General features: G+C 60.0%; 101 protein-coding genes, 1 tRNA gene and 1 pseudogene (1 of these 103 running past the window's edge). 70 read left to right on the top strand and 33 right to left on the bottom strand.

Features of this window, described 5'->3' with window-relative positions; all coding sequences use genetic code 11:
• Window positions 1-805 carry the 5' portion of a LysR family transcriptional regulator gene (locus KGB07_RS22680; protein WP_007975056.1) on the bottom strand. The gene continues 110 nt to the left of window position 1, outside the view, so the window shows 805 of its 915 coding nt (coding positions 1-805); its start codon is at window positions 803-805; its stop codon lies beyond the left edge, outside the window.
• A 177-nt stretch (window positions 806-982) separates the two neighbouring features.
• Here KGB07_RS22680 and KGB07_RS22675 point away from each other — a divergent pair, with 177 nt between their 5' ends.
• From KGB07_RS22675 to KGB07_RS22605, 15 genes are all read left to right on the top strand, one after another.
• A complete protein-coding gene (locus tag KGB07_RS22675) occupies window positions 983-1675 on the top strand; it encodes a tellurite resistance TerB family protein (protein WP_046041060.1) in 693 nt (230 codons plus the stop codon).
• Between the two features lie 324 nt (window positions 1676-1999).
• Entirely contained in the window at window positions 2000-3622 is a 1623-nt protein-coding gene (locus tag KGB07_RS22670) for a methyl-accepting chemotaxis protein (protein WP_046041062.1), read from the top strand.
• Window positions 3622-4158 (top strand): chemotaxis protein CheW, encoded by a 537-nt coding sequence (locus KGB07_RS22665; RefSeq protein ID WP_046041063.1) that lies wholly within the window; start codon window positions 3622-3624, stop codon window positions 4156-4158. Before KGB07_RS22670 ends, KGB07_RS22665 begins: the two co-directional genes overlap by 1 nt.
• Window positions 4155-5426 carry a CheR family methyltransferase gene (locus KGB07_RS22660; protein ID WP_223466582.1) on the top strand — a complete coding sequence of 424 codons (1272 nt, stop codon included), beginning with the start codon at window positions 4155-4157 and terminating at the stop codon, window positions 5424-5426. Before KGB07_RS22665 ends, KGB07_RS22660 begins: the two co-directional genes overlap by 4 nt.
• Complete coding sequence (locus KGB07_RS22655) at window positions 5423-6103, top strand: chemotaxis protein CheW (RefSeq protein ID WP_046041065.1); 681 nt, start codon at window positions 5423-5425, stop codon at window positions 6101-6103. The genes KGB07_RS22660 and KGB07_RS22655 overlap by 4 nt, the downstream gene beginning before the upstream one ends.
• Window positions 6100-8379, top strand: coding sequence for a hybrid sensor histidine kinase/response regulator (locus KGB07_RS22650; protein ID WP_046041067.1), 2280 nt, complete (start codon window positions 6100-6102; stop codon window positions 8377-8379). Before KGB07_RS22655 ends, KGB07_RS22650 begins: the two co-directional genes overlap by 4 nt.
• Window positions 8376-9386 (top strand): chemotaxis response regulator protein-glutamate methylesterase, encoded by a 1011-nt coding sequence (locus KGB07_RS22645; protein ID WP_046041068.1) that lies wholly within the window; start codon window positions 8376-8378, stop codon window positions 9384-9386. Before KGB07_RS22650 ends, KGB07_RS22645 begins: the two co-directional genes overlap by 4 nt.
• 48 nt (window positions 9387-9434) lie before the next feature.
• Window positions 9435-10436: a PleD family two-component system response regulator gene (locus KGB07_RS22640; protein ID WP_046041070.1), complete on the top strand. Its 1002-nt coding sequence runs from the start codon at window positions 9435-9437 to the stop codon at window positions 10434-10436.
• 319 nt (window positions 10437-10755) lie between these two features.
• Window positions 10756-11851 (top strand): peptide chain release factor 2 gene (gene prfB / locus KGB07_RS22635; RefSeq protein WP_185754790.1). Its coding sequence is split into 2 segments (ribosomal slippage): window positions 10756-10827 and window positions 10829-11851, totalling 1095 coding nucleotides; the frame shifts between segments, so codons are not numbered across the junction.
• A gap of 110 nt (window positions 11852-11961) precedes the next feature.
• Complete coding sequence (lysS, locus tag KGB07_RS22630; RefSeq protein WP_008051377.1) at window positions 11962-13464, top strand: lysine--tRNA ligase; 1503 nt, start codon at window positions 11962-11964, stop codon at window positions 13462-13464.
• Window positions 13465-13562: 98 nt separating this feature from the next.
• Complete coding sequence (locus tag KGB07_RS22625; RefSeq protein WP_046041074.1) at window positions 13563-14279, top strand: TetR/AcrR family transcriptional regulator; 717 nt, start codon at window positions 13563-13565, stop codon at window positions 14277-14279.
• 139 nt (window positions 14280-14418) lie between these two features.
• Window positions 14419-14973 (top strand): hypothetical protein, encoded by a 555-nt coding sequence (locus tag KGB07_RS22620; protein ID WP_046041075.1) that lies wholly within the window; start codon window positions 14419-14421, stop codon window positions 14971-14973.
• A gap of 32 nt (window positions 14974-15005) precedes the next feature.
• Complete coding sequence (locus KGB07_RS22615) at window positions 15006-16283, top strand: flavohemoglobin expression-modulating QEGLA motif protein (RefSeq protein WP_223466581.1); 1278 nt, start codon at window positions 15006-15008, stop codon at window positions 16281-16283.
• Window positions 16284-16369: 86 nt separating this feature from the next.
• Window positions 16370-17284, top strand: a complete 915-nt coding sequence (locus KGB07_RS22610; RefSeq protein WP_046041077.1) for an alpha/beta hydrolase — start codon at window positions 16370-16372, stop codon at window positions 17282-17284.
• On the top strand, window positions 17281-17610 hold the full coding sequence (locus KGB07_RS22605) for a hypothetical protein (RefSeq protein WP_046041078.1): 330 nt from the start codon (window positions 17281-17283) through the stop codon (window positions 17608-17610). The genes KGB07_RS22610 and KGB07_RS22605 overlap by 4 nt, the downstream gene beginning before the upstream one ends.
• Window positions 17611-17756: 146 nt before the next feature.
• On the opposite strand, the gene KGB07_RS22600 is transcribed toward KGB07_RS22605, so the two are convergent.
• Window positions 17757-18101 carry a hypothetical protein gene (locus tag KGB07_RS22600; protein ID WP_008051389.1) on the bottom strand — a complete coding sequence of 115 codons (345 nt, stop codon included), beginning with the start codon at window positions 18099-18101 and terminating at the stop codon, window positions 17757-17759.
• A gap of 202 nt (window positions 18102-18303) precedes the next feature.
• Here KGB07_RS22600 and ppc point away from each other — a divergent pair, with 202 nt between their 5' ends.
• From ppc to KGB07_RS22570, 6 genes are all read left to right on the top strand, one after another.
• Window positions 18304-20934 (top strand): phosphoenolpyruvate carboxylase, encoded by a 2631-nt coding sequence (gene ppc, locus KGB07_RS22595; protein WP_223466576.1) that lies wholly within the window; start codon window positions 18304-18306, stop codon window positions 20932-20934.
• A 288-nt stretch (window positions 20935-21222) separates the two neighbouring features.
• A complete protein-coding gene (adk, locus tag KGB07_RS22590; protein WP_046041080.1) occupies window positions 21223-21870 on the top strand; it encodes an adenylate kinase in 648 nt (215 codons plus the stop codon).
• A gap of 94 nt (window positions 21871-21964) precedes the next feature.
• Window positions 21965-22639: a tRNA (adenosine(37)-N6)-threonylcarbamoyltransferase complex dimerization subunit type 1 TsaB gene (gene tsaB / locus KGB07_RS22585; RefSeq protein WP_223466574.1), complete on the top strand. Its 675-nt coding sequence runs from the start codon at window positions 21965-21967 to the stop codon at window positions 22637-22639.
• Between the two features lie 306 nt (window positions 22640-22945).
• A complete protein-coding gene (locus tag KGB07_RS22580; RefSeq protein ID WP_046041083.1) occupies window positions 22946-23251 on the top strand; it encodes a hypothetical protein in 306 nt (101 codons plus the stop codon).
• A complete protein-coding gene (locus KGB07_RS22575; RefSeq protein ID WP_046041084.1) occupies window positions 23251-24111 on the top strand; it encodes a DUF72 domain-containing protein in 861 nt (286 codons plus the stop codon). Before KGB07_RS22580 ends, KGB07_RS22575 begins: the two co-directional genes overlap by 1 nt.
• 34 nt (window positions 24112-24145) lie before the next feature.
• Complete coding sequence (locus tag KGB07_RS22570; protein WP_046041086.1) at window positions 24146-24967, top strand: isocitrate lyase/phosphoenolpyruvate mutase family protein; 822 nt, start codon at window positions 24146-24148, stop codon at window positions 24965-24967.
• Window positions 24968-24989: 22 nt separating this feature from the next.
• On the opposite strand, the gene KGB07_RS22565 is transcribed toward KGB07_RS22570, so the two are convergent.
• Window positions 24990-25610, bottom strand: a complete 621-nt coding sequence (locus KGB07_RS22565; protein ID WP_046041087.1) for a hypothetical protein — start codon at window positions 25608-25610, stop codon at window positions 24990-24992.
• A gap of 93 nt (window positions 25611-25703) precedes the next feature.
• Here KGB07_RS22565 and KGB07_RS22560 point away from each other — a divergent pair, with 93 nt between their 5' ends.
• Entirely contained in the window at window positions 25704-26486 is a 783-nt protein-coding gene (locus KGB07_RS22560) for a class I SAM-dependent methyltransferase (RefSeq protein ID WP_046041089.1), read from the top strand.
• 117 nt (window positions 26487-26603) lie between these two features.
• On the opposite strand, the gene KGB07_RS22555 is transcribed toward KGB07_RS22560, so the two are convergent.
• The gene (locus KGB07_RS22555; RefSeq protein WP_046041091.1) at window positions 26604-27248 is read right to left on the bottom strand and encodes a TetR/AcrR family transcriptional regulator; all 645 of its coding nucleotides are present in this window, start codon (window positions 27246-27248) and stop codon (window positions 26604-26606) included.
• 93 nt (window positions 27249-27341) lie between these two features.
• On the opposite strand from KGB07_RS22555, the gene KGB07_RS22550 reads away from it, so the two are divergent.
• The 3 genes from KGB07_RS22550 to KGB07_RS22540 all read left to right on the top strand — a co-directional run bounded on the left by KGB07_RS22550 (window position 27342) and on the right by KGB07_RS22540 (window position 33612).
• The gene (locus tag KGB07_RS22550; protein ID WP_046041093.1) at window positions 27342-28442 is read left to right on the top strand and encodes an efflux RND transporter periplasmic adaptor subunit; all 1101 of its coding nucleotides are present in this window, start codon (window positions 27342-27344) and stop codon (window positions 28440-28442) included.
• Window positions 28443-28448: 6 nt separating this feature from the next.
• The gene (locus tag KGB07_RS22545; RefSeq protein WP_046041094.1) at window positions 28449-31514 is read left to right on the top strand and encodes an efflux RND transporter permease subunit; all 3066 of its coding nucleotides are present in this window, start codon (window positions 28449-28451) and stop codon (window positions 31512-31514) included.
• 751 nt (window positions 31515-32265) lie between these two features.
• Window positions 32266-33612 carry a Fic family protein gene (locus tag KGB07_RS22540; RefSeq protein ID WP_046041095.1) on the top strand — a complete coding sequence of 449 codons (1347 nt, stop codon included), beginning with the start codon at window positions 32266-32268 and terminating at the stop codon, window positions 33610-33612.
• 45 nt (window positions 33613-33657) lie between these two features.
• Here KGB07_RS22540 and KGB07_RS22535 read toward each other — a convergent pair.
• The 3 genes and pseudogenes from KGB07_RS22535 to plsB all read right to left on the bottom strand — a co-directional run bounded on the left by KGB07_RS22535 (window position 33658) and on the right by plsB (window position 37330).
• A pseudogene (locus tag KGB07_RS22535) lies at window positions 33658-34348 on the bottom strand (DUF4197 domain-containing protein).
• 27 nt (window positions 34349-34375) lie between these two features.
• Window positions 34376-34774: a YbaY family lipoprotein gene (locus KGB07_RS22530; protein ID WP_046041096.1), complete on the bottom strand. Its 399-nt coding sequence runs from the start codon at window positions 34772-34774 to the stop codon at window positions 34376-34378.
• 51 nt (window positions 34775-34825) lie between these two features.
• A complete protein-coding gene (plsB, locus tag KGB07_RS22525; RefSeq protein ID WP_046041098.1) occupies window positions 34826-37330 on the bottom strand; it encodes a glycerol-3-phosphate 1-O-acyltransferase PlsB in 2505 nt (834 codons plus the stop codon).
• Between the two features lie 236 nt (window positions 37331-37566).
• Here plsB and KGB07_RS22520 point away from each other — a divergent pair, with 236 nt between their 5' ends.
• Entirely contained in the window at window positions 37567-37776 is a 210-nt protein-coding gene (locus KGB07_RS22520) for a cold shock domain-containing protein (protein WP_007954750.1), read from the top strand.
• A 136-nt stretch (window positions 37777-37912) separates the two neighbouring features.
• Here KGB07_RS22520 and KGB07_RS22515 read toward each other — a convergent pair whose 3' ends face one another.
• The 4 genes from KGB07_RS22515 to KGB07_RS22500 form a co-directional block, all read right to left on the bottom strand.
• A complete protein-coding gene (locus KGB07_RS22515; RefSeq protein ID WP_046041100.1) occupies window positions 37913-38290 on the bottom strand; it encodes a hypothetical protein in 378 nt (125 codons plus the stop codon).
• A gap of 76 nt (window positions 38291-38366) precedes the next feature.
• Complete coding sequence (locus tag KGB07_RS22510) at window positions 38367-39176, bottom strand: putative RNA methyltransferase (protein ID WP_046041101.1); 810 nt, start codon at window positions 39174-39176, stop codon at window positions 38367-38369.
• Window positions 39176-40327, bottom strand: coding sequence for a succinyl-diaminopimelate desuccinylase (gene dapE / locus KGB07_RS22505; protein WP_046041102.1), 1152 nt, complete (start codon window positions 40325-40327; stop codon window positions 39176-39178). Before dapE ends, KGB07_RS22510 begins: the two co-directional genes overlap by 1 nt.
• 210 nt (window positions 40328-40537) lie before the next feature.
• Window positions 40538-43129 carry a glycosyltransferase gene (locus KGB07_RS22500; protein WP_046041103.1) on the bottom strand — a complete coding sequence of 864 codons (2592 nt, stop codon included), beginning with the start codon at window positions 43127-43129 and terminating at the stop codon, window positions 40538-40540.
• A gap of 264 nt (window positions 43130-43393) precedes the next feature.
• Here KGB07_RS22500 and tcdA point away from each other — a divergent pair, with 264 nt between their 5' ends.
• Window positions 43394-44212 carry a tRNA cyclic N6-threonylcarbamoyladenosine(37) synthase TcdA gene (gene tcdA, locus KGB07_RS22495; protein ID WP_046041104.1) on the top strand — a complete coding sequence of 273 codons (819 nt, stop codon included), beginning with the start codon at window positions 43394-43396 and terminating at the stop codon, window positions 44210-44212.
• A 103-nt stretch (window positions 44213-44315) separates the two neighbouring features.
• On the opposite strand, the gene KGB07_RS22490 is transcribed toward tcdA, so the two are convergent.
• The 4 genes from KGB07_RS22490 to KGB07_RS22475 form a co-directional block, all read right to left on the bottom strand.
• A complete protein-coding gene (locus KGB07_RS22490; RefSeq protein ID WP_046041106.1) occupies window positions 44316-44720 on the bottom strand; it encodes a SufE family protein in 405 nt (134 codons plus the stop codon).
• Entirely contained in the window at window positions 44717-45922 is a 1206-nt protein-coding gene (locus KGB07_RS22485; RefSeq protein WP_046041109.1) for an aminotransferase class V-fold PLP-dependent enzyme, read from the bottom strand. Before KGB07_RS22485 ends, KGB07_RS22490 begins: the two co-directional genes overlap by 4 nt.
• Before the next feature lie 162 nt (window positions 45923-46084).
• Entirely contained in the window at window positions 46085-47119 is a 1035-nt protein-coding gene (gene dapD, locus KGB07_RS22480) for a 2,3,4,5-tetrahydropyridine-2,6-dicarboxylate N-succinyltransferase (protein ID WP_046041111.1), read from the bottom strand.
• 32 nt (window positions 47120-47151) lie between these two features.
• Window positions 47152-47460, bottom strand: coding sequence for an arsenate reductase (locus KGB07_RS22475; protein ID WP_259674438.1), 309 nt, complete (start codon window positions 47458-47460; stop codon window positions 47152-47154).
• A gap of 259 nt (window positions 47461-47719) precedes the next feature.
• On the opposite strand from KGB07_RS22475, the gene KGB07_RS22470 reads away from it, so the two are divergent.
• Window positions 47720-49351, top strand: a complete 1632-nt coding sequence (locus tag KGB07_RS22470; RefSeq protein WP_046041282.1) for a Na+/H+ antiporter — start codon at window positions 47720-47722, stop codon at window positions 49349-49351.
• 9 nt (window positions 49352-49360) lie between these two features.
• Here the strand turns inward: KGB07_RS22470 and dapC are convergent, their stop codons facing one another.
• From dapC to map, 3 genes are all read right to left on the bottom strand, one after another.
• On the bottom strand, window positions 49361-50557 hold the full coding sequence (gene dapC / locus KGB07_RS22465; RefSeq protein ID WP_046041114.1) for a succinyldiaminopimelate transaminase: 1197 nt from the start codon (window positions 50555-50557) through the stop codon (window positions 49361-49363).
• Window positions 50558-50729: 172 nt separating this feature from the next.
• Entirely contained in the window at window positions 50730-53432 is a 2703-nt protein-coding gene (locus tag KGB07_RS22460) for a [protein-PII] uridylyltransferase (RefSeq protein WP_223466573.1), read from the bottom strand.
• Between the two features lie 41 nt (window positions 53433-53473).
• Window positions 53474-54256, bottom strand: a complete 783-nt coding sequence (gene map / locus KGB07_RS22455; RefSeq protein ID WP_057716174.1) for a type I methionyl aminopeptidase — start codon at window positions 54254-54256, stop codon at window positions 53474-53476.
• A 371-nt stretch (window positions 54257-54627) separates the two neighbouring features.
• On the opposite strand from map, the gene rpsB reads away from it, so the two are divergent.
• The 23 genes from rpsB to ispD all read left to right on the top strand — a co-directional run bounded on the left by rpsB (window position 54628) and on the right by ispD (window position 81032).
• The gene (rpsB, locus tag KGB07_RS22450) at window positions 54628-55365 is read left to right on the top strand and encodes a 30S ribosomal protein S2 (protein WP_008052780.1); all 738 of its coding nucleotides are present in this window, start codon (window positions 54628-54630) and stop codon (window positions 55363-55365) included.
• A gap of 189 nt (window positions 55366-55554) precedes the next feature.
• Window positions 55555-56418 (top strand): translation elongation factor Ts, encoded by an 864-nt coding sequence (tsf, locus tag KGB07_RS22445; RefSeq protein WP_046041122.1) that lies wholly within the window; start codon window positions 55555-55557, stop codon window positions 56416-56418.
• A 209-nt stretch (window positions 56419-56627) separates the two neighbouring features.
• Entirely contained in the window at window positions 56628-57371 is a 744-nt protein-coding gene (gene pyrH, locus KGB07_RS22440; protein ID WP_003222124.1) for a UMP kinase, read from the top strand.
• Window positions 57368-57925, top strand: a complete 558-nt coding sequence (gene frr / locus KGB07_RS22435; RefSeq protein ID WP_008000041.1) for a ribosome recycling factor — start codon at window positions 57368-57370, stop codon at window positions 57923-57925. The genes pyrH and frr overlap by 4 nt, the downstream gene beginning before the upstream one ends.
• A gap of 13 nt (window positions 57926-57938) precedes the next feature.
• On the top strand, window positions 57939-58694 hold the full coding sequence (gene uppS / locus KGB07_RS22430; RefSeq protein ID WP_046041127.1) for a polyprenyl diphosphate synthase: 756 nt from the start codon (window positions 57939-57941) through the stop codon (window positions 58692-58694).
• The gene (locus KGB07_RS22425; protein WP_223466572.1) at window positions 58694-59500 is read left to right on the top strand and encodes a phosphatidate cytidylyltransferase; all 807 of its coding nucleotides are present in this window, start codon (window positions 58694-58696) and stop codon (window positions 59498-59500) included. Before uppS ends, KGB07_RS22425 begins: the two co-directional genes overlap by 1 nt.
• Window positions 59497-60687, top strand: coding sequence for a 1-deoxy-D-xylulose-5-phosphate reductoisomerase (gene ispC / locus KGB07_RS22420; RefSeq protein WP_046041130.1), 1191 nt, complete (start codon window positions 59497-59499; stop codon window positions 60685-60687). The genes KGB07_RS22425 and ispC overlap by 4 nt, the downstream gene beginning before the upstream one ends.
• 53 nt (window positions 60688-60740) lie before the next feature.
• Window positions 60741-62093, top strand: a complete 1353-nt coding sequence (gene rseP, locus KGB07_RS22415; protein WP_046041133.1) for a sigma E protease regulator RseP — start codon at window positions 60741-60743, stop codon at window positions 62091-62093.
• Between the two features lie 74 nt (window positions 62094-62167).
• A complete protein-coding gene (bamA, locus tag KGB07_RS22410) occupies window positions 62168-64558 on the top strand; it encodes an outer membrane protein assembly factor BamA (RefSeq protein WP_046041135.1) in 2391 nt (796 codons plus the stop codon).
• 45 nt (window positions 64559-64603) lie between these two features.
• Window positions 64604-65107: an OmpH family outer membrane protein gene (locus tag KGB07_RS22405; protein WP_046041136.1), complete on the top strand. Its 504-nt coding sequence runs from the start codon at window positions 64604-64606 to the stop codon at window positions 65105-65107.
• 3 nt (window positions 65108-65110) lie between these two features.
• Window positions 65111-66166, top strand: a complete 1056-nt coding sequence (lpxD, locus tag KGB07_RS22400) for a UDP-3-O-(3-hydroxymyristoyl)glucosamine N-acyltransferase (RefSeq protein ID WP_046041137.1) — start codon at window positions 65111-65113, stop codon at window positions 66164-66166.
• 108 nt (window positions 66167-66274) lie between these two features.
• Complete coding sequence (fabZ, locus tag KGB07_RS22395) at window positions 66275-66715, top strand: 3-hydroxyacyl-ACP dehydratase FabZ (RefSeq protein WP_007978374.1); 441 nt, start codon at window positions 66275-66277, stop codon at window positions 66713-66715.
• The gene (lpxA, locus tag KGB07_RS22390; RefSeq protein ID WP_046041139.1) at window positions 66712-67488 is read left to right on the top strand and encodes an acyl-ACP--UDP-N-acetylglucosamine O-acyltransferase; all 777 of its coding nucleotides are present in this window, start codon (window positions 66712-66714) and stop codon (window positions 67486-67488) included. Before fabZ ends, lpxA begins: the two co-directional genes overlap by 4 nt.
• A 2-nt stretch (window positions 67489-67490) precedes the next feature.
• Entirely contained in the window at window positions 67491-68621 is a 1131-nt protein-coding gene (gene lpxB / locus KGB07_RS22385; protein ID WP_046041141.1) for a lipid-A-disaccharide synthase, read from the top strand.
• 11 nt (window positions 68622-68632) lie between these two features.
• A complete protein-coding gene (gene rnhB, locus KGB07_RS22380; RefSeq protein WP_046041144.1) occupies window positions 68633-69259 on the top strand; it encodes a ribonuclease HII in 627 nt (208 codons plus the stop codon).
• Window positions 69260-69604: 345 nt separating this feature from the next.
• Window positions 69605-73126, top strand: coding sequence for a DNA polymerase III subunit alpha (dnaE, locus tag KGB07_RS22375; RefSeq protein ID WP_046041145.1), 3522 nt, complete (start codon window positions 69605-69607; stop codon window positions 73124-73126).
• 139 nt (window positions 73127-73265) lie between these two features.
• On the top strand, window positions 73266-74213 hold the full coding sequence (locus KGB07_RS22370) for an acetyl-CoA carboxylase carboxyltransferase subunit alpha (protein ID WP_046041146.1): 948 nt from the start codon (window positions 73266-73268) through the stop codon (window positions 74211-74213).
• Between the two features lie 133 nt (window positions 74214-74346).
• Window positions 74347-75675, top strand: a complete 1329-nt coding sequence (gene tilS, locus KGB07_RS22365) for a tRNA lysidine(34) synthetase TilS (RefSeq protein ID WP_223466571.1) — start codon at window positions 74347-74349, stop codon at window positions 75673-75675.
• 274 nt (window positions 75676-75949) lie between these two features.
• A complete protein-coding gene (locus KGB07_RS22360; protein WP_046041149.1) occupies window positions 75950-77581 on the top strand; it encodes a CTP synthase in 1632 nt (543 codons plus the stop codon).
• A 5-nt stretch (window positions 77582-77586) separates the two neighbouring features.
• The gene (gene kdsA, locus KGB07_RS22355) at window positions 77587-78432 is read left to right on the top strand and encodes a 3-deoxy-8-phosphooctulonate synthase (protein ID WP_046041151.1); all 846 of its coding nucleotides are present in this window, start codon (window positions 77587-77589) and stop codon (window positions 78430-78432) included.
• Window positions 78433-78588: 156 nt separating this feature from the next.
• On the top strand, window positions 78589-79878 hold the full coding sequence (gene eno, locus KGB07_RS22350; RefSeq protein ID WP_046041152.1) for a phosphopyruvate hydratase: 1290 nt from the start codon (window positions 78589-78591) through the stop codon (window positions 79876-79878).
• A gap of 171 nt (window positions 79879-80049) precedes the next feature.
• Window positions 80050-80328 carry a cell division protein FtsB gene (gene ftsB, locus KGB07_RS22345; protein ID WP_007970710.1) on the top strand — a complete coding sequence of 93 codons (279 nt, stop codon included), beginning with the start codon at window positions 80050-80052 and terminating at the stop codon, window positions 80326-80328.
• The gene (ispD, locus tag KGB07_RS22340; protein WP_046041154.1) at window positions 80325-81032 is read left to right on the top strand and encodes a 2-C-methyl-D-erythritol 4-phosphate cytidylyltransferase; all 708 of its coding nucleotides are present in this window, start codon (window positions 80325-80327) and stop codon (window positions 81030-81032) included. The genes ftsB and ispD overlap by 4 nt, the downstream gene beginning before the upstream one ends.
• A gap of 6 nt (window positions 81033-81038) precedes the next feature.
• Here ispD and KGB07_RS22335 read toward each other — a convergent pair whose 3' ends face one another.
• Window positions 81039-81935 (bottom strand): LysR substrate-binding domain-containing protein, encoded by an 897-nt coding sequence (locus tag KGB07_RS22335; protein ID WP_046041156.1) that lies wholly within the window; start codon window positions 81933-81935, stop codon window positions 81039-81041.
• Window positions 81936-82042: 107 nt separating this feature from the next.
• Here KGB07_RS22335 and KGB07_RS22330 point away from each other — a divergent pair, with 107 nt between their 5' ends.
• The 8 genes from KGB07_RS22330 (at window position 82043) to rpoS (ending at window position 89258) form a co-directional block, all read left to right on the top strand.
• The gene (locus tag KGB07_RS22330; RefSeq protein WP_008054058.1) at window positions 82043-83155 is read left to right on the top strand and encodes an S-(hydroxymethyl)glutathione dehydrogenase/class III alcohol dehydrogenase; all 1113 of its coding nucleotides are present in this window, start codon (window positions 82043-82045) and stop codon (window positions 83153-83155) included.
• Window positions 83156-83243: 88 nt separating this feature from the next.
• Window positions 83244-84089 (top strand): S-formylglutathione hydrolase, encoded by an 846-nt coding sequence (gene fghA, locus KGB07_RS22325; protein ID WP_046041157.1) that lies wholly within the window; start codon window positions 83244-83246, stop codon window positions 84087-84089.
• A gap of 43 nt (window positions 84090-84132) precedes the next feature.
• Entirely contained in the window at window positions 84133-84606 is a 474-nt protein-coding gene (ispF, locus tag KGB07_RS22320; RefSeq protein WP_046041158.1) for a 2-C-methyl-D-erythritol 2,4-cyclodiphosphate synthase, read from the top strand.
• The gene (gene truD / locus KGB07_RS22315; protein ID WP_046041159.1) at window positions 84603-85661 is read left to right on the top strand and encodes a tRNA pseudouridine(13) synthase TruD; all 1059 of its coding nucleotides are present in this window, start codon (window positions 84603-84605) and stop codon (window positions 85659-85661) included. Before ispF ends, truD begins: the two co-directional genes overlap by 4 nt.
• Window positions 85649-86398, top strand: a complete 750-nt coding sequence (gene surE / locus KGB07_RS22310; protein ID WP_223466568.1) for a 5'/3'-nucleotidase SurE — start codon at window positions 85649-85651, stop codon at window positions 86396-86398. Before truD ends, surE begins: the two co-directional genes overlap by 13 nt.
• A gap of 41 nt (window positions 86399-86439) precedes the next feature.
• On the top strand, window positions 86440-87075 hold the full coding sequence (locus KGB07_RS22305) for a protein-L-isoaspartate(D-aspartate) O-methyltransferase (protein ID WP_185754794.1): 636 nt from the start codon (window positions 86440-86442) through the stop codon (window positions 87073-87075).
• 212 nt (window positions 87076-87287) lie between these two features.
• Window positions 87288-88145 (top strand): peptidoglycan DD-metalloendopeptidase family protein, encoded by an 858-nt coding sequence (locus KGB07_RS22300; RefSeq protein ID WP_223466566.1) that lies wholly within the window; start codon window positions 87288-87290, stop codon window positions 88143-88145.
• A gap of 105 nt (window positions 88146-88250) precedes the next feature.
• Window positions 88251-89258, top strand: coding sequence for an RNA polymerase sigma factor RpoS (gene rpoS, locus KGB07_RS22295; RefSeq protein WP_007990225.1), 1008 nt, complete (start codon window positions 88251-88253; stop codon window positions 89256-89258).
• A 916-nt stretch (window positions 89259-90174) separates the two neighbouring features.
• On the opposite strand, the gene fdxA is transcribed toward rpoS, so the two are convergent.
• Window positions 90175-90513, bottom strand: coding sequence for a ferredoxin FdxA (gene fdxA / locus KGB07_RS22290; RefSeq protein ID WP_046041167.1), 339 nt, complete (start codon window positions 90511-90513; stop codon window positions 90175-90177).
• 142 nt (window positions 90514-90655) lie between these two features.
• Entirely contained in the window at window positions 90656-93235 is a 2580-nt protein-coding gene (gene mutS, locus KGB07_RS22285) for a DNA mismatch repair protein MutS (protein WP_223466564.1), read from the bottom strand.
• 209 nt (window positions 93236-93444) lie between these two features.
• On the opposite strand from mutS, the gene KGB07_RS22280 reads away from it, so the two are divergent.
• The 5 genes from KGB07_RS22280 to recX all read left to right on the top strand — a co-directional run bounded on the left by KGB07_RS22280 (window position 93445) and on the right by recX (window position 96931).
• Entirely contained in the window at window positions 93445-94179 is a 735-nt protein-coding gene (locus KGB07_RS22280) for a helix-turn-helix transcriptional regulator (RefSeq protein WP_046041284.1), read from the top strand.
• Between the two features lie 173 nt (window positions 94180-94352).
• The gene (locus KGB07_RS22275; protein ID WP_046041171.1) at window positions 94353-94694 is read left to right on the top strand and encodes a phage holin family protein; all 342 of its coding nucleotides are present in this window, start codon (window positions 94353-94355) and stop codon (window positions 94692-94694) included.
• Window positions 94695-94812: 118 nt separating this feature from the next.
• Window positions 94813-95313 (top strand): CinA family protein, encoded by a 501-nt coding sequence (locus KGB07_RS22270; RefSeq protein ID WP_046041286.1) that lies wholly within the window; start codon window positions 94813-94815, stop codon window positions 95311-95313.
• 83 nt (window positions 95314-95396) lie between these two features.
• Entirely contained in the window at window positions 95397-96455 is a 1059-nt protein-coding gene (gene recA, locus KGB07_RS22265) for a recombinase RecA (protein WP_046041172.1), read from the top strand.
• An 8-nt stretch (window positions 96456-96463) separates the two neighbouring features.
• On the top strand, window positions 96464-96931 hold the full coding sequence (gene recX, locus KGB07_RS22260) for a recombination regulator RecX (RefSeq protein ID WP_046041173.1): 468 nt from the start codon (window positions 96464-96466) through the stop codon (window positions 96929-96931).
• Window positions 96932-96975: 44 nt separating this feature from the next.
• Here recX and KGB07_RS22255 read toward each other — a convergent pair whose 3' ends face one another.
• Window positions 96976-98094, bottom strand: coding sequence for a TIGR00730 family Rossman fold protein (locus KGB07_RS22255; RefSeq protein ID WP_223466562.1), 1119 nt, complete (start codon window positions 98092-98094; stop codon window positions 96976-96978).
• A gap of 481 nt (window positions 98095-98575) precedes the next feature.
• Between KGB07_RS22255 and KGB07_RS22250 the strand changes: the two genes are divergently transcribed.
• Window positions 98576-98770: a hypothetical protein gene (locus KGB07_RS22250; protein ID WP_223466560.1), complete on the top strand. Its 195-nt coding sequence runs from the start codon at window positions 98576-98578 to the stop codon at window positions 98768-98770.
• Here KGB07_RS22250 and KGB07_RS22245 read toward each other — a convergent pair whose 3' ends face one another.
• The gene (locus tag KGB07_RS22245; protein ID WP_046041178.1) at window positions 98771-99193 is read right to left on the bottom strand and encodes a PA3611 family quorum-sensing-regulated virulence factor; all 423 of its coding nucleotides are present in this window, start codon (window positions 99191-99193) and stop codon (window positions 98771-98773) included.
• A gap of 188 nt (window positions 99194-99381) precedes the next feature.
• On the opposite strand from KGB07_RS22245, the gene KGB07_RS22240 reads away from it, so the two are divergent.
• The 3 genes from KGB07_RS22240 (at window position 99382) to KGB07_RS22230 (ending at window position 101447) form a co-directional block, all read left to right on the top strand.
• Window positions 99382-100140, top strand: a complete 759-nt coding sequence (locus KGB07_RS22240) for a tRNA-uridine aminocarboxypropyltransferase (RefSeq protein ID WP_223466558.1) — start codon at window positions 99382-99384, stop codon at window positions 100138-100140.
• 218 nt (window positions 100141-100358) lie between these two features.
• Complete coding sequence (gene erdR / locus KGB07_RS22235) at window positions 100359-101009, top strand: response regulator transcription factor ErdR (protein WP_046041180.1); 651 nt, start codon at window positions 100359-100361, stop codon at window positions 101007-101009.
• 75 nt (window positions 101010-101084) lie between these two features.
• Window positions 101085-101447 (top strand): diacylglycerol kinase, encoded by a 363-nt coding sequence (locus tag KGB07_RS22230; protein ID WP_007996906.1) that lies wholly within the window; start codon window positions 101085-101087, stop codon window positions 101445-101447.
• On the opposite strand, the gene KGB07_RS22225 is transcribed toward KGB07_RS22230, so the two are convergent.
• Window positions 101444-102370, bottom strand: a complete 927-nt coding sequence (locus KGB07_RS22225) for a LysR family transcriptional regulator (RefSeq protein ID WP_046041182.1) — start codon at window positions 102368-102370, stop codon at window positions 101444-101446. The two genes, KGB07_RS22230 and KGB07_RS22225, sit on opposite strands and share 4 nt — an antisense overlap.
• A 147-nt stretch (window positions 102371-102517) precedes the next feature.
• Between KGB07_RS22225 and fpr the strand changes: the two genes are divergently transcribed.
• Entirely contained in the window at window positions 102518-103297 is a 780-nt protein-coding gene (gene fpr / locus KGB07_RS22220; protein WP_008054100.1) for a ferredoxin-NADP reductase, read from the top strand.
• Window positions 103298-103478: 181 nt separating this feature from the next.
• Here fpr and tsaA read toward each other — a convergent pair whose 3' ends face one another.
• The 6 genes from tsaA to rimO form a co-directional block, all read right to left on the bottom strand.
• Window positions 103479-104177, bottom strand: coding sequence for a tRNA (N6-threonylcarbamoyladenosine(37)-N6)-methyltransferase TrmO (tsaA, locus tag KGB07_RS22215; protein ID WP_046041184.1), 699 nt, complete (start codon window positions 104175-104177; stop codon window positions 103479-103481).
• Window positions 104178-104377: 200 nt separating this feature from the next.
• Window positions 104378-105148, bottom strand: coding sequence for an SDR family oxidoreductase (locus tag KGB07_RS22210; RefSeq protein WP_008054102.1), 771 nt, complete (start codon window positions 105146-105148; stop codon window positions 104378-104380).
• Window positions 105149-105283: 135 nt separating this feature from the next.
• A complete protein-coding gene (locus tag KGB07_RS22205) occupies window positions 105284-105754 on the bottom strand; it encodes a DUF1456 family protein (RefSeq protein WP_046041186.1) in 471 nt (156 codons plus the stop codon).
• Between the two features lie 75 nt (window positions 105755-105829).
• Complete coding sequence (locus tag KGB07_RS22200) at window positions 105830-106540, bottom strand: rRNA pseudouridine synthase (protein ID WP_223466556.1); 711 nt, start codon at window positions 106538-106540, stop codon at window positions 105830-105832.
• A gap of 189 nt (window positions 106541-106729) precedes the next feature.
• A complete protein-coding gene (locus tag KGB07_RS22195; RefSeq protein ID WP_046041188.1) occupies window positions 106730-107203 on the bottom strand; it encodes a GNAT family N-acetyltransferase in 474 nt (157 codons plus the stop codon).
• Between the two features lie 112 nt (window positions 107204-107315).
• Window positions 107316-108653: a 30S ribosomal protein S12 methylthiotransferase RimO gene (gene rimO / locus KGB07_RS22190; RefSeq protein WP_034146797.1), complete on the bottom strand. Its 1338-nt coding sequence runs from the start codon at window positions 108651-108653 to the stop codon at window positions 107316-107318.
• Between the two features lie 293 nt (window positions 108654-108946).
• Here rimO and KGB07_RS22185 point away from each other — a divergent pair, with 293 nt between their 5' ends.
• Window positions 108947-110848 (top strand): potassium transporter Kup, encoded by a 1902-nt coding sequence (locus KGB07_RS22185; RefSeq protein ID WP_046041189.1) that lies wholly within the window; start codon window positions 108947-108949, stop codon window positions 110846-110848.
• Window positions 110849-111039: 191 nt separating this feature from the next.
• On the opposite strand, the gene KGB07_RS22180 is transcribed toward KGB07_RS22185, so the two are convergent.
• The 3 genes from KGB07_RS22180 to KGB07_RS22170 form a co-directional block, all read right to left on the bottom strand.
• A complete protein-coding gene (locus tag KGB07_RS22180; protein ID WP_046041190.1) occupies window positions 111040-112335 on the bottom strand; it encodes a virulence factor family protein in 1296 nt (431 codons plus the stop codon).
• The gene (mprF, locus tag KGB07_RS22175; RefSeq protein ID WP_223466554.1) at window positions 112335-114977 is read right to left on the bottom strand and encodes a bifunctional lysylphosphatidylglycerol flippase/synthetase MprF; all 2643 of its coding nucleotides are present in this window, start codon (window positions 114975-114977) and stop codon (window positions 112335-112337) included. Before mprF ends, KGB07_RS22180 begins: the two co-directional genes overlap by 1 nt.
• Before the next feature lie 279 nt (window positions 114978-115256).
• Window positions 115257-115333 (bottom strand) — tRNA-Met (locus KGB07_RS22170).
• Window positions 115334-115343: the final 10 nt, after the last annotated feature.

Genomic DNA, 115343 nt, shown 5'->3' with positions numbered 1-115343 from the left:
GGGTCTGGCTGAGGTCGGCGATCGGCCGCGCTTCGATGATGTCGCCCTCCAGTGACCATGGGCGATACGTCATGTCGGGCTGGATCGATACGCCCAAACCGGCGGCCACCAGGCTTCGCACCGCTTCGGTCGAGGCGGTGCGCAGGGTGATGCGCGGTTGCAAGGAGGCTGCCGACCACATGCGCTGGGCGTTGCGGTCCATTTCATCGACGTTCAGTTGAATCAATGGCTCGCGGGCCACGTCGGCGAGGTTGATGCTGTCGTGTTCCAGCAGTGGATGCTGGGCCGGCAGCCATAGCCGGTGCGGCGAGTGGGTCAGTACTTCGGTCTGCAGGGCGTGGCGGTCTTCGAGGTTGGACAGGATCAACACGCCGACATCGATCTCGCCACTGACCAGCAAATGCTCGATGTACGGGCGCTCATCTTCCATCACGCGGATTTCCACGTTGGGGTAGGCGCGCTGGAAGCGGGTGAGCAAATCCGCCAAGTAGTAACCGGCCACCAGGCTGGTCACGCCGACGATCAGTTGCCCGGCGACCTGGTCGGTGCTCTGTTGCAGGCTGCGCTTGGCGTTATCCACGGTGGCCAGGATCAAGTGCGCCTGACGCAGGAATTGATGCCCCTGGTGGGTCAGGGTCATGCCTTTGGCGTGGCGGCTGAACAGGCTGACGCCGATTTCCTCCTCCAGTTGCTGGATCGCCAGGGTCAGGGTCGACTGGGAAATGAACGCGGTTTGCGCGGCGGCCGAGATCGAGCCGGTCTCGGCCACGGCGATGAAGTGACGGATCTGACGCAAGGTCATCATGGGAAAGTACCCGGTGGGCTGTTTTTATCGATTGGCGAGAGTGTATATCTTTTTTTCTGATAGGCCGGCGCAAGCGGCAATGCAACATCTGGAAGCACTCTCGCCCACGGGACGTGGGCACTTTCGTTTTAGGCTGGTGGTTCTGGTTTCAGGTTAAACGTCTTGTGGAGGCGGTAAATGAACACCCGTGGATTGCTCGATCAACTACTCAAGTCCGGCCAGGACCTGTTGCAGAACAAGGCCGGTAGCTCACAGCAAAAGGGTGCGAGCGGCGGCACCAGTGCCCTCGGCAGCTTGCTCTCCGGCGCGAGTGGCGGGGCATTGGCGGCAGGCGCCATGGGCTTGCTGCTCGGCAGCAAAAAGGCCCGTAAAGTCGGGGGCAAGGTCGCGGTCTACGGCGGTCTCGCCGCGTTGGGCGTGCTGGCTTATAAAGCCTACGGTAACTGGCAGGCGCAGCAGGGCGGTGCGGCCGGTACGGAACCGCAAACCCTGGACCGCGTGCCGGCCGCGCAAGTCGAGCTACACAGTCAGGCGATTCTCAGGGCGCTGGTGGCGGCGGCCAAGGCTGACGGTCATGTCGATGAGCGTGAGCGTGCCTTGATCGAAGGCGAATTCACCCGGCTCGACAGCGACCAGGAGCTGCAACACTGGCTGCACACCGAGCTCAACAAGCCACTGGACCCGAGCGATGTCGCCCGCGCCGCCCGCTCCCCGGAAATCGCCGCCGAGATGTACATCGCCAGCGTGATGATGGTGGACGAGGAAAACTTCATGGAGAAGGCCTACCTCGATGAGCTGGCGCGCCAGCTCAAGCTGGAGCCGGGGTTGAAGGCCGAGCTGGAGAAGCAGGTTCGCCAGGCTTCCCTGTAAACCTTCAGACTGCATTCGCGAACAGGCTCGCTCCCACACGGGATCTTCAGTGATCACAGTTTCTGTGTACGCTAGATATTCAATGTGGGAGCGAGCTTGCTCGCGATGGCGTTTTCGGCCACAACACCTCCCCAATGACCATTGCATGGTCCCTTTCTGCCCAATCACCCCAGGCACCCATCCCCTTCATTAGCGGACAGTCCCAACCCAGAGCCCATCGCGCCTTTTTTCAACGGGATGAGAAGCGGTGCGCACCGTCTTATAAATGAAACACCGCCCTCGGCTATACTCCCCGCATTTCGAATCAGGCCCCGAGGATTGACTGTGAAGAACTGGACGTTACGCCAACGCATTTTGGCGAGCTTTGCGGTAATTATCGCCATCATGTTGCTGATGGTGGTCCTCTCCTATTCGCGATTGCTGAGGATCGAAGAGAGCGAAGCCAGCGTGCGGGACGACGCTTTGCCGGGGGTTTATTACAGCTCGATGATTCGCAGCGCTTGGGTCGACACTTTCCTGCAGACTCAGGAATTGCTCGGATTGAAAGAAGGGCAGGGCATCAGCAGCGAAGACGCTGCGGAATTCAAGGCTTTCGAAGCGCGTCTGCTGGAGCAGATAGGTAACTACCGCAACACCATCACGACCGATGAAGACAAGGTCGAGTTTGCCGCTTTCGAACAACGGCACGAGGAGTTCAGCAGGATTCTGACGGCAGTGCTCGATCTGCACAGCCGCAACCAGGAAGCCGAGGCCGTCAAGTTGTTCACCGAGCAACTGACCCCGGTCTGGACCGCAGGTCGCACGAAGCTCAACGAAATCCTCCGCGAAAACAAATTGGTGGCCGACCACGAAATGGCCGCCATCGACGACGCCGTGCTTTCGGCAAAAATCAGCATGGGCATTTCCCTGCTGGTGGCCGTCCTGGCTGCCGGCCTCTGCGGTTTGCTATTGATGCGCGCCATCATGGCGCCGATGAACCGCATCGTGAAAATCCTTGAAATCATGCGCACCGGCGACCTCAGCAGCCGCCTGAACCTGGAGCGCAAGGACGAATTCGGCGCGGTAGAGACCGGTTTCAACGACATGATGTCCGAGCTCACTTCTCTGGTGTCCCAGGCCCAGCGTTCGTCGGTGCAGGTGACCACGTCGGTGACCGAGATCGCCGCAACGTCCAAGCAGCAACAAGCCACCGCCACCGAAACTGCCGCCACCACCACGGAAATCGGTGCGACCTCCCGTGAGATCGCCGCCACTTCCCGGGATCTGGTGCGCACCATGACCGAGGTCTCCACCGCCGCCGATCAGGCTTCCGTGGCCGCCGGCTCCGGGCAGCAGGGCCTGGCGCGCATGGAAGAAACCATGCACTCGGTGATGGGCGCGGCCGATCTGGTCAACGCCAAGCTGGCGATCCTCAACGAGAAGGCCGGCAACATCAATCAGGTGGTGGTGACCATCGTCAAGGTCGCCGACCAGACCAACCTGTTGTCGCTCAACGCCGCCATCGAGGCCGAGAAGGCCGGGGAATACGGACGCGGTTTTGCCGTGGTCGCCACCGAAGTACGGCGCTTGGCGGACCAGACGGCCGTGGCCACCTACGACATCGAGCAAATGGTCCGCGAGATCCAGTCGGCGGTATCGGCCGGGGTCATGGGCATGGACAAGTTCTCCGAAGAGGTGCGTCGCGGCATGTCCGAGGTGCAGCAGGTCGGTGAGCAGTTGTCGCAGATCATCCATCAGGTCCAGGCGCTGGCACCGCGGGTGCTGATGGTCAACGAAGGCATGCAGGCCCAGGCCACCGGTGCCGAGCAGATAAACCACGCGCTGGTGCAGTTGGGTGATGCCAGCAGCCAGACCGTTGAGTCTTTGCGCCAGGCCAGTTTCGCCATCGATGAGCTGAGCCAGGTGGCCGTTGGGCTGCGCAGCGGCGTTTCGCGATTCAAAGTCTGATGAGCGAAATCACGGCCAAACGCTCTGCCGTGAAGCAGGCGCTGCAAGCCTTGTTTCTGGTGTTTCGCATCGGTAACGAACGCTATGCCTTGAAGGCTATCGAAGTGGCTGAAGTGCTGCCGCGCCTGCCGTTGAAGCCTGTTCCCCATGCGCCTGTATGGGTCGCCGGGGTGTTCGCCTATCGGGGCTCGGTGGTGCCAGTGATCGACTTGAGCGCACTGACCTTTGGCATGCCTGCACAGGCCCGTACCAGCACGCGACTGGTGCTGGTCAACTATCGCCCGGATGAAACCGCCGAGACGCAGCTGCTCGGACTGATTCTGGAGCAGGCGACTGACACCTTGCGCTGCGATCCGGCGGATTTTCAGCCCTACGGCCTGGACAATCGCCAGACGCCCTACCTCGGGCCGGTGCGCAAGGACGAGCAGGGCTTGCTGCAATGGGTGCGGGTCGGCGATCTGCTGGACGATCAGGTGCGCGCCTTGTTGTTTCCCTCGCCGCCTATGGATTCGGCGCTGCTGCAGGAGCGGCCATGAACAGCGACCAGCGTTTTTTCGACTTCCTCAAGGAAACTATCGGACTCGACGTGACCTCGGTGGGGCCTGCGATCATCGAGCGAGCGGTGCGCCAGCGCAGCATCGTTTCGCAAGCAGTCTCGGCCGATGAGTATTGGCGCACCTTACAGGGCTCGCGGGACGAGCAGCAGGCTTTGATCGAAGCGGTGATCGTTCCGGAAACCTGGTTTTTTCGTTATCCGGAATCCTTCGTCACCCTGGTGAAACTGGCTGGCAAGCGTCTGGCCGAGATCAACAACCTGCGCACACTGCGGATTCTCAGCCTGCCGTGCTCCACCGGCGAAGAACCGTACTCGATCGCCATGGCGTTGCTCGATGCCGGGCTCAAACCGCACCAGTTCAAGGTCGATGGCCTGGACGTCAGCCCGTTATCAGTGGAAAGAGCCCGGCGGGCGTTGTACGGCAAGAATTCCTTTCGGGGTGACGACATTGCATTTCGCGACCGTCATTTCATTGCCGAAGGCGAGAGCTATCGCCTCGATCAGCGGGTGCTCGAGCAAGTGCGCCTGCAGGTTGGCAATCTGCTGGATCCGGCCTTGCTGGCCGGTGAACCGTCCTTTGATTTCGTGTTTTGTCGCAACCTGCTGATCTATTTCGACCAGCCGACCCAGAAGCAGGTCTTCGAAGTGCTCAAGTGCCTGACCCATGTAGACGGCGTGCTGTTTATCGGGCCGGCCGAAGGCAGTCTGCTGGGGCGTTTGGGGATGCGCTCGATCGGCATCCCGCAGTCCTTTGCGTTCAGTCGACAGGGCACTGCGGACCCTGAACCCTTGCCGGCATTCGTTCCAGCGCCATTGCCAGTGCCGCAACCGCTGCGCAATCCGCCGCCTGCGCCAGTGCGCAGCCGTCCGTTTGTCCGGGTTGCGCCGCTGCGGCCTGCACCTGCAATCTCCGGCGCCGACACTGCCGCGCTGCTGGCCAATATCGCCGTGCTGGCCGATGAAGGCAAAAGCGCCGAGGCGCGAGCGGCGTGTGAAAGCTATTTGCGCAGCCATGAGCCGGTGGCCCAGGTCTTTTATTGGCTGGGACTGCTCAGCGATGTGGCCGGCAATACCCTTGAAGCCCAGGGTTTTTATCGCAAGGCGTTGTACCTCGAACCGCAACATCCCGAAGCGTTGATGCACCTTGCCGGGTTGCTGCAGGCCCAGGGCGACGCGATGGGAGCCAGACGATTGCAGGAGCGTGCCGCCCGCAGCGCACGTTTCGCCGACAGTGAGCGTAAACGATGATTGCCTCCGACACCTTTAGCGTCACCCGGGATGCCCAGGCCATCGACGATTGCTGGAACCGCATCGGTATCCACGGCGACAAGTCCTGCCCGCTACTCAGCGAGCATATTCATTGCCGCAATTGTGCGGTGTATTCGGCGGCCGCCACACGCTTGCTCGATCGCTATGCGTTGCAGCAGGAAGATCGCGGGATCGTGTCCGTTGCGCTAGAAAACGAGGTGAAAACCCGCTCGCTGTTGATGTTCCGTCTGGGTGAAGAGTGGCTGGGGCTCGCGACCCGAAGCCTGGTAGAGGTGGCGCCGCTGCAAGCGATTCACTCTTTGCCGCATCAACGTTCCCGGGCCTTGCTCGGCGTGGCGAATGTGCGCGGCGCGCTGGTCGCCTGCCTGTCGCTGGTGGAGTTGCTGGGGCTCGACAGCACTGGCAACGCGGTGTCCGGCACGCGGGTCATGCCACGCATGTTGATCATCGCCGCCGATGGCGGGCCGGTGGTGGTGCCGGTGGATGAGGTCGACGGGATTCACGCCATCGACGAGCGCATTCTCGATAGCGCATCGCGCTCGGGTGCCCAGGCCAGTGCCAAATACACCCGTGGCGTGTTGCAATTCAAAGGTCGCAGCCTGCGTTGGCTGGATGAAGAACAGCTGCTGTCCGCCGTGACCCGGAGTCTCACATGACCCCCGAGCAAATGCGCGACGCCTCTCTGCTGGAGCTGTTCAGCCTGGAGGCCGAAGCCCAGACCCAGGTCTTGAGCGCCGGCCTGCTGGCGCTTGAGCGCGACCCGACCCAGGCCGATCAACTTGAATCGTGCATGCGCGCTGCGCACTCGCTCAAGGGCGCGGCGCGGATCGTCGGTGTCGACGCCGGGGTCAGCGTCTCCCATGTGATGGAAGATTGCCTGGTCAGTGCCCAGGAACGCCGCCTGTTGCTGCGCCCCGAGCACATCGATGCGTTGCTGCAAGGCACTGATTTGCTGATGCGTATCGCCACGCCGAATAACAACCCGGAGGCCGCGGACATCGAGGTCTACGTGGCGTTGATGGCGCGATTGCTGGACCCGACGGCCCCGCTGGTTGCGCCTTCCGCACCGGTGATGGCCGAACTTCAGCTCGAAGCGCCGTCGCCAAGGGTCGAGCCGCCGGTGCCTGCCGTCGAACCGCCATCGGCGCCGACCCCGCGCAAGACCAAACGCACCACCGAAAACGGCGAGCGAGTGCTGCGTGTTACCGCCGAGCGCCTGAACAGCCTGCTCGATCTGTCGAGCAAATCCCTGGTGGAAACCCTGCGGCTCAAACCGCACCTGGCGACCATGCAGCGACTCAAGCGCATGCAGAGCAACAGCCTGCGCGCACTGGAGAATCTCAATGTGCATCTCAAGGATCACGCCTTGAGCCTGGAGGCCCAGGAAGCCCTTGAGGATGCGCGGCGGCTGCTCGCGCAATCCCAGCAATTGCTCATTGAAAAGAACGCCGAACTCGATGAGTTCGCCTGGCATGCCAGCCAGCGGGCGCAAGTGTTATACGACACGGCGCTGGCCTGTCGCATGCGGCCGTTTGCCGATGTGCTGACCGGGCAAGTGCGGATGGTCCGGGATCTGGGGCGCGATCTGGGCAAACAGGTGCGGCTGGAGATTGAAGGCGAAAAGACCCAGGTCGATCGCGACGTACTGGAAAAGCTCGAAGCGCCGCTGACTCACCTGTTGCGCAACGCGGTCGACCACGGCATCGAGACCCCGGAGCAACGCCTGCTGGCGGGCAAGCCGGCGGAAGGTTTGATTCGCCTGCGCGCGTCTCATCAGGCCGGTTTGCTGGTGCTTGAACTGAGCGATGACGGTAACGGCGTGGACCTGGAAAAGGTCCGTCGCAGCATCGTTGAACGAAGTTTGTCGCCCGCGCAAACCGCCGCGCAGTTGAGCGAAGAGGAATTGCTGACGTTCCTGTTCCTGCCCGGTTTCAGTCTGCGGGACACGGTCACCGAGGTGTCCGGTCGCGGCGTCGGCCTGGATGCGGTGCAGCACATGGTCCGGCAGTTGCGCGGCGCGGTGGTGCTGGAGCAGACGGCGGGCGAGGGCAGTCGTTTCCACCTCGAGGTACCGCTGACCCTGTCGGTGGTGCGCAGCCTTGTGGTGGAAGTCGGCGACGAAGCCTATGCCTTCCCGCTGGCGCACATTGAGCGCATGTGCGACCTGGAGCCGGCGGATATCGTGCAGGTCGAAGGCCGCCAGCATTTCTGGCACGAAGGCCGGCATGTCGGCCTGGTGGCGGCCAGTCAGTTGTTGCAACGTCCGGCCAGCCAGAACAGCGGGCAAACCCTGAAGGTCGTGGTGATTCGCGAGCGCGATGCGATCTACGGCGTGGCCGTGGAGCGGTTTATCGGTGAGCGGACCTTGGTGGTGCTGCCGCTGGATGAGCGTCTGGGCAAGGTGCAAGACATTTCCGCCGGGGCCCTGCTCGACGACGGCTCGGTGGTGCTGATCGTCGACGTCGAAGACATGCTGCGTTCGGTGGATAAGCTGCTCAACACCGGTCGCCTGGAGCGCATTGCCCGCCACAGCAATCAGGTGGTCGAGGCGGCCCGCAAACGAATTCTGGTGGTGGATGATTCCCTGACCGTGCGAGAGTTGCAGCGTAAGCTGTTGCTCAATCGCGGCTACGACGTGGCGGTTGCGGTGGACGGCATGGACGGCTGGAACGCGCTGCGTTCGGAGGATTTCGATCTGCTGATCACCGACATTGATATGCCGCGCATGGACGGTATCGAATTGGTCACGCTGCTGCGTCGGGACAATCGCCTGCAATCGCTGCCGGTGATGGTGGTGTCCTACAAGGATCGTGAAGAGGACCGGCGCCGTGGACTGGATGCCGGGGCCGACTATTATCTAGCCAAGGCCAGTTTTCATGACGACGCCTTGCTCGATGCAGTGGTTGAGCTCATTGGAGGAGCGCGGGCATGAGGATCGCAATCGTCAACGACATGCCCATGGCGGTGGAGGCCCTGCGCCGCGCCCTGGCATTCGAGCCGGCCCACGAGGTGGTCTGGGTCGCCGGCAATGGTGCCGAAGCGGTGCGCCAGTGCGCGCTGGACACGCCGGACCTGATTCTGATGGACCTGATCATGCCGGTAATGGATGGCGTCGAGGCTACGCGGCGGATCATGGCCGAGACCCCCTGTGCCATCGTCATCGTCACCGTGGATCGCCAGCAGAACGTGCACCGGGTGTTCGAGGCCATGGGCCACGGTGCGCTGGACGTGGTCGACACCCCGGCCCTCGGCGCCGGCAATGCCCAGGAAGCGGCCGCGCCGTTGTTGCGCAAGATCATGAACATCGTCTGGCTGATCGGCGACAAGGGCAACAGCCCGCGCTCGACGCCGGCACCGTTGCGCAGTTCGGGCTCTCGCCAGAGCCTGATCGCCATTGGCTCATCCGCGGGTGGGCCGGCAGCGCTGGAAGTCTTGCTCAAGGGACTGCCGCGTGATTTCTCTCCGGCCATCGTGCTGGTGCAGCACGTTGACCAGGTGTTTGCCGCCGGTATGGCCGAGTGGCTCGGCAGCGCCAGCGGCCTCGACGTGCGCCTGGCCCAGGAGGGCGAGCCGCCGCAAGGCGGCACGGTGTTGCTGGCCGGCACCAATCATCATATTCGCTTGCTCAAAAACGGCACGCTGGCCTACACCGCCGAACCGGTCAACGAGATCTACCGGCCCTCCATCGATGTGTTCTTCGAGAGCGTGGCCAGTTACTGGAATGGCGACGCCGTAGGAGTTTTGCTTACAGGCATGGGACGTGATGGCGCCCAAGGGCTTAAACTCATGCGCCAACAGGGCTACCTGACCATCGCACAAGACCAAAACAGCAGTGCGGTGTACGGCATGCCGAAGGCGGCCGCAGCCATCGACGCTGCCGTGGAGATTCGCCCGCTGGACAAGATAGCGCCACGATTGCTGGAGATTTTCGCCAAATGAGCACTTTTTCCCTCATTCCTGGCTCAGGTAGTACTCAGGTGACCGCACATGAATGAATTACAGCTCGACGACTTCAAGACCGACGAAAACGCCGCCATGGTGTTACTGGTGGACGATCAGGCCATGATCGGCGAAGCCGTGCGTCGTGGACTGTCGAACGAAGAGAACATCGATTTCCACTTCTGCGCCGATCCGCACCAGGCCATCGCCCACGCGGTGCGCATCAAGCCGACAGTGATCCTGCAGGATCTGGTCATGCCGGGGCTGGACGGTCTGAGCCTGGTGCGCGAGTACCGCAATCACCCGGCGACCAAGGACATTCCGATCATCGTCCTGTCGACCAAGGAAGATCCGCTGATCAAGAGCGCGGCCTTCGCCGCCGGGGCCAACGATTATCTGGTCAAGCTGCCGGACAACATCGAACTGGTCGCACGCATTCGCTATCACTCGCGCTCCTACATGACCCTGCTGCAACGGGACGCGGCGTACCGCGCGTTGCGCGTCAGTCAGCAGCAATTGCTCGACACCAACCTGGTGCTGCAACGCCTGATGAACTCCGATGGCCTGACGGGGTTGTCGAACCGTCGGCACTTCGATGAATACATGGAGCTGGAGTGGCGCCGTTCGCTGCGTGAGCAGAGCCAGTTGTCGTTGCTGATGATCGACGTGGACTATTTCAAGGCCTACAACGACAGCTTCGGCCACCTGGAAGGCGATGAAGCCCTGCGCAAGGTCGCCACGGCGATCAAGGACGCCAGCGCCCGTCCTTCGGACTTGCCGGCCCGCTACGGCGGCGAAGAGTTTGCTCTGGTACTGCCCAACACCTCCCAGGGCGGTGCACGGCTGGTGGCCGAGAAGCTGCGCCAGACCGTGGCCGCCCTGAAGATCCCGCATACCTCGCCAACCGAAGGTTCGAGCCTGACCATCAGCATCGGCCTGTCGACCATCACGCCGAAAGCGGGCAGCAACTGCCGTGATCTGATTTCAGCGGCGGACAAGGGGCTGTATTCGGCGAAGAACAATGGGCGTAATCAGGTGGGGGTCGAGTAACGCTCGACCTGATGGTGATGAACCTGTGGCGAGGGGGCTTGTCGGATCGCCGCACCGCCCCGATTGGGTCGCGAAGCGGCCCCAAAACCGCCGCCTATGTCTGCCAGACATACCGCATTGACTGGTTTTACGACTGCTTCGCAGCCGAACGGGGGCAAGCCCCCTCGCCACAGGTGGGTGGTGACTGCTTGATTTGCAGTTGGCAGGTGGCCGCTGACTGAAACCATTCGCCGGTAAACCCGCCATGCGGGCTGCCGGGGGCGCTTGATTACGGTATACTCGCCGGCTTTCAAAAGTTCGCCAACGAGTGCTGCCCGTCATGGAAATCAACCCGATCCTGAACACCATCAAGGACCTGTCCGAGCGCTCCGAAACTATTCGGGGGTATCTTTGACTACGATCAAAAGCATGAGCGTCTGACCGAAGTCAATCGCGAGCTTGAAGATCCGAGTGTCTGGAACAAACCTGAATACGCCCAGGAACTGGGCCGTGAGCGCGCTGCGCTGGCGCAGATCGTCGATACCCTGGACGAATTGAACACCGGTCTGGCCGATTGCCGCGACCTGCTGGACATGGCCGTCGAAGAAAACGACGAAGGCGCAGTGGGCGATGTCGTCGCCGAACTGGCCCGTCTCGAGGAAAGTCTGGCCAAGCTGGAATTCCGCCGCATGTTCAGCCATGAAATGGACCCGAACAACGCCTACCTGGACATCCAGGCCGGTTCCGGCGGCACCGAAGCCCAGGACTGGGCCAACATTCTGCTGCGCATGTACCTGCGCTGGGCCGACAAACGCGGTTTCGACGCGACCATCATGGAACTGTCCGCCGGTGAAGTCGCCGGGATCAAGGGCGCGACCGTGCACATCAAGGGCGAATACGCGTTTGGCTGGTTGCGGACCGAGATCGGCGTGCACCGTCTGGTGCGCAAGAGCCCGTTCGATTCCGGCAACCGTCGCCACACCTCGTTCTCCGCGGTGTTCGTCTCGCCTGAGATCGATGACAAGGTGGAAATCGAAATCAACCCGGCAGACTTGCGGATCGACACCTATCGTTCCTCGGGTGCCGGTGGTCAGCACGTAAACACCACCGACTCGGCCGTACGTATCACCCACGTACCGACCAACACCGTGGTCAGCTGCCAGAACGAACGTTCCCAGCACGCCAACAAAGACACCGCCATGAAAATGCTGCGGGCCAGGTTGTACGAGCAGGAAATACAGAAGCGCAACGCGGCGTCCCAGGCGCTGGAAGACACCAAGTCCGATATCGGCTGGGGTCATCAGATCCGTTCGTACGTGCTCGATGCCTCGCGGATCAAGGATCTGCGTACCAACATTGAACGCAGCGACTGTGACAAGGTGCTCGATGGCGACATCGACGAATACCTGGAAGCGAGCCTGAAGTCCGGGCTGTAAGCAATGCAATACAGGATCGGCTGACTCAGCGCGATCCTTGTAGGAGCGGGCTTGCCCGCGATCCCCAGCCGCAGGCTGGGGACAACGAACCTGATGGAATTTTTAAAGACATGAGCGACCTAGAACTCGACCCGCAAGCCCTGCAACAGGAAGAAAACTCCCTGATCGCCCTGCGCAAGGAAAAGCTTGCTGCCGAGCGCGCCAAGGGCAATGCCTTCCCGAACGACTTCCGCCGCGAAAACTACTGCGAACAACTGCAGAAACAGTACGCGGACAAGACCAAGGAAGAGCTGGCAGAGGCTGCGATCCCGGTCAAGGTTGCCGGTCGTATCATGCTCAACCGTGGCTCGTTCATGGTGATCCAGGACATGACCGGTCGCATCCAGGTCTACGTCAACCGCAAGACCCTGTCCGAAGAAACCCTGGCCGCGGTGAAAACCTGGGACATGGGCGACATCATTGCCGCCGAAGGCACCCTGGCCCGTTCCGGCAAGGGTGACCTGTACGTTGAAATGACCAACGTGCGCCTGCTGACCAAATCCCTGCGCCCGCTGCCGGACAAGCACCACGGCCTGACCGACACCGAACAGCGCTACCGCCAGCGCTACGTTGACCTGATCGTCAACGAAGACGTGCGCCAGACGTTCCGCGTGCGTTCGCAAGTCATCGCGCACATCCGCAGCTTCCTGATGAAGCGTGACTTCCTGGAAGTGGAAACGCCGATGCTGCAGACCATTCCTGGCGGCGCGGCAGCCAAGCCGTTCGAAACCCATCACAATGCGCTGGACATGGGCATGTTCCTGCGTATCGCGCCGGAGCTGTACCTCAAGCGCCTTGTTGTTGGCGGCTTCGAGAAAGTGTTCGAGATCAACCGCAACTTCCGTAACGAAGGCGTTTCGACTCGTCACAACCCTGAATTCACCATGTTGGAGTTCTACCAGGCCTACGCCGACTACGAAGACAACATGGACCTGACCGAAGAACTGTTCCGCGAACTGGCGCAGCTGGTTCTGGGCAGCACCGACGTGCCGTACGGCGACAAGGTGTTCCACTTCGGCGAGCCGTTCGTGCGTCTGTCGGTGTTCGACTCGATCCTCAAGTACAACCCCGAGCTGACCGCTGACGACCTGAACGACATCGACAAGGCTCGTGCCATCGCGAAGAAGGCCGGCGCCAAGGTGCTGGGCTTCGAAGGCCTGGGCAAGCTGCAGGTGATGATTTTCGAAGAGCTGGTCGAGCACAAGCTGGAACAGCCGCACTTCATTACCCAGTACCCGTTCGAAGTGTCGCCGCTGGCCCGTCGTAACGACGACAACCCGAACGTCACCGACCGTTTCGAGCTGTTCATCGGTGGTCGCGAAATCGCCAACGCCTACTCCGAGTTGAACGACGCGGAAGACCAGGCCGAGCGCTTCATGGCCCAGGTGGCCGACAAGGACGCCGGCGACGACGAAGCCATGCACTACGACGCTGACTTCGTTCGTGCGCTGGAGTACGGCATGCCGCCAACGGCGGGTGAAGGCATCGGTATCGACCGTCTGGTGATGCTGCTGACCAACTCCCCGTCGATCCGCGACGTGATCCTGTTCCCGCACATGCGGCCGCAAGCGTAAGTGTTTCAATTAAAAAGCCGCCTTTGAGGCGGCTTTTTATTGCCTGTCTGGTACAAACGTATCAACTTGTTACTTTCATCTGAGAGGAAATACCTGTCGTGATTCGTGCAATGGCTCAAGAAGGTGCAGCGGGTATCGCCACTGCGGTCGCTGAAAGTGTTCAGTACCAGGGCCGCAAGGCCAGCCGACAGGGCAGCGAACAGCGACGACAGGAAATCCTGGATGCCGCCATGCGCATTGTCGTGCGTGACGGCGTACGGGCCGTACGGCACCGTGCGGTGGCCGCCGAGGCACAAGTGCCGTTGTCGGCGACCACTTACTATTTCAAGGATATCGATGACCTGCTCACCGATACCTTCGCCCAATACGTGGAACGCAGTGCGGCGTACATGGGCAAACTGTGGGTGAACAACGAGGGCCTGCTGCGCGAGATGATCGACAGTGGCGACGGCAGCCCGCAGGCGCGCTCGAAACTGGCGGACGACATTGCACGGCTGATGACCGATTACGTTCACCGGCAACTGGTCAATCGCCGCGAACACTTGATGGCCGAGCAGGCGTTCCGTCAGGAGGCATTGCTCAACCCGCGCCTGGCCGAACTGGTGCGCTCGCATCAGCAAATCCTGTTGCAGGGCTCTTGCCAGCTGTTCCAGGTGTTGGGCTCGCGCGAGCCGCATCAGGATGCCAAGGTGTTGACGGCGATAATCGGCCGGATGGAATATCAGGGCCTGCTCAATGTAGACGAGCCCGCCGCCGAAGAGGAAATGCTCGGCATCCTGACGCGCTACATGCACCTGGTGCTGGCGTCGGTGTGATTCCGGGCGGAGTTATCCCTGTAGGAGCGAGCCTGCTCGCGAAGGCGGCTTAACATTCAACATAGAGGTTGTCTGGCACACCCTCATCGCGAGCAGGCTCGCTCCTACAGGTCAGCGGTATGTTCATAGGGAGTTTTGAATGAAAGCCTGGCGTGTCGTTGTGATCGCCTTGTCGTTCCTGCTGCTCAGTGGCTGTCTGGTGGCCTTCAAGGAACCGCTGCCTGCAAGCGAACCCGCGCCCAAGGGATTGCTCGGCAAATGGACCAGCACCAATGCCTGGGGCGAGCCGCTCAACCTCGAGCTGACCCGTATCGGCGACAACCGCTATCAGGCCGTCAGCTATTACCGGGCCAGGCCCAAGGAGCGGGAGGCCTATCCCTTTACAGTGACGCGCCATGGCAACCGCTGGTACCTGTCGGCGAAGGTGCCGGCGCAGTTCGGCGGGCACTTCACCCTGGCCGGTTTTGAGCTGACCGACAAACATGAGTTGGTGGTCTACAACCTCGACCTCGACCAGATCAACCAGGCCATCAAGCAAAAAGCCCTGAGCGGCGAAAGCTTCCAGACTCACGACGGCGATGGCGTATTGATTGACAACCACATGGATCAAGTCACCGCCTATCTCGACGACCCGGCCAATTCCGATGTGTTCGTCGAAGCCGTACGCTACCAGCGTCAGGCCAAAGCCAAATAAGCAGCACCAACAGGTTTCTACAGGAGTTTCGGGTGGACGATTACCAACAGTCGATACGCATTTTGTCCGATCGCATCGTGCTGGCGCAGACACCGATCCGTGTCCTCGATGCGGTCAAGTGGGACGACAACATTCGTAAGGGTTTCCTCAAGGCCAAGGGCAAGGAAATGCCGGCGGTGGATCGCGACTACTATCTCAACCGGCCGCTGGCGTTCGACTCCAGCAAAGTGAAGCTGGAGTTTCAGAACATCGAGCGCGACATCACCCGCCAGCTCGGCCAGTTCAACCCGGTCGGCCAGATCATGCGCCGCATGTGCAAGGAATACCGCATGGTGGTGCGCATGCTCGAAGCGCGCGGCACCGAGGATTTCGGCCTGATTTCCCAGGAGTTGTATGGCGCCGCGTCCGACGCGTTCCACGCCGGTGACCCGACGCTGTCCGACCTGGGCATGATGTTGTCCGAATACCTGAACAACATCGACGGCCGTGGCGACCTCAAGGATGAGCCGAAGACATTGACCGCCAAAGATGCCGTCAATCTGCTGCAACACCGCTTGAACAAGGTGTTCGGCGAGGCCGAGGAAACCATCCGGGTGTTCGAGTCCGACGGCATCGTCGCCGATGCGGCGGCGGGTGCCGACTACATCAAGATCCGCGCCGACGCGATGTTCAACGACCGCGACGTGCGGGCACTGGAAGTTCATGAAGGGCTGGTGCATGTCGGCACCACGCTCAACGGCCTGAACCAGCCGATCTGCACCTTCCTCGCCAAGGGCCCGCCCTCGTCGACGGTGACCCAGGAAGGCCTGGCGATCCTGATGGAAATCATCACCTTCGCCTCGTACCCGAGCCGCCTGCGCAAACTCACCAACCGCACCCGCGCCATTCACATGGTGGAGGAGGGCGCCGACTTCCTGCAGGTGTTCGAGTTCTTCCGTGAGCAAGGCTTCGAAATGCCCGAGAGCTACAGCAACGCCAGTCGCGTTTTCCGCGGCTCGGTGCCGACAGGTCTGCCATTTACCAAAGACTTGTCCTACCTCAAGGGCTTCATCATGATTTACAACTACATTCAGCTGGCTGTGCGCAAAGGCAAGCTGGAGCAGATACCGCTGTTGTTCTGCGGCAAGACCACCCTGGAAGACATGCGTACCTTGCGCCAGTTGGTGGACGAAGGCCTGGTAGTGCCGCCCAAGTACCTGCCGGAACAGTTCCGCGACATGAACGCGTTGTCGGCGTGGATGTGCTTCTCCAACTTCCTCAACCACCTGAGCCTGGACCGGATCGAGGCGGATTACTCCAACATCCTGTAATCCTGGTGATATTCCCTGTAGGGCCTGGCAAGCCAGCTCCTACAGGGAGACGCATTCCAATGCCATTTTTCGCGAGGTTTCAACGGATGAGAATCCTCGGCATCTTCTGCCTTCTCCTGGTCTTGAGCGGTTGCAGCTCACTGTTGTTCTACCCCGAACCCGGCCAGTTGTTCACCCCGGAAAAGGCCGGGCTCGAATACCGCACCGTCACCCTGATCACCGCCGATGGCCTCAAGCTGAATGCCTGGTGGCTGCCGGCGAAGCAGGGTGTCGAGGTCAAAGGCACGGTGTTGCACCTGCACGGCAACGGCGGAAATCTGCCCATGCACCTCGGCGGGAGCTTTTGGTTGCCGAAAAATGGTTACCAGGTGTTGCTTGTGGACTATCGCGGTTATGGCCTGTCCGAAGGCGAGCCAAGCCTGCCGGCGATCTATCAGGACATCGACGCGGCCTACAAATGGCTCGACCAGGCGCCGGAGGTCAAAGGCAAGCCGCTGATCCTGCTCGGCCAGAGCCTCGGTGGCTCGATGGCCGTGCATTATCTGGTTCAGCACCCGGAACGGCAGAAACAACTGAAGGCTATTGTCCTCGACGGTGTGCCCGCCAGTTACCGAAGCATCGGTCAGTTTGCCCTGAGCAATTCGTGGATGACCTGGCCGTTCCAGGTGCCGTTGTCGTGGCTGGTGCCGGACGGCGACAGCGCGATCAACTCCATGGCGCAGCTTAAAGATGTGCCGAAACTGCTCTACCACAGCATCGACGATCCGATCGTGCCTCTTTCCAACGGCATCCGACTGTATCAAGCTGCGCCGCCGCCACGGGTGCTGCAACTGACCCGTGGCGGTCATGTGCAGACGTTCGCCGACCCGGTCTGGCGCAAGGTCATGCTGCGTTATCTCGATGATCCGCAGCATTTCAACGGCCTGCGCCGCCTGGGTGAAATCCCCAACTACCCGGCACCCCCGAATTCAGAAGATGAACCACCAGAGAGTCCGCAATGAGTGAAGAACGTAACGCCATCCCGCTGATCATCACCGGTATCTGCAGCATCCTCGGCACCGTCGGTGCCCTGTGGTGGTACGGCTACCTGCACTTCGCCAAGCCTGAGGATGCGTTGCTGCTCAACGAATTCACCATGCTCAAGACCGTGCCGGGTGAAGACTACAAAGTCTCACTGGAACCGGCCGCCCAAGTGGCGCAGTGCATCGATGGCGTGCTGGTGCTGTTCGACATGGAACAAAAAGGTCTGACCGGCGTGTTGGTCGACAGCAAGAAAAAAGCCGTGCGCTGCATGGGGCAGGAGACGCCGCAGAAGCTGGAGCAGTAACCCGGTTCTAACTAACAACAACGATCCAATGTGGGAGCGGGCTTGCTCGCGAATGAGGTTTAACATTCAACAATAATGTTGACTGATACACCGCTTTCGTCGGAACGCCGCCCGGAGCAAGCCCGCTCCCACAGGTTCTGTGGAAATCAGTGTTTCTGTTTGTCGTCCGGCACCGACAAATCGTGCAAATGCCGACGGGACAGCGCCAGAAAGCGCGGGGTCGGCCCGATGTCTTCGTACAGCGGATCGCCTTCTTCATCGGTGGCGACCACGGTCGTGCCTTTGACGTACGGGAAGCTTCTTTCCAGTTCTTCCAGTGCGGCGCCGATCAGATCGCCGAGCAGTTCTTCGGGATGCCGCTTGGGGTACATCTCGACGAGCGCAGCCAGCCGTGCGGCAGACTCCACGTCCAGATGAATCGAGTAGCCGGTGTCGGTCAGGCGACCCTTGGCGTTTTCTTCCCAGTGGTGGGCAAGCTCGCGGATTTTCATATTGACCTCATTGCGCTCCCGCTCGTGGCAGGCAGAGTGAGTGTCCGGCACTGGCCGGTGACAACCGTTGTACGGCTTACCGTTCAGACTAGCCTCAACAGGCAGGGTTTACAGGCCCTTCGTCGTCTTGCTTGTAAGAACCTGTCTGGGGCGGCACTCTCTTGTTTCTTAGCCGCCCGGATTTTTTGCTGGAGACCTGCTGATGACCGATATTGATGCACGCTTGCGCGAGGACGTTCACCTGTTGGGTGAGCTGTTGGGCAACACCATTCGTGAGCAATATGGCGACGGTTTTCTCGACAAGATCGAGCAGATCCGCAAGGGCGCCAAGGCTGACCGACGCGGCTCCATGGACGCCGAACTCAGCGCCAGCCTCAACCAGCTGAGCGAAGACGAGTTGCTGCCGGTGGCGCGGGCGTTCAACCAGTTCCTCAACCTGGCCAACATCGCCGAGCAATATCAGTTGATTCACCGCCGCGAGGAATCCCGGGAGGCGCCGTTCGAAGCCCGGGTGCTGCCGGAGTTGCTCGCGCGCCTGCGCGCCGAAGGGCATGGCGCCGACGCGCTGGCCCGGCAACTTGGCCGGCTGGAAATCGAGTTGGTACTGACCGCGCACCCGACCGAAGTTGCACGCCGCACACTGATCCAGAAGTACGACGCCATCGCCGCGCAACTGGCGGCTCAGGATCACCGTGACCTGACCAGTGCCGAGCGCGAGCAGATCAAGACCACCTTGCAACGCCTGATCGCCGAAGCCTGGCATACCGAGGAAATCCGCCGCACGCGCCCTACGCCGGTGGACGAAGCCAAGTGGGGGTTCGCGGTGATCGAGCATTCGCTGTGGCAGGCCATTCCCAATTATCTGCGCAAGGCCGATCAGGCCCTGCACGCTGCCACCGGCCTGCGCCTGCCACTGGAGGCTGCACCGATTCGCTTTGCCTCGTGGATGGGCGGCGACCGCGACGGCAACCCGAACGTGACGGCGGTGGTGACCCGAGAAGTTTTACTGTTGGCGCGCTGGATGGCGGCCGATTTGTACCTGCGCGATGTCGATCGCCTGGCCGCCGAGCTGTCGATGCAGCAGGCCAGCGATGAATTGAAGGCCAAGGCGGGAGACAGCGCCGAACCGTACCGGGCAGTGCTCAAGCAGCTGCGCGATCGCTTGCGGGCAACGCGTAACTGGGCACACGCTGCGTTGTCGACACCAACACCGGCACCGATCGATGTACTGCAAGACAACCGCGAACTGCTCGATCCACTGGAGCTTTGCTACCGCTCCTTGCACGAGTGCGGCATGGGCGTGATCGCCGACGGGCCGTTGCTCGATTGCCTGCGCCGGGCAGTGACATTCGGTCTGTTCCTGGTTCGTCTGGATGTACGCCAGGACTCGTCGCGGCACACCGCCGCGATGACCGAAATCACCGACTACCTCGGCCTGGGTCGCTACGAGGACTGGAGCGAGGAAGAGCGCATCGCCTTCCTGATGCGCGAATTGAGCAATCGTCGGCCCTTGTTGCCGACGTACTTCAAACCTTCCGCCGACACCGCCGAGGTGCTGGCGACCTGCCGGGAAATTGCCGCTGCGCCGTCGGCATCCCTCGGTTCCTATGTGATTTCCATGGCCGGTGCGGCTTCCGATGTACTCGCCGTGCAATTGCTGCTCAAAGAGTCCGGCGTGTTGCGGCCGATGCGCGTGGTACCGCTGTTCGAAACCCTGGCCGACCTCGACAACGCGGGGCCGGTGATCGAGAAGCTGCTGCTGTTGCCGGGCTATCGCGCGCGCCTGCAAGGGCCGCAGGAAGTGATGATCGGCTACTCGGATTCGGCCAAGGACGCCGGCACCACCGCGGCGGCCTGGGCGCAGTACCGGGCGCAGGAGCGGCTGGTGGATATCTGCCGTTCGCACGACGTCGAACTGCTGTTGTTCCATGGTCGTGGTGGCACCGTGGGGCGAGGCGGTGGCCCGGCCCACGCGGCGATCCTGTCGCAGCCACCGGGTTCGGTGGCGGGGCGTTTCCGCACTACCGAACAGGGCGAAATGATTCGATTCAAGTTCGGTCTGCCGGACATCGCCGAGCAAAACCTCAATCTGTACCTGGCCGCCGTGCTGGAGGCGACCTTGCTGCCTCCGCCGCCACCTACACCCGAGTGGCGCCATTTGATGGACGAGCTGGCCGCAGACGGTGTCAGTGCCTACCGCGCCGTGGTGCGGGAAAACCCGCAGTTCGTGGAGTATTTCCGCCAGTCCACGCCGGAGCAGGAACTCGGTCGTTTGCCGCTGGGCAGTCGTCCGGCCAAGCGCCGGGCCGGGGGGATCGAAAGCCTGCGGGCGATTCCATGGATCTTCGGCTGGACCCAGACGCGCCTGATGCTGCCGGCCTGGCTGGGTTGGGAGGCGGCCCTGAGCAAGGCACTGGAACGTGGCGAAGGTGAGCTGCTGGGGCAAATGCGCGAGCAGTGGCCGTTCTTCCGCACCCGCATCGATATGCTGGAAATGGTCCTGGCCAAGGCCGATGCCGACATTGCACAGTCCTACGATGAGCGTCTGGTGGAGCCGAAACTGTTGCCATTGGGTGCGCACTTACGCGACCTATTGTCGCAGGCGTGCACCATCGTTCTGGGCCTGACCGGGCAGTCGCAGCTGCTGGCACATAGCCCAGCGACCCTTGAGTTCATCCGCTTGCGCAACACCTACCTCGACCCGCTTCATCTATTGCAGGCCGAGTTGCTGGCCCGTTCAAGAGTGCAGGACGTGGCGCAGGGCAGCCCGGTAGAACAGGCCTTGCTGGTGTCTGTGGCGGGGATTGCCGCCGGTTTGCGTAACACCGGCTAAGGTTTTTGCCGTGGGATCAGGCATCCGGCAGGTGAGCCGGATGCCGCCGTTTGACGGGTGCAAAAGTGCTGTCAGGCGACAGTTAATGATGGGGTTGCGACTTGGGAAACTGCGCGCAATGGTCGCAAGAGGCAGCGGTTTCTCCGACTTTTGGCGTCTTGTGTGGGCGCAGCCTGCTGTGTATCTTGATCAGCCTTTGACCGTTTGGGCGGTCACGACCCTATTTTTGAGATTGGCCCCACGAGGCGAATCTGACGTTATCCATATAAAAAATTGAGGAGCACATCGATGCGCGTCATTCTGCTGGGAGCTCCCGGGGCCGGTAAAGGTACTCAGGCTAAGTTCATCACCGAAAAATTCGGCATTCCGCAAATCTCCACCGGCGACATGTTGCGTGCAGCGGTCAAGGCCGGCACCGAGCTGGGCATCAAGGCCAAGAGCATCATGGATGCCGGCGGCCTGGTGTCCGACGACCTGATCATCGCACTGGTCAAGGACCGCATCGCCCAGTCCGACTGCGCCAACGGTTTCCTGTTCGACGGTTTCCCGCGCACCATTCCCCAGGCTGAAGCCCTGGTGACTGCAGGCGTCGAACTGGATGCCGTGGTTGAAATCGCCGTTGAAGACGAAGAAATCGTCCAGCGTATCGCCGGTCGCCGTGTTCACGAGGCCAGCGGCCGCGTGTACCACATCGTCTACAACCCGCCGAAAGTGGCTGGCATAGACGACGTCACCGGTGAAGAGCTGGTACAGCGCAAGGACGACACTGAAGAAACCGTGCGTCATCGCCTGTCGGTCTACCACTCCCAGACCAAGCCGCTGGTGGACTTCTACCAGAAGCTGTCGGCTGCCAATGGCAAGCCGAAGTACAGCCACATCGAAGGCGTCGGTTCGGTTGAAGCGATCACCGCCAAGGTGCTTGCAGCCCTGAGCTGAAAAGTCTGATCCGCTGCATCATCCACGGCCCGCTTGCGGGCCGTAGTTGTTTATACTGACGCACTTTTTTCTGATCTCTCTTGTGGATACATCGATGAGCACCTTGCTGGCCCTGGACACCGCGACTGAAGCTTGCTCCGTTGCCTTGCTGCATGACGGCAAGGTCACGAGCCATTACGAGGTGATCCCGCGCCTGCACGCACAGAAGCTGTTGCCGATGATCAAGCAATTGCTGGCCGATGCGGGCACCACGCTGCAAGCGGTCGATGCCATCGCGTTCGGCCGTGGCCCGGGCGCCTTCACCGGCGTGCGCATTGCCATCGGCGTGGTGCAAGGCCTGGCGTTTGCCCTGGAGCGCCCGGTGCTGCCGGTGTCGAACCTGGCCGTGCTGGCGCAACGTGCGCTGCGCGAACACGGCGCCACTCAGGTCGCCGCCGCCATCGATGCGCGCATGGATGAAGTGTATTGGGGTTGCTACCGCGAAACGGCCGGGGAGATGCGCCTGGTGGGTGCCGAAGCGGTTCTGCCGCCGGAGTCCGCTGGGTTGCCGGTCGATGCCAGCGGCGAATGGTTCGGCGCCGGCACCGGTTGGGGTTATGCCGAGCGTATTGACGTCAGCCTGAGCGGGCAGGACGCGGGCATGTTGCCCCATGCGCAAGACTTGCTGACTTTGGCGCGGTTTGCCTGGGAACGCGGCGAGGGGATCGTGGCCGATGAGGCGCAGCCGGTTTATCTGCGTGACAAGGTGGCGACGCCTAAAGCGCGTTGATACGCGCAATTCTGTGGCAAGGGAGCTTTGTGGCGAGGGGGCTTGCCCCCGTTCGGCTGCGCAGCAGTCGCAGATCAACTGATGCGGTGTAACAGGCGAATCGGATTCTATTGTTTTGGCACTGCTTCGCAGTGCAACGGGGGCAAGCCCCCTCGCCACAGTAAGCATTCCAGATACAGCCAATCATCAGTTTCTAACCCCAGCTTTTAAACCTTTTGCCTTTTATGTGTTCTAGTTATCACTCGGCGGTTTGCGAAGTGGGTTTTGCGCCACTAAACTGCCATCACTGATTCCGAGTATGCATGTATGCGTATAGACGGCCTTTCCTCTCAGTCCTACCCCATCAAGCGCAAGCCTCGCAAAGGCCGTGTGGTGGAAGACGACGCCATTGATATCGAAGGCGAGCTGGAGTTCCCGACTGAAGAGCAACTGGCTGCCCGCGCCGCCAAAGCCTCTGCGCAAAAACTGAGCAATCTCCCCGCCCGTCAGCAAGACATGATTTACCACCGTGCCATGAGCAAAAGCGTGGCGACAGCCCTGGCCAGCTACCTGAGCACCGCCGGTTTCGTCGATTGGGAAGCGGATGTGCTGGGTCTCGACCTGTACATCTGATGTTGCTGCCGTATTACCTCGGTTGTCCGTCCTGGAGCGAAAACGCCTGGCGCGACTACCTGTATCCGCCGGACGCCAGACCCGCCGATTTTCTTGATCTCTATTCCCGGGTTTTCAATGCCGTGGAAGGCAACACGACCTTCTACGCGAGCCCGGCTGCCAGCACCGTGCAGCGTTGGGCCGAGACCATGCCCGAGCACTTTCGCTTCACCGCCAAGTTTCCCGGCGAGATCAGCCACGGAGGCGATCTGCGCGAGCAACTGACCGCAGCCGAAACCTTCGTGCAATTGCTCCGCCCGCTGGGTGAGCGGGTGTCGCCACTGTGGTTGCAGCTGTCGAAAAGCTTCACACCCCAACGTTTGCCTGAGCTGGCTGGATTTATTGATGCCCTGCAGCGACCGCTGGCTGTGGAGGTGCGGCATGACGAGTTTTTCGCCAAGGGCGATAGCGAGCGAATGCTCAACCGTTTGCTGCTGGATCGCGGTGTCGAACGCATCTGTCTCGACCCCCGTGCGCTGTTCAGTTGCACCTCGACCGAGCCCTCGGTGCTCCACGCCCAATCGAAGAAACCCCGGGTGCCGCCGCGCCCTGCGGCGTTCACGCAATTCCCGCAGGTGCGTTTTATCGGCCACCCGACGCTTGAAGCCAACGATACGTTCCTGGAGCCATGGGTCGAGAAAATCGCGCTATGGATCGAAGAAGGCCGAACGCCGTATATCTTCCTGCACACGGCGGACAACCTGCTGGCGGCGAAGCTGGCGCAGCGTTTTCATGCCCGGCTGATGCTGCGTTTGCCTGGCTTGCCGGCGCTGCCTGAGCTATACAGAGAACCCGTCGCCGAGCAACTTGGCCTGCTCTGAGGCGGATTCTTTCCCCTCTTCAGGAGCCTGCCCAATGGATGCGCAAACCCTTCGAGCCCAGGCGTTCAAAGCCCTTCACGACCGCCCCGGGGCTTTTGTGATTCCCAATCCGTGGGATGCCGGTTCAGCGAAAATGCTCGCTAGCCTCGGCTTTGAGGCGCTGGCGACCACCAGCGCCGGTTATGCCTTTTCCCAGGGCCGTGCCGATGGCGGATTGACCCTCGACGACACCCTGATGAACGTTCAAGCCATTGTCGCCGCCACCGACCTGCCGGTTGCCGTCGACCTGGAAAACGGTTTTGCCGACAACCCGGCCGATTGCGCCAAAAGTATCTTGCGCGCGGCAGAGGTCGGCGCGGTCGGTGGTTCGATCGAAGATGCCACCGGCCGCGAAGAAGGCCCGATCTATTGTTTCGAACACGCTGTGGCGCGCATCGAAGCCGCTGTGGCTGCCGCTCGCAGTCTGCCGTTCCACTTTACGTTGACTGCCCGGGCGGAAAACTTCCTGCACGGCAATCCCGATCTGGCCGACACCATCCGCCGTTTGCAGGCATTCGCCGAGGCCGGTGCCGATGTGCTCTACGCGCCGGGCCTGCGTAGCGCCGAGGATGTGCTGGCGGTGGTGCGTGCCGTGGCGCCAAAACCGGTGAATGTGTTGATGTCGGGCGGCTTGAAGCTGACGGTCGCGCAGTTGGGTGAGATGGGCGTTAAACGCATCAGCGTCGGTTCGGCGCTGGCATTGGCGGCCTATGGCGAATTCTTCCGCGCTGCCGAAGAAATCCAGACGTCAGGCACGTTCGGTTTCACGTCCCGGTCGATGCCGTATCAGAAGGCCAATCAGTTTTTCAAAGGCTGAGGGAAGAGGGCGCGGCGGAGGGTCAAGCGGCGATGCGCAGGTTCTGCAAGATGATCGGGCGCGCCCAGCCATTGTCGAAATCGAGTTGTTTCTGCTGCTCCACCCGTTCTTGCGGCGAGAACGGCGGGAACGGCTTGTCGAGCAGGTCGAGTTCGAACTCGGCGATGGGCAGGTGCAGCGAACGCGGTTGCGGGGCAGGGCCAGCTTCTGGCACCGGCTGACCGGCGTTCAATACGATCGGGCGAACCCAACCGCTTTCGAAGTCCTGCTGTTTTTGCTGGGCGACGATTTCGTCCGCCGGGAATGGTGGGAACGGCTTGTCGGCCAGGTCCATTTCGAATTCGGCAATTGGCAGGAATAGCGGCTCGGGCGGGCGGATTTCGTTGTCCTTCACGTCGCATTCACGCTGGGACACGATGTGCGCCAGCAGGTCGCTGCCGACCGTGGGTTCAACCGGGCTTTCGAGATCGACCGGTGGAAAATTCAGCGATTCAGGCAGCACTTCACCCGACTGTTCGGCCAGCGCTCGGGCAAAGAAATCCTGCCAGATGTGGCTGACGCCGCTCAGTGTCTGGGTGTTTCGCAGGTTGTAGTCGCCGTAGGGCGAGATAAAACCTGTGAATGTGGGTTGAATGTCTGACATTTCTCTCGGTCGACGCTCAGCTCTGGCAAAATGCTCGATAGTTTTGTTATCGGCAGTTTTTGCCGATCATTAATTTTTTGAGCGTGTTTTCCGATGATTGATCAACCTGCGGCCTGCCGCATCCATGTCCAGGCCCTCGACGCGGCTTTCGAGCCACAAGCCGAGCAATGGGCCGAGCGCCTGGGCTTGCCAATGCAAGTGGAGGACGGCGAATTTGCCTTGCAGGTGGGCGACCAGGGTTTGCAGTTGCAACAACTGGGGCCGGATGCACCGGGGCCGGTGCGGGTGGACTTCGTCGAGGGCGGTGCGGCCCATCGCCGGTTGTATGGTGGTGGCAGCGGGCAGATGATTGCCAAGGCTGTCGGCGTCGCCCAAGGCGTGCGCCCGCGGGTGCTGGACGCCACGGCAGGGCTGGGCAAGGACGCGTTTGTGCTGGCCAGCCTCGGTTGCGAGATGAGCCTGATCGAGCGTCAGCCGCTGATTGGTGCCTTGCTGGAAGACGGCCTGGCCCGTGGCGCGGAAGATTTCGACGTGGCGCCGATCGTGGCGCGCATGCGCTTGCTCAAGGGCAATTCGATTGAGGTCATGCGCAACTGGGAGGGCGAACCGCCCCAGGTGATCTACCTCGATCCGATGTTTCCGCATCGTGAGAAAACCGCGCTGGTGAAGAAGGAAATGCGCCTGTTCCGGCCGCTGGTGGGCGATGACCCGGATGCGCCGGCACTGCTTGAGGCCGCGTTGGCCCTGGCCAGCCACCGGGTGGTGGTCAAGCGTCCGCGCAAAGCACCGTGCATTGAGGGGCCTAAGCCGAGTCATGCGCTGGATGGCAAGTCCAGTCGGTATGACATCTATCCGAAGAAGGCGCTCAAGCCGTAAGACCGAGTTGCTCCCATCGCGAGCAGGCTCGCTCCTACAGGGATCTATGGTGTTGCATAGAGCCAGTGTAGGAGCGAGCCTGCTCGCGATAGCTTAAGCCCCGATACTGCAAATCCATCAGATCTGCTCAGGCCGATAAGCCCGCATAAACAACCCCACCACTTCCCGCACATGGCTCTCTGCCTCTTCGCCAACCGGCGGCTCGCCGCAGCCGTACAGCAAGCGGAAATTACCCGCACCCTTGAGCAGGCAGAAGAAGTGCTCGGCCGCGTTGTGCGGCTTGTCGATGCTTAGCACGCCACTTTCATCGATCTTGCTCAGCAAGCGCTCCATGCCGTGCAGCATGCGCTCCGGCCCGGCCTCGAAGAAGATCTGCGAGAGTTTCGGGTCCTGGCTGCCCAGGGTCATCATCAAGCGGTGCAGGTTCACCGATTCATCACTGTTGATCAGGTGATGAAAACCGCGCGCGATGTTCAGCAGCACGGTTTCCACGGCCACGCCTTCCGGCAGTTCAAAGAACAGCGGTGGCAACTGCTCCTCGCACTTGGCCATCACCGCGGCGGAGAACAGCGTTTCCTTGTCGTTGAAGTGGCTATAGACCGTCAGCTTCGACACACCGGCCTCGGCCGCGACGGCATCCATGCTGGTATTGGCATACCCCTTACTCAAAAACAGCGCTTTCGCCGCATCGAGAATTGCCTGGCGCTTGACCAGGTCCTTGGGTCTGCCTGGGCCATTGGGTGCTGAAAGATTGTTTGGCATATTCGTTTTTATTACTGGACTGGTGAGTTTGCTATTAATAACATACTGCTCAGTATAATTATTCAAAGCACCATTAGCGAAAGGTCCTTCACCATGTTCCGCTATGCCTTGCCCCTCGCGTTGCCAGTCACCCTGGCTTTTTTATTGTCTGCGTGTGGTCATGAAGAGGCGCCGCAGGTCAGCGTGCGCCCGGCCATGGTGGTCCAGCCAGAGCCTTCGGCGCAGGCCATGGAAAGCTATCCCGGTGAAGTTCGCGCGCGGTATGAGCCGGACCTGGCGTTCCGTATCGGCGGCAAAGTCAGCCGACGACTGGTCGAGGAAGGGCAGCGGGTCAAGGCTGATCAAGCCTTGGCGGAGCTCGATCCCCAGGACGTGCGCCTGCAACTGGAGGCCACCCGGGCCCAGGTCGCAGCCGCTGAAGCCAATCTGAACCTGGTGCGTTCCGAGCGTGATCGCTACAAGACCCTGATGGAGCGCCAACTGGTCAGTCGTTCGCAATACGACAACGCCGAAAACCTCTACCGCTCAGGCGAAGCGCGGCTCAAGCAGATCAAAGCCGAATTCAACGTTTCTAATAACCAGGCCAGCTATGCCGTACTGCGTGCGCCACAGGACGGCGTCGTGGCCAAGCGTCTGGTGGAAGTCGGGCAAGTCGTGGCTGCCGGGCAAACGGTGTTCACACTGGCAACCGATGGCGAGCGTGAAGTCTTGATCAGCCTGCCGGAGCAGAACTTCGGTCGCTTCAAGGTCGGTGAACCGGTGTCGGTGGAACTCTGGACCCAGCCCGATCAGCGATTCGAAGGGCGTATCCGTGAACTGTCGCCGTCGGCTGATCCAAAATCTCGCACCTTCGCGGCCCGCATTGCCTTCAGTTCCGGCAAGGTTCCTGTTGAACTGGGCCAGAGCGCCCGAGTGTTCGTGCAGGCCGCCGACGTGGTTCCGCTATCCGTTCCGCTGTCTGCGCTGACGGCGGAAAACGGCGTGACCTATGTCTGGGTCGTCAGTGCCAACAACACCTTGAAGAAAACCCCGGTGCGAATCGGTGCCTTTGGCGAAAAAACCGTACCGGTGCTTGAAGGGCTTAACGCCAGCGACTGGGTGGTGGCCGCCGGTGTCCATGTGCTTCTCGAAGGGCAGCAGGTGCGCCCGGTGGATCGCTCCAATCGCGTGGTCAATCTGGCGGACAAGGAGTAAGCCCCGATGCGCTTCAACGTTTCCGAATGGGCGCTGCGTAATCGCCAGATCGTCCTGTTCCTGATGCTGTTGCTGGCCATCGTCGGCGCACTTTCCTACACCAAGCTCGGCCAGAGTGAGGACCCGCCGTTCACCTTCAAGGCCATGGTGATTCGCACCAACTGGCCGGGGGCGACCGCCGAGGAAGTCTCGCGCCAGGTCACCGAACGCATCGAAAAGAAACTGATGGAAACCGGCGAATACGAACGCATCGTGTCGTTCTCCCGTCCCGGCGAATCCCAGGTGACCTTCATTGCGCGCGACTCCATGCACTCGGTGGAGATCCCGGAGCTCTGGTATCAGGTGCGCAAGAAGATCAGCGACATCCGTCATACCTTGCCTCCGGGGATCCAGGGGCCGTTCTTCAACGATGAATTCGGTACCACGTTCGGCAATATCTACGCCCTGACCGGCGCGGGTTTCGACTACGCCGTGCTCAAGGATTACGCCGACCGCATCCAGATCCAGCTGCAACGGGTCAAGGATGTGGGCAAGGTCGAATTGCTGGGGTTGCAGGACGAGAAAGTCTGGATCGAACTCTCCAACGTCAAGCTCGCCACCCTCGGCTTGCCGCTGGCGGCGGTCCAGCAAGCCCTTGAAGAACAGAACGCGGTGTCCACGGCAGGATTCTTCGAAACCAGCAGCGAACGATTGCAGCTACGGGTGACGGGGAATTTTCAGACGGTCGACGAGATCAAGAATTTCCCGATCCGCGTCGGTGATCGCACCTTCCGCATCTCCGACGTGGCCGACGTGCGCCGTGGTTTCAACGATCCACCGGCGCCGCGCATGCGCTTCATGGCGCAAGACGCCATCGGCCTTGCGGTGGCGATGAAGGACGGCGGTGACATCCTGGTGCTGGGCAAGGCACTGGAAATCGAGTTCGCCCGCATCCAGAAAAACCTCCCGGCCGGCATGGAGCTGCGCAAAGTCTCCGACCAACCGGCGGCGGTGAAAACCGGTGTTGGCGAGTTCGTGCAAGTGTTGGTCGAGGCGCTGGCCATTGTGTTACTGGTGAGCTTCTTCTCCCTCGGCGTGCGCACCGGCATGGTGGTGGCCCTGGCGATTCCGCTGGTGCTGGCGATGACGTTCGCCTGCATGTATTACCTCGGTATCGGCCTGCACAAGATCTCCCTCGGCGCGCTGGTACTGGCCCTGGGTTTGCTGGTGGACGACGCGATCATCGCCGTGGAAATGATGGCGATCAAAATGGAGCAGGGCTTCGACCGGGTCAAAGCGGCGAGCTATGCCTGGACCAGTACCGCGTTCCCGATGCTCACCGGTACGCTGATCACCGCGGCCGGCTTCCTGCCGATTGCCACGGCGCAGTCGGGCACTGGCGAATACACCCGTTCGATCTTCGAGGTGGTCACTATCGCGCTGTTGGCGTCGTGGGTGGCCGCGGTGGTCTTCGTGCCGTACCTTGGGGAAAAACTCCTGCCGGACCTGGCGAAGATTCACGCAGCCAAGCATGGTGCCGGCCAGCCCGATCCGTATGGCACGCCGTTTTATCAGCGCGTCCGGCGTCTGGTGGAATGGTGCGTGCGCTGGCGCAAAACCGTGATCCTGGCGACCGTGCTGTTGTTCATCGGCTCCATCGTGCTGTTCCGTTTTGTGCCGCAACAGTTCTTTCCGGCATCGGGTCGCCTGGAATTGATGGTCGACCTAAAACTGGCCGAAGGTGCTTCGCTGAGCAACACCGCCGACGAGGTCAAGCGCCTTGAAGCGCTGCTCAAGGACAAGGCCGGGATCGACAATTACGTGGCCTACGTCGGCACAGGTTCGCCGCGTTTCTACCTGCCGCTCGATCAGCAACTGCCGGCGGCGAGCTTCGCCCAGTTTGTCGTTCTGGCGAAAACCATCGAAGAACGGGAAACCCTGCGCATCTGGTTGATCTCAACCCTCAACGAGCAATTCCCGGCTCTGCGCTCTCGGGTCACGCGCCTGGAAAACGGCCCGCCAGTTGGCTATCCGGTGCAGTTCCGCGTGACCGGGGAGCACATCGAGGAAGTGCGGGCACTGGCGCGTAAAGTCGCGGCCAAGGTTCGCGAGAACCCGCATGTGGTCAACGTCCACCTGGATTGGGAAGAGCCGAGCAAGGTGGTGTACCTGAACATCGATCAGGACCGTGCGCGGGCGCTGGGTGTGAGCACGGCAAACCTGTCGAGGTTCCTGCAAAGCTCCCTGACCGGTTCCAGCGTCAGCCAGTACCGTGAAGACAACGAGTTGATCGAGATCCTGTTGCGCGGCACCTTGCATGAGCGCACCGAGCTGTCATTGCTGCCGAGCCTGGCGGTCCCGACCGATAACGGTCGCAGTGTCGCGCTGTCGCAGATCGCGACCCTGGAATACGGTTTCGAGGAGGGCATCATCTGGCATCGCAATCGCCTGCCCAACGTGACCGTTCGCGCCGACATCTACGGCAAGGAACAACCGGCGACGCTGGTGCAGCAGATCATGCCCACCCTCGATCCGATCCGCGCTGAATTGCCGGATGGCTACTTGCTGGATGTCGGTGGCACGGTGGAAGACTCGGCGCGCGGACAGAACTCGGTGAAGGCCGGCGTGCCGTTGTTCATCGTGGTGGTGTTGACCTTGCTGATGCTGCAGCTGCGAAGTTTTTCGCGCACGGCGATGGTGTTCCTGACCGCGCCGCTGGGGTTGATCGGGGTGACGCTGTTTCTGTTGGTGTTCCGTCAGCCGTTCGGTTTTGTGGCCATGCTGGGGACCATCGCCTTGTCCGGGATGATCATGCGTAACTCGGTGATTCTGGTGGATCAGATCGAGCAGGATATCGCGGCGGGACTCAAGCCCTGGCAGGCGATCATCGAGGCGACGGTGCGGCGGTTCCGGCCGATTGTGTTGACGGCGCTGGCGGCGGTGTTGGCGATGATTCCGTTGTCGCGCAGTGTGTTTTTCGGGCCGATGGCGGTGGCGATCATGGGGGGGTTGATTGTGGCTACGGCGTTGACGCTGCTGTTTTTGCCTGCCCTTTATGCTGCCTGGTTTCGGGTTCGCAAAGAGTCGGTTTGAGGGTTTGACCTTGGCGGCCTTCGGGCCGACCAGGCTGCTTTTTTGATTGAGTACATATCCGTTTCTGCGGTAACGGCGGCTTATGGTTTCGCCCTTACGGCGAGTCCCTTTGGCAAACGCCCCAAAGGAACCAAAGGTCTCGCCCCTTACGTACGGCCCCTCGCTTAGGCTCGGCGTTCCTTCGCTGCGGTATTCATCCGGGGGCATTGCCCTCCGGTCGGCTTCGCTTCGACCTACATGCAATGAGTTCGACTGCGTCGAACGGCGCTGCGCGCCAATCCCCGGATGAACACCTCCACTCAGCCTTCCGAGGGGGCGGGTGGATCAAGATCAAAAGCTGCAGGCGAGCTAACGCTCGGCCTGATGAGTGGTGTGGAGCGTGGGTGTACGCCGACCTGCCTTTGCTCTTCTGTGGGAGCGAGCTTGCTCGCGATGGCGGCCTGACAGCCGACCAATTCCTTGCAGATGTACTCAGCACCTGTGGGAGCTGGCTTGCCTGCGATGGCGGCCTACCGGCCGGCCTGATTTTCCTGACCGTGCTCAATTCAAAATGTGGGAGCGAGCCTGCTCGCGATGGCGGCTTATCAGTCAAAACCGTCGTTGCCATTTCAGCAACCGTGACTGCAAGAACCTGTACCAACCAGCGGGCATTCATTGTTCCTACATCTATCTCGGACCCGTCTGATATTGAGGCTAAAAAGCTCAGGTGTTGTACTCAGTGCCCGGTTTCACGCATGTTTGAGACAGCACCATGAAAAATCCACCCACTTTGAGGGGCCGGTCCGATCCGGTGTTTGATCGGCTGTTGCGATCGCCTCACAAGGAACGTCTTTCGCAATACCTCGCTTTGCTCAAGCCTCTGGACGATCAGGGGCGTTACCTGCCGTTCGATTCATTGCGCTACCGCTGGGCGCCTGGGCTGGATTCGAAGCTGTGCTGGGCCTTGGTCAAGAAAGCGCGGACTGCACAGTATTCGAACCTTTTGCCATTGGGTGAACCGGCGTGCTGGCTGAAATTCATGCTGACGCCGCAGGCGCAAAAAGCCATTTCCGTAGTGGATCGTCAGGCGACAACCGCAGTGCTGGAATACATGACCGGCCAGATCGGCGAGCGTGCTCATTTCAGCTATTTGCTCAATGATCTGATCGAAGACGAGGCTATCAGCAGTAGCCAGCTCGAAGGTGCGGCCACCACGACGCGGGTGGCCAAGGACATGCTTAAGCGCCATCGCTCGCCGCGCACACCGGATGAGCGAATGGTCATCGGTAACTTCAAGATGATGAATTTCGCCTGGGAGCAGCGTTACGAGCCACTGAGCATTGAGCTGATTGCAGCCATGCATCGGGTTGGCGTCGAGGGCATCGACGATTCGCAGTACTCGCCTGGAGCGTTCAGGACCAACGATGACGTCGTCGTCCAGGATGGCGAGGGCAACACCGTGCATTCGCCGCCGCCTGCAACAGGGCTCGTGTCACGTTTGCAGGTGCTGGCGAAGTGGATCAATCAACCCCACAACAACCCTCATCAAGCGGACTATCTTCATCCACTGATCAAAGCCATCGCGCTGCATTTTGTCCTGGGTTACGAGCATCCATTTCGCGACGGCAACGGTCGGGTAGCGCGCGCGTTGTTTTACTGGTTCATGTTCAAAAATGACTACTCGGCGTTTCGCTACATCGCCATCAGTGTTTTGTTGCGCAATGCGCCGTTGAAGTACGGGCGGTCGTATTTGAATACCGAGGCCGATGACCTGGATCTGACCTACTTCATCGATTTCCAGTGTTCGGTGGTATTGCGGGCTGTGGGCAGTTTTACCGGGACGTATCGGAAAAGTCTGGACGATGCGCAGCAATTTGATTGCTGGCTACGTGAAAGTGGTTTTCTCGACCAACTCACCGAGAAACAGCGGGCGTTGTTTCAAGTGGCCAGAAGCGGGATGGCCAAGGAGTTCACGGTGGTCAACGTGAAGGAGAATCTGGGTTGTTCCTACAACACGGCGTCAGCCACGCTAAATGGGCTGGTCGCGTTGAAGTTGTTCGAGAAGCGCAAGATGGGGTGCGAGTGGGTGTTCTTTCTAAGACCCGTATCAGCGGCTTGAACCTTTGTGGGAGCAAGTCTGCTCCCACAGGTTTTGTGTCGCGGCTTAGAGCGTACCAAACACCTTCTTCGCCAAACTGGTCGCCGCAGCCGCCGGGTTCTGGCGGATGGTTTCTTCCTGTTTGCCGATCATCTCGAACAAGCCATTCAGCGCCTGCTCGGTGACGTAGTTTTCGACGTTGGCATTTTTCGCATCTACTACGCCCATGGTCGCCGCTTGCCCGGCGAACGAGTTGTACTGTTGGGCCAGGCCAACCTTGTCGGTGGCCTGCTTGACGATGGGCAGGAACTTGGCGCGGATCTGTTCGCGGCTGGTCTTGTTCAGGTATTGGGTGGCCGAGTCGTTGCCGCCGCTGAGGATGCCCTTGGCATCTTCCACGGTCATTTTCTTCACGGCATCGACAAGGATGGGCTGGGCCTGGGTCACGGCAGTTTCCGCCGCTTTGTTCATGCTGGCTTCCAGTTCATCGACCTGGTCACCCATGCCGAACTGTTTCATTTTGCTCGCGACCTTGCCCAGTTTGCCGGGCAGTTCGATTTTCACATCGGGGTTGTTGCTGAACCCCCCCCGGGGTGCCAAGTTGTTTCACGGCCAGTTGCGCGCCTTGGGTCAGCGCGTCCTTGAGTCCGCCAGTGGCGTCTTTCTGCGACAGGTCACTGAGGGACAGCGCCAGGGCGCTGGCGGAGATCATCAAACCTGCACACAGGCCGGCAAAGCGAAGGGTAGGGCGGAGCATAACAACTTCCTTTTTCGAAAAAGACACTTAGCGGGCCGGATCGACACGGACCTTCAGTGGTTGTGGATCGGAGCCGTCCAGGCGCACGGCATGATTCTCGGTGGTGATGAACATCAGTTTGCCATCGACTTCGATGCGCGCGCTCACCGAGTATCGGTGGTTGGGCTCTACCTTCAGCGGGTCGTAGCTGAGGTGGAAGGCCAGAGGCACCTGGCCTTTGACCTGGCCGCGTTGTTCGTCGATGACCTTCGCCGGGGCATCGGCGAGTGAAATGTCCTGCAGGCTGATGCTCAGGACCGCCGTCGGTGGCAGGGCGATGCGTTGCAGGTAGAAGACTTCTCCATCGAGGGAGGCCTTGGGCGCCGGTGTCGGATGCTGGCAGGCAGTCAACAGCAAGGCGGCTACGATCAGGGGCAGTTTTTTCATTGAAAGATCTCCGTATCGAGGGCGCCAGAACCGACTGGCGCCCTGATCAATCTAGACGGTTTCGACCGGTGGAGTGGGTTGGTCGGCGGCATCTTCACTGCGATGCAACGCCACCTGACGAATCGACAAACGAATCTCCGCCGGCAAGACACGTTTGGCCGCGCCTTCGGCCAGTTCACCGAGCAGTTCGTGATAGCTCAGCTTGCCCGCTTCATCGCGCTTGAGCACGTCGAGGTCGAGCATCGTCTGGATGAAGTGGCGGAACAGGCTCTTGTCGAAGAATTCCGGGGCGTTCAGGCCATGCAGGATCGACAGGCGCTGGGCCATGACCGTGCACAAGTCCTCCAGTTCTTCGGCGCTGATGCTGTTCTGGCCACTGTTGAGCAGCAGGGACACGGTCATGTAGAAGCGCTGCAACGTCTGGGCGATGCTTTTCGACAGCAGGGTCAGCAGCACGAAATGCCGCGAGCTCGGCGCCGGGCGCAGGTACAGGTCATTCTCGAAACGCAGCAGGCCTTGCTCGACGAACGCCTCCAGCCACTGATCGATCACCGCATCCAGTTCGTCCAGCGACCAGCGAATGAACAGTTCCGCTTGCAGGTACGGGTACAGCGCGCGGGTGTAGCGCAGGATCTGTTCGCGGCTCATGCGCGAGGTGCTCTGGAAGAAGCTCGCGAGCAACGCCGGCAGCGCGAAGATGTGCAGCACGTTGTTGCGGTAGTAGGTCATCAGGACGGCGTTCTGTTCGTCCAGATAGAGAATCTTGCCCAACGCATCGCTCTGCTCGGACAGCAGGTCCATGTCTTTCACATGCTCGATCAGCGCCCGGCCATCGCCTTCCGGCAAGGTGGTGTGCGGCGAGTACGGGACCTTGCGCAGCAGCGCCAGGTACAGGTCCAGCACCCGCGCCATGGCCCGGTCATCCAGCGCCAGGCGGGTGGTCGACAGCAGCGCCAGTGCCACCAGGTTGACCGGGTTGATCGCCGCCGCTTCGTTCAGATGCCGGGCGACTTTTTCGCCAAGACGGTTGGTGGTTTCGTTGAGCCAGGCCGGTCTGAACTGCGGACCGAGTTCCTGTTGGCGCCAGTCCGGCTGTTCGCCGTCGAGGAATTCCGCCAGCTTGATCGGCTCGCCGAAGTTCACCGCCACCTGGCCAAAGCGCTGCTTGAGCGCACCAATCACTTTGAAAATATCGAAGATCGACTCTTTTTTCTTGGCCGCACCACGCAACTCGCCAAGATAGGTTCGACCTTCCAATACGCGCTCGTAGCCGATGTATACCGGCACGAACACGATCGGCATGCGCGACGAACGCAGGAAGCTGCGCAGGGTGATCGCCAGCATCCCGGTCTTCGGTTGCAGCATGCGCCCGGTGCGTGAGCGGCCGCCTTCGACGAAGTACTCCACCGGAAAGCCCTTGGTGAACAGGGTATGCAGGTATTCGTTGAACACCGAGGTGTAGAGCGGGTTGCCCTTGAACGTGCGGCGCATGAAGAAGGCACCGCCGCGACGCAGCAGGCCGCCGATCACCGGCATGTTCAGGTTGATGCCTGCGGCAACGTGCGGCGGGGTCAGGCCGTTGCGAAACAGTAGATAGGACAGCAGCAGATAGTCGATGTGGCTGCGGTGGCACGGTACGTAGATCACTTCGTGACCCTGGGCGACCTTCTGCACGCCTTCGATGTGGTTGACCTTGATGCCGTCGTAGATCTTGTTCCAGAACCAGCTCAGCACCACTTCCATAAAACGGATCGCAGTGTAGGTGTAGTCCGAGGCGATTTCGTTGCCGTAGCGCAGCGCCTGGGCTTTGGCTTTCTCCGGCGAGATGTTCTCGCGCTCGGCTTCGTCGAGGATTGCTTGTTTGACCTGTGGCTGGTTGAGCAGGCCCTTGACCAGGTTGCGGCGGTGGGAAATGTCCGGGCCGATCACTGCGGCCTTCAGGTTGCGAAAGTGCACCCGCAGGATGCGCTGGGCCATGCGCACGGTGCGCTCGTGACCCTTGTCGTGCTCGATCAGTTCGCGCAGGTGGATCGGCGCGGAGAACTGCACGCGGGTCTTGCGTCCCAGCACAATGATGCTCAGCAAGCGACGCAGGCGCCCGGTAACGGCCCAGCTGTCGGCGAACAGGAGTTTCCATGGGCTGTTTTCGCTGTCCGGCGATTGGCCCCAGAACACGCTGACCGGAATGATCTGTGCGTCTTCGGCGGCGTTCTGGCTCAGGGCGCTGACCAGGCGGGTCAGTGTCGGCGGTGCACCGCGCTTGTCCTGGCGGCCGAGCCAGTCCGGGTCCGGCGTCAGGTAGAAGAACGCGGCAGGTTCCAGCAGGTTGCCCACCGATACCGGCAGCACCGGGCGTGGCAGGCCAGCCTTGCTGCACTCGGTGTCGACCACGGCGAGGTCGGTCAGCGAAGGGTTTTGCAGGACGTAGAACACCGGACGACTGCGGTCGAGGTTGAGGGTGAACGACGACTGGTTGATCGTCTCGGAGCGAACCCAGAGGTACAACAGTCGGCGCAGGGTGCCAAACACAAGACGGCGGAACGGGGAGCGGGTCATACGGCTTCTGCGTGAGTGAATAAAACCAAGCAATTGCTTGGGCGGCCGATAGTGTGCCGGATTCGCTTAAAATCGGCAAAAAAGCGGCGAAGTAAACTCCTGTTGAGAGTTTTAACGTCTGTCATATACTCGGTGCTCTGTCGCCGTTGCCCTCATGGGACCGGTATGCGCAGGCTGACGTTCCCGAGGCTTTCCTGCGAAAAGCCCGACCAATAATAAAAAGGGAGTATGAACAAATGGCAACACGCGAAACCGGTAATGTGAAGTGGTTCAACGACGCCAAGGGCTACGGCTTCATTCAGCGCGAGGACGGGGTGGACGTGTTCGTGCACTACCGCGCGATTCGCGGTGAAGGCCACCGTTCGCTGACCGAAGGCCAGCAGGTTGAATACGCGGTGGTGGAAGGGCAAAAGGGGTTGCAGGCTGAGGATGTTGTAGGTCTGTAAACCAAATCTTCAGAACACCCAAAAACACTGTAGGAGCGAGCTTGCTCGCGATAGCGGACTGACATTCAACATGGAAGTTGACTGAAAGGGCCTCATCGCGAGCAAGCTCGCTCCCACAGGTTCGGTGTGTAGGCTTTTACGCGGTTTTCCAGGTGATCTCTTCTTCACCATCGGCGCTGATGCGAATCCAGCGGTCCGCCGTCTCTTCACCTTCTTCCTCGACCCAGGTGCCCGGTGCGCAACGCACTTCCACGTTCAGAGCGGCAAACGCGGCGCGGGCGCAGGCGATGTCGTCGTCCCACGGGGTCTGGTCGCTTTCCAGGTACAGGCTGTTCCACTTGCCGACGGCTTTTGGCAGCCAGGTCACCGGCACGTTGCCGGCCTTGCACTTGTAGGTCTGGCCCTTCTGGACCCAATCCGTGCACGGGCCCAATGCCGCGCCGAGCCAAGCGGAAATGGCCTTGTGGTCGACGTCGGCGTCTTTCAGGTAAATCTCGATATCGGGTTGGCGCATGGATGTCCTCACTGCGGGTCTGAAAAATCCATTCGCGGATTTAGCCGGTCTCGGGCACTCGCCCGAAACCAAAAGGTTATTGAAGAACGAAATAATCGTAGCGCATTGACACGGTGGTCTCGAACGGCTCGGTCTGCTCGATCACCGCCGCACGACGCTCGGCACTGGCACGCCAGCCGTGGGGCGTCATCGCAAGCAGGTTGGCGCGGTCCTGCGGCTTGTCCAGCGTCAGCTTGAACGTCAGCGTCTCGCTGTGCGCCAGTGCCATGCCTTCCGGCACCAGGTCCAGATGCTTGTCGTCAATGTACTCGCGGACTTCGTCGTACAGCCGCTCACGCAATTCCATCAGGTGGCCGCTGGTCGGCCCGACTTTCATCAGGCCGCCGCCAACACTGAGCAGGCGTTTGGCTTCTTCCCAATCCAGCGGGCTGAAGACACTGGCCAGGAACTGGCAACTGCCGGAGGCCAACGGCACCCGCGCCATGCTGGCGATCAACCAGGTGAGCTGCGGGTTGCGTTTGCAGGCGCGTTTGACCGCTTCGCGGGAGATGTCCAGGGCATAACCTTCGGCATCTGGCAGGGCCTCGGCGATTTGCGCGGTGTAGTAACCCTCACCACAACCGATGTCCAGCCAGTGCTGTGGTGCGTAGCCGGCCGCCAGCTCCGCCAGACGCTTGGCCACCGGGGCGTAGTGCCCGGCGTTCAGGAAGTCGCGGCGGGCTTCGACCATTGCCTGGTTATCCCCAGGGTCGCGGCTGTTCTTGTGCTGCACCGGCAACAGGTTCAAGTAACCCTGGCGCGCACGGTCGAAACGATGCCCGGCGGGGCAGGCCACGCCGTTGTCCACCGCGTTCAGCGGCTCACTGCAGATCGGGCACGCAAGCATCAGGCGAGCAACTTGATCAGGGTCTGGTAGTAGATCTCGGTCAGCACGTCGAGATCGGCGGCCAGCACGCGTTCGTTGACCTGGTGGATGGTCGCGTTGACCGGGCCCAGTTCAACCACTTGGGTACCCATGGTCGCGATGAAGCGGCCATCGGAGGTACCACCGCTGGTGGACGCTTTTGTTTCGCGACCGGTGATGTCCTTGATGCTCGCCGACACCGCATCGAGCAGCGCGCCCGGTTCGGTGAGGAACGGCAGGCCGGACAGCGCCCAGTCGATGTGCCAGTCCAGGCCGTGCTTGTCGAGGATGTCGGCGACGCGCTTTTGCAGACCTTCGACCGTCGATTCGGTGGAGAAGCGGAAGTTGAACACCGCCACCAGGTCACCCGGGATCACGTTGGTCGCACCGGTGCCGGAATTGACGTTGGAGATCTGGAAACTGGTCGGCGGGAAGAAATCGTTACCGTGGTCCCAGTGCTCGGCGGCCAGTTCGGCCAGGGCCGGGGCAGCGAGGTGGATCGGGTTCTTCGCCAGGTGCGGGTAAGCCACGTGACCTTGAATGCCGCGTACGGTCAGCTTGGCGCCGAGGGAGCCGCGACGGCCGTTCTTGACCACGTCACCGACCAGGGTGGTGCTCGACGGTTCGCCGACGATGCACCAGTCCAGACGCTCCTTGCGCGCGGCGAGGCGTTCAACCACTGCCTTGGTGCCGTGGTGCGCCGGGCCTTCTTCGTCGCTGGTGATCAGGAAGGCGACTTTGCCCTTGTGATTCGGGTAGTCGGCGACAAAACGCTCGGAGGCGACGGTCATGGCGGCGAGGCTGCCTTTCATGTCGGCGGCGCCACGGCCGCAGAGCATGCCGTGTTCGTCGATCAGCGCGTTGAACGGTTCGATCTGCCAGGCCGCCACCGGGCCGGTCGGGACCACGTCGGTGTGGCCGGCGAAGCACAGCACCGGACCGTCTTCCTGGCCGTGGGTGGCCCAGAAGTTATCCACATCCTCGATGCGCATCGGTTCCAGGGTGAAACCGGCATCGCCCAGGCGCTGCATCATCTGCTTCTGGCAATCGGCGTCGATCGGCGTCACGGACGGACGGCGGATCAGGTCGATGGCGAGTTGGAGGGTCGGCGAAAGGTCGGCGTGGGCCGTCATGGAGAACTCCGAAAGCTGTAAATGTGGGAGCGAGCCTGCTCGCGATAGCAATGTCACTGTCAACATAATGGTTGAATGTGACGGCCTCATCGCGAGCAGGCTCGCTCCCACAGGTATTGGGTCTGGCCCTTAAGCCAAGCCCCGCAAAATGGCGCTTATCTTAAAGCAAAACGGCGGCCATTGGCCGCCGTTTAGTGCATCCGCGCAGATTTAGACGACAGGTGCCGTTTCAGGCTCGGCGGTCGGTTTCGGCAGCGACGACAGGAACGCCATGATCAGCGCCGCCAAGTATGGCAACGACTGCACCAGCAACATGGTCACCCAGAAACGCATGTCGTTGCTCGGCATGCCGTTCACCAGGAAGATCCCCAAGGCAGCGCCCCACAACAGCAGCATGATGAACATCTCTTCCCGGGCTTCCGAAATCGCCACCCAGAAGCCGTGGTTGTCGGCATTCTTCGGTGTACGGAAGAACGGAATGCTGCTGGTGAAGAAGCCGTACAGCACCGCTTTGGCGATGGTGTGGGACAACGCCAGACCGGCCAGCGCCGCGCAGAAGGCATCCTTCAGATTCACTCCAACCGCACGACGGTAGAGGAAGATGATCTTGGCGACCTTGAACACGAACAGCGCCAATGGTGGGATTGCGAAGATCAGCAGCGGCGGATCGACCCGTTGCGGCACGATGATCATCGCCGCCGACCACAACAGCGCGCCGACGGTGAAGAAGATGTTCATGCCGTCTGCCACCCACGGCAACCAGCCCGCGAGGAAGTGGTAGCGCTGGCCACGGGTCAGCTCGGTGTCCTTGCCGCGCAGCAGGCTGGCGGTGTGACGCTTGATGATCTGGATCGCACCGTAGGCCCAGCGGAAACGCTGCTTCTTGAAGTCGATGAAGGTATCGGGCATCAGGCCCTTGCCATAGCTGGTGTGGTAATACGCCGCCGACAGGCCTTTCTCGAATACCCGCAGGCCAAGCTCGGCATCTTCACAGATGCACCAGTCGGCCCAACCCAGTTCTTCGAGCACCGAGCGACGGGTCATGGTCATGGTGCCGTGCTGGATGATCGCGTCGCGGTCGTTGCGAGTGACCATTCCGATGTGGAAGAAGCCTTTGTATTCCGCGTAGCAGAGCTTCTTGAAGGTGCTTTCGTTCTGGTCGCGGTAATCCTGCGGCGACTGCACCACGGCGATTTTCGGGTCGGCGAAGTGCGGCACCATGTGCTTGAGCCAGTTCGGGTGCACGCAGTAATCGGAGTCGATCACCGCGATCACTTCGGCATCTTTGGCGGTGTGCGGGATCAGGTAGTTCAGCGCGCCGCCCTTGAAGCCGGCCAGCGGTGCCACGTGGAAGAACTTGAAGCGCGGGCCGAGGGTTTCGCAATAATCGCGCACCGGTTCCCAGACCGCCGGGTCCTTGGTGTTGTTGTCGATGATCAGGACTTCGAAGTCCGGATAGTCGAGATTGGCCAGGGCGTTGAGGGTCTGTTTGACCATCTCCGGCGGCTCGTTGTAGCAGGGCACGTGAATCGACACTTTCGGGCGGTAGCTGGAATCGCCTTCCACCGGCAGGAACTCGCGCCGGCGCTTGTGCACCCACACCGCTTCGGCCAGTTCATGGGCTTCGGTCAGCAGCACGATAAACACCCCGAGCGCACCAAGGGCGAGCAAAAAGCCCACCGTCAGGCTGAACCAGGTGCTGTATTGCTGGCTGTAGTCGTAACCGATCCACACCAGCACCGAACCACACAGGAACGCAGTGAAGGTCAGGAAGGTACGGCCACGCTGGCGCAGGGCCGAGCCGTCGATCATCAGCAGGGTCAGCGACAACAGCGCCAATACCACCGAACCAATGGCCAACACGCGCCATTGCGGAATCGCGACCACCGGGCCTTCGAAGTTGAACTTCTGCTGGCGCGCGGCGTTGAACACGCCCCAGTAGGCGCCGACGGAACCTTCGTCGCTGGCTTTCCACGGCTGGTCAAACGCTTCGATCACGAAGTAGTTGAAGCCCTGGCGGTTGAGCTTGTTGACCAGGGTTCGCAGGTAGATCGCCTGGTCTGCCGGTGAGGCGTCGGCGCCACCGCGCATGCGGCCGTTGCTCGGCCAGCCCACTTCGGACAGCAGCAGCGGCTTTTTCGGGAACATTTTTTTCAGGTCGCGGGCACGGTCCAGAACGAACTGCTGTGCCTTGTCCACCGGGATAAATTCCCAATACGGGAGGACGTGCGCGGCGATCAGGTCGACGTGCTTGGCCAGTTCGGGGTGCTCTTCCCAGACGTGCCACTGTTCGGACGTGGTGACCGGTACTTTGACGGCGGCACGTACACGGTCGAGCAACACGCTGAGTTCGGCGGCGGTGATTTCCTTGCGGAAGATCGCTTCGTTGCCGACCACCACACGAACCACGCTGCGCGAGGAGTTGGCGATTTCAATGGCGCGGGTGATTTCCCGTTCGTTGCGTTCCTGGTCCGGGCTGATCCAGATCCCCAGGGTGACCCGCAAGCCGAACTCTTCCGCCAGTTTCGGGATGTCTTGCAGGGTGCCATCGACCGAGTAGATGCGGATGTTGTCCGTCAGCTTGCTCATGATCTCCAGGTCGCGACGCATTTGATCGTCGGTCGGGTACTGGTCTTTCTGCGGGAACTGACCCTGCTGGAATGGCGAGTACGAGAAGCCGGAGATCTGTTCAGGCCAGTTGGGGGCGGTGACCGGGCGGTTGATCAGCGCCCAGAAGCCGGTAAACAAGGCAGCGATGGCGAGCACCACGACCAGGTTGAGTCCAAATTTACGCGATGACATAGTTATTTCGGGTTCCAAAGACTGTGGAACGAAGGAACGGTTGGCGGTCGCCAAGGGGCGCGCATCCTACACCGGGCATTCTCTGGTCGTACAGCGGACAGGGAATTGCCGGACATTGGGCAATCCAAGTCGGTTTAAGTTCTTTCGTTAGAGCGTGTAAGGCAAATCTTTGTTCGACGTGGTTTTCGTGGATGTTGCCCGTTCATAGCGCAATGATGCTCTTGGGCGCCGACAGCCCTATAATGCGCGCCGGTTTTTGGGGTAATGGTCATGAGTACAGAAGATCCGCGGTTTGCTGGCATCGCCCGTTTGTATGGCATCGAAGGCCTTGAGCGCCTGAAAGCGGCCCATGTGGCGATCGTCGGCGTCGGTGGCGTCGGTTCCTGGGCGGCGGAAGCCATGGCTCGTTGTGGTGTGGGCGAGATTTCGTTGTTCGACCTCGATGACGTCTGCGTCAGCAACGCCAACCGCCAGTTGCACGCGCTGGACAGCACGGTGGGCAAGCCCAAGGTCGAGGTGATGGCCGAGCGTCTGCGCGGGATCAACCCGGACTGTACGGTGCACGCGGTGCCGGACTTCGTTACCCGCGACACCATGGCCGAGTACATCACGCCGAACATCGACTGCGTGATCGACTGCATCGACAGCGTCAACGCCAAGGCCGCGCTGATCGCCTGGTGCAAGCGCCGCAAGATCCAGATCATCACCACCGGCGGCGCGGGCGGGCAGATTGACCCGACGTTGATCCAGGTCTGCGACCTCAATCGCACGTTCAACGATCCGTTGGCGTCGAAAGTGCGTTCTACGCTGCGCCGCGACTACGGCTTCTCACGCACCGTGACCCGCCACTACAGCGTGCCGTGCGTGTTTTCCACCGAGCAACTGCGCTACCCGAAACCGGATGGCAGCATTTGCCTGCAGAAGAGTTTTGTCGGTGATGGGGTGAAGCTCGACTGTGCCGGCGGGTTTGGCGCGGTGATGATGGTGACGGCGACGTTTGGCATGGTCGCAGCGACCAAGGCTGTGGACAAGATTGTGGCGGGTGTGCGGCGGCCGGCGGAGCGGGTCAAACCGCAGGTCTGATCTGTAAGGCTGATGGCCCCATCGCGAGCAGGCTCGCTCCCACATTGGAATGCGTTCCCCTGTAGGAGCGAGCCTGCTCGCGATGGGCTGCGAAGCAGCCCCTTTATTGAGCCAACTCCCGCATCCGCTGAAGCACCGCATTCAAGCCATTGCTACGAGACTCGGACAACTGCCGCCCCAGCCCCAACTGATTGAACCAGTCCGGCAAATCCACCTGCTGCAACTCGGCTGCGGACAAGCCGTTGACCCGCGCCAGCAGCAACGCCACCAACCCGCGAATCAACCGTGCATCACTGTTGGCGCTGAATTGCCAGTGGCCATCGCGCAATTCGCCCACCAGCCACACCTGGCTTTCACAGCCGTGCACCCGGTTGGCATCACACATCTGCGCATCACTCAACGCCGGCAGGCGCTCGCCCCATTGCATCAGCAGGCGTGCGCGTTGTTCCCAGCCGGCCGCTTTCTGAAAGGTGTCCAGTGCTGTCACGGCATCGACGGGCAGGTTCATCGCAATAGCTCCAGCGCCTGATCCAGGGCTTCAAAGAACCGCTCCAGGTCTTCGGAGTCGTTGTACAGCGCCAACGACACCCGAATCGCTCCGGCCAGCTCAAAGCGTTTGAGCAGCGGCATCGCGCAGTGATGGCCGGCACGCACCGCGATCCCTTGTTCAGTCAGCAAATGCGCAAGATCGGAGTTATGCACACCTTCGACGGTGAAACTGGCCAGTGCCACTTGTGGTTTGCCCAACAGGCGAATGCCATTGCGCGCCTCAAGGCCCTTGAGCAGGCAGGCATGCAGCGCCGCTTCATGGGCGGACACGGCGTTCTGATCGAGCCCGGCGAGGTAATCCAGGGTCGCTCCCAGGCCGATCACACTGGCAATCGGCGGTGTCCCGGCTTCGAAACCCAACGGTGCCGGGCGAAAGCGTGCGTCGTGGTAATTGGCATCGAGCACCATTTCGCCGCCGAACTGCCAGGGACGCAGTTGTTGCAGCGCGGTATTGCGCCCGAACAGCACGCCCAGGCCATCGGGGCCGTAGAGTTTGTGGCTGGAGAACACGTAAAAATCGCAGCCCAACGCTTGCACGTCGTGACGGCCATGGACCACGCCCTGGGCGCCGTCGATCACGGTCAGGGCGTTGTGCGCCTTGGCCAGTGCCAGTAATTCAGGCAGCGGCTGCCACGCACCAATCACGTTGGACAGTTGACTGACGGCCAGCAGACGCGTGCGTGGGCCGATCAAACCGGCGGCGGCTTCAAGGTCGATCACGCCGTCGGCATCCAGCGGCAGGATCACCAGTTTCAGGTCGCGACGGTGCACCAGTTGCTGCCAGGGCAGCAGGTTGGCGTGATGCTCCAGGGCGCTGATGACAATCTCGTCGCCCGGATTGAAAAGATGTTCCAGGCCGTAGGCCAGGAGATTCAGCGCGGACGTCGCGCCGTGGGTAAAGATGATCTGCCCGCAATCACCAGCATTGAGCCATTGTGCGACTTTGCGGCGGCTGTCCTCGAACGCCTGGGTGGCGTGGGCGCCGGGCAAATGCTGCGCCCGATGCACGTTGGCCGCGCCGTTGGCGTAGTAGTGCGCCAGGGCATCCAGCAGGGCTTGAGGTTTTTGCGTGGTGGCGGCGTTGTCCAGATAGGTCTGGTCTTGCCGTTGCAGGGCGGCGATGGCCGGAAAATCGGCACGCCATGGAGAGAGAATCATCATGTTGTTCGGCCCTGGTGAACATGGGCGGGCGTACGCCAGACCCCTGTAGGAGCGAGCTTGCTCGCGATGGACGTGAACGAAAACGCGCATTATCTGAATAACCGCGTTGCCCTTACGTTTTTCACGAGCAAGCTCGCTCCTACACAGGTGATCGTGTAACGCTTAGTTGTGAGCGTGCAGCGCTTCGTTCAGTTCGATGGCCGATTTGTGGGTTTTGCATTCCACGGCACCGGTCTCCGAATTGCGACGGAACAGCAGGTCCGGCTGGCCAGCCAGTTCACGGGCCTTGACCACTTTGACCAGCTGATTGTTCTCGTCCAGCAGCGCCACTTTGGTACCAGCGGTCACGTACAGGCCCGACTCGACGGTGTTGCGGTCGCCCAACGGGATACCGATACCGGCGTTGGCGCCGATCAGGCAGCCTTCGCCAACCTTGATCACGATGTTGCCGCCGCCCGACAGGGTGCCCATGGTCGAGCAGCCGCCGCCCAGGTCCGAACCCTTGCCGACGAATACGCCAGCGGATACGCGGCCTTCGATCATGCCCGGGCCTTCGGTGCCGGCGTTGAAGTTGATGAAGCCTTCGTGCATCACGGTGGTACCTTCGCCCACGTAAGCGCCCAAGCGCAGGCGCGCAGCGTCAGCGATACGCACGCCGGCCGGAACCACGTAGTCGGTCATTTTCGGGAACTTGTCCACCGAGAACACTTCCAGCAGCTCGCCGCGCAGGCGGGCTTCGAGTTGCAGTTCGGCCAGTTCGCTCAGGTCGATCGCGCCCTGGCTGGTCCAGGCCACGTTTGGCAGCAGCGGGAAGATGCCGGCCAGGTTCAGGCCGTGCGGCTTGACCAGGCGATGGCTCAGCAGGTGCAGCTTGAGGTAGGCCTCAGGGGTGGACGACAGCTGGGCGTCTTCGGTCAGCAAGGTGGCAACCAGCGGCTTGTGGCTCTCGGCCAGGCGGGTCAGCAGGGCAGCCTGGGCAGCGTCGACGCTTTTCAGCGCTTCTGCCAGTTGCGAGGCCTGGGCGGTGCTGAACGCGATGGCCTGATTGCCTTCGGTGTAGCCCAGGATCGGTGCGATAGCGGCGAGGACTTCAGCCGATGGCTTGAGTACCGGGGCGGCGTAGAACACTTCCAGCCATGCGCCTTGACGGTTTTGAGTGCCGACGCCGAAGGCCAGGCTGAACAGGGTAGTGGACATGTGTATACCTCTAACAAAATTGAACGGGCTGCTTACTTGAGCGCGGCCGCGTAGATATCTGGCTTGAAGCCAATCAGGGTTCGGTCACCGAGATCGAGCACCGGGCGCTTGATCATCGAGGGTTGTGCGAGCATCAGTTCGATGGCTTTCGTCTGGTCGAGATCGGCTTTGCGTTCGTCGTCGAGCTTGCGAAAGGTCGTGCCTGCACGGTTCAACACCACTTCCCAACCGTGCTCGCTGCACCATTGGGTCAGGTGTTCACGGTCGATACCGACCGATTTGTAATCATGAAAGTCATAGCTGACAGCGTGTTCATCGAGCCAGGTGCGCGCCTTTTTCATGGTGTCGCAGGCTTTGATGCCGAAAAGGTGCAACGTTTTGCTTGAAACGGTCAAGGAATTGCCCCCTTTGCAGGTGCCGTAAATGTAAAGGTGACGGATTATGCCATGTGCATTGAGTTAAAACGCAAAACCTGTGGGAGCAAGCTCGCTCCCGCAGGGATTGGCGCGTTCAGGGTGCGACATAGGTGCAAGGGCCACCGGTAGTCTAAGCGGCTAATATGGCACTTCAATGCTGTCGATTGCCCGGGAATCCCGCTTTATGCAAACCGCCTACACCGTCCTGATCCTGTTGATGCTGGTCGGCGTTTCGCGCCTGATCGGACGGGTGGTTCCGCTGCCGTTGCCGTTGGTGCAGATTGCCGCCGGAGCCTTGCTTGCCTGGCCGACGCTCGGCCTGCATGTAGCCCTCGATCCCGAACTGTTCCTGTTTCTGTTCCTGCCGCCACTGTTGTTCTCCGACGGCTGGCGCATGCCCAAGCGCGAATTCTGGCACTTGCGCGGCCCGATCCTGACCCTGGCAGTGGGCCTGGTGCTGTTCACCGTGGTCGGCGCCGGGTATTTCATTCATTGGCTGCTGCCCGGTGTGCCGTTGCCGGTGGCGTTCGCCCTGGCGGCCGTGCTGTCGCCGACGGATGCGGTGGCGGTGTCGGCCATTTCCCGCAATCGACTGCCCACGCCTTTGATGCACATCCTGCAGGGTGAGGCGCTGATGAACGACGCATCAGGCCTGGTGACATTCAAATTTGCCCTGGTGGCGGCGGTGACCGGCGTGTTCTCGCTGGCCAATGCCAGCCTGACGTTCGTACTGGTCGCGGTGGGTGGCCTGGCTGTCGGGGTGGCCCTGAGCTGGCTGGTCGGCCGTCTGCGGGCGTGGATGATCGCGCGGGGCTGGGATGATCCGGCGACGCATGTGGTGTTCATGTTGCTGCTGCCGTTTGCGGCCTATGTGCTGGCCGAGCGCATGGAAGTGTCGGGCATCCTGTCCGCGGTGGCGGCGGGGATGATGCAGAGCTGGCTCGACCTGCTGCCGCGCCAGACCAACACGCGCTTGCTCAATCGAAGTGTCTGGTCGCTGCTGGAGTTCGCCTTCAACGGTTTGATCTTCCTGCTGTTGGGTTTGCAGTTGCCGGACATCATCAAGGCGGTGGCAAGTCACGAAACCTCACTATGGCCGACGTTGCTGTATCGCGGGCTGGACGTGGTGGCGATTTTCCTGGTGCTGCTGGCTTTGCGGTTCGTCTGGGTGCAAAGCATCTGGCGGCTGTCCATTTTTGTGCGGCGTTGGCGTGGCAAGGCTGAGATAACCCGGGTGCCCAGCGCGCGTTCCTGTTGGTTACTGACTGTCGGCGGCGTGCGCGGGGCCGTGACGCTGGCGGGAGTTATGTCGGTGCCGATATTGATGGGCTCCGATGCATTTCCCGAACGCGACTTGCTGATCTTTATTGCTGCCGGGGTGATTCTGCTGTCGTTGATTGCGGCCTGCATCGCGCTGCCACTGTTGTTGCGTGGCATAGAAGCCAGCCCGGACGACAAGCGGCGCAATGAAGTGCGCGACGCCTGGCGCAAGACCGCCGAGGCGGCCATTCATGCGCTTGAGACAGAAGAGGTCAACCCGCAGGACGCAGCTCAATCCGCGCTGGCCGCTGAGCTCAAGGCGCGAATCATGTCCGAGTATCGGCATCAATTGGAGGTATTCAACGATTCCGCTGAGGCGCAAGCCCTGGCGTTTCAGATGGACTTGCTGGAACGGCGTTTGCGCTTGAAGGCGCTGCGGGCGCAACGCCTTGAGTTGTATAGCCTCAGTCGTCATCACCAGATTGGTGATGACGTGTTGCGTGAGGTGTTGGGGGAGCTGGATCTGAGTGAGGCCAAGCTTGGCCAGGTGAAGTAAACCTGGCTGTTACCGGCGCTGGATGAACGCGCGAATACGCTCGGCAGCCTCGACACATTCTGCCAGCGGTGCAACTAATGCCATGCGCACGCGCCCGGCACCCGGATTGACGCCATCGACATCCCGCGACAGGTAAGAACCCGGCACCACGGTCACGTGCTCCTGTTCGAACAGGTCACGGCAGAACGCCGCGTCGTCACCGGCGACATTCGGCCACAGGTAGAAACTGCCATCCGGACGCTGTACGTCCATGACTGGGCTGAGGATTTCCAGCACCGCATCGAACTTCTCGCGGTACAGCGCCCGATTGGCGCGCACATGCACTTCGTCATTCCACGCAGCAACGCTGGCCAGTTGGGTTTGAACCGGCATCGCGCAGCCATGGTAGGTGCGGTAGAGCAGGAAGCCCTTGAGGACGTCGGCATCACCGGCCACAAAGCCCGAGCGCAGGCCCGGCAGGTTCGAGCGCTTGGACAGGCTGTGGAACACCACGCAACGCTTGAAGTCCTTTCGACCCAGTTCCGCGCAGGCGCTGAGCAGGCCTGGCGGCGGGGTTTGTTCGTCGAAGTACAGTTCGCTGTAGCACTCATCGGCGGCAATCACGAAGTCGTATTCGTCGGCCAGGGCGATCAGCTTTTTCAAGGTTTCCACTGGAATCAAGGCGCCGGTCGGGTTGCCTGGCGAGCACAGGAACAGGATCTGGCAGCGTTTCCAGATGTCCGGCGACACGGCGTCGAAATCAGGGTTGAAGCCGTTTTCGTCCAGGCAAGGCAGGTAATGCGGCTTGGCCCCGGCGAGGAACGCCGCGCCTTCGTAGATCTGGTAGAACGGGTTCGGGCTGACCACCAGCGCGTCATCGCCACGGTTGACCACGGTCTGGGTGAAGGCGAACAGCGCCTCGCGGGTACCGTTGACCGGCAGCACGTTGCGCGCCGGGTCGATCCAGCCCTTGGGGACATCGAAACGACGCTCGCACCAGGCCGCGATGGCTTCACGCAGCTCCGGGATACCGAGGGTGGTCGGGTACACGGCCATTTTTTCCAGATTGCTGGCCAGGGCCTCGGCGACAAAACTTGGCGAACGGTGTTTCGGCTCGCCGATGGACAGCGCGATCGGACGCTTGTCCGGGTTCGGCGTCACGCTGCCGAGCAGGGCGCGGAGTTTCTCGAACGGGTAGGGCTGGAGCTGGGACAGAGCGTTGTTCATCGGGGGCCTCGTTCAATGTGGGAGCGGGCTTGTGGCGAGGGGGCTTGCCCCCGTTGGGCTGCGAAGCTGCCCCAAATTCTCTGATTTACCAAAGATCTTGTGAGTGCTAAGCACTTAAACGGGGGCAAGCCCCCTCGCCACAGGCGCTCCCACAGGGGGGATATGTGTTGATTCAGATGCTGATGCGCGACAGTTTGATATCAGGTTCCTGGTTGACGCTCAGTTGTTCGACGATCGCGTCCTGCAGGCGGCTGCACAGCAGAGGGTCGGACAACGGCTGATTGTTGGCGTCGGTAATGAAGAACACGTCTTCCACGCGCTCGCCGAGGGTGGCGATCTTGGCGTTCTGCAACGACAGATCGAACTCCAGGAAAATCGTGCCAATCCGCGCCAGCAGGCCCGGGCGGTCGGGCGCCGTGAGTTCCAGAACCGTCACTGGGCGCTGGGCGTCGTTGTGGATCGTCACCTGTGGTGCAAAGGCGAAATGCTTGAGCTGACGCGGCACCCGACGCTGGATGATGGTCGGGTAGTCGTCCGGGTTGCGCAGGGCTTCAGTCAGGCCTTCGCGGATCTGTTTGACCCGCGCCGGATTATCGCCAATCGAGTCGCCGTCGGTGTCGAGCACGATATAGGTGTCGAGGGTGAACTGGCTGCTGGAGGTGATGACCCGGGCGTCGTGAATGTTCAGGTTGAGCTGGTCCATCGCGGCCACGGTCACGGCAAAGAAGTCGTGCTGGTCCGGGGCGTAGATGAAGATCTGTGTACCGCCTTCGAACTCGCGCTGGGTGGTTTCCTTGATCAGCACCAGTGGCCCGCCGTCGGCCGGTTGCTGGAGGATCGCGTCACTGTGCCATGCGACGTCGCCGGCGGTGTGACGCAGGAAATAGTCATCACCCAACTGCGCCCACAACTGCTCGACATCGTCCGGGTCGGTGCCGCCGCGCACCAGGATATCCAGGGCGGCGCTCTGTGTCTGGCGGATCTGCTCTTCGCGATCCACCGGGTTCTCCAGGCCGCGACGCAGGGCGCGCTTGGTCTCGGTGTAGAGCTGGCGCAGCAGGCTGGCGCGCCAGGAGTTCCACAGGGTCGGGTTGGTGGCGTTGATGTCGGAGACGGTCAGCACATACAGGTAGTCGAGGCGGGTTTCGTCGCCGACGATCTGGGCGAAATCGTGGATCACCTGCGGGTCGGACAAGTCCTTGCGCTGGGCGGTGGTCGACATCACCAGGTGGTTTTGCACCAGCCAAACGATCAGGCGGCTATCCCATGTGGGCAGTTGGTGTCGTTGGCAAAAGGCCTCGGCATCCACGGCGCCGATGTCCGAGTGATCGCCATGCCGGCCTTTGCCGATGTCGTGGTACAGGCCGGCCATGTAGATCAGCTCGGGTTTGGGCAGTTTGCCCATGGTTTTGCTGGCCAGCGGGAATTTTTCCGACACCTGGGTGTACTGCAACTTACGCAGGTGTTTGATCAGGTTCAGTGTGTGGGCATCGACCGTATAGATGTGGAACAGGTCGTGTTGCATCTGCCCGACGATGAATCCGAATTCGGGCAGATAGCGTCCAAGGATGCCGTAACGGTTCATTCTCCGCAGGTTGCGGTGGATGCCGATCTTGCATTTGAACAATTCAATAAACAGGCTGGTGTTGCGAATATCGTTACGGAAGTCGTCGTCGATCAGGTGGCGGTGTTCCCGCAGCAGACGAATGGTGTCGGCGCGCACGCCCTTGATTTCCGGCTGCTGGGCCATCAGCACGAAGATTTCGAGCATGGCGAATGGGGTGCGGCGGAAGACGTTGTCGTTGCGTGCCTCGATGTAGCCGTCATGCAACTGGAAGCGCGAGTTGATCGGCTGCGGTGGTGATTCGTCTTCCGGTGCGAGGATGACTTCCTCGAAGTGCTGGATGATCAGGTCACTGAGCTGGGCGATGCTCATCACCACCCGATAATACTGTTGCATAAAGTTTTCGATGGCTTGCTTGGCGTCGTCGCCTTTGAAGCCCAGCAGCCCGGCAATGGTGCGCTGGTGATCGAACAGCAGGCGGTCTTCGGAGCGGCCGGCCAGCATGTGCAGGGCATAGCGAACCTTCCACAGGAACTCCTGGGAGGAGGCGAGCAGGGCGTTTTCACTCTCGACCAGGAATCCTTCGCCAGCCAGTGCCCGCAGGTTCAGGGTGCCGTACTCGCGACGGGCCACCCACAGTATCGTCTGGATATCCCGCAGGCCGCCGGGGGAGCCTTTGACGTTGGGTTCCAGGTTGTATTCGGTGTCGTTGTACTTGTGGTGGCGAGCCTTTTGTTCGGCACGCTTGGCCAGGAAGAAGTCCTTGCTCGGCCACATGTGCCCGGTGCCGGTGACGTCCAGCATGCGCTGGCGCAGATGCTCGGGGCCGGCGATGGTGCGGCTTTCCATCAGGTTGGTGACGACCGTCAGGTCGGCGCGGGCCTCGACGGCGCATTCATCGACTGAACGAACACTCTGACCGACCTCCAGGCCGATGTCCCACAACAGCGTCAGAAAACGCTCGATGGAATCGCGGAAAACCTCGTGGTCGGCGCTGTCCAGCAGGATCAGCAAATCGATATCGGAATAAGGGTGCAATTCGCCACGGCCGTAGCCACCGACCGCGACCAGCGCGATGTCGGCGTCCTCGCTCCAGCTGAACTGCTCCCAGGCCTTTTGCAGGATGTTGTCGACGAACCAGGCGCGATCCTCGATCAGCCGGCGAATGTCCCGGCCGTTGCGAAACCTCGTGTCGAGCACTTCGCGGGCCTGGCGGATCGCCTTCTTGAAGGCCGCGATCGGGCTTGCCTTCAGGGCCAGTTCAGCCTGGAACTGGCCGCGGTCGAAGAGTTCGGGATCCACCTGCGGCATCGATTGGCTTTCCTTTCTATAGGCGATGTACGGTAACGGGATCAGGCCGAAACGCGAGGGATGGTGTCATCGCTGCGCAGGGTGAAGATCTCGTAGCCGGTTTCGGTCACCAGCAGGGTGTGTTCCCACTGTGCCGAGAGCTTGCGGTCCTTGGTGATTGCGGTCCAGCCGTCGCCCAGTACCTTGGTGTCGGCACGGCCCTGGTTGATCATCGGCTCGATGGTGAAGGTCATGCCAGCCTTGAGTTCCATGCCGGTGCCCGCGCGGCCGTAGTGCAGGATCTGCGGTTCTTCGTGGAATACCTTGCCGATACCATGGCCGCAGAATTCGCGAACCACCGAGAAACCGTTCTTTTCCGCGTGCTTCTGGATTATTTCGCCGATGTCGCCCAAGCGGCAGCCGGGTTTGACGATCTCGATCGCCTTGTACATGCATTCCTGGGTCACCTGGGACAGGCGTTCGGCCCAGACCGGCACGTTGCCGACGTGGAACATGCGGCTGGTGTCGCCGTGGAAACCGTCCTTGATGACGGTGACGTCGATGTTCAGGGTGTCGCCATCCTTGAGCGGCTTGTCGTTCGGGATGCCGTGGCAGACCACATGGTTGATCGAGGTGCAGATCGACTTCGGATAGCCCTTGTAGTTGAGCGGGGCAGGGATGGCTTTCTGCTCATTGACGATGTAGTCATGGCAGATCTGGTTCAGTTGATCGGTGGTAACGCCTGGCTTGACGTATTCGGCAATCATTTCCAGCACATCGGCGGCCAGTTTGCCGGCGATACGCATTTTGGCAATATCCTCGGGGGTTTTGAGGGTGACGGTCATACAGGCTCTCTCTGCGCCAGGCGGCGCTTTCTAAACGGAAAGGGCGTTTCGCGATGGATTTTCGCAGCCCTGAAAAATGCGATTCTACCAGACGATCAGTGCAAATCTGCGCCTGTGTGCATCGCTTCTCTCTATAGAATGGTGCATTCTTGGCGGATTCCAAGGGATGGAGCAAAACGCTCGCCAGGATTTCAGAATCCGGGTTCCGTTTTGCCCTGCCTTGTGGTATAAAATGCGCCGCTTTCCGGGGATGTCCCGTAAAGCCTAAATCCACACACGTGTCGACACGATGACCTGGGTGCCTTCAGCTGATGCTGCTGGTTGGTCATTGGGATACGTGGAGGCCAAACCCGACTTATTAAGGAACTATCATGTCCCAAGTCAACATGCGCGATATGCTGAAGGCCGGTGTGCACTTCGGTCACCAGACCCGTTACTGGAACCCGAAAATGGGCAAGTACATTTTCGGCGCGCGTAACAAGATTCACATCATCAACCTTGAAAAAACCCTGCCAATGTTCAACGAAGCTCTGACTTTCGTAGAGCGTCTGGCCCAGGGCAAAAACAAGATTCTGTTCGTCGGCACCAAGCGTTCCGCTGGCAAGATCGTTGCTGAAGAAGCAGCACGTTGCGGTTCGCCGTACGTCGATCACCGCTGGTTGGGCGGTATGCTGACCAACTTCAAAACCATCCGTGCTTCCATCAAGCGTCTGCGTGACCTTGAAGTTCAAGCCGAAGACGGTACTTTCGCCAAGCTGACCAAGAAAGAAGCGCTGATGCGCACTCGTGACCTGGAAAAGCTGGATCGTTCCCTGGGTGGTATCAAGGACATGGGCGGTCTGCCAGACGCTCTGTTCGTTATCGACGTTGATCACGAGCGCATCGCGATCACCGAAGCCAACAAGCTGGGCATCCCTGTTATCGGCGTAGTCGATACCAACAGCAGCCCGGAAGGCGTTGACTACATCATCCCAGGCAACGATGACGCAATCCGCGCTATCCAGTTGTACATGGGTTCGATGGCTGACGCTGTTATCCGTGGTCGCAACAATGTTGCCGGCGGCACTGTAGAGTTCGCAGCTGAAGAAACTCAGGCTGCAGCTGAGTAATTGACGCCTTGGCGTTGACTCAGTAAGCAAAAAGGGGGCTTGGCCCCCTTTTTGCCACCTCGAAAACCATTTGTCGGCGCCCACTGCTCTATCTGTAACGTGCGGCAGCTAACAAGGGTGGTTCGGGAAGAATTGATCGCCCGTTCGATCGGGTGGAATGGTTGAAAACCTATCCAAGAGGATTTTGAAATGGCAGAGATTACTGCAGCGTTGGTCAAAGAACTGCGCGAGCGTACTGGCGAAGGCATGATGGATTGCAAAAAGGCCTTGACCAAGGCTGGCGGCGACATCGAGAAAGCCATTGATGACATGCGTGCTTCGGGCGCCATCAAGGCCGCCAAGAAAGCCGGCAACGTTGCCGCTGAAGGCGCTATCGCCATCAAGGCTGACGACAAGGTAGCCGTGCTGCTGGAAGTTAACTCGCAGACCGACTTCCTGGCCCTGCAAGACGACTTCAAGAACTTCGTTGCTGCCAGCGTAGAAAAAGCCTTCGACGAAAAACTGACCGACGCAGCTCCGCTGATCGCCGCTCAGGAAACGGCTCGTGAAGCTCTGGTTGCCAAAGTAGGCGAGAACGTCAACATTCGTCGTCTGGTACGTGTAGAGGGTGACGTTGTCGGCACCTACCTGCACGGTAACAAGATCGGTGTTGCTGTTGTTCTCAAGGGCGGCGATGTTCAGCTGGCCAAAGAGATCGCCATGCACGTGGCGGCAAGCAACCCTGAATTCCTGCTGCCATCGCAGGTTTCGCCAGAAGCCATCGAGCGCGAGAAGGGCGTTTTCCTGACCCTGAACGAAGACAAGATGAAAGGCAAGCCAGCTGAAATCGTCGAGAAGATGATCGCCGGCCGCATCAGCAAGTTCCTGGCTGAAGCCAGCCTGGTTGAGCAAGCTTTCGTCATGAATCCGGAAGTCACCGTAGGTGCCCTGGCCAAGAAAGCCGGCGCTGAAATCGTTTCCTTCACTTACTTCAAAGTAGGCGAAGGCATCGAGAAGCCAGTGGACAACTTCGCAGAAGAAGTTGCTGCCCAGCTGGCTGCCGCCAAGCAATAAGACGGTTTTTGACTGTCGCCCAGAAGAGGCTGCCCGCTCACGCGCGCAGCCTCTTTTCAGATGGGGTATCAATTTTTATTTGGTTTCCCTTTGGAACTGGCTTACAAAGCCATGTTCCGATGGCGCTGAAGCAGCGCCAAGCTAGAGTGAGCGCCAGCTGTAAACAGCTCGCAAAGAATTTTTAAAATACGCCGCAGGAGAGATTCGCAATGGCTCAGCAGGGCAGTGGTTATCAGGCTCGCTATAAACGCATTCTACTCAAGCTTAGCGGCGAGGCCCTGATGGGCTCGGAAGAGTTCGGGATCGATCCGAAAGTTCTGGATCGCATGGCATTGGAAGTTGGCCAGCTGGTCGGCATCGGTGTTCAGGTCGGTCTGGTTATCGGTGGTGGCAATCTGTTCCGTGGTGAAGCGCTGAGCAAGGCTGGCATGGACCGTGTCACCGGCGACCACATGGGCATGCTGGCCACTGTGATGAACGCCCTGGCCATGCGCGACGCCCTCGAGCGCGCCAACATCTCGGCCATCGTGATGTCCGCTATTTCCATGGTTGGCGTGACCGATCACTACGATCGTCGCAAGGCAATGCGCCACTTGAATTCCAAGGACGTGGTGATTTTCGCGGCCGGTACCGGCAACCCGTTCTTTACGACGGATTCGGCAGCCTGCCTGCGTGCAATCGAAATCGATGCCGATGTCGTGCTCAAGGCGACCAAGGTCGATGGCGTCTACACCGCTGACCCGTTCAAAGACCCGCATGCCGAGAAGTTCGATCATCTGACCTACGATGAAGTGCTGGATCGCAAGCTGGGTGTGATGGATCTGACGGCCATTTGCCTGTGCCGCGACCACAAGATGCCGCTACGCGTATTTAACATGAACAAGCCCGGCGCCCTGCTGAACATCGTACATGGCGGCGCTGAAGGAACCCTGATCGAGGAAGGCCAACAATGATCAACGAAATCAAGAAAGACGCTCAAGAGCGCATGCAGAAGTCCGTGGAGTCGCTGGCGCACAACTTCGGCCGCATTCGTACTGGCCAGGCGCACCCGAGCATTCTGGAAGGCGTGATGGTGCCGTACTACGGCTCCGACACCCCGATCAAGCAAGTGGCCAACATCACCGTCAAGGACGCCCGTACCCTGCAAGTCGTTGCTTTCGAGCGCAACATGCTGGGTGCCGTCGACAAGGCGATCGGTAGCGCAGGTCTGAACCTGAACCCGACCAACCTCGGCGAGCTGCTGTTGATCTCCATGCCTGCCCTGACCGAAGAAACCCGCAAGGGCTTCACCAAGCAGGCTCGTGACGTCGCTGAAGATGCCCGTGTTGCCGTGCGCAACATCCGTCGCGATGCCAACAGCCAGCTCAAGGATCTGGTCAAGGAAAAAGAGATCAGCGAAGACGAAGAGCGTCGTGCGACTGGCGAGATCGACGATCTGACCAAGAAGTTCGTGGCTAAAATCGACGCGGACCTGGCGCAGAAAGAAAAAGACCTGATGGCCGTATAAGGGTCGCGTTTTCATGGAAAAGACCAAGCAGTCTGCACCGTCCGCGGTGCCGCGCCATGTCGCGATCATCATGGATGGTAACAATCGCTGGGCGAAAAAACGCTTTATGCCGGGTGTCGCCGGGCATAAAGCGGGCGTGGATGCGGTACGTGCCGTCATTGAAGTTTGTGCCGAGGCCAAGGTCGAAGTGCTGACTCTGTTCGCCTTTTCCAGCGAGAACTGGCAGCGTCCGGCCGATGAGGTCAGCGCTTTGATGGATCTGTTCTTCAAGGCGCTGCGTCGTGAGGCCAAGCGCCTCAACGACAACAACATCAGCCTGCGGATCATTGGGGACCGCTCGCGCTTTCATCCCGAGCTGCAGGCAGCCATGCGTGAAGCCGAGGCCATGACGGCCGGCGCCAATCGTTTTGTGCTGCAGATCGCCGCCAATTACGGCGGGCAGTGGGACATCGCGCAAGCTGCGCAGCGACTGGCACGAGAGGTCCAGGCCGGACACCTGCGTCCGGAAGACATTACGCCTGATCTGCTGCAGACCTGCCTGGCCACGGGCGACCTGCCGCTGCCGGACCTGTGTATCCGCACCGGTGGCGAGCACCGCATCAGCAATTTCCTGCTCTGGCAGCTGGCCTATGCCGAGCTGTATTTCTCCGACCTGTTCTGGCCGGACTTCAAACACGATGCCATGCGCAATGCGCTGGCCGATTACGCTTCCCGCCAGCGCCGCTTCGGTAAAACGAGCGAGCAGGTCGAGGCTGGAGCCCGGGTTTAATGCTTAAACAACGAATCATCACCGCACTGATCCTGCTACCGATTGCCCTGTGCGGGTTTTTCCTGCTCGAAGGTTCCGGTTTTGCACTGTTCATCGGGCTGGTCGTGACCCTTGGTGCCTGGGAATGGGCGCGTCTGGCGGGTTTCGCCGGTCAAGCGTTCCGCGTTGGCTATGCCGCTGTGGTCGCTTTGGCGCTGCTCCTCATGTACATCCTGCCCGGCCTCGCACCTTGGGTATTGGGTGCTTCAGTGTTGTGGTGGGCTGTGGCGACGTATCTGGTGCTGACCTATCCGCGTTCGAGCGAGCATTGGTCCACTGCGGCGACCAAATTGGTGATCGGCCTGTTGATTCTCCTGCCGGCCTGGCAAGGTCTGGTGCAGATCAAGCAACACCCGTTGGGTAACTGGCTGATCATGGCGGTGATGGTGTTGGTCTGGGGTGCCGATATTGGTGCCTACTTCTCCGGTCGTGCTTTCGGCAAGCGCAAGCTCGCACCGCAGGTCAGTCCGGGCAAAAGCTGGGAAGGCGTGTACGGTGGTCTGGCGCTGAGCCTGGTGATTACCACAATCGTTGCTCTGGTACGCGACTGGACGGTGGCCGAATTGTTCAAAGGGTTGATCGGTGCCGCGCTGATCGTGTTCATTTCGGTGGTGGGTGATCTCACTGAAAGCATGTTCAAGCGTCAATCCGGGATCAAGGACAGCAGCAATCTGCTTCCCGGTCACGGCGGCGTGCTGGATCGAATCGACAGCCTGACGGCAGCGATCCCGGTGTTTGCGGTGCTGCTGTGGATGGCGGCCCCATGAGCCGCCCGCAACAGATTACCGTTCTGGGCGCGACCGGCTCGATTGGCCTGAGTACGCTCGACGTCATCGCTCGTCACCCTGATCGATATCAGGTCTTTGCCTTGACTGGCTTCACCCGCTTGAGTGAATTGCTGGCGCTCTGCGTGCGCCATGTGCCGCGATTTGCCGTAGTGCCTGAAGTCGCAGCTGCCCGCACCCTGCAGGATGATTTGCGCGCGGCGGGTCTTTCGACCCGTGTTCTGGTGGGTGAGGAAGGTTTGTGTCAGGTCGCTTCCGATCCGGAAGTCGATACAGTCATGGCGGCCATCGTCGGTGCAGCGGGATTGCGCCCGACACTGGCGGCAGTCGAGGCCGGCAAGAAGATTCTCCTGGCTAATAAAGAAGCGCTGGTCATGTCCGGTGCGCTGTTCATGCAGGCGGTGCGCAAGAGCGGTTCGGTATTGCTGCCGATCGATAGCGAGCACAACGCCATTTTCCAGTGCATGCCGCTGGATTATGCCCGTGGCCTTGAGGCAGTCGGCGTACGTCGGATTTTGCTGACGGCTTCCGGCGGTCCGTTCCGACAGACGCCAATGGCTGAGCTGGCGCATGTTTCTCCCGATCAGGCGTGTGCTCACCCGAACTGGTCCATGGGGCGAAAAATCTCCGTTGACTCGGCCAGCATGATGAACAAGGGGCTTGAGTTGATCGAGGCCTGCTGGCTGTTTGATGCCAGGCCATCCCAGGTCGAGGTGGTGATTCACCCGCAAAGTGTGATCCATTCGCTGGTCGACTACGTCGATGGTTCTGTTCTGGCGCAGCTGGGTAATCCGGATATGCGCACGCCCATCGCCAATGCCCTGGCCTGGCCTGAGCGGATCGATTCTGGTGTGGCGCCGCTGGATCTGTTTGCCATTGCGCGGCTGGACTTCCAGGCGCCCGATGAAGAGCGTTTCCCTTGCCTGCGTCTGGCCCGTCAGGCGGCCGAAGCGGGTAACAGCGCGCCGGCCATGCTCAATGCGGCGAACGAAGTGGCGGTGGCAGCATTTCTCGACGAACGGGTTCGTTACCCGGAAATCGCGAGTATCATCGAAGAAGTACTGAGTCTGGAGCCCGTAGTGGCAGTGGATGATCTCGATGCAGTGTTCACGGCAGACGCGAAGGCGCGATTGCTGGCCGGACAATGGTTGAGCCGCCACGGGCGGTAAATGCTGCGGATAGTTGGCCCAGGCAGCAGCGGATAGGAATGCGGAGAAAGTAGATGAGCGCGCTCTATATGATTGTCGGCACCCTGGTCGCACTGGGTGTGCTGGTTACCTTCCACGAGTTCGGCCATTTTTGGGTCGCGCGTCGCTGTGGGGTCAAAGTACTGCGCTTCTCCGTAGGCTTCGGCATGCCTTTGCTGCGCTGGCACGACAAGCAGGGCACCGAATTTGTCGTCGCCGCCATTCCGTTGGGCGGCTACGTCAAAATGCTCGACGAGCGCGAAGGTGAAGTACCGCTCGATCAGCTTGATCAAGCCTTCAATCGTAAATCCGTTCGTCAGCGCATTGCCATCGTAGCAGCGGGGCCGATTGCCAACTTCCTGCTGGCATTCGCGTTCTTCTGGGTATTGGCGATGCTCGGCAGCGAGCAGGTGCGTCCGGTCATCGGCGCTGTCGAGTCCGGCAGTATTGCGGCCAAGGCAGGTTTGAGCCCCGGCCAGGAAATCGTGGCCATTGATGGCGAGGCAACTTCCGGCTGGGCGGCGGTGAACCTGCAGCTTGTGCGTCGCCTGGGCGAAAGCGGTTCGTTGCAGATAATGGTGCGCGAACAAGGTTCCACGGCCGATTCTCCTCGTGAACTTGCGCTGGACAAATGGCTCAAAGGGGCTGACGAGCCTGACCCTATCCATTCGTTGGGGATTCGTCCGTGGCGTCCGGCATTGCCGCCTGTCCTGGCCGAACTCGATCCAAAGGGGCCGGCTCAGGCTGCCGGCCTGAAGACCGGAGACCGGTTGCTGGCGCTCGATGGTCGTACGCTGGATGACTGGCAGCAGGTTGTCGATACCGTCCGTATGCATCCTGCTACCAAAATCATGCTGCGGGTTGAGCGCGACGGTGCTCAAATCGACGTCCCTGTGACGCTTGCCGCTCGCGGCGAGAGCAAGTCACCCAGCGGTTATTTGGGGGCTGGGGTGAAGGCGATCGACTGGCCACCGGAGATGATCCGCGAGGTCAGTTACGGGCCATTGGCAGCAATTGGCGAGGGGGCTCGACGCACCTGGACCATGAGCGTGCTGACCCTCGATTCACTGAAGAAAATGTTGTTCGGCGAGCTCTCGGTAAAAAACTTGAGTGGACCGATAACCATTGCTAAAGTGGCGGGCGCTTCGGCCCAGTCGGGTGTTGCTGATTTCCTGAATTTCCTTGCTTATCTGAGTATTAGCTTGGGCGTTCTGAATTTGTTGCCCATTCCGGTACTGGATGGGGGGCATTTGTTGTTTTATCTGATCGAGTGGGCGCGTGGTCGTCCCTTGTCAGATCGGGTGCAAGGTTGGGGGATACAGATCGGCATCAGTTTGGTGGTCGGGGTGATGTTGCTTGCTCTGGTCAATGATCTGGGTCGACTGTAACGCTTCGCTGAATTGCGAATCTGCCGCATTTTGCGGCAGTTTGTTTATTGCCAGTTGGAATAAGAAAGGACTTCATGAAACGTCTGCTGCTAACTGCGGTTCTCACCGTATTGATGATCGCCGAAGTTCACGCCGAGTCCTTCACTATCTCTGATATTCGCGTCAATGGCCTCCAGCGGGTCTCCGCGGGTAGCGTCTTTGGTGCTTTGCCGTTGAACGTCGGTGAACAGGCGGATGATCGTCGCCTGGTGGAATCCACTCGTGCGTTGTTCAAAACCGGTTTCTTTCAAGATATCCAGCTGGGCCGCGATGGCAACGTCCTGGTCATCACGGTAGTCGAGCGCCCGTCGGTCGCCAGTATCGAGATCGAAGGCAACAAGGCGATCTCTACCGAAGACCTGATGAAAGGCCTCAAGCAATCCGGTCTGGCCGAAGGCGAGATTTTCCAGCGTGCCACCCTTGAAGGTGTGCGTAACGAGCTGCAACGCCAGTACGTCGCCCAGGGTCGCTACTCGGCTACCGTCGACACCGAAGTGGTGCCACAGCCGCGTAACCGCGTCGGCCTGAAGGTCAACATCAACGAAGGCACCGTTGCGGCTATCCAGCACATCAACGTGGTGGGCAACACGGTCTTCCCTGATGAAGACCTGATCGACCTGTTCGAACTCAAGACCACCAACTGGTTGTCGTTCTTCAAGAACGACGACAAGTACGCCCGTGAAAAACTGTCCGGTGACCTGGAGCGTCTGCGTTCCTATTACCTGGATCGTGGCTATATCAACATGGATATCGCTTCGACCCAGGTCTCCATTACGCCAGACAAGAAGCACGTGTACATCACCGTCAACGTCAACGAAGGCGAGAAGTACACCGTTCGTGACGTCAAGCTCAGCGGTGACCTGAAAGTCCCTGAAGACCAGGTCAAGTCCCTGCTGCTGGTGCAAAAAGGCCAGGTGTTCTCGCGCAAGCTGATGACCACCACCTCCGAACTGATCACCCGTCGCCTGGGTAACGAAGGTTATACCTTCGCCAACGTCAACGGCGTGCCTCAACCGCACGATGAAGATCACACCGTAGACATCCTGTTCGCGGTCGATCCGGGCAAGCGTGCCTATGTGAACCGCATCAACTTCCGTGGCAACACCAAGTCCGAAGACGAAGTGCTGCGTCGTGAAATGCGTCAGATGGAAGGCGGCTGGGCTTCGACCTACCTGATCGACCAATCCAAGACCCGTCTGGAGCGTCTGGGCTTCTTCAAGGAAGTCAACGTTGAGACCCCGGCCGTGCCAGGTGTCGATGACCAGGTGGACGTCAACTACAGCGTTGAAGAACAAGCCTCCGGTTCGATTACCGCCAGCGTCGGTTTTGCCCAGAGCGCCGGTCTGATCCTTGGTGGTTCGATCACTCAGAACAACTTCCTGGGTACCGGTAACAAGGTCAGCGTCGGCTTGACCAAAAGCCAATACCAGACGCGTTACAACTTTGGTTTTGTCGACCCCTACTGGACGGCTGATGGCGTGAGCCTGGGTTACAACGCGTTCTACCGCACCACCGACTACAACGACCTCGACGTCGATGTAGCGAGCTATGCCGTGGACAGTCTGGGTGCAGGCGTGAGCGTCGGCTACCCGATCAGCGAGACTTCGCGTCTGACCTTCGGCCTGACTGCGCAAGAGGACAAGATCAAGACCGGTCAATACACCGTCGACGAAATTTTCGACTTCGTTAACCGTGAAGGCGATCAGTACCTGAACTTCAAGGCTTCGGCCGGCTGGTCCGAATCCACCCTGAACAAAGGTGTATTGGCGACCCGTGGTCATTCTCAAAGCGTGACGGCGGAAGTCACCGTACCGGGTAGCGACCTGTCGTTCTTCAAGCTCGATTACCGTGGCCAGCTGTTCCAGCCACTGAGCGAAAACTACACCATGCGCCTGCACACCGAATTGGGTTATGGCGACGGTTACGGTTCGACCGATGGCTTGCCATTCTATGAAAACTACTATGCTGGTGGTTTCAACTCGGTTCGTGGCTTCAAGGACAGTACATTGGGGCCGCGTAGTACTCCGAGCCGCGGCGTACTCAGTACTGGCAACCCGGGTACTCTTGCTGACCCGGACCAGGATCCACTGCCGTTCGGTGGTAACGTCCTGATTCAAGGTGGTGCTGAGATTCTGTTCCCGCTGCCATTCGTCAAGGATCAGCGCTCGCTGCGGACTTCGGTATTCTGGGACGTGGGTAACGTGTTCGACTCCAAGTGCACTCAGTTTTCCAACACTGACCCAACTTCGAAGTCCAATACGCAGTGTAACGATGTCAGTCTGAGCAACCTGGCCAGTTCCGTCGGTGTAGGTGTGACATGGGTCACCGCGCTGGGTCCTCTGAGCTTTGCGTTGGCCATGCCAGTAAAAGAACCGGATAACGCTGAAACCCAGGTGTTCCAATTCTCTCTTGGGCAGACGTTCTAAGCGTCTGTCCCAAAATAACGACAATGGCTTTTGTAGGAGTGCATCGTGCGTAAGTTGACTCAATTGGTTCTCCTGGCGACCGTACTGGTAGCAGGTCCGGCGTTCGCCGACATGAAAATTGCTGTTCTGAACTATCAGATGGCTTTGCTGGAGTCCGACGCGGCCAAGAAATACGCCGTGGATGCCGAGAAGAAGTTCGGTCCTCAGCTGACCAAGCTCAAGGCGCTGGAAACCAGCGCCAAGGGCATTCAGGACCGCCTGATGGCCGGTGGCGACAAAATGCAGCAGGGCGAGCGCGAGCGTCTGGAGCTTGAATTCAAGCAAAAGGCCCGTGACTTCCAGTTCCAGTCCAAGGAACTGAACGAAGCCAAAGCCGTTGCCGACCGTGAAATGCTGAAGCAGCTCAAGCCGAAACTGGACAGCGCTGTGGAAGAAGTCATCAAGAAAGGTGCTTTTGACCTGGTCTTCGAGCGTGGCGCAGTGATTGATGTCAAGCCTCAGTACGACATCACTCGCCAGGTTATCGAGCGCATGAATCAGCTGAAGTAACCCATGACCGTGACCATTAAGCTCGGCCAGCTGGCCGAGTTCCTCGGCGCCACCCTACGTGGCGACCCCGAGAAAGCAATTACTGGGCTAGCCACCTTGCAGGAGGCTGGCCCAGCTCAGTTGAGCTTTCTTGCAAACCCCCAATACCGTAAGTACCTGGCAGGCAGTCAGGCTGCAGCCCTGTTGCTCAAAGCTGCTGACGCCGAAGGTCATTGCGGGGATGTGCTGGTGGTACCGGATCCGTACGCAGCCTACGCACGTGTTTCTCACCTGTTCGATCCCAAGCCCAAGGCCACAGTCGGGATTCATCCGACGGCGGTGATCGCGGCGGATGCGGTTGTCGACCCTGCGGCGAGTATCGGCGCTTTTGTGGTGATCGAAAGCGGAGCGCAGGTGGCAGCCGGTACGACTGTCGGCGCGCATTGCTTCATTGGTGCTCGCAGCGTGGTGGGTGAGGGTGGCTGGCTCGCGCCGCGGGTGACCTTGTATCACGACGTTCGCGTCGGCAAGCGGGTTGTCATTCAGTCGGGTGCAGTGCTCGGCGGCGAAGGCTTCGGCTTTGCCAATGAGAAGGGTATCTGGCAGAAAATCGCCCAGATCGGTGGTGTGCTGATCGGCGATGATGTTGAGATCGGCGTGAACACGGCTATAGATCGCGGTGCGTTGGCCGATACCGTCATCGGTAACGGCGTGAAGCTCGATAACCAGATTCAGATTGCCCACAACGTTCAAGTGGGGGATCACACCGCCATGGCGGCGTGCGTCGGGATCTCCGGCAGTACCAAAATCGGCAAGCATTGCATGCTCGCCGGTGGTGTAGGGCTGGTGGGACACATCGACATTTGTGACAACGTTTTCATTACCGGGATGACCATGGTGACCCACTCGATTACCGAGCCAGGCGCCTATTCTTCCGGTACAGCCATGCAGCCGGCTGCCGAGTGGCGCAAAAGCGCGGCACGTATTCGTCAGCTCGATGACATCGCGCGACGTCTGCGCCAGCTGGAAAAGCAAGTAGGGGAAGTGACCCCTGACGGTAATGCTTCATCAGATGGCTGATACCATTTCCATATCAAGTGTGCACAGCCGCTAGACTGCCTCCTTGATTTGCTAGAGGGGTGCGCGTCAGTCGCGCGCTCCCAATCTTTACATAGGCTTCCCCCCGAAATGATGGACATCAACGAGATTCGCGAATACCTGCCTCACCGTTACCCGTTCCTGCTGGTGGACCGGGTAGTGGAGCTGGATGTTGAAGGCAAGCGCATTCGTGCCTACAAGAATGTCAGCATCAACGAACCGTTCTTCAACGGTCACTTCCCTGCGCATCCAATCATGCCGGGCGTATTGATCATCGAGGCAATGGCTCAGGCTGCCGGGATCCTTGGTTTCAAAATGCTCGACGTGAAACCGGCCGACGGCACGCTCTATTACTTCGTCGGTTCCGACAAGCTGCGCTTCCGCCAGCCGGTATTGCCGGGCGATCAGTTGATCCTTGAAGCCAAGTTCATCAGCTGCAAGCGTCAGATCTGGAAATTCGAATGCCAGGCTTCGGTCGATGGCAAGCCTGTCTGCTCGGCTGAAATCATCTGTGCGGAACGCAAGCTATGAGTTTGATTGACCCTCGTGCAATCATCGATCCGACAGCCGTTCTGGCTGACGGCGTCGAGGTCGGCCCGTGGTCGATCGTCGGCGCAGGTGTGGAAATCGGCGAGGGGACAGTCATCGGGCCACACGTGATTCTCAAGGGCCCGACCCGAATAGGTAAGCACAATCGCATCTACCAGTTTTCCTCGGTGGGCGAAGACACACCCGACCTGAAGTACAAGGGCGAGGAAACCCGCCTGGTGATCGGTGATCACAACGTCATCCGTGAAGGCGTGACGATTCACCGTGGCACCATCCAGGACCGTTCGGAAACGACCCTGGGCGATCACAACCTAATCATGGCCTATGCCCACATTGGCCACGACAGCGTCATTGGCAACCACTGCATCCTGGTGAACAACACCGCACTGGCGGGCCATGTGCATGTGGAAGACTGGGCGATCCTCTCCGGTTTTACCCTGGTTCACCAGTATTGCCACATTGGCGCCCACAGCTTCTCAGGCATGGGTACGGCGATCGGCAAGGATGTTCCTGCGTATGTCACGGTGTTCGGTAACCCTGCCGAAGCCCGTAGCATGAACTTCGAGGGCATGCGCCGTCGGGGCTTTAGCGAAGATGCGATCCACGCGCTGCGTCGTGCCTACAAGGTGGTGTACCGCCAGGGCCTGACCGTGGAACAGGCGCTCGTCGAACTGGCCGAGCCTTCTGCGCAGTTCCCGGAAGTAGCGGTGTTCCGCGACTCCATCCAGTCTTCGACCCGCGGCATCACCCGCTAATCATGGCCAATCTGCGTATTGCGCTGGTAGCAGGTGAGGCTTCCGGTGACATTCTGGGTGCGGGTCTCATGCGCGCGCTCAAGGCTCGTCACCCTGCTGTCGAGTTCATCGGTGTTGGTGGTCCGTTGATGCAGGCTGAAGGCCTGACCCCGTATTTCCCGATGGAACGTCTGTCCGTCATGGGGCTGGTGGAAGTCCTGGGCCGCCTGCGCGAGTTGCTGGCGCGGCGCAAAAAACTGGTCGCGGACCTGATCGATGCGAAGCCTGATGTGTTCATCGGTATCGATGCGCCGGACTTCAACCTCAATATCGAACTCAAGCTGCGCCAGGCCGGGATCAAGACCGTGCATTACGTCAGCCCGTCAGTCTGGGCCTGGCGGCAGAAACGCGTGCTGAAGATTCGCGAAGGCTGCGACCTGATGCTCACGCTGTTCCCGTTCGAAGCCAGATTCTACGAAGAGAAAGGCGTGCCGGTGCGATTCGTCGGCCATACCCTGGCCGATGCCATTCCACTCCAGGCCGATCGCGCTGCTGCGCGGGCCGAACTCGGTTTGCCCGACGGGCCGCTGGTGGCGTTGATGCCCGGTAGCCGTGGCGGTGAAGTTGGCCGGCTCGGTGCGTTGTTTCTCGATACGGCCCAGCGCCTGCGGGCAATGCGTCCGGGTGTGCGGTTTGTCATGCCCTGCGCCAGTCCTCAGCGCCGGACCCAGATCGAAGAACTGTTGGCCGGTCGCGATCTGCCGCTGACCTTGCTCGATGGCAAATCTCATCTGGCCTTGGCCGCGTGCGATGCGGTGTTGATTGCCTCCGGCACCGCAACGCTTGAAGCGCTGCTGTACAAGCGACCGATGGTGGTCGCCTACCGCCTGGCGCCGCTGACGTTCTGGATTCTCAAACGCATGGTGAAAAGCCCCTACATTTCGTTGCCGAACCTGTTGGCCCAGCGTCTGTTGGTGCCCGAGCTATTGCAGGACGATGCCACGGTCGAAGCGCTGGCCCAGACCTTGTCGCCGCTGATCGAGGGTGGGGAAGAGCAGACCCGCGGCTTTGACGAAATTCACCGGACCCTGCGACTGGATGCCTCCAACCAGGCTGCGGACGCAGTGCTGAACCTGATCGGCCAAGTAAAATGAGTAAAACGAATATGCAGATGGGGCTGGATTTCACCTTGGTGGCTGAAGTCGAAGAGTTGGTTGCCGGCGTCGATGAAGTCGGTCGCGGCCCGCTCTGTGGCGCGGTGGTGACAGCGGCAGTGATCCTTGATCCGAGCCGCCCGATCCTCGGCCTGAACGACTCGAAGAAACTCACCGAAGCCCGCCGTGAAAAGCTCTACGACGAAATCTGCGAAAAAGCCCTGAGCTGGTGCATCGCTCGCGCTGAAGTCGAAGAAATCGACGAACTGAATATCCTGCACGCCACCATGCTGGCCATGCAGCGCGCGGTCGCGGGGCTGCACGTTCAGCCGAAGCTGGCGATGATTGACGGCAACCGTTGCCCGAAACTGCCGATGCGCTCCGAAGCCGTGGTCAAGGGCGATAGCAAGGTTCCCGCCATCGCTGCCGCATCGATTCTGGCCAAGGTCAGCCGTGATCGTGAAATGGCTGCGTTCGAGTTGATCTACCCGGGTTACGGCATCGGCGGGCATAAAGGCTATCCGACACCCGTTCATCTGGAAGCGCTCGCCCGTCTTGGGCCGACCCCGATTCACCGGCGTTCGTTTGCTCCGGTGCGTCTGGCGTATGAGGCGCGGGAAAGCCTGATCGAGAATTAGGGGGCGTTCTCAACTAGTTTCCCCACCGCGCCGGGCCTGCTCTTGTGCAGGGCAAGGCGCGAGAAGCGTAGTTTGGTCATTCCAAATAAGCTTCGAGCAACGCAGCCCTGCACAAGAGCAGGCCCGGCCCTTCGGGTTGTGCCTTAAAGCGGGCCAGGCTGCGTTGCAGGCCTTGGAAAGGGAGCAACCATTCCCAGCGGCCTGCGCCTTGCCTGGCCCGCTTTAAGGCGACAACGCGGTGGGGAAACTAGTTGAGAACGCCCCCTGATCGCGAGGCTGATTTTTTTTACCAAGGCCCGGTACAATCCGGGCCTTGTTGTCTTCATGTTTATAGACAGGATCACTATGCCGGCTTCATTCGTTCACCTACGCCTGCACACTGAATACTCCCTGGTCGACGGTCTGGTGCGGATCAAACCGCTGGTCAAGACCCTGGTCGGCATGAACATGCCTGCCGTAGCGGTCACCGACCAGAACAACATGTGTTCCCTGGTCAAATTCTATAAAAACGCCATGGGTGCCGGGATCAAGCCGATCTGCGGCGCCGACCTGTGGCTGTCGAACAAGGATCCGGACAACCCCCTGAGCCGGATCAGCCTGCTGGTGATGAACGCCGAAGGCTATCGCAACCTTACCGAGCTGATTTCCCGCGGCTTCATCGACGGTCAGCGTAACGGCGCGGTCATCATCGAACGCGAATGGGTTGCTGAAGCCAACTCAGGCTTGATCATGCTGTCGGCGGCCAAAGAAGGTGAGATCGGCCAGGCCATGCTCAGCGGCAACCCCGCCGAAGCCGAAACCCTGGCTCGCGAATGGATGGAAGTGTTTCCGGATCGTTTCTATCTGGAAATCCAGCGCACCAATCGCCCCAACGATGAAGAACAACTGCACGGCGCCGTGGCTCTGGCCGAGAAGCTCGGTGCGCCGCTGGTGGCGACCAACGATGTGCGCTTCATCAAGCAGGAAGACTTCGCCGCCCACGAAACCCGTGTGTGCATCGGTGAGGGCCGAGCCCTCGACGACCCGCGGCGCTCGAAGAATTACAGCGATCAGCAGTACCTCAAAAGCGCCGATGAAATGGCCGAGCTGTTCAGCGATATTCCCGAAGCGCTGGAAAACACCGTCGAAATCGCTAAGCGCTGCAACATCGAAGTGAAGCTGGGCACGCACTTCCTGCCCAACTTCCCGATCCCCGATGGCATGACCATCGACGAGTACTTCCGCAAGGTGTCCTTCGACGGTCTGGAGGAGCGGCTTAGCGTTCTGCTGCCCAAAGACACCACCGAAGACTACGAAGCCAAGCGTCAGGTCTATGTCGACCGGCTGAATTTCGAGCTGGGTATCATCATCCAGATGGGGTTCCCCGGTTACTTCCTGATCGTGATGGACTTTATCCAGTGGGCCAAGAGCAACGGCGTACCGGTGGGCCCTGGCCGTGGATCGGGTGCCGGATCGCTGGTGGCCTACGTACAGAAGATCACCGACCTCGATCCGCTGGAATATGACCTGCTGTTCGAACGATTCCTCAACCCGGAACGGGTATCCATGCCCGACTTCGACGTCGACTTCTGCATGGACGGTCGCGACCGGGTAATCGACTACGTGGCCGAGAAGTACGGCCGCAACGCCGTGAGCCAGATCATCACCTTCGGTTCCATGGCGGCAAAGGCTGTGGTCCGCGACGTGGCGCGGGTGCAGGGCAAGTCCTATGGCCTGGCGGATCGTCTGTCGAAGATGATTCCGTTCGAAGTCGGCATGACCCTGGAAAAGGCCTACGAGCAGGAAGAGATCCTGCGCGACTTCATCAAGGTCGATGAAGAGGCCGCGGAAATCTGGGAGATGGCCCGCAAGCTCGAAGGCGTTGTGCGTAACGTCGGCAAGCACGCCGGTGGTGTGGTGATCGCGCCGACCAAGCTGACCGACTTCTCGCCGATCTATTGCGACGAGGCCGGTGATGGCCTGGTAACCCAGTTCGACAAGGACGACGTCGAGGCGGCCGGCCTTGTGAAGTTCGACTTCCTCGGTCTGCGGACCCTGACGATCATTGACTGGGCGCTGAAAACCATCAACCGCGACCGCGCCAAGGTCAACGAACCGCCGCTGGATATCGCGTTCATCCCGCTGGATGACAAACCGACCTACACCTTGCTGCAAAAAGCCGAAACCACGGCGGTGTTCCAGCTTGAATCCCGGGGCATGAAGGAGCTGATCAAAAAGCTCAAGCCCGACTGCCTGGAAGACTTGATCGCACTGGTGGCACTGTTCCGTCCGGGCCCGCTGCAATCGGGCATGGTGGACGACTTCATCAACCGTAAGCACGGTCGTGCCGAGCTGGCGTATCCGCACTCGGACTACCAGTACGAAGGCCTCAAGCCGGTACTGGCACCGACTTACGGCATCATCCTGTATCAGGAACAGGTGATGCAGATTGCCCAGGTCATGGCCGGCTACACCCTCGGTGGTGCGGACATGCTGCGTCGAGCCATGGGTAAGAAAAAACCCGAGGAAATGGCCAAGCAGCGTGGCGGTTTCATTGAAGGTTGCGCCACCAACAATATCGATGCCGACCTCGCCGGTAACATTTTCGACCTGGTGGAAAAGTTCGCCGGTTACGGCTTCAACAAATCCCACTCCGCCGCCTATGGACTGGTGTCGTACCAGACCGCATGGCTGAAGGCGCACTACCCGGCGCCGTTCATGGCCGCGGTACTCTCGGCGGATATGCACAACACCGACAAGGTCGTGACCTTGATCGAAGAAGTGCGGACCATGAAGCTGCGTCTCGACGCGCCGGACGTGAACACGTCCGAATTCAAGTTCACGGTGAACGACGAAGGCCGGATCATTTACGGCCTGGGCGCCATCAAGGGCGTGGGTGAGGGCCCGGTCGAGGCGATCACCGAAGCGCGTCTGGCCGGTCCGTTCAAGGATCTGTTCGATTTTTGCGCACGGGTCGACCTCAAGCGCATCAACAAGCGCACCCTCGACGGTTTGATCCGCAGCGGTGCCCTGGATCGCCTCGGGCCGTATTTCCACGATGAGCAGAAAGCCTACCAGGCCAACATCGACCGCAATCGCGCGGTGCTGCTGACGGCCATGGAAGAGGCGATCAAGGCGGCCGAACAGACCGCGCGCACCCAGGACAGCGGTCACTCCGACCTGTTTGGCGGTCTGTTTGTCGAAGAGGACGCCGACGTCTACGCCAATCATCGCAAGGCCAAGGAGTTGACCCTCAAGGAGCGCCTGAAAGGGGAGAAAGATACCCTCGGCCTGTACCTGACCGGTCACCCGATTGACGAATACGAAGGTGAAATCCGTCGCTTCGCCCGCCAGCGCATCATCGACCTGAAACCGGCGCGTGATACCCAGACGGTTGCAGGGATGATCATCGCCTTGCGGGTGATGAAGAACAAAAAGGGCGACAAGATGGGGTTCATCACCCTCGACGACCGCTCCGGACGGATCGAGGCCTCGCTGTTTTCCGAGGCGTTCCATTCCGCGCAGTCGCTGTTGCAGACCGACGCGATGGTGGTGGTCGAAGGCGAAGTCAGCAACGACGACTTCTCCGGTGGCCTGAAATTGCGGGTCAAGCGGGTGATGAGCATGGAAGATGCGCGCACCAATCTGGCCGAAAGCCTGCGCCTGAAGTTGCATGCCAAGGACCTCAAGGGCGATCAGCTACGCTGGCTGGGTGAACTGTTGAAGCGTCACCGCGGCGCGTGCCCGGTCACCATGGACTACACCAGCCCCGATGCGAAGGCCATGTTGCAGTTCGGCGAAGGCTGGCGAATCGATCCGGCGGATGCGTTGATTCAAGCCCTGCGTGACCAGTTCGGGCGAGACAACGTCTTCCTCCAATACCGTTGACGGTCAGTGCTATCAGATTGCCCTGACCTTGACCTGAATTTTTAATCTCGACCTCAACGCGCCTGTCCCTTAAGGTAGGGCGCGAATAGACAACCGGCCGGCCCAAGAACCCTTGGGACTCGACCCAAGACGGACGCCTATGAACCCGAATTTTCTAGATTTCGAACAGCCGATCGCCGACCTGCAAGCCAAGATCGAAGAGTTGCGCTTGGTCGGTAATGACAATTCGCTGAATATCGGCGATGAGATCTCCCGCCTGCAGGACAAGAGCAAAACGCTGACCGAAGACATCTTCGGCAAGCTGACCAGCTGGCAGATCGCACGTCTGGCGCGTCACCCGAAACGTCCGTATACCCTGGACTACATCGAACATATTTTCACCGAGTTCGACGAACTGCACGGTGATCGTCACTTCTCGGACGACGCTGCCATCGTTGGCGGTATTGCCCGTCTGGACGACAAGCCGGTGATGATCATCGGTCACCAGAAAGGCCGTGAAGTGCGCGAGAAAGTTCGCCGCAACTTCGGCATGCCGCGTCCGGAAGGCTACCGCAAGGCTTGCCGCCTGATGGAAATGGCCGAACGTTTCAAAATGCCGATCCTGACCTTCATCGACACTCCGGGCGCTTACCCTGGCATCGACGCTGAAGAGCGTAACCAGAGCGAGGCGATCGCCTGGAACCTGCGTGTCATGGCCCGCCTGAAAACCCCAATCATCGCCACCGTGATCGGTGAGGGTGGTTCCGGTGGTGCGTTGGCGATCGGTGTCTGCGACCAGTTGAACATGCTGCAATACTCGACCTACGCGGTGATTTCGCCGGAAGGTTGCGCTTCGATTCTGTGGAAAACCGCCGAGAAAGCACCGGATGCCGCAGAAGCGATGGGCATCACCGCCGAGCGCCTCAAAGGCCTGGGCATCGTGGACAAGGTGATTGGCGAGCCACTGGGCGGCGCGCACCGCAACCCGGCCGCCGCAGCCGCATCGATCCGCGCCGAGCTGAGCTCGCAACTGGCGATGCTGAAGAAGTTCGATAACGACGCGCTGCTCAAGCGCCGCTACGATCGACTGATGAGCTACGGTCTCTAAGCCGAACACGCAGTGCCCATGTGGGAGCGAGCCTGCTCGCGAAAGCGGTATAACAGCCAACGATTGTGTTGAATGTTGAGCCGTCTTCGCGAGCAGGCTCGCTCCCACATTTGATTTGTGCAAGGTGATGGATATGAGACGGTCCAATATTGATCTGCCCGCCAGACTCTTGTTGAATCTTGTCTCGTGGCGCAATGCCGCCACTTGGCACATCGCCTTCTCCGGCGGCCTGGACTCCACTGTCCTGCTGCACCTTCTGGCAACACTCTCCAAAACCGAATCCCTGCCGGCGCTCAACGCCATCCATGTTCATCACGGCCTTCAGGCTGTGGCCGATGCGTGGCCGGAACATTGTCGTTCCGTGTGCGCTGCGCTGGGCGTTCCGCTGCAAGTGGTTCGTGTGCAGGTGCAACCGGGTGCCAGCCTTGAACGTGCGGCCCGGGATGCGCGGTATCACGCCTTCACTGAAGCCCTTCAGGCCAGCGAAGTGCTGCTGACGGCCCAGCACCGCGACGATCAGGCGGAAACCCTGTTGTTTCGTTTGTTGCGCGGAGCGGGCGTACGCGGATTGTCCGGGATGCCGCGTCAGCGCCCGTTGGGCAAGGGGCATTTGTTGCGGCCATTGCTTGATGTCACGCGGGCTGAACTGGAGGCTTATGCCAGTGCGCATGGCTTGAGCTGGATCGAAGATCCCTCGAACCAGGATCGGCAGTACTCGCGCAATTACCTGCGGCATCAAGTCTTGCCCGTACTGGTCCAGCGCTGGCCGCAAGCGGTGGCGACCATGGCCCGCAGTGCGGCGCATCTGACTGAAGCGCAGGGGCTGCTCGAAGAGCTGGCGGATATGGATTTGCGTGAGGCCAGCTCTGCCAGTGAGTTCGACTGGCTGGGCTTGCGATCCCTCGAGCTGGCACCGCTGGTGCAATTGTCTGATGCCCGGCAGCGCAATGCCTTGAGTCATTGGCTCGAACCGCTGACCCGCCTGCCGGATACTGACCATTGGTCGGGTTGGGATAATCTGCGCGACGCCACCGGCGATGCCTGCCCGGTATGGCGGTTGGCCGATGGCGAACTGCATCGGGCGGGCGGACGGATCTGGTGGCTGTCCGGCCGCTGGCTGCGGCCACTGCCCGGCGCCGGGGCGTGGCTGGATCCGGCGTCACCACTGTCTATCCCGGGCAACGGCGTGCTTTCGCTCACCGGGCAAATCCCCGATGGCCCGCTGCATATCCGCTATCGTGAAGGGGGAGAGGTCATGGCATTGCCAGGCCGCGGCCATCGGGACCTGAAACGTTTGCTCAATGAAAGCGCTGTACCGTCCTTCGTACGCGGCAGATTGCCGCTGCTCTACAAAGACGGGCAACTGCTGGCGGTAGCGAACCTCAAGGGGCTCGATGGCGGTGCGCCCGGCGACTGGCATTTGCATTGGCAGCCACTGAACGAAGATCAAGGTTTGAGCTGAAAGGGGCTTTCCGGTAGACTACGCTCCCTTCTTGATACAACTTCTGTGGATTCGCCTGAATTGCAGGAGTTGCCGATTACCAAGCAGTCTTTGCTGGGCGATTCCAAAAAATGTGTAGCGAGCAACGAACCGGTGTTTCATTTTCCGGTCTGTCACAACGCGGCGGTTTTTTTGAAAGGTGCACTGTGATTAATGCAGGTGATCGGGGGCTTCGGCCTTCCTTCGCTTTCCCCGGCGGCTCGGACCGCTTTAACGCAGACTTCTAGGGTTTTTCATGACGCGCTACATATTCGTCACGGGCGGTGTTGTTTCTTCATTGGGGAAAGGCATTGCATCGGCATCATTGGCGGCCATCCTGGAGGCGCGGGGACTTAAGGTCACCATGCTGAAGCTGGACCCGTACATCAACGTCGACCCAGGCACCATGAGCCCGTTCCAGCACGGTGAAGTGTTCGTCACTCACGACGGCGCCGAGACCGACCTGGACCTGGGCCACTACGAGCGGTTCATCCGCACGACCATGACCCAGAACAACAACTTCACCACCGGCCGTGTCTACGAACACGTCCTGCGCAAGGAGCGCCGTGGTGACTACCTGGGCGCAACCATCCAGGTGATCCCGCACATCACCGACGAAATCAAGCGCCGCATCATCAAGGGTGCTGGCGACGCTGACGTGGCAATGGTCGAGATCGGCGGCACCGTGGGTGACATCGAGTCGCAACCGTTCCTCGAAGCCATCCGCCAGCTGCGTTTCGAAGTCGGCGCCAAGCGCGCGATGCTGATGCACCTGACACTGGTGCCGTACATCGCCACTGCCGGCGAAACCAAGACCAAGCCAACCCAGCACTCGGTGAAGGAACTGCGTTCCATCGGCCTGCAACCGGACGTGCTGGTCTGCCGCTCCGATCACCCGATCGATATTTCCTCGCGTCGCAAGATCGCGCAGTTCACCAACGTTGAAGAACGTGCGGTGATCGCGCTGGAAGACGCCGATACCATCTACAAGATCCCGGGCATCCTGCACTCCCAGGGCCTGGACGATTTCGTCGTCGAGCGTTTCGGCCTGCAATGCGGCGGTGCCGATCTGTCCGAGTGGGAAGCCGTGGTCGACGCCAAGCTCAACCCTGAGCACGAAGTCACCATCGCCATGGTCGGCAAATACATGGAGCTGCTGGACGCCTACAAGTCGCTGATCGAAGCGATGAGTCACGCCGGCATCAGCAACCGTACCAAGGTCAACCTGCGCTACATCGATTCCGAAGACATCGAGAACCAGGGCACCGCGCTGCTGGAAGGCGTCGACGCTATCCTGGTACCAGGCGGCTTCGGTCTGCGTGGTGTTGAAGGCAAGATCACTGCCGTTCAATACGCTCGCGAAAACAAGGTTCCGTACCTGGGTATCTGCCTGGGCATGCAAGTGGCCGTTATCGAGTTCGCACGTAACGTGATGGGCTGGAAAGACGCCAACTCCACCGAGTTCGATCGTGCTAGCGGTCACCCGGTCGTGGGCCTGATCACCGAGTGGGAAGATGCCACCGGCGCAGTCGAAACCCGTACCGAAACCTCCGATCTGGGCGGCACCATGCGCCTCGGCGCTCAGGATTGTCTGCTTGAGCCAGGCTCTCTGGTGCACGATTGCTACGCCAAGGACGTGATCGTCGAGCGTCACCGTCATCGCTATGAAGTGAACAACAACCTGCTGCCGCAAATCATGGAAGCTGGTTTGAAAATCTCCGGTCGTTCCGGTGATGGCGCACTGGTTGAGGTGGTTGAAGCACCGGATCATCCATGGTTCGTCGCTTGCCAGTTCCACCCTGAGTTCACCTCGACGCCACGCGACGGTCACCCGCTGTTCAGCGGTTTCGTCAAGGCAGCGTTGACTCAACACCAGAAGAAGGCGTAACTCCGATGGCACAGAAGATCATCCGCGTCGGCGACATCGAGATTGCCAACGACAAGCCCATGGTGCTGTTCGGCGGCATGAACGTGCTGGAAAGCCGTGACATGGCCATGCAGGTTTGCGAAGAGTATGTGAAGGTCACCGAAAAGCTCGGTATCCCTTACGTGTTCAAGGCCAGTTTCGACAAGGCCAACCGGTCTTCTGTGACCTCGTATCGTGGTCCTGGCCTGGAAGAAGGCATGCGCATCTTCCAGGACATCAAGCAAGCCTTCGGCGTGCCGATCATCACCGACGTCCACGAACCTGATCAGGCCGCGGTTGTCGCTGAAGTCTGCGACATCATCCAGTTGCCGGCCTTCCTGTCGCGCCAGACCGACCTCGTGGTCGCTATGGCAAAGACCGGCGCTGTGATCAACATCAAGAAAGCCCAGTTCCTCGCACCTCATGAAATGAAACACATCCTGAGCAAATGCGTGGAAGCGGGTAACGATCAGTTGATCCTCTGCGAGCGTGGTTCGAGCTTCGGCTACAACAACCTGGTCGTCGACATGCTCGGCTTCGGCATCATGAAGCAGTTCGAATACCCGGTGTTCTTCGACGTGACCCACGCGCTGCAAATGCCTGGTGGTCGCTCCGATTCCGCCGGCGGTCGTCGCGCCCAGGTCAGCGATCTGGCGAAGGCCGGCATGAGTCAGTCGCTGGCCGGCCTGTTCCTGGAAGCCCACCCGGATCCGGACAACGCCAAATGCGACGGTCCTTGCGCCCTGCGCCTGGACAAACTGGAGCCATTCCTGGCCCAGCTCAAGGCTTTGGACGAACTGGTGAAGAGTTTTCCGACGGTAGAAACCGCGTAATCCTCAATTCTCCGGTAAAGTACCGCACGATTTAACGCCCAGGCCCTCGGGCCTGAGCCTTGTCGTCTGCAAGACTGCCCGCTGCACCTCACTTGCCGACGATCAAAGATTTCCTACAGCTGCGTCGTTTTCGTCAACTTTGGAGTGTTTACAACAATGGCTAAAATCGTCGACATCAAAGGTCGTGAAGTTCTCGACTCCCGTGGCAATCCCACCGTGGAAGCGGACGTGCTTCTCGACAACGGCATCATCGGCAGTGCCTGCGCGCCGTCCGGTGCTTCCACTGGCTCGCGTGAAGCGCTCGAGCTGCGTGATGGCGACAAGAGCCGTTACCTGGGCAAGGGCGTTCTGAAGGCCGTAGGCAACATCAACGGTCCGATCCGCGACCTGTTGAAAGGCATGGACCCAAGCGACCAGAAAGCGCTCGATCTGGCAATGATCAAGCTCGACGGTACTGAAAACAAAGGTTCCCTGGGCGCCAACGCGATCCTCGCCGTTTCCCTGGCCGCGGCCAAGGCAGCAGCACAGGACCAGGACCTGCCGCTGTACGCTCACATCGCCAACCTGAACGGCACTCCGGGTGTCTACTCGATGCCGGTTCCGATGATGAACATCATCAACGGCGGCGAGCACGCCGATAACAACGTCGACATCCAGGAATTCATGGTTCAGCCGGTTGGCGCCAAGTCTTTCTCGGAAGGCCTGCGCATGGGCACCGAGATTTTCCATCACCTCAAAGCTGTGCTGAAGGCCCGTGGCCTGAGTACTGCCGTCGGTGACGAGGGTGGTTTCGCACCGAACCTGGCTTCCAACGAAGACGCTTTGAAAGTGATCTCCGAAGCCGTGGCCAACGCCGGTTACAAGCTGGGCACCGACGTGACCCTGGCACTGGACTGCGCAGCCAGCGAATTCTACGAAGACGGCAAGTACAACCTGTCCGGCGAAGGCCAGGTGTTCACCGCTGAAGGTTTCGCTGATTACCTGAAAGGCCTGACCGAGCGTTATCCGATCATCTCCATCGAAGATGGCCTGGACGAGTCCGACTGGGCTGGCTGGAAGATCCTCACCGACAAGATCGGCGAGAAGACCCAGCTGGTGGGCGACGACCTGTTCGTCACCAACACCAAGATCCTGAAAGAAGGCATCGACAAGAAGATCGCCAACTCGATCCTGATCAAGTTCAACCAGATCGGCACCCTGACCGAAACCCTGGAAGCCATCCAGATGGCCAAGGCTGCTGGTTACACTGCCGTGATCTCGCACCGCTCCGGCGAAACCGAAGATTCGACCATTGCCGACCTGGCCGTGGGCACCTCGGCTGGCCAGATCAAGACCGGCTCCCTGTGCCGTTCCGACCGCGTTTCCAAGTACAACCAACTGCTGCGTATCGAAGAGCAGTTGAACGGCAAAGCCAAGTACAACGGTCGCAGCGAGTTCCGCGGCTAAGCAGTACATGGTAAAAAAGACACCGGATTGTGTCGAAAAAATCGCTACAGCGACGTTTTTGCCACTAATCTGATGCCTTATATGCACAAGCCTGGTTCTTCCAGGCTTCGTGCTATCAGAAGCTTCACGTTTTGGCATGGCTGTCTTTTTTCACTGGATACCTGATATTCGATGCGCAGTCCCAATTGGTTGTTCCTCATCCTGCTTTTGCTGCTGGCTGGCTTGCAGTACCGCCTGTGGGTGGGAAACGGCAGCCTGGCGCAAGTGGCCGAGTTGACTCAGCAGATTGCCGATCAGCAAGCTGAGAACCAGGCCTTGCTGGAGCGCAACCGGGTGATGGACGCCGAAGTCAGTGAATTGAAAAAGGGCATGGAGACCGTTGAAGAGCGGGCTCGTCATGAGTTGGGCATGGTCAAGGACGGTGAAACCCTTTACCAGTTGGCCCAATGATTAATTCGTTACCGGCCTTCTGGGCCGTGATTCCTGCCGCGGGCGTCGGTGCCCGTATGGCCGCGGACCGTCCCAAGCAATACTTGCAACTGGGCGGGCGCACTATTCTCGAACACAGCCTTGGCTGTTTCCTTGATCATCCATGCCTGAAAGGCTTGGTGGTCAGTCTTGCTGTTGATGATCCTTATTGGCCGAACCTGGCATGTGCCAGTGATCCGCGTATTGCCCGGGTCGAGGGTGGTTCCGAACGTTCCGGGTCGGTGCTCAATGCCTTGCTGCACTTGCATGCGCAGGGCGCCGATGATGAGGATTGGGTACTGGTTCACGATGCCGCACGGCCGAACCTCAGTCGTGACGATCTGGACAAGCTGCTGGCTGAACTGGCTGACGATCCTGTTGGCGGACTGCTGGCTGTACCGGCGCGGGATACGCTCAAGCGGGTCGATAAACACGGTCGCGTTGTCGAGACTGTGGACCGCAGTGTGATCTGGCAGGCCTACACGCCGCAGATGTTTCGCCTTGGAGCGTTGCATCGGGCTTTGGCGGACAGTCTGGTGGCGGATGCCGTTGTTACCGACGAAGCTTCGGCCATGGAGTGGGCCGGTTCGGCGCCGCGCCTGATCGAAGGGCGATCCGACAACCTCAAGGTTACGCGTCCTGAAGACCTTGAGTGGTTGAGACAGCGTTGGGCCAATCGTCACTAGAGGATCTTAAAACCTGTACTCCGGCCGTTCGGCCAACCCCTCTTTCAAGTAGTCCACCAACTTGCGCACCTTCGGCGACAGATGCCGCTGCTGCGGATACAACGCCCAAACGGCGGTATTCGGCGGTTGATGCGCCTCCAGCAACGAAATCAACGCGCCGCTATTCAAATGCTCCAGCACGTAATAGTCCGGCAACTGACACAGCCCTACGCCCTGTAGCGCTGCATCCAGTACGGCTTGCCCACTGTTGCAACGCCAGTTTCCCTGCACCCTTTGCGAAAATTCCCTCCCGTTCTGTTCCAGTTGCCAGAGGTCCGAGCTGCCGATCAGGCAGTTGTGGCGGCTCAGTTCTGACAGGCTGTGCGGGCGACCGTAGCGCTCAAGGTAGGCGGGCGATGCACAGAGAAACATACGCCGCGGTGCGAGGCGGGTGGCGACCAGCCGTGAATCCTGCAAGCGCCCGAGGCGAATCGCCAGGTCGAGGCCTTCGTGCACCAGGTCAAGCTGGCGATTTGTCAGTTCGATGTCGATACGCAGTTGCGGAAACAGCCCCATGAAGCGGGTCACCAGCGGCACGATGAAGCGCTCGCCGTAAGCCACTGCGCAGGTCATGCGCAGCATGCCCTTGGGTTCGCTGGTCAAGTCACCGACCGCACGCAGCGCTTCTTCGCGACCATCCTGCAAACGCTGGCAATGTTGCAGGAAGGTTTGTCCAGCCTCGGTCAACGCGACCCGACGGGTACTGCGGTAGAGCAGACGTGTCTGCAAACGCTCTTCCAGGCGTACGATTTGTCGACTGACGTGTGAGGAAGAAACGCCCAGCCGTTCCGCAGCAGCAGTGAATTGGCTGCATTCGGCCACGGCGACAAACTCGTCGATCCCTTCCCAGCGATTTTCGGACATCAATGATTATCCCTGTGCGGCAATAATATTTTGCATTTGCATCGATTATTCATCGTTGAGCCATGTATTACACTCCCTGTCTCGTTTTAATTCACTGGAGAGTCATCATGATCAAGTCGCGCGCCGCCGTTGCCTTCGAGGCCAAGAAGCCCCTCGAAATCGTTGAAGTCGATGTCGCCATGCCCAAGGCCGGCGAAGTCTTGCTGCGCGTGGTGGCCTCCGGTGTTTGCCATACAGATGCCTACACACTGTCTGGCGCTGATCCTGAAGGCATCTTCCCGTCGATCCTCGGCCACGAAGGTGGTGCGATTGTCGAGGCCATCGGCGAAGGCGTGACCTCCGTTGCGGTCGGTGATCATGTGATCCCGCTGTACACCCCTGAATGCCGTCAGTGCAAATTCTGCCTGTCAGGTAAAACCAACCTCTGCCAGGCGATTCGCGCGACCCAGGGCAAAGGCTTGATGCCGGACGGCACTTCGCGTTTTTCCTACAAGGGCCAGCCGATTTTCCACTACATGGGTACTTCCACTTTTTCGGAGTACACCGTGCTACCGGAAATCTCCGTGGCCAAGATTGCTAAAGAAGCGCCACTGGAAAAAGTCTGCCTGCTGGGCTGCGGTGTCACTACCGGTATCGGTGCAGTGCTCAACACCGCCAAGGTGAAACCGGGTGATACCGTGGCCATTTTCGGCCTCGGCGGCATCGGCCTGTCGGCTGTCATTGGCGCTGTCAAAGCCAAGGCTGCCCGCATCATCGCCATCGACATCAACCCGGCGAAATTCGAAATCGCAAAACAGCTGGGCGCAACCGATTGCGTGAACCCGAAAGACTTCGATCGTCCGATCCAGGAAGTCATCGTCGACATGACCGATGGCGGCGTGGACTTTTCCTTTGAGTGCATCGGCAACGTGCAACTGATGCGCGCTGCGCTGGAATGCTGCCACAAGGGCTGGGGCGAATCGGTCATCATCGGCGTTGCCGGTGCCGGTCAGGAAATCTCGACCCGTCCGTTCCAGTTGGTCACCGGCCGCGTCTGGCGCGGTTCGGCGTTCGGCGGCGTGCGCGGCCGTACCGAGTTGCCAAGCTATGTGGAAATGGCCGAGACCGGTGAGATTCCGCTGGATACCTTCATCACCCACACCATGGGCCTGGAAGATATCAACAAGGCGTTTGACCTGATGCATGAAGGAAAAAGCATCCGCTCCGTCATTCATTTCTGAGAAGCAGCAGCAAGCCACAAGCTTCAAGCGGCAAGCTGATTGAGTTGGCCTGGCGCTTGAGGTTTTGGTTTTCAGTGAGGAGTTTGCAATGAGTTTGGAAAACATCTCCTGCCAGAAAAGTTTTGGCGGCTGGCACAAGCGCTATCGCCATCGCTCGGAAGTGCTCGGTTGCGACATGGTGTTCGCCGTCTACCTGCCGCCGCAGGCGGAGCAGGGCGGCAAGTTGCCGGTGTTGTACTGGTTGTCCGGCCTGACCTGCACCGACGAGAACTTCATGCAAAAGGCCGGCGCCATGCGCATGGCCGCCGAGCTGGGGCTGATCATCGTCGCACCGGACACCAGCCCTCGCGGCGCCGATGTGCCGGGCGATCCGGATGGCGCCTGGGACTTCGGTCTCGGCGCCGGGTTTTACCTGAATGCCACTCAGGAGCCTTGGTCGCGCCACTATCGGATGCATGACTATGTCGTGCAGGAATTGCCGACATTGGTTGAAGCCCATTTCCCTGCGTCGGACAAGCGCGGCATCAGTGGTCACTCCATGGGCGGCCACGGTGCGCTGGTCTGCGCATTACGCAATCCGGGGCGCTATCTATCGGTGTCGGCGTTCTCGCCAATCAACAATCCGATGGATTGCCCGTGGGGGCAGAAAGCCTTCTCCCGCTATCTGGGAGAGGACCGTTCGAAATGGCGCGAATGGGATGCCTGCGCGTTGATTGCCGAGGCCGATGAAAAGCTGCCGCTGTTGGTCGACCAGGGTGATCGCGACGATTTCCTCGCCAACCAACTAAAGCCGGAAGCCTTGCAGCAGGCGGCCAAACTGGCAGGTCACCCGCTGACGTTGCGCCTGCAACCGGGCTATGACCACAGCTATTTCTTTATTGCCAGTTTCATCGATGAGCACTTACGGCATCACGCGCATGCTCTGGTTGGTTAATGCAGGTAGAATCACGCCCTGACAAAAATCGGGGCGTTTTTTTATGCGTATTGGCCACGGCTATGATGTGCACCGTTTCGCTGAAGGCGATTTCATCACTCTGGGCGGCGTGCGCATTGCACACAGCTTCGGGCTGCTCGCTCACTCTGACGGTGACGTCCTCTTGCACGCCTTGAGCGATGCCTTGCTCGGCGCTGCAGCGCTGGGCGACATCGGCAAGCATTTCCCGGATACCGACCCGAAATTCAAGGGCGCCGACAGCCGTGTGCTGTTGCGTCACGTCGTCGCACTGGTTCATGCCAAAGGCTGGAAAGTCGGCAACGTCGATAACACCATCGTCGCCCAGGCGCCGAAAATGGCCCCGCATATCGAATCGATGCGCGCGCTGATTGCCGCGGATCTTCAAGTAGAGTTGGATCAAGTGAACGTGAAAGCTACCACCACCGAAAAGCTCGGCTTTGTCGGTCGCGAAGAAGGCATTGCCGTGCACTCCGTTGCCTTGTTGTTGCGCGCATGAACGAACTGCAATTGCTCGGCCCGCGGGCTTACGGTGAAGCCCTCGGCACGGCGGTCCTGAAAGCGATCGCGGAAGATTTCCAGGTCGACGAAGTCCTCGACATTCCCCTCAGCGGCGAAGGCGAACACCTGTGGATCTGGGTGGAAAAGCGCGGCCTGAACACAGAAGAAGCAGCGCGACGGATTGCCAAGGCTGCCGGCGTGCCATTGCGCACCGTCAGTTATGCCGGGCTCAAGGACCGTCAGGCGTTGACTCGCCAGTGGTTCAGCGTGCAACTGCCGGGCAAGGCCGACCCTGATCTGTCAGTGGCAGAAAACGATACGCTGAAGATCCTCAAGACCGCCCGCCACAAGCGCAAACTGCAACGCGGTGCCCACTCGGCCAACGGTTTTACGTTGCGCCTGACGCAATTCGCCGGCGACAAGGCCGCGCTTGAAGAGCGTCTGCAACTGATCGCGAAACAAGGCATCCCCAATTATTTCGGTGCCCAGCGTTTCGGCCATGACGGCGGCAACGTCGTCGATGCTCGTGCCTGGGCCGCGCGCAAGGCGCTGCCGGAGCAGCGCAACGTGCGCTCGCGTCTGCTCTCCACGGCGCGCAGTTTTCTGTTCAATCAGGTGCTGGCCGCGCGTGTCACCGATGGCACCTGGCAGCGTGCCCAGGTGGGCGATCTGCTGGCGTTCACCGACAGCCGCAGCTTTTTCCCGGCAGGTGAAGCCGAGTGCAGCGACCCGCGTCTGGCGATTCTCGATCTGCACCCGACCGGTCCGCAGTGGGGCGAAGGTGACTCGCCGGCAGCGGGCGCTGTCCATGAACTGGAGCAGGCCATCGCCGCACGCGAAGCGGATTTGCGTGACTGGTTGATCAACGCCGGAATGAGCCACGAACGTCGCATCCTGCGGCTGCCCATTGGCGGGTTGACGTGGCATTATCCCGAGCCTGACATTCTGCAACTGGAATTCGTCCTGCCGGCCGGATGCTTCGCCACCGTATTGGTGCGCGAGCTTGTTGATCTGGTGCCGGTGGGGCAGACGGACAGCCCATGCGTATTCTGATTTCTAACGACGATGGGGTAACAGCACCCGGTCTCGCCGCGCTTTATGCTGCGCTGGCGGATTACACCGAGTGCGTGGTTATCGCCCCGGACCAGGACAAGAGCGGCGCCAGCAGTTCGCTGACGCTCGACCGTCCGTTGCACCCGCAAACCCTGGCCAACAGCTTTATCAGCCTCAACGGCACGCCAACCGATTGTGTGCACCTGGGCCTCAACGGCCTGCTGGAGCGCGAAGCGGACATGGTGGTTTCCGGTATCAACCTGGGCGCGAACCTGGGGGACGATGTCCTGTATTCCGGCACGGTGGCGGCGGCCCTCGAGGGGCGTTTCCTGAAACACCCTTCGTTTGCCTTTTCGCTGGTCTCACGCCAGGTAGAGAACCTTCCCACAGCTGCCCATTTCGCGCGCAAACTGGTTGAAGCCCATGCTGACTTGGATCTGCCACCGCGTACGGTACTGAATGTGAACATCCCCAATTTGCCGCTGGACCGTATCCGCGGTATCCAGCTGACTCGCCTGGGCCATCGCGCCCGGGCCGCGGCACCGATTAAAGTGGTGGATCCTCGGGGCAAGTCCGGTTACTGGATCGCGGCGGCCGGGGATGCCGAAGATGGCGGCCCGGGTACCGATTTCCATGCAGTAATGCAGGGTTATGTTTCGATCACGCCGCTGCAACTGGATCGCACCTTCAATGATGCCTTCAGAAGTCTGGACGGCTGGCTGGAGGGGCTGCGCTGATGGGTCGCGAACAAGACGATATCCTGCATCGCGGCATCGGCATGACCTCCCAGCGAACCCGGGAGCGGCTGATCCAGCGCCTTTACGAAGAAGGCATTTCCAACGCCAGGGTACTGGAGGTCATTCGCCGGACCCCGCGCCACCTGTTCGTCGACGAAGCGCTGGCACACCGCGCCTATGAAGACACCGCGCTGCCGATTGGTAACAACCAGACCATCTCCCAGCCTTATATGGTGGCGCGCATGAGCGAGCTGCTGCTGGAGGCCGGTCCCCTCGACAAGGTGCTGGAGATCGGCACCGGGTCGGGTTATCAGACGGCGGTGCTGTCGCAACTGGTCGAGCGTGTGTTCTCGGTCGAGCGCATCAAGGTTCTGCAGGATCGGGCAAAGGAACGTCTGGTCGAACTGAACCTGCGCAACGTGGTGTTCCGCTGGGGCGATGGCTGGGAAGGCTGGCCGGCACTGGCACCTTACAACGGGATTATCGTCACCGCAGTGGCGACCGACGTGCCCCAGGCACTGCTTGACCAGTTGGCGCCGGGAGGCCGAATGGTGATCCCGGTCGGGGCCGGCGAAGTCCAGCAATTGATGCTGATCGTTCGCGAGGAACAAGGTTTTTCCAGGCATGTCCTGGGGGCTGTGCGCTTCGTGCCATTGCTCAATGGGCCACTGGCCTGAGCATTTGTTTCGGCACGCTGAATTCTCTTCGATTGCCTTTGTCTTACAGCGGCATCGTTGTGTTAAACGGGATTCATCGTCAGGCAGCAAACGTGTGCGCGACACCGATTCGCTACATTAAAGGTAAAGCGTGCACGGCCCGTTATACTTGCGACAGTTCATTACCGGACTCCGGTATATCACATTTTCAGCCACCACAGAGGGAGCGGCGGGTGAGTCTCACAGTCATTGCGCAGCGTATGAGTAAAACGAGCTTTCAGCGCCTGGTGACTGGCCTTGTCTTGAGCACGTTGCTGGTCGGTTGTTCCAGCAACAAATCCAGCGATGTTCGTGTCGTCGACCGCAACAACGCCGCACCCCAGCGTCCGGCCGTGACCACCGGACAATACGTCGTTCGGCCCAAGGACACCCTGTTCTCCATCGCCTTCCGTTACGGCTGGGACTACAAGGCCCTGGCGGCACGCAACAACATTCCTGCGCCTTACACCATCCGTCCGGGTCAGACGATTCGCTTTGATGGTCGTACCGATTCAACGTCCACGGCGGTGGTCAGTTCGTCCAGTTCAACGCCTTCGTCGTCGAGTAAAACCACGGTCATCCGTCGTTCGGCAAACGGTACGACCACCAGCACAACGACGGTTGTACCGTCCGTCGCGAGCAAGTATGAACCCGCTCCATTGCCCCCTCCCGGACCAGCCCCGACCGGCTGGGGATGGCCATCTAATGGCATTCTTATTGGAAAATTCTCTTCAAACGGTAGTTTGAATAAAGGAATTGATATCGCCGGAGATTTGGGACAGCCTGTTTTAGCTGCGTCTGATGGGACGGTGGTATACGCCGGGAGTGGCTTAAGGGGCTACGGCGAGTTAGTAATCATCAAGCACAGTGAAACCTACGTAAGCGCCTACGGACATAACCGCAGGCTGTTGGTTCGGGAGGGGCAGCAGGTCAAGGTCGGACAGACAATTGCCGAAATGGGGTCAACGGGTACAGACCGGGTGAAACTGCATTTTGAGATTCGCCGCCAAGGTAAACCTGTAGATCCGCTGCAATTCCTGCCACGTCGTTGATCGCTTACCAGCCTGTTCCGTCGCGTAGAGGGGACAGGCTCCAGCGTTGCCAGGGAGAAAGGCGCCGCTTGAGCTTGAGGTCGAACTCACCAAAGGACTATAACAATGGCTCTCAGTAAAGAAGTGCCGGAGTTTGACATCGACGATGAGGTTCTCCTGATGGAGAGCAGCATCGATACGGATTCGATGTCGAATGATGAAGGGGCGGCTCCACCTTCCGTTCGTGCCAAATCCAAACACTCCGCATCGTTGAAACAACACAAGTACATTGACTACACGCGGGCACTTGATGCCACGCAGCTGTATCTCAATGAAATTGGTTTCTCTCCCCTGCTATCACCCGAAGAAGAAGTTCATTTTGCGCGCCTGTCGCAAAGTGGCGATCCGGCCGGGCGCAAACGCATGATTGAAAGCAACCTGCGCCTGGTGGTGAAAATCGCCCGACGCTACGTCAATCGTGGGCTGTCGCTGCTGGACCTGATCGAAGAGGGCAACCTCGGCTTGATCCGGGCGGTGGAGAAGTTCGATCCGGAACGCGGCTTCCGCTTCTCGACCTACGCGACCTGGTGGATTCGCCAGACCATCGAACGCGCAATCATGAATCAGACCCGGACCATCCGGCTGCCGATCCATGTGGTCAAGGAGCTGAATGTGTACCTGCGGGCCGCGCGGGAGCTGACGCAAAAACTCGACCATGAACCCTCTCCCGAAGAAATCGCCAACCTGCTGGAAAAACCGGTGGGAGAGGTCAAGCGTATGCTCGGCCTAAATGAACGGGTTTCTTCGGTCGACGTCTCGCTGGGTCCGGATTCGGATAAAACCCTGCTCGATACCCTGACTGACGACCGTCCAACCGATCCATGCGAACTGTTGCAGGACGACGACCTGTCCCAGAGCATCGATCAATGGCTCTCGGAACTGACCGACAAGCAACGCGAAGTGGTTGTACGCCGCTTCGGCCTGCGCGGTCATGAAAGCAGCACCCTTGAAGACGTAGGCCTGGAAATCGGCCTGACCCGTGAACGAGTCAGACAGATTCAGGTGGAAGGCTTGAAGCGGCTGCGCGAGATCCTGGAAAAAAATGGTCTGTCGAGCGAGTCGCTGTTCCAATAAGGCACTCACTGCGATGGCATGAAAAACCCCGACTGGCTCGGGGTTTAATGAGATGGTCAGCCTGACCGAGAAGCCCTGCAGGTTTACGCTTGCAGGGCTTTTCTCGTTTTCGGGCGGAGGATCTCTCATGAACACGATGACACTTCTCGGTATCGACATTGGTAAACACAGTTTCCACCTGCATGGCCAGGACGCCAGAGGCCGTAGTAGTTGCTCGAAACCGGAGTAATGAAGGGCTGAACCTGCCATGAGTGGATAGTCGGGTGTGATCTCTGTTGGAGCGTAAAGCAGAAACTCCGCGTAGCGGAGGTCAAGACCATTAGGAGGTAGGAGCCGGAAGCTCCGAGGGCCGGTCTGGGCGCTTAGATACCGCAGGCGACACATCAACGGAACCAAGCTCGCTGACGTTGTTTGTCAGTAGGCAGGAACCGCCGTATACGGAACCGTACGTACGGTGGTGTGAGAGGACGGCGGGGGCAACCCCGCCTCCTACTCGATCCTGGCCAGGAGGCCAAGTCCCCTCGGGATTTTGGTTCCGTGCTGTAAGCCTAGGCTTACTGTTGCGTAAGTGTTCGTTATTTTTACACCCTGGCAGTCGTCCATGCTGAGCGCTTTGTTACTATATCTTATTGATTTATATAGATATTTATTATTATTAAAGACGTGTGACAGTTAGAGTTCGTACCAAGGGGCGATTGATCCCGCAGGGGAAAACTCTAATATTCAGCTTGTGTCGACGGACAGACACGTCCTTCATGGATGAAGGATATGGATATCGCAGGACGCGATTCATCAGGACGATGAAAAGGAACACAGGGAATAGGGAAAAAATGTGGGCGGGTCAAACCGCCCCTTTTTTTGCCTGCAGAAAAGCAAAAAGGCCCTTGTGGGGCCTTTTTCGCGAACGCGGGGGTAATCAGCGTTCGAGGTCTGCGATCTTGCTGCCTACAGATTTGTTGATGATGCGATCAAAGTCTTCTGCATCAGGCATCGAATCTTTCTTCTCGGTGATGTTCGGCCAGATATCGGCCAACTCAGCGTTCAGTTCGATGAAGTTCTCCATGCCGGCCGGAACCTCATCTTCGGAGAAGATAGCTACAGCAGGGCATTCAGGTTCGCACAGCGCGCAATCGATGCACTCATCCGGGTGGATCACCAGGAAATTCGGGCCTTCGTAAAAGCAGTCCACCGGACAGACTTCTACGCAGTCGGTGTACTTGCACTTGATGCAGTTGTCGGTGACGACGAAGGTCATTTCTAATTTTCTCCTCAGGCGCGGCTTGCTGCGCCCCTTCTCGTAGGGGTCGCCAGGTTCGGGAGCGATAGTCTGCTGGCCAGGCTATTAGCCAGCAGCATCCCAAACCGCGCGAGATTCTAACAGCTTGCAAGCCGCTGCGTTAGATCCGTGTCTTTAGTGTATAGAGCATTTCGAGAGCACGACGTGGCGTCATGTTGTCCAGGTCGAGCTTGGCCAAGTCATCCAGCACCGGGTGCGGCAGGCTGGCAAACAGATCGCTTTGCTGCGGAGCCGCCGGTTTGCCTTTGGCTGGTGCCGGTGTTTCATGGGGCAGGGCGGTGTCTTCCAGGCGGCTCAGATGCTCTCGAGCGCGGGTGATGACTTCGCTCGGTACGCCTGCCAGTTGCGCAACGGCCAGGCCATAACTCTGGCTGGCCGGCCCTGGCAGCACGTGGTGCAGGAACACGATGCGCTCGTTGTGCTCGGTGGCATTGAGGTGCACGTTGGCCACCAGCGGCTGTGCTTCCGGCAGGACGGTCAGTTCAAAGTAGTGGGTGGCGAACAGCGTGTATGCACGCAGATGCGCCAGGCGCTCGGCAGCGGCCCATGCCAGGGACAGACCGTCGAAGGTGCTGGTGCCGCGCCCGACTTCGTCCATCAGCACCAGGCTGCGCTCGGTGGCGTTGTGCAGGATGTTCGCGGTTTCGCTCATTTCCACCATGAAGGTCGAACGCCCGCCGGCCAGGTCATCGCTGGAGCCGATCCGGGTGAAGATGCGGTCGACCAACGACAGTTCGCAACTGGCTGCCGGCACGAAGCTGCCGATGTGGGCCAGGAGCACGATCAAGGCGGTCTGACGCATGTAGGTGGATTTACCGCCCATGTTCGGACCGGTGATCACCAGCATGCGGGTGTTGTCGTCCAGGCTCAGGTCGTTGGCCACGAACGGCGTGGTCAGTACCTGTTCGACCACCGGGTGACGACCCTGGCTGATGCGCATGCACGGTTCACTGACGAAGCGCGGGCAGTTCAGGTCGAGGTTCAGCGCGCGTTCGGCCAGGTTGCTCAATACATCCAGCTCGGCCAGGGCGCCAGCAGTGTCCTGCAGCGGTGGCAGCTGGCTGATCAGGTCTTCGAGCAGCGCTTCGTACAGCATCTTCTCGCGGGCCAGGGCACGGCTCTTGGCTGACAGTGCCTTGTCTTCGAACGCCTTGAGTTCCGGCGTAATGAAACGCTCGGCGCCTTTGAGCGTCTGGCGGCGAATGTAGTCGGCCGGTGCCGATTCCGCCTGCTTGCTTGGAAGCTCGATGAAGTAGCCGTGGATGCGGTTGTAACCGACCTTCAGGTGCGACAGGCCGGTGCGGGCCTTTTCCCGTGCTTCAAGGTCGATCAGGAATTGCCCGGCGTTTTCGCTCAGCGACTGCAGTTCGTCGAGTTCGCTGTCGTAGCCGGTTTTCAGCACGCCGCCATCACGAATGACGGCGGGCGGGTTGTCGATGATGGCTTTTTCCAGCAATGCCGCCAGTTCCGGGTAGGTGCTGGTGATGGTGGCGAGTTGCTGGAGATGCGGGGCTTCGAGCTCCGTCATTGCCACTTGCAATTCCGGCAGTGCGCCGAGGGCGTCACGCAAGCGGGCGAGGTCGCGGGGGCGGGCATTACGCAGGCCGATCCGCGCAAGAATTCGCTCGATGTCGCCGATTTCCTTGAGCTGCGGTTGCAGCCTTTCGAAGCGGTAACCGTCGAGCAGGCAAGTGATCGAAGTCTGACGCGCCAACAGCACCGTCAAATCGCGCAACGGGCGATTCAGCCAGCGGGTCAGCAAGCGGCTGCCCATGGCGGTCTGGCAGCGGTCCACCACCGATTGCAGGGTGTTGTCGCGCCCCCCGGCCAGGTTGGTGTCGAGCTCCAGGTTGCGACGGCTGGCGCCATCGAGCACCACGGTGTCGTCCAGGCGCTCATGACGCAGGCTGCGCAAATGAGGCAGGGCGGTACGCTGGGTTTCCTTGGCGTAGGCCAGCAGGCAACCGGCGGAGCCGATCGCCAGGGTCAGGTTTTCGCAGCCAAAGCCCTTGAGATCCTGAGTCGAGAATTGCTGGCACAGGCTTTTGAGCGCCGAGTCGCGCTCGAAATCCCACGGCGCACGGCGACGCACACCACGGCGTTTTTCCGCCGGCAAGTCCTTGGGCCAGTCATCCGGGATCAGCAACTCCACCGGGTTGACCCGCTCCAGTTCCGCCAGCAGGTTTTCCCAACCCTTGATTTCCAGCACGCTGAAGTTGCCGCTGGTGATGTCCAGCACCGCCAGGCCGAACAGGCGCTCATCGCCCAGGACGGCGGCGATCAGGTTGTCCCGACGCTCGTCGAGCAACGCCTCGTCACTCACCGTCCCCGGCGTGATGATGCGCACGACCTGCCGCTCCACCGGCCCTTTGCTGGTGGCCGGGTCGCCGACCTGCTCGCAGATCACCACCGATTCGCCAAGCTTCACCAGCTTTGCCAGGTAACCCTCGGCGGCGTGGTAAGGAATCCCGCACATCGGAATCGCCTGGCCAGCCGACTGCCCGCGGGCCGTCAGGGTGATGTCCAGCAACTTGGCGGCCTTCTTCGCGTCTTCATAGAAGATCTCGTAGAAGTCGCCCATGCGGTAGAACATCAGCTGATCCGGGTGCTGGTTTTTCAGGCGCCAGTACTGCTGCATCATCGGGGTGTGGGAGGACAGGTCGGAGACGGCTTTATTCATCGGATTGTCGGGAAGCTCGTTGAAAGAGGTGGGGCAAAAGCGGGGCTACGGCCGGGCTTTTCCGCGATGGGCGCAAGGTTACCATGGGCGGTCTACCCAACGCAGGCGCCACGGCCGGGTGACATCTTTTACGATGCAAAAATCATGTTATGCACCGATTATGCAAATCGGCATTGTCTTCTTTGAGAAGACCAAGCACTATGCGGGTTATGCATAAACGCAACGTATCTACCGTATTAAGAGCATTGCTCGATCAGCACGGGATCTCCCCCACGGAGCTTCACCGTCGCACCGGCGTGCCTCAATCCACGCTCTCGCGCATTCTCAGCGGGAAGATCGTCGATCCTTCGGATAAACATATTTCGAAGATCGCCGAGTATTTCTCCTTGAGTACCGACCAGTTGCGTGGCCGCGCGGACGTCTCGTCTGCCGCTAATGCCGGGCGCGCTCCAGTGCATTCGGAACTCAAGGATATAAGTCTGTGGGATGACGATACCCCTGTCGATGACGACGAGGTGTCGGTCCCCTTTCTTCGCGAGGTTGAATTGGCTGCAGGATCAGGAAGATTCGTCATCGAGGAGAGCGAGCGCTCTAGCCTGCGCTTCGGCAAGCGAAGCCTGCGCCATAATGGCGTGCAGTTCGACCAGGCCAAGTGCGTGACAGTGCGGGGCAACAGCATGTTGCCGGTACTGCGCGATGGCGCCACGGTCGGGGTCAATGCCGGCAAGTGTGGCATTGGCGATATCGTTGACGGCGACCTTTATGCAATCAATCACAACGGCCAATTGCGGGTGAAGCAGCTGTATCGCCTGCCGACCGGGATTCGTTTGCGCAGCTTCAATCGTGATGAGCATCCGGACGAAGATTACACCTTTCAGGAAGTCCAGGAGGAGCCGATTGTTATCCTGGGGCATGTTTTCTGGTGGGGCATGTACGCCCGCTAACACTCCCTGCGTTCAGATAGAACCCGCTTCCCGAGCGGGTTTTTTTCGCGTGCTGAAAACATTGGATCATCTTTTCAATGCGTTAACGCATTGACTAAATATGCATTGATGCATAACCTGCTTGCCTATCTAGGCAAGAACGCGGTGTGACCGTTCACTCAAGGAGGCATGAAATGACCGCTGAGCAATATGCGTTGCTGGACATGCCTCTGTGGCTGGTCATCAGTCTGCCAATACTCGGTGGCGTTACTGGTGAAATGTGGCGTGCCGATAAAGAGGGCGTTCGTGGCTGGCTCCTTGTCCGGCGCCTGAGCCTGCGATCTGGCTCCAGCATGATCTGCGGCGCCTCGGTCATCATGCTGCTGCACGCCGCCAATGTTTCCATTTGGGCTGCCTGTGCGGGTGGTTGTTTAGCGGCGATGGCCGGGACAGAAGTAGTTCTGGGGTTGTATGAGCGTTGGGTGGCCAAGCGTATGGGGGTCGGTCATGCCCCGTCCGGTGACGCCGAAGATTGATTCCCCGACAGGCCTTTTCCAGAGCCTTTGGTTCTTTACATTTTGATCGCTCCTGTTGCTTGCAAGTGCGGTCTGCTCGTGTACGGTTAACCTCATCCCGCCCGATCAGGAGATGACCGTGAACGAAATCACCCAGCTCGCCGCCGAACTCGGCAGACGCCTGCAGGTTCTCAATGCCCACGTCACCACGGCGGAGTCCTGCACCGGCGGAGGCATCGCCGAGGCAATCACCCGTATCCCCGGGAGTTCGGCCTGGTTCGAGGCCGGTTATGTCACCTACTCCAACCGGCAGAAAACCCTGCAACTGGATGTCCCGGTGGAATTGTTCACCACCGTGGGCGCGGTCAGTCGCGAGGTGGTCGAGGCCATGGTGCGGGGGGCGCAGAAGAAAAACAGCGCGTATTTCTCCGTGGCGGTCAGTGGCATCGCCGGACCGGATGGTGGAACGGCGAACAAGCCGGTTGGCACGGTATGGCTGGCCTGGGGCGTTGGAGACCAAGTGTTCTGTGAGCGGCAGCACTTCCCGGGTAATCGCGACGACGTCCGCCGACAAACGGTGAGGGCCGCGCTAGAGGGGCTGCTGCGGTATGCCGCGGCAGAAATCTCAAATCAGGGGTAGGCGATCCGGAATCGCTGTGGAATAATACTGGCTACTTATACAGGTGTTGGCCGTCAGGCCTTATTGATTACGTGAGGACTTTAATGGACGACAACAAGAAGAAAGCCTTGGCTGCGGCCCTGGGTCAGATCGAACGTCAATTCGGCAAGGGTGCCGTAATGCGTATGGGCGATCAGGACCGTCAGGCGATCCCGGCCATCTCCACTGGCTCTCTGGGTCTGGACATTGCTCTCGGCATCGGCGGTCTGCCAAAAGGCCGTATCGTTGAAATCTACGGTCCTGAATCTTCCGGTAAAACGACGCTGACCTTGTCCGTGATCGCCCAGGCTCAAAAAGCCGGCGCGACCTGCGCATTCGTCGACGCCGAACACGCCCTCGACCCTGAGTACGCCGGCAAGCTGGGCGTCAACGTCGACGACCTGCTGGTTTCCCAGCCGGACACCGGCGAACAGGCCCTGGAAATCACCGACATGCTGGTGCGTTCCAACGCGGTTGACGTGATCATCGTCGACTCCGTGGCCGCCCTGGTGCCAAAGGCTGAAATCGAAGGCGAAATGGGTGACATGCATGTGGGCTTGCAAGCCCGTCTGATGTCCCAGGCGCTACGTAAAATCACCGGTAACATCAAGAACGCCAACTGCCTGGTGATCTTCATCAACCAGATCCGTATGAAAATCGGCGTGATGTTCGGTAGCCCGGAAACCACCACCGGTGGTAACGCACTGAAGTTCTACGCATCGGTTCGTCTGGACATCCGCCGCACTGGCGCGGTGAAAGAAGGTGATGAAGTCGTCGGTAGCGAAACCCGCGTCAAGGTTGTGAAGAACAAGGTGGCTTCGCCGTTCCGTCAGGCCGAGTTCCAGATTCTTTACGGCAAGGGCATCTACCTCAACGGTGAGATGATCGACCTGGGTGTTCTGCACGGTTTCGTCGAGAAGTCCGGTGCCTGGTATGCCTATGAAGGCACCAAGATCGGTCAGGGCAAGGCCAACTCGGCCAAGTTCCTGGCAGACAACCCGGAAGTCGCGGCAAAGCTGGAGAAGCAACTGCGTGACAAGCTGCTGTCCCCTTCGTCGGTAGCAGACGCCAAAGCTTCTGCGGTCAAAGAGACCGAAGACGACCTGGCTGACGCTGATATCTGATCGAAGCGATGACCGCCGTACTCGATACACTCGTCGCGGTGCGGCGAACTGCAATGGACCTGCTCGCACGGCGCGAGCACGGTCGTGTCGAGCTGACGCGTAAACTGCGTCAGCGCGGCGCCATTCCTGAAATGATCGAAACAGCACTCGACCGGTTGACGGAAGAGGGGTTGTTGTCCGAAAGCCGTTACCTCGAAAGTTTCGTTTCCTACCGCGCCCGTTCCGGTTATGGCCCTTTACGCATTCGTGAAGAGTTGGGCCAGCGCGGCCTGCAGCGCACCGATATTGAACTCGCCCTGCGTGAGAGCGGTTTCGACTGGCAGGAGCAATTGATCGATACCTGGCGGCGCAAGTTCTCCGGGCAATTGCCGGCAGACGCCCGGGAGCGAGCCAAGCAAGGCAGGTTCCTGGCGTATCGGGGATACTCCATGGAAATGATCAACCGCCTCTTCAGTGGTCGAGGAATGGATGATTGAACTGAAACGGCCCGCTATTTCGATAGCGGGCCGTTTTTTATGCCTCATGAAACCTTTGACGGTTCCCGGGTGCGTTGTTGTACTTGGGGTTTTGATTGTGCCCAGTTTTCCGGCAGGTTGATGTAGTCCACAAGCTCGCGCAGACGTCCATGATTGCGGGCGTTGAAGTTGAAGACTAGCCGCACCAGATGGCTGAACTCGGCTTCGTCATGTTCCTCACCACTGTAAGCGCGCTGATGGAAGTGATCGCTCAGGCACAGGTCGGCGAAAGCCTCCTGCATGTGTTCGAGTGCGTGGTCGCTGAGTGTGTGATTCATGCGAATCAGGAACTGATGCTTGAGCCAGCGACTGGAGTGGAAGTTGCTGTAGAACTGGTTGATATGCTCTACCGCTTCTTCGACGTTGTAGACCAGTTTCACCAGCTTCATGTCAGTGGGCAGGATGTAGTGGTTTTCCTCCAGTTGCTGGTGAATGAAGTCCAGTGCGCCTTGCCAGAACCTGCCGCCCGGCGCGTCGAGCAGCACCACGGGTACCAATGGGCTCTTGCCGGTCTGGATTAGCGTCAGCACTTCCAGTGCTTCATCCAGCGTACCGAAGCCACCCGGACACAGCACCAAGGCATCGGCTTCCTTGACGAAGAACAGCTTGCGGGTGAAGAAGAAGTGGAAGGGCAACAGGTTGGTCGTGCCATCGACAGTGGGGTTGGCATGCTGCTCGAAGGGCAGGGTGATGTTGAAGCCCAGGCTGTGTGTCAGGCCTGCGCCCTCATGGGCGGCGGCCATGATGCCGCCGCCGGCGCCAGTGATCACCATCATGTCCGAGCGCGCTAGCGCAGCGCCGAGTTCCCGGGCCATGCTGTAGAGCGGATGTTCCATGGGGGTACGGGCCGAGCCGAAAACAGTGACCTTGCGCCGCCCCTTGAATTGTTCGAGCACGCGGAAAGCCTGTTCCAGTTCGCGCAGGGCTTGTAGGGTGATTTTGGCATTCCAGCGATTGTGGTCTTCCTGGGCCATGCGCAGCACGGTCAGGACCATGTCGCGGTAGATCGGGATGTTCGGGCTGTTGGGTGAAATCAGCTTGAGTTGTTCTTCGACCTTGCTGATGAGGTCGTGGCCGCTTTCTTCAAAATGACGGCTCAGGAGGTCATTCGGTTGGTAAGGCATTCAACTTCTCCTTATGCACAGAACCCTCGGCCCGACAACGTAAGTCGGTGCCACGACACTTCATGTGTCGCTGTCTGCCCAAGCCCATGCCTGGGCGACCTACTTGACCCGAAAGGCATCGGATCATCCAAACAGGCTCTGTTTTCCCTTGGATAAAAGAAACGTTCGCATAACACGACAAGCGACGGCCAGCCCCTTTCCAGCCTTGAAGAAGTATAGGTGGATACCCTGAAATCTAGACCTTCACAGTGATTTGCGTTGCCTTGATCATTGCGCCACAAAGTCTTTCCTGGCAACCGCTTATTGACGATTTGCAAGGTGCTTTCACCGCTCGTCTGAACGCACGTCGCATGTGCTGCACTCTGATTTACTAAGTTACAGGTGTCACACGACAACTTTGCGTCAACGGCAAGGCGCACGGTACAAGCGGTTCAAGGATTTATCACTCAAACATGAGTGAAGTGCAGGGAGGCGGGAAACCATGGCCAAAGTCGTTCTGGAGATCGATACGCAACTGTATCGATTGCTGAAGTCATCAGCCGAGACCCATCATTTGAGTCTCGAAGAGGAGTGCTGCCGGCGTTTGCGCGGTGGCGAACGCCGTTCACATTACTTGCAGGCGCTGCTGGCAGAACTGCGCGCCGAAGATGAACAACGGCGCGCCAATACCAGGTGATTACTTTTTCTTCTTGGCCGGTTGCAGGCAATCCGATTCCTGGAAGCTTGCGGAGCCGACCGGGCGGTTGGTCTTCACCTCGGTGAAGTCGTAACGCATGATCGCGCCCTTGGCCATCAGCTTGCGAAACCCTTCGTTTCGGCAGACAGAAGCTCCCAACTGGAAGTACACGGCTTTCGGGTCTGAACGCATCTTGTCGGCGTGGCTGCTCTGCACGCTCAGATGGTTGATCAGCTGTTTGCCTTCAACGGTGTAGCCTTGATCAAGGATGTCTTCGTTGATCGCTCGAGGAGTGCCGACGCTGCTCTGGGTGGCGACGTTTTGCAGCATTTTGTTCAGTTCCGTGTCTTTCAGGGACGCAGCCTGGGCGCTGAAGGACGACGCCAGCAAAATGGCCGCGGTAGGAACGATAAGGCGCAGCATGAAACTCTCCTGGTTCAGTGATGGGGATTGGACCCGTCACGTGGCTGTGCGTTCAGTGGCGGCGAATTATAGGGGAGGCGGGCTGGACGGTACAGGCTTGCGCCGGGCGGTCTGGTAAACTGCTGGCACTTTTTACCCTATCGAGTGTTTTTCGTGTCGATTTCCCTTCTCTGTGGGCGTTGCCCGCTATGAGTCATACCCCCGCGCGCTTTGCCTTGAATGCCGTAGCCCGCTTGCGCGATCAGCGTGAGGAGGAGGGCATCAAGCCGATTCAGGCCCGCGGCTGGCGCGCGACGCGCTGCCGTGACTGCCGGGTGATCGAGAGCCACTGCCTGTGCGCATGGCGCCCGCAGGTCGCTACCCGCTCCGGCGTGTGCCTGATCATGACCAATAAGGAAGTGTTCAAACCGAGCAACACCGGTTGGCTGATCGCCGACGTGGTACCTGACAACCATGCCTTCATCTGGTCCCGCACCGAGACCGATCCGAAGTTGCTGGCGCTGTTGTCCGATCCGCAATGGCAGCCTTACCTGGTGTTTCCGGGTGAGTACGTCGAACCTGAGCGCGTGACAAATAGCGTTGGCGTCGATGGCACGAAGCGCCCGCTGTTCATTCTGCTGGATGCGACCTGGACCGAAGCGCGAAAGATCTTTCGCAAGAGCCCCTATTTCGATCGATTGCCGATCCTCAGCCTGCTGCCGGAGAAGCTCTCCCGCTACCGGTTGCGCCGCTCGACCCGCAGCGAGCATCTGTGCACCGCGGAAGTGGCGGCGCTGTGCCTCGACCTTGCAGGCGATGTCGCCGCCGCTTCGGCGCTGGACGCCTATTTCGATGTGTTCAGCCAGCATTACCTCGACGCCAAACACCAGTTGGACATGAACGTTTCGACCCCGGCGCACGCCGAGTTGATGCCCTATGTCCGGTCGGTCTCCCCATTGATGGACTGATTGTCGCGAATACTGCAATAAAGTGTACCGGCCATGCTGCTTGACCACCCCGGCTTCGCTGGGCATGCTTGGCGCCGATTAGGGTGCGGTCGGAATTTTCGACGCCGTTTTTTGCGTTGAGCGTGCCTTGTCAGTGCAGCTCCGTGGCTGTGTCTTGACTTGCTTTGGCGAGGTCCGAATTCATCGGGCGTCCCATGAAAAACAGGATCATTTGAAAAATGGCCACATACGAAATCCTGATTGCCGATGACCACCCACTTTTTCGTAGTGCCTTGCATCAAGCGCTGACCCTGGGCCTTGGCCCGGACGTCCGTCTGGTGGAAGTGGCGAGCATCGCCGAACTGGAAGTCCGCCTGACGGAAAAGTCCGACTGGGATCTGGTGCTGCTGGACCTGAACATGCCAGGGGCCTACGGTTTTTCCGGGCTGGTCCTGCTGCGCGGCCAGTACCCGCAGATTCCGGTGGTCATGGTCTCGGCCCAGGAAGAGGCGACCATCATGGTCAAGTCTCGTGAATTCGGCGCCAGTGGCTTCATTCCCAAATCCAGCGACTTGAGTGTGATCCAGAAGGCCGTGCGTGCAGTCCTTGACGGCGATGTGTTCTGGCCGCCGCAGGCGTTCGAAGCGGTCAGCGTCTCGGATGAGGCCAAGGCGGCCAGCGAAGGTCTTGCCAGCCTCACCCCGCAACAGTTCCGCGTGCTGACCATGGTCTGCGAAGGCTTGCTGAACAAGCAGATCGCCTACGAGCTGAGCGTTTCCGAGGCCACTATCAAGGCGCACGTGACCGCGATTTTCCGTAAACTGAATGTGCGGACCCGGACTCAGGCCGCGCTGCTCTTGCAACAACTTGAGTCAATTTCCAGCCATTAAAGGCTGGCAAATTCACGCTTTTTTGACTTTGGTTGAACTAGCTTTCCCACTTCTTTTTTGCCAGTTGCCCACTCTATGTCACCTTTCAAAGGCCAGACCGGCCTGAAACGTATTCTCAATGCTTCCGGTTATTCGCTGGACGGCCTGCGCGCAGCCTTCACCGGTGAAGCCGCCTTTCGGCAATTGGTGTTGCTCAACGTCATCCTGATTCCTTTGTCGTTCTTCCTGAATGTCAGCCGGGTCGAACGGGCGTTGTTGATCGCTGTATGCCTGTTGGCGTTGATCGTCGAGTTGCTCAACTCGGCGGTGGAAGCGGCCATCGATCGAATTTCCCTTGAGCGGCACCCGCTGTCCAAGAATGCCAAGGACATGGGCAGTGCCGCCCAGTTCGTGGCATTGAGCATGATTGCCCTGGTGTGGGCGGTGATTCTGCTCTAAGCGATCGTCGGCAGTACGATCTCGTCGCTGCGCTGAACCCCGGCAGTGAAGGCGCGGCACAGATCGAGAAACTCGCGCATCGCCGAGGTCTGATATTTTTGTTTATGCCAGATGAAATAAAACTGTCGCGCCAGATCCAGATCCGGCGTCTCGACAGGCACCAGGCTGCCACGGCGGAATGCGTCGCGCAAAGCCAGCCTGGAAATACAGCCAATCCCCAAACCTGATTCCACCGCGCGTTTGATCGCTTCGGTGTGCTCAAGCTCGAGGCGGATGTTTAACGAAGTGCGGTGATGGCGCATGGCTTGATCGAAGGTCAACCGCGTGCCTGAGCCCTGCTCGCGCAAGATCCAGGCTTCGTGGCTCAATTCGTCCATGGTGGCCGTGCCACGCTTGGCCAACGGATGCTGAGGGGCGCAAAACACCACCAGTTCGTCCTCGACCCAGCTTTGCACTTCGATGTCCGGGTGGCTGCAGTCGCCTTCGATTAGACCCAGATCAATTTCATAGTGGGCCACTTGCTGCACGATATTGGCAGTATTCTGCACGTGCAGCTTCACTTGGCTTTCCGGGTGGCGCTGCATGAAACTGCCGATCAGCAAGGTGGCCAGGTAATTGCCGATGGTCAGGGTCGCGCCCACGGCCAGCGAGCCGAAACCGGACTTGCCGTTGAGCAGGTCTTCGATTTCCTTGGCCTGGTCCAGCAGCGCCACCGCTTGCGGCAACAGCTGTTTACCGAGGGCGTTCAGGCTCAACCGTTTGCCGGCACGGTCGAACAACTGGCAGCTACACTGGCGCTCCAGTTCGGTGATCGAGGTGCTCGCCGCCGATTGCGAGAGGTTGAGCAGGCCTGCGGCACGGGACACGCTTTCCTGCTGGGCGACGGCGACGAATACTTGAAGTTGACGGAGAGTAAATCGCATATCGATATAACCGATAACCCTTATCTTAATAATCCATTTAACAGATATTGTCTCTGCCTTTAGAATGCGATGCAATTGCGCAGAGCTGGCTTTTTTGCAGAGCAGGCGCCGAACACGCGCAGACAAATCTCCAGGAGTCCCACGTACATGAGCAACATGAACCACGAGCGTGTCCTCAGTGTTCATCACTGGAACGACACTCTGTTCAGCTTCAAGTGCACCCGTGATCCGGGCCTGCGCTTCGAGAACGGTCAGTTCGTGATGATCGGCCTGCAACAGCCCAACGGCCGCCCGCTTATGCGCGCTTACTCGATTGCCAGCCCGAACTGGGAAGAGCATCTCGAGTTCTTCAGCATCAAGGTGCCTGATGGTCCGCTGACTTCGCAGTTGCAGCATCTGAAGGAAGGCGACGAGATCATCATCAGCAAGAAGCCTACCGGCACGCTGGTACTGGATGACTTGAAGCCTGGCAAACATTTGTACCTGCTCAGCACCGGTACCGGCCTGGCGCCGTTCATGAGCGTCATCCAGGACCCGGAAACCTACGAGCGTTTCGAAAAAGTGATCCTGTGCCACGGCGTGCGTTACGTCAACGAAGTCGCTTACCGCGAGTTCATCACCGAGCACCTGCCGCAGAACGAGTTCTTCGGCGACGCGCTGCGTGACAAGTTGATCTACTACCCGACCGTGACCCGTGAGCCGTTCGAGAACGAAGGTCGCCTGACCGACCTGATGCGCAGCGGCAAGCTGTTCAGCGACATCGGTCTGCCACCGATCAACCCGCAGGACGACCGCGCCATGCTGTGCGGCAGCCCGAGCATGCTCGACGAGACCAGCGAAGTGCTGAACAGCTTCGGCCTGAAGGTTTCGCCGCGGATGCGCGAGCCGGGTGATTACCTGATCGAGCGTGCGTTCGTCGAAAAGTGACCGCAGGTCACGTGTAGGAACGAGCTTGCTCGCGATGGTCGTCGACGATAACGCGTGTTTACCGGTTAAACGCGGTGTATTCGAGTTCATCGCTGGCAAGCCAGCTCCTACAGTTGCTGCGTAGCACAAAGAAAGCCCGCGTGACCTGAGAAGGTGACGCGGGCTTTCTTGTTTCCGGGGTTCAGGTTTTCGCGGGAATGACTTCCAGCACGCGGATCAGCTCCGGTGTCGGATAGTGCCAGCGCACATCGACATCCCAGAACTGCGCGCCGTACTCCCGCTCCGGTGCAGGCGTTTGATAGGCCGGGCGTGGATCTTGCGCCAGGCATTGCTCGATCAACTCGACCAAGGGCTCTGCAAGGCGCTGGGCATGCTCGTGAGCCTGTTGCAGTGCTGTGTCCATCCACTGCACGGGAATCAGCTGTGGCGCAGCGCTGGCGATGCTGTTGGTGGCTGTATCGATGATGTCGGCGTAGGGCACGTAGGGTTTGATATCGAGAATCGGCGTGCCATCCAACAGATCGATGCCCGAGATCCACAACCGGCCGGCTTCGACCTTGTCCAGTTTCACCACCGACTGCCCGATGCCATTGGGGCGGTGGGTGGCGCGGGTGGCGAACACGCCCATGGATTTATTCCCGCCGAGGCGAGGAGGGCGAACCTTCAAGCGAGGTTTTTCCTCCAGGGCCTGGTGGAACAGGAATAGCAGCCACACGTGACTGACCTGCTCCAGGCCTTGCACCGCGTCCCCTTGATCGAATGGCGCCACCAGTTCCAGCACGCCACGGGCAGCCGGGGCCAGTTGGGGTTGGCGCGGAATGGCGAACTTCTCCTTGAAGCAGGAGCGCACGAAGCCGATGGGGGAAACGCTGTAGGTCATGGTTTGGGGTCGAGGCGGAATTAAGGCCGGCATGATAACCCACACGGCCTTTGGCTCGGTGGCGCCTGTCAGTCCGTCATCGCGGGCAAGCCACGCTCCCACAGGTTTTGTGATGGACACAAATTTTGTGTGCGCTCGAGAGCCCTTTGGGAGCGGCGGTGCGGCGATCCGACTTGCTCGCGAAGGCCGCACCGCCGATTTCAGAGACTGAACCCGCCATCCAGCGGAATGATGTTCCCGGTCATATAGGCTCCAGCGGTACTTGCCAGGCTGATCGCCAGCGCCGCCATCTCCTCCTCGCGACCCCAACGCTTCATCGGGATCAGCGCCGTGTCCTGCGCCAGCGCCTGTTCATCGTTGCCGATGTGCTGGGTCATCTTGCTCGGAAACCGTCCCGGAGCGATCACGTTGACGTTGATGTGCTGGCTGACCAGTTCGCGCGCCAGAATCCTCGACAGTTGGTGCAACGCAGCCTTGCTCGGCCCGTAGGCATACGCCTGCTCGCCGAAGGAGGAAATCCCGGCCACCGATCCGATGTTGATGATCCGCGCCGGATTCGCTTCGGAGCCGGCCTTGCGCAGCAGGGGCAGGAACTGCTGGATGCAGTTGAACACCGAGGTCACGTTGAGCTGCATGACCTTCTCCCAGCCCTTGATCGGGTAGCTCTCCAGCGGTGCGCCCCAGGTGGTGCCGGCATTGTTTACCAGAATGTCCAGATGAGTGATCTGCTCGCCCAGGCGGGTGGCCAGTTGCAGGACGCCTTCTTCGGTGGCGAGGTTGGCCGCGATGGCGCGGCAGCGGCCAAGTGCACCGAGTTCGTCAGCGGTTTGCAGGCAGGCTTCGACGTCGCGGGCGCAGACGTACACGGTGGCACCCGCCTCGACATAGGCCTTGGCGATCATCTTGCCGATACCACGGGTGCCGCCGGTCACCAGGGCGGTGCGGCCTTGCAGGGAGAAGTAGGGATGCATGGCGAATCCTGAGAACTGAGGTCTTTACACCCTAGTCGTCAGCTGCCAGAAGTGGAGCCACTATTTTTGCGCGGAATGAGGGGACATATGGCCCGACCTTGAGCTGCATGCATGCAGCTCAAGGCCAGCGGGCGTTTACTGCGGGCGAACGCGCAGGGTCAGGCCCTTGAGGAAATTGCGCAGCAGCTGGTCGCCGCACGGGCGATAGTTGGTGTGGCCGAACTTGCGGAACAGTGCGCTCAGCTCAGGCTTGGACACCGGGAACTCGGCGGCCTTGAGGATCGCGTGCATGTCGTCTTCTTTCAGCTCGAACGCTACCCGCAGCTTTTTCAGGATGATGTTGTTGGTCACTGGCACTTCGATCGGCTGCGGCGGACGGCTTTCGTCCTTGCCGCGCTTGAAGATCACCAGGCCGTCGAGGAAATGCGCCATGACTTCGTCCGGGCAACGTACGAAGCCTTCCTCGTCTTCCTCTTTTTTGTCGAGGTAGGTCAGCAGGTCCGGCAGGGTCACGTCCAGGCCGCCGAGCTTGATGATCTCGATGACTTTCTTGTCGCTGATGTCGAGCATGTAGCGCACGCTGCGCAGTACGTCGTTATGAATCATGTGGGCAGTCCTGATATTCAGCTGTGGGCGTCGCGGCCAGGCGCGGCGCCGAAATGTGTGGCGGCGAGAAAAGCCTTAGAACTTCTCTTTGCCGGACAGGTAGCGCCATTGCCCCACCGGCACTTTGCCGATGGACACGCCGCCGATGCGGATGCGACGGATGGCGATGACCTTGAGGCCGACCGCCTGGCAAAGCAGGGCGATGATGCCCGGCTGCGGGTTCTTCATGGCAAAGCGCAGCCGGTTCTCGTTCTGCCAGCTGGCCTTGACCGCCGGCAACTCTTTGCCCTTGTAGGTCAGGCCGTGGTTCAAGCGGTTCAGGCCGTGGGCCACCATCTCGCCTTCAACTTCGACCACATACTCTTGCTCGATCTTGCTGGAGTCGGCGGTGAGTTTGCGCAGGATTTTCCAGTCCTGGGTGAACACCAGCAGCCCGCTGGCGTTGGCCTGCAGGTCGGTGCTGGCGGTCAGGCGCAGGAAGTGTCCGCGCAACGGGCGCTTGCCGTAACGGTGCTCTTCGCTCAGCGTCTCGGCGCCGAGGGTGGCCATGGCGGTGTCTGCGTCCATGCCGGCGGACACGTTGAGCAGCAGGGTCACAGGTTCCGGCGCGGTGGCCTTGGCTTCGGGATCAAGCTCGACTTTCTGGGTGTCGACCTTGAATTGCGGCTCGTCGATGACCACACCGTCGACGGTGACCCAGCCGCCCTCGATGAACAGCTCAGCCTCCCGACGGGAACAGCCGACGAGTTCGATGAGGCGTTTGGAGAGACGAATCGGGTCAGTCATGTCAGGGCCGTAACAAAAAGGGGGTGGGCATTGTACCTGCCTGGCGCCGGTTAATCCCGGTTCCATTTACGCTGTTTGGCTTTTGTGGGAGCGGGCTTGCTCGCGAAAGGGCCGGCAGACCCAACATAGATGTCGACTGACACACCGCTTTCGCGAGCAAGCCCGCTCCCACATTGGTCATGTGTTGTGTCAGCCATGTTGGGCGTGTTGTTGATCCTGACGCATCCGCATGTGCAACAACGGATACGGCTGCCCCATGCCATCGACCTCCGAGCGTCCAATCACCTCGAAGCCCTGTTTGAAGTAAAAGCCGAGGGCTTGGGGGTTCTGTTCGTTGACGTCCAGCTCATTGGCGTTCAGGTGTTCCAGGGCATAGCGCAGCAATTTCTTGCCCAGGCCCTGGCCGCGATGGTCGGGGGCGATGAAGAGCATTTCGATCTTGCCGGCCGCGACGCCGGCGAACCCGGTGATGCGCTGGCTCGAATCCTTGGTGCAGATCAGCATCACCGAGTCGAGGTAGCGGGTCAGCACCAGGTTTTTCAGCAGTTCGATGTAGCTGTCCGGCAGAAAGTCGTGGGTGGCGCGTACCGAGGCCTCCCAGACCCGGGTCAGTTCTTCGTAGTCGCCGAGTTTCGGCGTGTGGATGACCGAATGCTGCCGCATGCCCGTCTGCCTCTTATGCGTTGGTTGATAGGAATCCCTCCATGTGCAAACGATAGCCGTAAAAAAGCCCCGCATCTCGTCAAGAGAGCGGGGCTTTGCGTATTTTTTGCGTTTAGATCTGTTCAGCCCACAGGTCGTATTCGTCGGCGTCAGTCACTTTACACCAGACCTTGTCGCCCGGCTTGAGGTTGCTGCCGTTGTCGATGAATACGTTGCCGTCGATTTCCGGGGCATCGAAGAAGCAGCGGCCCACCGCGCCTTGCTCGTCGACTTCATCGACCAGCACTTCGATCTCGCGGCCGATGCGCATTTGCAGGCGCGCCGAGCTGATGGCCTGCTGGTGCGCCATGAAGCGGTCCCAACGGTCCTGCTTGACGTCGTCCGGGACGACTTCCAGGTCCAGGTCATTGGCCGGTGCGCCTTCTACCGGCGAGTACTGGAAGCAGCCGACGCGGTCGAGCTGGGCTTCGGTCAGCCAGTTCAGCAGGTACTGGAAGTCTTCTTCGGTCTCGCCCGGGAAGCCGACGATGAAGGTCGAACGGATGATCAGGTCCGGGCAGATTTCACGCCAGTTCTTGATACGGGCCAGGGTCTTGTCTTCGAAGGCCGGGCGTTTCATCGACTTCAGCACTTTCGGGCTGGCGTGCTGGAACGGGATGTCCAGGTACGGCAGGATCTTGCCGGCGGCCATCAACGGGATCAGCTCGTCAACGTGCGGGTACGGGTAAACGTAGTGCAGGCGAACCCAGACGCCGAGGGTGCTCAGGGCTTCGCAGAGTTCGGTCATGCGGGTTTTCACCGGCGCGCCGTTCCAGAAACCGGTGCGGTACTTCACGTCGACGCCATAGGCGCTGGTGTCCTGGGAGATCACCAACAGCTCTTTGACACCGGACTTGACCAGGCGCTGGGCCTCGTCGAGCACGTCGCCCACCGGACGGCTGACCAGTTTGCCGCGCATCGACGGGATGATGCAGAAGCTGCAGCTGTGGTTGCAGCCTTCGGAAATCTTCAGATAGGCATAGTGGCGCGGGGTCAGCTTGATGCCTTGTGGTGGCACCAGGTCGATCAGCGGGTTGTGGTCCTGGCGTGGCGGCACGACTTCGTGCACGGCGTTGACCACTTGCTCGTACTGCTGCGGACCGGTCACGGCCAGCACGCTCGGGTGTACGTTGCGAATGTTGCCTTCTTCGACGCCCATGCAGCCGGTCACGATGACCTTGCCGTTTTCCTTGATGGCTTCGCCGATCACTTCCAGGGACTCGGCCTTGGCCGAGTCGATGAAGCCGCACGTGTTGACTACCACGACGTCGGCGTCCTGGTAGGTGGACACCACGTCATAGCCTTCCATGCGCAGCTGGGTAAGGATGCGCTCGGAGTCGACCAGTGCTTTGGGGCAACCCAGGGATACGAAGCCAACCTTTGGATTGGCCGGCGCAGGAGTGGTGGACATGTCTAACCTCGGTATTTTGTGACGCCGCTTGCCGGGCAGGGCAAAACCGACGGACGGGCGCTTGAACTGCGCCTCTGATCAAAAAGTGCGCAATTCTAGCGATGAGTCGTTCACTTGACCAGCTTTATGCAGGGAAATACGACGAGTGCTGCGCTATGCTTCGCGCCGTTACGCTTTACTGATTTTTTACAGTCAACAAAACGTCTGTAACGTGAAGTAAAACAGCGCATGCTGCACGACAAAGCATAGTGCTTCTTTCAAAGAAGCCCGGGTCTGAGAAGTAGGAGTGGTGGATGGGTCAGGCAAGTAGTCAGGCTGCAGGTGCCGAGCATTCGGCGGTCAAGCCGATCGGCATGCTGGTCGCGGCAGTCGGGGTGGTTTATGGCGATATCGGCACCAGTCCGTTGTACACCCTCAAGGAAGTGTTTTCCGGAGGCTACGGCGTACCGGTCAACCATGATGGGGTGCTGGGGATTCTGGCACTCATTTTCTGGTCGCTGATCTGGGTCGTGTCGATCAAGTACATGATGTTTGTACTGCGCGCCGACAACCAGGGCGAAGGCGGGATCATGGCCTTGACCGCACTGGCCCGGCGGGCGGCGGCGGGGCACGCCAAGTTGCGCACGTTGCTGGTGGTCTGCGGACTGATCGGTGCGGCGTTGTTCTATGGCGACAGCATGATCACCCCGGCGATTTCCGTGCTGTCGGCGATTGAAGGCCTGGGGCTGGCCTTCGAAGGCATCGACCATTGGGTCGTGCCGCTGTCGCTGGTGGTGCTGGTCGCGCTGTTTCTGATCCAGCGTCACGGCACGGCGCGCATCGGCATTCTGTTCGGGCCGATCATGGTCACCTGGTTCCTTGTGCTGGGTGCATTGGGCGTCTATGGCATCAGCCAGCATCCAGAGGTCCTGGAAGCGATGAACCCGGTGTGGGGCGTGCGCTTCTTCATCGACCACCCGGGCATGGGCGTGACAATTCTCGGCGCTGTAGTACTGGCATTGACCGGTGCCGAAGCGCTGTACGCGGACATGGGCCACTTCGGGCGCAAGCCGATTGCTCGCGCTTGGTTTCTCCTGGTGCTGCCGGCGCTGGTGCTCAATTATTTTGGTCAAGGTGCCTTGTTGCTGGGTGACCCGGAAGCAGCCCGTAACCCGTTCTACCTGCTTGCACCCAGCTGGGCATTGATCCCGCTGGTCGGCTTGTCGACCCTGGCTACGGTGATTGCCTCGCAAGCGGTGATTTCCGGTGCGTTCTCCCTGACCCGTCAGGCGATCCAGCTCGGTTACATTCCGCGCATGCACATCCGGCACACCTCCAGTGCCGAACAGGGCCAGATCTACATCGGCGCGGTGAATTGGGCGCTGATGGTCGGCGTGGTGCTGTTGGTGCTGGGTTTCGAATCCTCCGGTGCCCTGGCCTCAGCCTACGGTGTGGCGGTGACCGGGACCATGCTGATGACCACCATCCTGGTGTCGGCCGTGATATTGCTGTTGTGGAAATGGCCACCGCTTTTCGCCGTTCCGCTGCTGCTCGGTTTTCTGCTGGTGGACGGCCTGTACTTTGCCGCCAACGTGCCGAAAATCGTCCAGGGCGGGGCTTTCCCGGTGATCGCCGGTATTGTGCTGTTTGTGTTGATGACTACCTGGAAGCGCGGCAAACAGTTGCTTGTCGAGCGCATCGATGAGGGTGGATTGCCGCTGCCGATCTTCATCAGCAGCATTGCCGTACAACCGCCCCATCGAGTTCAGGGCACCGCTGTGTTCCTGACAGCGCGGGCGGATGCCGTGCCCCATGCGTTGTTGCACAACCTGCTGCATAATCAAGTGTTGCACGAGCAAGTGGTGTTGCTGACGGTGGTGTACGAAGACATCCCGCGGGTGCCACTACAACGGCGCTTCGAGGTCGACTCCTACGGCGAAGGTTTCTTCCGCGTAATCCTGCATTTCGGATTCACCGATGAGCCGGATGTACCGCAGGCACTGAAACTGTGCCACCTCGATGAACTGGATTTCAGTCCGATGCGTACCACCTACTTCCTCAGCCGCGAGACGGTCATTGCCTCCAAGCTCGAAGGCATGGCCCGTTGGCGCGAAGGGTTGTTTGCCTTCATGTTGCAGAACGCCAACGGCAATTTGCGTTTCTTCAATCTGCCGTTAAACCGGGTGATTGAACTGGGGACGCAGGTGGAGATGTAAACCTCATCAAAAAGCCCCCGTTGCCATTGCGGCAGCGGGGGCTTTTTTGTGGTCAATGCATTTTCTGGAGCCAGTGAAGATCCCTTGTGGGAGCGAGCAAGCTCACTCCCACAAGGGGTTGCGTTGATTGGTCGAATGTAAAAAGCCCACGCTACCGTGAGGTAACGAGGGCTTTTTTCGGCTGGCTCAGATCACTCTGTAGCAGCCGTTTCCTTCGCCTGACGTTTCTCGATCACATCCACCAGGCGCTTGGCCAGCGCCGGGTAGTTCTCGTCGAAGTGGTGGCCGCCAGGCAGCTTGATGGCTTCGCCCACCGCCGTCTTGTCGGTGCAGCCACTCTCGTCGGTTTCTTCCTCGCCGTAGATGCACACCACTTTGGCGGCTGGCAGCTTGGCCATTTCCGGGCCGGTAGCGGCTTCCTTGCCGGCGTTGCCGAGCCAGCCTTCGACTTCGATCTCGAAGCTGCCGGTACGGGCGAAGGCCAGCAGGATAATGGCGTCGACGCGTTGCTGTTCCGATTCGGCCAGACGGTTGTAGATCGCCGGCAGTACGTCGGCGCCGAACGAATAGCCGGTCAGGATGAAGCGCTTGGTGCCCCATTTCTGCCGGTAGTGTTGCATCAGTTCGGCCAGGTCCAGCGCGCTTTGCTCGGGGCTCTTGTGCTGCCAGTAGTAGCGCAGGGTGTCGATACCAACCACTGGGTAGCCGATCTTGGCCATCTCGCCCGCCACGTCGCGGTCGAGGTCGCGCCAGCCGCCGTCACCGGACAGGAACAGGGTCACGGTGTCCCTGGCCTGGCCTGCCGGCACTTCGACCACCGGGATCTGCAGGCCGCCAGCGGCTTTGTCGCCACCGACGAGGATCTTGCGCAGTTCGTTGTTCAGCACTTGCGGCAGGTTGATGTCGTAGTCGCTGATGCTGGTCTCGGCGTTCGGTTGATCACGCACGAAGCCGGCACTGGTGTCGTCCGGGTTGTCGTTCCACGCCGCCAGCCAGTGGCCGTGGGCGGCGCTTTTCGGCAACAGGTGCGTGCAGCCACCCTTTTCCAGGGCCAGGTCGACCGAGACGGCGTAGGCCTTGTCGTCCTTTTGCTCGGACAACCAGCGCCAGGCCAGCACGGCGCCAGGGCCGATGCCGCTGACCAGGGTCGCCGGGCCTTTGAGTTCCCGCAGACCTGATTGCAGGGCGCGGCTTTGCAGCAGGCAGTCCTTTGGCAGGATCACCTGGACAATTTGTGCCGCGCCGCTACGGCTCAGGGTGATCAATTGCTTGTCGCTGAGTTTCTGGTCTTCGTTGACCGCCACCAGCACCTGGGCGCGTGGCGTGGTGCCGGGGATGACACGGGTCATCGCCGCACCATCGGCCGGGGTCAGCAATTCGAGGGTCGGTTCCGGTGCCGGGCGTTTCAGGTACCAGTAACCGCCACCGAGAATCAGGGCCACTATCACCAGTGTGCCCAATACATACCGCAAGGAGCGTTGAATCATCAGCGTTTCACCAATCCGGTCAAGCCGCCCGCGATCAGGGCGGCGGTGTCGGCCAGCGCAACCAGCGGATCGAGTCCGGCGGGCACGGCCATATAACGGGGTTCCCAATCAGGCTGGAACTTGTCTTTGAAGCGTCGCAAGCCCTGGAAGTTGTACAGCTGCTCACCGCGGCGGAATACCATCGAGCCCAGGCGCTGGGTCAATGGCGCGCCGCGACGGGGTTGCAACCCCGACAACGGCACCATGCCCAGGCTGAAACGCGCGTATCCATGGTTTTTATAATGTTGAATCAGGCCGACCATCATGAACTCCATGGTCAGCTTCGGGGCATCCGGGTGCGCGCGCATCAGATCAAGGCTGGCCAGGTCATGGCCGTAGGTCTCGAGCAGGTTGGCGAACGCCACCGGGCGACCTTCGAAACGAATCACCGCGATGCGGAAATGCTTGAGGTAGTCATCGCTGAAGCGGCCCAGCGAGAAGCCTTTCTCCCGGACGTTCTTGCCGGTCAGCCAGGCATCGGAAATCACCTTGAGCTCATCCATCGGCGCGTGGCCCGGCTCATGGATTTCCAGGGACAGGCCGTCACGGGTGCCACGGTTCCAGGTGTAGCGCAGGTCCTTCATCTCTTTGCCCTTGGCTTCGAGATCAAAACGCTTGAGATCGACCCGGGCTTCTTCGCCGAGCTTGATCGCGGTCAGGCCGATGTCCATGTAGTACGGCAGGTTCTCGGCGCGCACTTGATAGAACACGGGACGGGCGTGGTGGATGTCGCACAGGTCGCGGAACTGCCAGATCATTTCCGCCCGTTGCTGGCCCGGGCCGATCGGGTCATACAGCGCCACCAGGCTGCGGCCGCGACGGGCGTACATCAGGAACGCTTCGTCATTGGTGTGAAACAGCAGCGCCTTGTCACCGGTCAGGGCCAGGCCGCCATCCGGTTGAGCCGATGCCATGAGGATCTTGCTGGCGCGCTCCAGTTCATCGGGCGTGGGCAGGTGAATGACCGGACGTGCAGTGCGCAGCAGCCAGGTCAGGGACACCACCACCAGCAGCACAGCGGCGCCGAGCAGCGAGCGCAGGCCGCGAGGGGCGTCGGCGTCGAGGGTGAACTGCCACCAGAGTTGGTGGCTGTAGGGAACGTCCTGATAGGCGAACAGCAGCAACCAGATCGACGCTCCGAGCACGCACAGGCTGGCCACCAGGTACAGCGGCGAGAACGGTACTTCGGTCAGGCGGCTGGGGCGATAGAACGAGCGGCGGAATACCCCGAGCAGGCTCGCCGTCAGCACCATCAGGCTGGCTTCTTCCCAGTCGAAGCCTTTGAGCAGCGAGAGCAGGGCACCGACCAGCAGCAGAATGGTGGTCAGCATCCACGCGGCCGACAGCCGGCGACGCAGTCCTTGGGCCAGCAACAGGCAAAGCACGCCGACCAGGCTGGCACCGAAGTGCGAGGCATCGACCAGTCGATGGGGGATCAGAAAGCCGATGTGTTCCAGGCGGGTATCGATTTCCGGGGTGGCGCCGGAGAACAGCAGGACAACGCCGGACAGGAATACCAGCACCGCCAGTATCGGAGCCGCCAGGCCCGAGGCCGCGCGCAACGTCTGGCGTGTCTGGAACAGGCGCTGGCCTTCATTGATCAGCAACAGCAGGCAGGCCACCAGCAAGGGCAGGACCACGTAGATCAAGCGATAGAGCAGCAGGGCGGCCGCCAATGGCGCAGCGCCCAGGGTGTCGGAAAACGCCGCCAGCAATATTGCCTCGAACACCCCGACACCGCCCGGCACATGGCTGAGTACGCCAGCGGCCAGGGCCAGCAGGTAAACCAGAAGGAACGCGCCGAAGGGTGGTGTTTCCGGCAGCAGCAGATAGAGCACGGTCGCGGCGGCCGCTACGTCCAGGGCGGTGATGATCAATTGCAGGAATGTCAGGCGACGCCCGGGCAGGCGCAAGGTGCGACGCCCGACCCTGACCAGCAGGTTGTCCGGGTATGGCTGCTCCGGCAGCCGACGACGGTAGATACCGATGGCCAGCACCGAAAACAGCACGAGCACGGCGCTCGCCACCACGCCCAACAATGTCTCGGAGAGCCCCAGGGCGGTGGATGCGGCTGGCAGGTCGCTGAGCGTCGCCAGGGCAGCCAGCGGCGGCAGGGCGCAACCCAGCGAGAGGCTGGCGAACAACGTCATGCGGGCGACTTCAGCCGCTCCCAGGCCATGACGGGCATAGAGGCGATAGCGAACCGAACCGCCCGACAACATTGAAAGACCGATGGCGTTGCCGATGGCAAAGGCCGTGAAACCACCCAGCGCCAAAGTGCGCGGTGTCAGGCTCACCCCGGCATAGCGGCTGGCCGACCATTCGTAGCCGAGCAGAATGATGAAACCCACAACGGTTGCAGCCAGTGCGCCCATCAAGGCAGGTTTGGGAACGTCGAGGATTGAGTCGTGCAGCGCGTAAAGGTCGAGCTCGCTCAACAGGTGGCGACAGGCAATCAGCGCAATCGCGAACAATAGCAGGGTGACCGCCAGGCCAATGGGTTGACGGTATTTGCTCAATCGATCAAGCAGGCGCAAGCGCTCGGCATTGATCGGTTGTGTCGCTGTGACAGTGTCTTGTGAATCAGACGAGTTGGCGCGCATCAATCACCTCTTGGATTGTGCGCGACAGGATGGAGGTATCCAGCCAAGTTACCAATCCCTGTAGAAAAAAATAATCACAAATATTAACGCCTATCACCGGGCAACGGGGACGGCGCGTCATCAGTCGTGAAGGCTTCAGCCTGCAATAGAGCATAGTCTGAACCCGGCGCATGGGTGCTTCCCAAACGACTTGCTACACAGTGACAGGTCATTGTTGCGAAAGGACTTTTTCAACAGATACAAAAAAGGCCACTCTTTCGAGTAGCCTTTTTTGATGTTTGGTTGCGGGAGCCGGATTTGAACCGACGACCTTCGGGTTATGAGCCCGACGAGCTACCAGACTGCTCCATCCCGCGTCTGTGTGGC

Source organism: Pseudomonas sp. GL-RE-26 (assembly GCF_019956275.1).
GTDB classification, from domain to species: Bacteria; Pseudomonadota; Gammaproteobacteria; order Pseudomonadales; family Pseudomonadaceae; genus Aquipseudomonas; species Aquipseudomonas grandcourensis.
Note: the sequence above shows the minus strand (reverse complement) of the source record. Positions and strands in the feature narration are given on the sequence as shown.

Coding starts and splice junctions, on each gene's coding strand:
- dapC (WP_046041114.1), bottom strand. CDS start 50,557: ATGAACAACGCTCTGTCCCAGCTCCAGCCCTACCCGTTCGAGAAACTC.
- KGB07_RS22180 (WP_046041190.1), bottom strand. CDS start 112,335: ATGATTCAACGCTCCTTGCGGTATGTATTGGGCACACTGGTGATAGTG.
- KGB07_RS22475 (WP_259674438.1), bottom strand. CDS start 47,460: ATGAAAAAGGCGCGCACCTGGCTCGATGAACACGCTGTCAGCTATGAC.
- mutS (WP_223466564.1), bottom strand. CDS start 93,235: ATGAATAAAGCCGTCTCCGACCTGTCCTCCCACACCCCGATGATGCAG.
- KGB07_RS22240 (WP_223466558.1), top strand. CDS start 99,382: ATGAGTCATACCCCCGCGCGCTTTGCCTTGAATGCCGTAGCCCGCTTG.
- tsaA (WP_046041184.1), bottom strand. CDS start 104,177: ATGACCTACAGCGTTTCCCCCATCGGCTTCGTGCGCTCCTGCTTCAAG.
- pyrH (WP_003222124.1), top strand. CDS start 56,628: ATGGCTCAGCAGGGCAGTGGTTATCAGGCTCGCTATAAACGCATTCTA.
- KGB07_RS22660 (WP_223466582.1), top strand. CDS start 4,155: ATGAACAGCGACCAGCGTTTTTTCGACTTCCTCAAGGAAACTATCGGA.
- KGB07_RS22500 (WP_046041103.1), bottom strand. CDS start 43,129: ATGTCATCGCGTAAATTTGGACTCAACCTGGTCGTGGTGCTCGCCATC.
- KGB07_RS22645 (WP_046041068.1), top strand. CDS start 8,376: ATGAGGATCGCAATCGTCAACGACATGCCCATGGCGGTGGAGGCCCTG.
- plsB (WP_046041098.1), bottom strand. CDS start 37,330: ATGACCCGCTCCCCGTTCCGCCGTCTTGTGTTTGGCACCCTGCGCCGA.
- adk (WP_046041080.1), top strand. CDS start 21,223: ATGCGCGTCATTCTGCTGGGAGCTCCCGGGGCCGGTAAAGGTACTCAG.
- KGB07_RS22230 (WP_007996906.1), top strand. CDS start 101,085: ATGTCACCTTTCAAAGGCCAGACCGGCCTGAAACGTATTCTCAATGCT.
- KGB07_RS22460 (WP_223466573.1), bottom strand. CDS start 53,432: ATGCCGCAGGTGGATCCCGAACTCTTCGACCGCGGCCAGTTCCAGGCT.
- KGB07_RS22580 (WP_046041083.1), top strand. CDS start 22,946: ATGCGTATAGACGGCCTTTCCTCTCAGTCCTACCCCATCAAGCGCAAG.
- KGB07_RS22360 (WP_046041149.1), top strand. CDS start 75,950: ATGACGCGCTACATATTCGTCACGGGCGGTGTTGTTTCTTCATTGGGG.
- KGB07_RS22545 (WP_046041094.1), top strand. CDS start 28,449: ATGCGCTTCAACGTTTCCGAATGGGCGCTGCGTAATCGCCAGATCGTC.
- KGB07_RS22575 (WP_046041084.1), top strand. CDS start 23,251: ATGTTGCTGCCGTATTACCTCGGTTGTCCGTCCTGGAGCGAAAACGCC.
- KGB07_RS22185 (WP_046041189.1), top strand. CDS start 108,947: ATGGGTCAGGCAAGTAGTCAGGCTGCAGGTGCCGAGCATTCGGCGGTC.
- KGB07_RS22555 (WP_046041091.1), bottom strand. CDS start 27,248: ATGCCAAACAATCTTTCAGCACCCAATGGCCCAGGCAGACCCAAGGAC.
- dapD (WP_046041111.1), bottom strand. CDS start 47,119: ATGTCCACTACCCTGTTCAGCCTGGCCTTCGGCGTCGGCACTCAAAAC.
- KGB07_RS22250 (WP_223466560.1), top strand. CDS start 98,576: ATGGCCAAAGTCGTTCTGGAGATCGATACGCAACTGTATCGATTGCTG.
- KGB07_RS22225 (WP_046041182.1), bottom strand. CDS start 102,370: ATGCGATTTACTCTCCGTCAACTTCAAGTATTCGTCGCCGTCGCCCAG.
- KGB07_RS22665 (WP_046041063.1), top strand. CDS start 3,622: ATGAGCGAAATCACGGCCAAACGCTCTGCCGTGAAGCAGGCGCTGCAA.
- recX (WP_046041173.1), top strand. CDS start 96,464: ATGACCGCCGTACTCGATACACTCGTCGCGGTGCGGCGAACTGCAATG.
- lpxD (WP_046041137.1), top strand. CDS start 65,111: ATGACCGTGACCATTAAGCTCGGCCAGCTGGCCGAGTTCCTCGGCGCC.
- fabZ (WP_007978374.1), top strand. CDS start 66,275: ATGATGGACATCAACGAGATTCGCGAATACCTGCCTCACCGTTACCCG.
- rimO (WP_034146797.1), bottom strand. CDS start 108,653: ATGTCCACCACTCCTGCGCCGGCCAATCCAAAGGTTGGCTTCGTATCC.
- mprF (WP_223466554.1), bottom strand. CDS start 114,977: ATGCGCGCCAACTCGTCTGATTCACAAGACACTGTCACAGCGACACAA.
- kdsA (WP_046041151.1), top strand. CDS start 77,587: ATGGCACAGAAGATCATCCGCGTCGGCGACATCGAGATTGCCAACGAC.
- KGB07_RS22650 (WP_046041067.1), top strand. CDS start 6,100: ATGACCCCCGAGCAAATGCGCGACGCCTCTCTGCTGGAGCTGTTCAGC.
- KGB07_RS22675 (WP_046041060.1), top strand. CDS start 983: ATGAACACCCGTGGATTGCTCGATCAACTACTCAAGTCCGGCCAGGAC.
- KGB07_RS22655 (WP_046041065.1), top strand. CDS start 5,423: ATGATTGCCTCCGACACCTTTAGCGTCACCCGGGATGCCCAGGCCATC.
- ftsB (WP_007970710.1), top strand. CDS start 80,050: ATGCGCAGTCCCAATTGGTTGTTCCTCATCCTGCTTTTGCTGCTGGCT.
- dnaE (WP_046041145.1), top strand. CDS start 69,605: ATGCCGGCTTCATTCGTTCACCTACGCCTGCACACTGAATACTCCCTG.
- map (WP_057716174.1), bottom strand. CDS start 54,256: ATGACCGTCACCCTCAAAACCCCCGAGGATATTGCCAAAATGCGTATC.
- KGB07_RS22255 (WP_223466562.1), bottom strand. CDS start 98,094: ATGCCTTACCAACCGAATGACCTCCTGAGCCGTCATTTTGAAGAAAGC.
- recA (WP_046041172.1), top strand. CDS start 95,397: ATGGACGACAACAAGAAGAAAGCCTTGGCTGCGGCCCTGGGTCAGATC.
- bamA (WP_046041135.1), top strand. CDS start 62,168: ATGAAACGTCTGCTGCTAACTGCGGTTCTCACCGTATTGATGATCGCC.
- lpxB (WP_046041141.1), top strand. CDS start 67,491: ATGGCCAATCTGCGTATTGCGCTGGTAGCAGGTGAGGCTTCCGGTGAC.
- surE (WP_223466568.1), top strand. CDS start 85,649: ATGCGTATTCTGATTTCTAACGACGATGGGGTAACAGCACCCGGTCTC.
- fpr (WP_008054100.1), top strand. CDS start 102,518: ATGAGCAACATGAACCACGAGCGTGTCCTCAGTGTTCATCACTGGAAC.
- lysS (WP_008051377.1), top strand. CDS start 11,962: ATGAGCGACCTAGAACTCGACCCGCAAGCCCTGCAACAGGAAGAAAAC.
- tilS (WP_223466571.1), top strand. CDS start 74,347: ATGAGACGGTCCAATATTGATCTGCCCGCCAGACTCTTGTTGAATCTT.
- KGB07_RS22205 (WP_046041186.1), bottom strand. CDS start 105,754: ATGATTCATAACGACGTACTGCGCAGCGTGCGCTACATGCTCGACATC.
- KGB07_RS22520 (WP_007954750.1), top strand. CDS start 37,567: ATGGCAACACGCGAAACCGGTAATGTGAAGTGGTTCAACGACGCCAAG.
- rseP (WP_046041133.1), top strand. CDS start 60,741: ATGAGCGCGCTCTATATGATTGTCGGCACCCTGGTCGCACTGGGTGTG.
- erdR (WP_046041180.1), top strand. CDS start 100,359: ATGGCCACATACGAAATCCTGATTGCCGATGACCACCCACTTTTTCGT.
- KGB07_RS22510 (WP_046041101.1), bottom strand. CDS start 39,176: ATGCTTGCGTGCCCGATCTGCAGTGAGCCGCTGAACGCGGTGGACAAC.
- KGB07_RS22550 (WP_046041093.1), top strand. CDS start 27,342: ATGTTCCGCTATGCCTTGCCCCTCGCGTTGCCAGTCACCCTGGCTTTT.
- KGB07_RS22275 (WP_046041171.1), top strand. CDS start 94,353: ATGACCGCTGAGCAATATGCGTTGCTGGACATGCCTCTGTGGCTGGTC.
- fdxA (WP_046041167.1), bottom strand. CDS start 90,513: ATGACCTTCGTCGTCACCGACAACTGCATCAAGTGCAAGTACACCGAC.
- KGB07_RS22210 (WP_008054102.1), bottom strand. CDS start 105,148: ATGCATCCCTACTTCTCCCTGCAAGGCCGCACCGCCCTGGTGACCGGC.
- rpsB (WP_008052780.1), top strand. CDS start 54,628: ATGTCCCAAGTCAACATGCGCGATATGCTGAAGGCCGGTGTGCACTTC.
- frr (WP_008000041.1), top strand. CDS start 57,368: ATGATCAACGAAATCAAGAAAGACGCTCAAGAGCGCATGCAGAAGTCC.
- KGB07_RS22485 (WP_046041109.1), bottom strand. CDS start 45,922: ATGATGATTCTCTCTCCATGGCGTGCCGATTTTCCGGCCATCGCCGCC.
- rpoS (WP_007990225.1), top strand. CDS start 88,251: ATGGCTCTCAGTAAAGAAGTGCCGGAGTTTGACATCGACGATGAGGTT.
- KGB07_RS22540 (WP_046041095.1), top strand. CDS start 32,266: ATGAAAAATCCACCCACTTTGAGGGGCCGGTCCGATCCGGTGTTTGAT.
- KGB07_RS22600 (WP_008051389.1), bottom strand. CDS start 18,101: ATGAAAATCCGCGAGCTTGCCCACCACTGGGAAGAAAACGCCAAGGGT.
- KGB07_RS22200 (WP_223466556.1), bottom strand. CDS start 106,540: ATGACTGACCCGATTCGTCTCTCCAAACGCCTCATCGAACTCGTCGGC.
- tsaB (WP_223466574.1), top strand. CDS start 21,965: ATGAGCACCTTGCTGGCCCTGGACACCGCGACTGAAGCTTGCTCCGTT.
- KGB07_RS22245 (WP_046041178.1), bottom strand. CDS start 99,193: ATGCTGCGCCTTATCGTTCCTACCGCGGCCATTTTGCTGGCGTCGTCC.
- KGB07_RS22425 (WP_223466572.1), top strand. CDS start 58,694: ATGCTTAAACAACGAATCATCACCGCACTGATCCTGCTACCGATTGCC.
- KGB07_RS22610 (WP_046041077.1), top strand. CDS start 16,370: ATGAGAATCCTCGGCATCTTCTGCCTTCTCCTGGTCTTGAGCGGTTGC.
- KGB07_RS22370 (WP_046041146.1), top strand. CDS start 73,266: ATGAACCCGAATTTTCTAGATTTCGAACAGCCGATCGCCGACCTGCAA.
- eno (WP_046041152.1), top strand. CDS start 78,589: ATGGCTAAAATCGTCGACATCAAAGGTCGTGAAGTTCTCGACTCCCGT.
- dapE (WP_046041102.1), bottom strand. CDS start 40,327: ATGACGGCCCACGCCGACCTTTCGCCGACCCTCCAACTCGCCATCGAC.
- KGB07_RS22570 (WP_046041086.1), top strand. CDS start 24,146: ATGGATGCGCAAACCCTTCGAGCCCAGGCGTTCAAAGCCCTTCACGAC.
- ispF (WP_046041158.1), top strand. CDS start 84,133: ATGCGTATTGGCCACGGCTATGATGTGCACCGTTTCGCTGAAGGCGAT.
- KGB07_RS22280 (WP_046041284.1), top strand. CDS start 93,445: ATGCATAAACGCAACGTATCTACCGTATTAAGAGCATTGCTCGATCAG.
- KGB07_RS22640 (WP_046041070.1), top strand. CDS start 9,435: ATGAATGAATTACAGCTCGACGACTTCAAGACCGACGAAAACGCCGCC.
- KGB07_RS22490 (WP_046041106.1), bottom strand. CDS start 44,720: ATGAACCTGCCCGTCGATGCCGTGACAGCACTGGACACCTTTCAGAAA.
- KGB07_RS22530 (WP_046041096.1), bottom strand. CDS start 34,774: ATGAAAAAACTGCCCCTGATCGTAGCCGCCTTGCTGTTGACTGCCTGC.
- rnhB (WP_046041144.1), top strand. CDS start 68,633: ATGCAGATGGGGCTGGATTTCACCTTGGTGGCTGAAGTCGAAGAGTTG.
- truD (WP_046041159.1), top strand. CDS start 84,603: ATGAACGAACTGCAATTGCTCGGCCCGCGGGCTTACGGTGAAGCCCTC.
- KGB07_RS22305 (WP_185754794.1), top strand. CDS start 86,440: ATGACCTCCCAGCGAACCCGGGAGCGGCTGATCCAGCGCCTTTACGAA.
- KGB07_RS22195 (WP_046041188.1), bottom strand. CDS start 107,203: ATGCGGCAGCATTCGGTCATCCACACGCCGAAACTCGGCGACTACGAA.
- uppS (WP_046041127.1), top strand. CDS start 57,939: ATGGAAAAGACCAAGCAGTCTGCACCGTCCGCGGTGCCGCGCCATGTC.
- ppc (WP_223466576.1), top strand. CDS start 18,304: ATGACCGATATTGATGCACGCTTGCGCGAGGACGTTCACCTGTTGGGT.
- ispD (WP_046041154.1), top strand. CDS start 80,325: ATGATTAATTCGTTACCGGCCTTCTGGGCCGTGATTCCTGCCGCGGGC.
- KGB07_RS22605 (WP_046041078.1), top strand. CDS start 17,281: ATGAGTGAAGAACGTAACGCCATCCCGCTGATCATCACCGGTATCTGC.
- KGB07_RS22335 (WP_046041156.1), bottom strand. CDS start 81,935: ATGTCCGAAAATCGCTGGGAAGGGATCGACGAGTTTGTCGCCGTGGCC.
- KGB07_RS22515 (WP_046041100.1), bottom strand. CDS start 38,290: ATGCGCCAACCCGATATCGAGATTTACCTGAAAGACGCCGACGTCGAC.
- KGB07_RS22330 (WP_008054058.1), top strand. CDS start 82,043: ATGATCAAGTCGCGCGCCGCCGTTGCCTTCGAGGCCAAGAAGCCCCTC.
- KGB07_RS22560 (WP_046041089.1), top strand. CDS start 25,704: ATGATTGATCAACCTGCGGCCTGCCGCATCCATGTCCAGGCCCTCGAC.
- tcdA (WP_046041104.1), top strand. CDS start 43,394: ATGGTCATGAGTACAGAAGATCCGCGGTTTGCTGGCATCGCCCGTTTG.
- KGB07_RS22620 (WP_046041075.1), top strand. CDS start 14,419: ATGAAAGCCTGGCGTGTCGTTGTGATCGCCTTGTCGTTCCTGCTGCTC.
- tsf (WP_046041122.1), top strand. CDS start 55,555: ATGGCAGAGATTACTGCAGCGTTGGTCAAAGAACTGCGCGAGCGTACT.
- lpxA (WP_046041139.1), top strand. CDS start 66,712: ATGAGTTTGATTGACCCTCGTGCAATCATCGATCCGACAGCCGTTCTG.
- KGB07_RS22470 (WP_046041282.1), top strand. CDS start 47,720: ATGCAAACCGCCTACACCGTCCTGATCCTGTTGATGCTGGTCGGCGTT.
- KGB07_RS22565 (WP_046041087.1), bottom strand. CDS start 25,610: ATGTCAGACATTCAACCCACATTCACAGGTTTTATCTCGCCCTACGGC.
- fghA (WP_046041157.1), top strand. CDS start 83,244: ATGAGTTTGGAAAACATCTCCTGCCAGAAAAGTTTTGGCGGCTGGCAC.
- ispC (WP_046041130.1), top strand. CDS start 59,497: ATGAGCCGCCCGCAACAGATTACCGTTCTGGGCGCGACCGGCTCGATT.